This window comes from Vibrio sp. YQ_11 (assembly GCF_043103065.1).
GTDB lineage: Bacteria > Pseudomonadota > Gammaproteobacteria > Enterobacterales > Vibrionaceae > Vibrio > Vibrio parahaemolyticus.
This window is the reverse complement of record NZ_JBICJM010000050.1, coordinates 402,821-489,994: the sequence shown is the minus strand read 5'-3', so window position 1 is coordinate 489,994 and position 87,174 is coordinate 402,821. Positions and strand designations below refer to the sequence as shown.

Below are 87,174 nucleotides of genomic sequence, written 5' to 3'. Positions count from 1 at the left end.
AAGCCGGACTGATCCGGCTTTTTCTAAGATTTGAATTACAGCGAAGCAATTTCTTTCTCAAGTTGATATTTGCTGTCGGTGACGATTCTCTCTAGCACTTCAACGCGTCGTTTTAACTCGCCAATTTGCTTTTTGAGGCTTTCTTGCTCTTCTTGGCTCATCGTATTTCGCTCAGAAATCTCTAACGCTCGAACTTCTTTACGATGATTTAAGATCAACTTGACGATCCCGCCTCCAAAAATGGCACCAAACACAATGGCGACAACCAATACATCAGCAATAGATTCCATTCTTTATATTCCTCTAGATAATGCTCAAATATAAGTTACGCATTTGTTACATGAATATCAAATAACACCTTGATTAAATGTAATGTTTCATTGAAATTTGCATGTTCTGTATCAAAATCACAGGACGATGTTACTTAACGCCCACCCAAACCGAGACTGAACCACCATTGACAGGAAATTCTGCCCAGCCATTGGCATCGGTCCAAACATCTTCAGTTCGGATACCCAGCTTGTCGACATAGCGCGTGCTTGGCTTACCGGTATACATCCATTTTGTTCCGCCCGGTCCATCACTCATGATCACCGCCATTGAGTTTGGATGTTCAGCATCGCCCTCTCGAGTCCAGCCAATCACATCCCAATGGTCGAGATAAGAATTCTGTTTGCCATACGCATACTCTTTACGCAGTGTTACAAGTTCTTCAATGTAAGGCACTTTGGCCATATTAATGTTGTAGCCTTTGTCGCTGTACTGCGCGCCGTAGTAATCTGCGTAGAACACCGATGGATAACCTTCTTCACGCAATAAAATGAATGCGTAAGCAAGAGGCTTGAACCACCAATCTACTGTCGACTCTAACGCCTGCAGTGGCTGCGTATCGTGGTTTTCTACGAGAGTCACTGCTTTGACTGGGTTGTCCTTCATCAACGTGCCATTCATGATTTGGCGCATATCGTAATTGCCGCCAGATTTTGACGCGTTGTAGAAGTTCATGTGAAGCGGCGCATCGAACAACGACATACTGCCAGAGGTCTTAGTAATAAAGTTGTGCAGTTGATTTACGTCGTAATTCCAATACTCACCAACGGTGAAAAGCTCTTTGCCTGTTTTCCAACGTAAATGATCAATCCACTCTTGTAGATACTGATATTTAATGTGCTTCACGGCATCCATTCTAAAGCCATCAACGCCTGTCATGTTGATGTACCACTCACCCCAATCTTTCAGCTCTTGTTTAACTTCTGGATGATCCATGTCTAAATCGGCGTACATTAGGTAGTCGTAATTGCCTTTTTCAGAGCTGACTTCCCAATCCCATGCTTTTCCTTCGCCTTTGAATTTAAAGATCGCTTTTTCTTTGCCGGCGTCATCCCAGTCAACACCGTCAAAGTGATACCAAGTCCAATGGAAGTTCGAGTATTTGTCGTTGCGGCCAGGAAAATTAAACTCAACCCAAGCTTCAATCCATTTGTCGCCCAGTTCAATATTGCGGTTGTCCCAATCAACGCGCTTGGTATCGACCCACGACTTCCCATCAGCGCCACCACGATGGTTAAACACAACGTCTCCGTAGATTTGGATATTGTTGTTGTGCGCGGCATTGATTGCAGAGATGTACTGAGCCTTGGTGCCGTATTTGGTTCGTACTGAGCCTTTTTGATCAAACTCACCTAAATCGTACATATCGTAGACGCCATAACCGACGTCATTACTGCCGCCCGCGCCTTTGTAAGCTGGCGGTAGCCAGAGCGCTGTAAAACCGTTTTCAGCGAGCGCTGGTGCATTGCTTTCAACCTGCGTCCATAATGCGCCATCATTAGGTACGTACCAATGAAAGTACTGCATCATGGTGCCATTTTGCCCAGCAAAGGCAGGAGCACTGAGCAGCAAGGTTAGCGGTAAAAAAGTGCGTTTTAATTTGAATGTTTTCATTATTTTTCTCTCACGTTAAAGGACTAAAACCCGCTTTCTGACCTACCATCCAGCGGCGATAGCAACACATAAAACTTGCTAACGTATTGTCTGTAAGACAGAAAGTTCGGATTACAATCGAAGAGAAATTAACACCAATCTACCCATACAATTATTGAGTTGATTAACATTTATAAAATCAATAATTAGCGTGTGTAAAATATTGAATGACGATCAAATGAGTTTGGTGATACGGATATGAATGAAACAAGGCGAAGAGAAAGGAAGAGAAGAGAAGAAGAGATTTGCGGGCACTAGAAACGAGAAAAGCCAGTCATAAGAGACTGGCTTTCGAAATAATGGAGGCGCGTCCCGGAGTCGAACCGAGGTCCACGGATTTGCAATCCGCTGCATAGCCACTCTGCCAACGCGCCTTACCTGATTGTTTTCTCATTGTCATGAGAACGATGTTTTAAAACTGAATCTGAAATCCATACATCGTTTTGATGGTGCCCCGGGCCGGACTTGAACCGGCACAGCGCGAACGCCGAGGGATTTTAAATCCCTTGTGTCTACCAATTCCACCACCAGGGCAACGCAAATATTTGCGATGGTAACACCATCTCTCAACGACCTGTGCCGTGAGAACGAGGCGTACTTTAACGGATTAATTTATCTGGTCAACAATAAATTTTACCTTTTTGATTCAAACGATTAAAAAGCACGCTAACAAGTTTAATTGACGATCAATCAGCACACATTTTCGTCACCAAATGAGTAAAACAATAAGTTCAGCAAGCGTCGCATCGCGCTCTTATCATATCCATGCACAACCATTCCGGTACTTCCCTCACCTTTTGTGCATTAAGCACATCGTTAACACCCCGTAAAAATGGAAGCATCCTTTCATTTTCAACAATTTGTTACACGTAAATGCATAAAACGCCTGGTCTTACCATTATAAAACCATTGACATAATTTATTTTTTTGAAAAGCTCAATGCGTTATCGAAAATCGTTTCGATTAATGATACTTTAAATGTGTTGCAGTAATTTAATGGATCAATATCACATATAAGGACGTGGTTTACTTTGACGACACTGCATAAAAAAAACAAGGTATATCACCAATGTCTATCAGAAACCTATCTATTGCGAAGAAAATTTCGCTCTCTTTTTTACTGATTGCGCTTATTAATATTGTATTTGGCGTGTTTTTGTCTACAGAGCTCAAAGAAATCAAATCTGAGCTTTTAAACTATACTGATGACACTCTTCCAGCAATGGAAAGAGTGGATGCGATCCGAGATGATCTTTCTCACTGGCGTCGCTCTCAATTTGCTACTTACACCTATAAGGACGCAGATAAGATCAGAAACAAAATCGCAAGTAACATCCGTGAACGCGAAAAGATCAGCAAAGAACTAGAAGCTTACGGCTCAACCATTTGGCCAGGTGAAGAACAACAAACGTTCCAACGCCTAATGCGTCAATGGAAACAGTACTTGGTTACTATGGACCAATACAATGAGTCGATGTTAGCAGGCAACAAAACCGAAGCGCTCGCTGTTCTATCTAACTCTTTAAACGACTTCGAAGCCGTCGATTCTGATCTAAACGAGCTAATCCGCTTGTTGAAAGTCGCAATGGACAGCAACAAAAATCACATCCTTTCTTCAGTGAACGGTTTGAGCAGCTCATCCATCGCGAGTAACGTGACCATTCTAGTGATCATGATTGTTATGACGCTTGTTCTAACGCGTTTAATTTGTGGCCCACTACAACTTGTTGTGGAACAAGCAAACTCGATTGCGAAAGGTGACCTTTCTAAAGACATCGATCGTAAATTGATTGGTAACGATGAACTGGGCGAGTTGGCAGATGCAACGACTAAGATGCAAAACGACCTACGCCAAGTTATCGACAACGTTATTGCCGCTGTAACGCAATTGAGCAGTGCAGTAGAAGAGATGAACCAAATCTCTGAGCTTTCTGCTTCTGGCATGAAAGACCAACAGCTACAAATCACGCACGTTGCAACAGCAATGACGGAAATGAAAGCTGCGGTAGCGGACGTTGCACGCAACACGGAAGAGTCAGCGAGCCAAGCAAACGATGCAAACCACCGTACACAACTTGGTGTGCGTGAAACACAAAGCATGGTTGATGCGATTGGTGAAGTAGCAAATGTTATCGGCGCTGCTGGTGATACAGTTTCAGAGCTTGAACAGCAATCGAACCAAATCAACGTTGTGGTTGATGTTATCCGTGATATCGCAGATCAAACAAACTTGCTTGCGCTTAACGCCGCTATTGAAGCAGCGCGTGCTGGTGAATCGGGCCGTGGCTTTGCTGTTGTAGCGGACGAAGTTCGTACTCTTGCTGGCCGTACTCAAGATTCAACAAGTGAAATCACAGCGATCATCGAGCAGCTACAATCACTAGCGAAAGACGCGAAATCAGCGACTGAGCTTTCTCGCACAAGCATTGCCGAGTGCGCTGACCAAGGCATTCAGTCAAAACAACTGATGAATGACATCGAACATGCGATTTCTGATATCTCAGACATGGGCAGTCAAATCGCAACAGCATGTAACCAGCAAGACTCAGTTGCTGAGGAACTAAGCCGTAGCATCGAAAACATCCATCTTGCGTCTCAAGAGGTCGCGCAAGGTTCAGAGCAAACTGCACAAGCTTGCCGCGAACTGAGCCAGCTATCCGTATCTCTTCAAGATGTAATGAGCCGCTTTAAGCTAAACTAAAACGACTCGACAAAAACGCTCCAAGCTCCGCAGTTTGGGGCGTTTTGTTTTTCTGGCGTACATTCCCTCGTACGCTTTCCTTTAACAATAAAAAACGCGTATGGAGGTTTTATGCGCCTTAAGAAAACTCTTCTTTCTATTGCCATTGCTGCAACAACGTTCACCCCTGCTATGCATTCAATCGCAGCTCCACTCCAGCTTCAAACGACGTTAGACCAAGAGAGTCAAATTCAATCATCCAACACTTGGCTAGAAATCGATTTAGGTCAGTTTAAGCAAAACATCGAACAGTTTAAGTCACACATGAGTGACCAGACTAAAATCTGTGCGGTGATGAAAGCTGACGCCTATGGCAACGGTATCGCAGGCTTAATGCCAACTATCATAGAACAGCAAATTCCTTGCGTAGCGATCGCAAGTAATGCAGAAGCACAAGTCGTGCGCGACAGCGGCTTTAAAGGTCAATTAATGCGTGTTCGCTCAGCAGAGATTGGCGAAATTGAAGGTGCACTTGGTCTTAATGTTGAAGAGCTAATCGGCACGTTTGCTCAAGCAAAGGCGATCGCTGCACTCTCTAAAAAAGCAAACAAGGCAGTCAAAGTTCACCTTGCGCTTAACGACGGCGGTATGGGTCGTAACGGCATTGATATGACGACAGAAAACGGCAAAAAAGAAGCCCTTGCGATTGCTAAGCAATCTGGCGTTGAGATTGTCGGTATCATGACGCACTTCCCGAATTACAACGCAGAAGAAGTACGTGCGAAACTTGGTTCATTCAAAGAAAGCTCTGCATGGCTAATTAAAGAAGCGAATCTAAAACGTGAAGATATTCTTCTGCACGTAGCGAACTCGTACACAGCGCTCAACGTACCAGAAGCTCAACTTGATATGGTTCGTCCTGGTGGTGTGCTTTACGGTGATCTACCAACTAACCTTGAATACCCTTCTATCGTGTCTTTCAAAACACGCGTAGCATCACTGCACCACCTACCGAAAAACAGCACTGTGGGTTACGACAGCAGCTTTACAACCACTAAAGAAAGCGTAATGGCGAACCTTCCTGTCGGTTACTCTGACGGTTACCCAAGAAAAATGGGTAATACGGCAGACGTGCTGATCAATGGTCAACGTGCAAAAGTGCTTGGCGTAACGTCAATGAATACAACAATGATCGACGTTTCCGATATCAAAGGCGTGAAGCCGGGTTCTGAGGTCGTTCTGTTCGGCAACCAAAAATCTCAAACCATCAATGCCGCAGAAATCGAGAAGAACGCCGACGTGATCTTCCCAGAACTTTACACCATTTGGGGCACATCAAACCCTCGTGTGTATGTGAAGTAGTCTTACGACTTCCTTTTTAAACACTTCCTAACTCAAAGCGAGCTTCGTGCTCGCTTTCTTTTTTCGCTCAATAAAACCTGAAATACCGAGAACGTTAATGTCATCTTGTTGTCTGCGACGAAAACCACATTCTGGTTGTGTTTGAAAGCCCATCCAATTGATGTTAAACATGCAGTTTACAAAATCACAACAATACCCATTTGGGGCTTCTCCCGACTTTGCTGCCGGCTAGGTACATTTATGACAGAAAATACATCCTCTTTTCCTCGATCTTCTGGGGAGCTACATGAGTTCACTCGGGCTGACGTCTGGGGCGGATTTACTCAGCTTTTACCGCTTTCCTTTTTTGTGGTGGTCTTTGGCCTCGCCTTTGGTGTTGCTGCGGTACAAACCGGCTTAGACGCCTTTCCGACTCTTTTAATGAGTACGCTCGTCTTTGCTGGTGCGTCTCAGTTTGCCACGTTAGAAATGTGGGGAGCTGAAGTACCACTTGTACCGGTTTTGATTACTGTGTTTGCCATCAATGCTCGCCACCTTCTGATGGGTGCGACGCTCTACCCTTGGCTGAGACAGCTACCGCCACATAAGCGCTATGGCATTATGTTGCTTGCCTCCGATGCGAACTGGGCAATGGCGATGAACGCATTTGGCAAGAAAGAGCCTGGGTTTGGTTTGTTGGTCGGCGGAGGGCTTGCACTTTGGGGCTTCTGGATTGTCGGCACCTGGATGGGGATCTACTTTGGTGGTGCCATCAAAGATCCAGTCAGTCTCGGACTTGATATGGTCATGGGTTGCTTTTTACTTTCTATGGTTGCAGGCGGCCCTAAAAATCTGCGTATCTTCGCGATTTGGGGCATGGCTGCAGCTTCATCACTGATGGCTTACTGGTATTTGCCAGAAAACAGCCATGTCGTTGTCGGCGCAATCGCTGGCGGTATTTTAGGTGCTTGTTGGAAGGAGAAAAAAGCATGAACATTGAAACAAGCTTAGGCGGCACGCTGTTTATCATTATCGCAATGGGATTGGTAACTCTGGCAACTCGCTGGGGTGGCGTTTATGTGATGTCATTCATTCCGATTAGCGAACGCGTGCAACGTTTTATCACCGCTATGTCAGGGTCTGTATTGATTGCCCTCTTAGCGCCTCTCGCCGTCGAAGGTGACAACGGTGCGAGAGCCGCTCTATTTTCAACCGCTGTGGTAATGTTTATCGTTAAAAAACCGCTTCCTGCTATTGCTGCTGGCATTATCGCCGCCGCCGCAGTGCGCGCTTTCTAAAACTGGGTTTTCAATCGCGTCAAAGGCTCAGAAAAGCCATATTCATCAAAATCACGATTCATAAACACCAAAGCCCTGCTGACTCTAATAGCGTCAGCAGGGCTTTGGTGTTTATGTTTGATGAATCTCAGATATATAAGCCTAATACTCTAATTTTCAAAACAAGGTCTTAAGCACAGCAGTTACAGTTGCGCTTATATTTGTCCATTTTACCGATACCCGGGTTAAAAGTATTGGTTGGATCAAGCTCGTGGTAGAACTTCTGTAATGAGTTTTCTGCTTCGTACAAATGACCCACATTGTGTTCAGCTGGGTATTTTGCACCGCGACTATTGAGGTGCTCTAACATCAGCTTCTTCATCAATTTGGTATCTGTACCTTTTTTGAAGATGTAATCCTGATGGAAGACGTAACACATGAAGTGCCCGTAATAGAGCGACTGAACCAGATTTTTGCTCACCTCTTCAGGCAAAGTTTCCAACCACTCTTCATCATTTCTGCGCAATGCGATATCGAGCGCAACAATGTCTTCAACCTCGTTGCGATGAATCGTTTCGTAGCGAATCGCAGCCCCAGCCGCCGCAAAACGATGTAAGTAAGCTTTTTTACCTTCATCTGGCGTACATTCGAAGAAATCGCAATCATCTTCAACAGCCCATATTTCTTTCAGGTATTTTTGTGCCTCTTCAATTCCGTCATCACTCATTTTTAGCACTAAGTGATGCTCGTATTTATCACGGAATTCTAACATTCGCTCAGGCAAATGCTGCGGGAACAATTTGCTTGCGTAGTACAAAATGGTGTCTGGCAAATATTTGCTGACAAATGGCACTCGCTCTAAAAAGTTCTCTACTTTTGCTTTCAGTGCGAACATCTTAGGCAGTTTGTCCGTACCCAATAAGTCGATCGATAAAAACACGTCTTTGCCGTATTTCTCTGCCATATTGAAGATATCGCGATGCAGATACTCTCCCATTTCTGGCAGGTTATCGAATTGAGTCAGAAAATCTTTTCTCAATTTGGTCAACTTGTTTGCGTCGTTCGTGCCCAAGTAAAACACTTGCTCTTTGTTTGGCACTGGGTAGCTATCAACACGCACTGCAAACACGCCCAATTTGCCCGCACAGCCGCTCGCTTCAAACAAGCGACGCTCGTCTGCATTAAAACGTGAAGGAATGTCAGACGTTACGTCACGAACTCGTTCATCATATTCTTTGTCTGATGCCATGCGATCATCGTGAACGATCTTGCTTGGGTCGAAATTACCTTCTTGCAGATTGTGAAGAATTTCTTCCGGCGTCTCACCCAAGCCATCAATACCAAGATGGTTAACCAGATGGAGGTTGCCCTGCTTATCGACCTGCGCGTAGATGGCAAGCTCAGTATACGCCGGGCCGCGTTTCACTAACGCACCGCCTGAGTTATTGGCAATGCCACCGACAACTGTCGCACCTAGCGATGAAGATCCAATAATAGAATGCGGCGCGCGGTTAACGGCTCTGAGTTCTTTTTCTAGTGAATGTAGACTTGCACCGGGTAAGCACACCGCCTGTTTGCCACCATCCAGCAGATGAATTTTTTTGATTTTGGTAATGTTGATCACCACGACATCGCGGTCATAGTCGTTACCACTTGGTGCAGAGCCTTCTGTGAGACCTGTTTTCGCAGCCTGCATGATGATGATGCAGTTCGCCTCGACACACTGTTTAATGATCTTCCATTGTTCTAACAAAGTGTTAGGAAACACGACGGCAAGCGCTGTACCACTACCAGAGCGAAAACCTGAGCGGTAGTATTTGGTTTTAACCTGATCGGTCAGGACATTCTCTTCCCCGACTATCGTTTTAAATTCTTCTATCAGCTGCTTTTGTTTCATATCCGTATCTCTAGTTATTTTGCATCACTCACATCCAACCGAACACGGTGTGGATTTGAGTTTGGCTCACTATAAGCAGTCAATTTCCCTGCGTCCATCAAGGTCAAGCGTACAAACCTTAACCAGCACTCACATAGCGTAATTAATCTGTTGTTTTTCTGTAACTTAGCATTCACAAACCGACGTTAGAACGAAAGAAACAGATCGTTTCCAAAAAGAAACAATAACAAAACCATTCTTTAACAGGTGTGCGCAACGTCTTGTTATCAAAGTAAGTGATGAGGGAGTAACACCGTGTAAGTGGCTAAATTGGATAAATTATTTAAGAGAAAAGGTGGAAACAAAACCACAACACCAAAGTAACCAATGGCGTTGTAGACTTGATTTAAAATCGATAATTTTGACTTTGGAAGCTGTTGTATAGGTGATCAATGAAGATCTTAATCTTCTCGGGTTGCTGCCTTGTGTATGGGTAGACAGCGTAGATACCCAAGCATTTCGCCGTTTCTTCTTTGAACAACTGGATCAAGCTGCCCTGCTTTAAATCTTCATACACCAATACACGAGGCACGTAGATAACACCTTGCCCTAACAGCGCGACATTTCGCAACGCGGAAGAGTTGTTGGTGCATAAGTTGCCATCAACGGTAACTTGGTACGTCTTATCGTCGGCTTTAAACGCCCACTCACGCGCGCCAGTCTCCTGATAGGAATATACTAAACAGTTATGCTTAGTCAGTTCGATCGGCTGCTTTGGAATCCCATGCTTGGCAAGATACTTGGGAGACGCACACACCACCCAGTTTGCATCCACCAGCTTTCTGGCAATAAGGCTAGAATCTGGCAACATGCCAGTACGAATGGCCAGATCGAAACGCTCATTGACGATATCGACAAATCGATTATCAAGTTCCATATCGATATTGATGTCAGGATACTTGTCATTGAACTCCGAAATCACACCCGGAAGAATCAACTCACCAGAAATGGTAGGTACCGTGATCTTAATGTTGCCAGACAGGTTCTTCCCCAATCCAACGATCGATTCTTCGGCTGTAGCAACAGCTTGATAAACCGCTTTAGCGTGCACAAAGAAGGATTGCCCCGCCTCTGTCAACGTCAGCGTTCTCGTCGTGCGATAAAGAAGCTGAACACCTAATTCTTGCTCCAACTTCGCAATACGTTTACTAACCACCGATTTATTGAGCTCCATGTGCCTTGCCGCACTGCTGAAGGAGCCTTGTTCGACCAAATGGTAAAAAATGATGTAATCGTCGGTGTTTCTCATGCGTCTTCGTCAAATCCTTTAGAGGCCGATATTGTAAACCGATATCAGCCGAGGCGCTAAATGTAGGGTCACAGTTACCAATGGTGATACCTACAAATCACGAGAGAGAAATAAGAATAGGATCTGTTTTCGGATATTCAGATACAAAAAAACCAGCTTTCGCTGGTTTTAAGTTAATGCTTTAAGCATCGAGATACCGCAATTGCCATATCTGAACAATTTGGAGCGACACACGAGGTTCGAACTCGTGACCTCAACCTTGGCAAGGTTGCGCTCTACCAACTGAGCTAGTGTCGCAAATGGAGGCGCGTCCCGGAGTCGAACCGAGGTCCACGGATTTGCAATCCGCTGCATAGCCACTCTGCCAACGCGCCTTTCTTTAACGCTTTAAGAGGTCTCCCCCGTTGCGTTGGTTGCTACTTTACGGATTCAGAAAAGATAGTCAAACAAAAATCTTTCATTTTCTGTTTGTTTGCTTTTTTTTAAATCAATCAGATGAAAATTCGATCCAATTGCGTATTTATTGATTCTTCCCCAAACACATTCATCCGATAAACGAACTAAAAATAAAGCGGCGAATTCGCCGCTTTAGGTCATCAACCGTTACTTACGCGCTTGAGTAAACGTCCCACAACGTTTGGATGGTAAGACCAAGTATGATCAAACATCGACATTAACGCAGGGTTTCCGTATTTAGATAAACTGATCGCATGGAAGCGGTTTTTCTTCGCTTTAAGCGCATCCACTTTTGCCAACAACTCATCTTGCTGTTTTGGCGCAATAAAATCAGAAATTACCACCATGTCGGCGTTTTTGTATTTATCTCCACTCATCAAATCGATGGATTTGATAAGCGTTGGCTCCAAATCTGTACCACCATGGAAACTGTACGTTAAGAAATCCGCCGCCTCACGCAAACCATCTTGTTTGGTGAGCTCATAGGTAATGTGTTCAGTAGAGAAAATGATCACGTAACAATCGCGCTGTTCGGCCAGTGCGATCTGCATTAACGCATACGCCATCGCTTTTGCGCACTGCTCAGGGAAACCACTCATCGAGCCAGAGGCATCCACACAGACGATGAACGGCCCTTTTTCGATATCCACAGCTTTGTTGTCTGGACGATGCGCTTTGACTTTACGTAAAGTGCGAGATTTACCTTGCGTGCGATAGTTCATCAAACGCTTGTCGACCAGATGCTTGTAGAACACGACTTCTAGCTCTGGGTAGGCCAAAAACATGGTCTCGTTTGGCAGCAGCTTGTTGAGATCATCACTTTCATGGATACCGACGATATCATCAGTCGCTTCGTCGCTTTTTTCTTCAACCATTTGCAGCTCTTCCGCTGGTGCACGGTTTAAGTCAGGATCATTCACTTGCCCAGCCATACGGCCAAGCTGTTCTGCGATTTCTTGCAAGCCTTTGTGCTTTTTCAAAAACTCCGCATGACGCTTCATCACCGTTAAATCGGTTTTGCTGAGTTTTGCCGAAGCCATATCCCACAAGCGCCCTACGCTTTCAGCGTCGCCAGATTCCGTCACTTTATCCATATTGCGCATGGTTTCCATACGTTGATACAGATCGTTAAGAACTTTCTCTTTGTTGGCTTCTAACTCACTTACTTGCGCCTGTTTAATTGCATCAGCAAGGCTTTGATACCATTGGTCACAGAAGTAATGCGGGAACATCGGGTTATTAACCCCTTTGTTCTTTTCCATCATGCGGCGTGCTTGCATGTAAAACGCAGAGTGCCACTCAAGCTTTTTGATCACATCCTCTATGCGCTCAAAAAACTCATCTTCATCCCAGTGAATCACTTCTTGATATAAAGCGAGCTCTTGTTGGAAACGCTCCGTCTCACATACTTTGGTGATGCGTTTTTTTACGTTGCCGCGCCATTTTAACAAATGGTTTTTCACCGACGATTTTACACCTCGGTTTTCTGCCATCATCATGACTTGAGAGCGAGCCATCAAATCGTTTACAGCACTGTCGATGATGCCTGAATCCGCCACCATCAGCGCCAAGTTGAGTCCGTCTGCACCTAACATGTCGTCTCCTTAAGAGAAAAACTGATGTAAGTTTTTAAAGCGTTGAATGATCTTCTCGCTTTCACCTTGGATAGACTCAAGTCGTTGGCTCACCTGTTGCAGACTCGACTCCATAAGACGTGGTAATTCAGGATCCACAAAACTGTGTGGCAGTGCATCATGAAAGTTCGCTTTGACTTTACGCATGTGGTGCTCTGCTTCACTCAGTTGGTTTACGGCTTTTTCGCTTTGCGACAACCATTTTTGGTACAGCTCAATGTCCAAACCTTGTTGCGTTACCAAGCTCACCAAAATACCGCGGTTAGCAATATCGCGGATCACCAAGTTGTTCGCCGCATCCACATCAAAACGCAGACGACACATATTGGTGTTTTGGTTTACGTAACCGTACACATCACCTTGGCCATCTTTGATCACACGGTCCAGTTCATCTTTCGGTACATAAACCCAACGGCTATCGCCTTTTTCCGATTCCGATACCGACATGTTGCTTTGCAAGATAACTAACTTCACTAGGTTAACGGCCGCACCCACTTTGTAGGTTTTCGCCTTCGAAGTATCGAAACGCATGGTTTCTTTGCGCAAAATACCCGTTGCTGCTTCAGAGGTCAGCGTCATACGGTAGGTGTCTTCTAGCTCATGCTGAACATCAATCAAAGACTCGCGGCAGTACTCGATTTCCTGCTCTGCGTCTTGTTGGTCAAAAGCGTGCTTGAGCGCGAATTCTTGTACCACTTCACGCACGACATCACGCGACTCAGGGCTATTCCAGAGACAGTCTTGCAATAACAACAGATCAAGAGGATTAATTTCATCACGACCATTAAAGAAAGCGCTCGCTTTCAGTAGCTTCACCGCCTTTTTCCAGCGACGGTCAGACACGTACATGTCGGTATGTGCTGCGTCGCCAAATTGCGCTTCCACTTTGGTTTCCAGCATCGTTTTTAGCTGGAACAGCTTTTCAAATGTATTGTCGGTGAGTGTCAGTTTGTCGAGTTGTTGCTGCCACTGGTGATACTCTTCATCGGTAATCGCCAAACCTTCCGGAATTTGCGCTTCTTGCGATGTGCCAACGGTTAGCATGGATTTGAAGTTTTGCTTATTCTGAATTCGGTTTACGAACACACGTACGAGCATTCGGTCATAAAGTGCGTCTAGGCCGCTGTCTTCATCTGGTAATTCGTTGGAAGCAGAAACCAGCAAACGCATTGGAACACGTTCAATGTCACTGCCATTTTTGAATGTTTTTTCGTTCACGACGGTCAACAGAGTGTTCAGAATCGCAGGGCCCGCTTTCCAAATCTCATCAAGGAAAACGACTTGCGCTGTAGGTAGGTAACCTTCGGTGAGTCGGACATAACGGCCGTTGTCCTTCAACTCTTGAATACTCAAAGGACCAAACACTTCTTCTGGTGTCGAGAATCGAGTCATCAAGTATTCAAAGTAACTGCTGTTATCAAAAGCTTGGATAAGACGCTTTGCAATAAGACTCTTTGCAATACCTGGAGGGCCTAAAAGAAAGACGCTCTCCCCAGCCAAAGCGGCAAGGAGACAGAGTTTGATGGTGTGTTCGCGTTCATAAACGCCATCAGTTAACGCTTTTGCAAGCTTGTTAATACGCTCGGAAAGTAGTGCTTTTTCGGCATTGGATGCAAAAGAAGGTTGGCTCATACGTACTCCGGCTGCTGAACTGATGCTGTGTATTTATTTTTATACATTTGTTATCACTTTGTTACAAGTGTAATTTGTTCGAATCACCCTTATAACAGATGCTTATCTCTCTCTTTGCTGAGCAATCAAAGTTTCCATTTATGAGATATAGCTCACTGAAAGTGCAAACGCTTTCGTGGCCTTGCAACAATTTTTGCTTTTGTTTCCCACCGTTTGTAGTTAATGTTCAAAAACGTCAAATTGCGGTCATTGCTAGGGTTTACAACTGCATGAGCAAAACAATTCATAAATGGAAGCAAATTTCTTTGGTTGAAGAAGACGTTCAACTTCCTACAGGTCAAGTCATTTCACACACCACCATTCACCATCCAGGCGCTGCTGTAATACTGCCAATCGCCACCAATGGCGATATAGTCTTAGTGAATCAGTTTCGACCTTCTCTCAATAAATGGCTTCTGGAGTTACCAGCAGGTACTCGTGAAGGCGACGAAGACCCGCTCTGCTGCGCGCAACGTGAGTTGGAAGAAGAAACTGGCTTCAGCGCAGAAAAATTTACCCCACTCGGTCAAGTGACGCCGCTTGCTGGGTTTTGTGATGAAATTCAGTATTTGTTTGTCGCCGAACACTTAGCCAAAACCAATCGCTACGAGTGTGACGACGATGAAGTGATTGAAGTCGTGACATTGTCACGGGAACAGCTCGAAGAAAAAATTATTGATGGCACCATTACCGATGCCAAAACCATCGCTTGCTTAAGCAAAGCTCGCCTTTGCGGATACATTTAGGAATTTGGACCAAGGAGATATTCATGGATTTTCGTTCAGACACAGTGACTCAACCCACCCAAGCTATGCGCGAAGCAATGTTCAGCGCCCCTGTTGGCGATGATGTTTATGGTGACGATCCTACCGTAAACGAGCTAGAGCAATTCGCGGCTAAATTGGCAGGGTTTGAGGCAGCGTTGTTTACCACTTCTGGCACACAAGCAAACCTTTTAGGATTAATGGCGCACTGTGAGCGTGGCGATGAATATTTATGCGGGCAGCAAGCGCACAATTACAAATATGAAGCAGGTGGCGCAGCGGTACTGGGTTCTATCCAGCCTCAGCCAATTGAAAACAATCCAGATGGCACGTTGCCATTTGACAAATTAGAGGCAGCAATTAAACCTGATGACGCGCACTTTGCTCGTACTCGTCTGCTAAGTTTAGAAAACACCATCAACGGTAAAGTGATCCCACTGTCTTACTTAGCGGAAGCTCGTGAATTCGTTAATAAACACAATCTGAAACTGCATCTCGACGGTGCCCGTGTGTTTAACGCAGCTGTTGCGCTCGATGTTCCCGTCAAAGATATTGGTCAATACTTTGATTCCATGACGATTTGTTTATCGAAAGGTCTTGCGGCACCCGTTGGCTCACTGCTGCTTGGCAGCAAGGAATACATAGCGAAAGCTCGCCGTTTAAGAAAGATGGTCGGCGGCGGAATGCGTCAGGCGGGCATTCTAGCGGCAGCAGGTAAACTGGCGATCACTGAACAAGTCGCGCAGTTAAAGCAAGATCACATCAATGCACAAGCATTGGCGGAAGGTTTAGCTGAACTACCGGGTTTCTCGGTAAATCCTGACTTCGTTCAAACCAACATTGTGTTTGCTAAGTTGGATGCTAAAGTCGATATCCAAGGCATCGCGGAACAACTCAAGCAACAAAACATCATCATCAGCCCGGGAAACCCAATTCGCTTTGTTACACACAAAGACATCTCTGCTGAAGATATTCAAACCTTCCTATCGAGCCTTAAATCTCTTCTTTAGATTGATTTTGATCATTGAGCTTCCCCTTGGGGGAAGCTTTATTCTACGGTCAATTATCGCTAAATCGAGAATCCATAATGCTAAGAACCCTCCTTTTAACGTCTCTCATTTTTACTTCCACCGTTTATGCCAATCCTTTTGGCGATGCTGAGAAAGGCAAAGTTAAAGCCCCAAGCTGCGTATATTGCCACGGCACAAATGGACTAAGTAGTAATGACGCCTATCCGAACCTTGCAGGTCAAAGCCCTAAATACTTGTATGACTCGATGAAAGCCTATCAGGATGGTTTGCGAACCGGGCCACTGGCAGAGATGATGAAAGCGCAGTTACGTATGCTGAACGATGAAGATCTCCGCGATGTTGCTGCATTTTTTGCCGAGCAATCAGGCGACTAAACGGTTTGCATTAATGAGTGAGAAAAGGCTCGTCAGCAGTGCGAGCCTATTTATTTTCCTGAATATAAAACCAACAACACATTCCACCAACAAATGAACACAAATCAATCAAACACACTTTAGATCAAATATTTGATGAATTTATAGTTCACTATAGGCATTAATATTGACTTTTTATTCTACTTTATCGATATTTCATGCTTTGTTTGATTCGACGTGAAGTAAGTTATGTCTCACACACATGCGCAGCCATCGGAATCGGCTGCAACAAAGCAATCATGGCAGATGCCTGACACTCTCATTTTAATCTTTTTTGTTGGTATCTTTGCTGCGATTCTTACCTATCTAATTCCTGCTGGTCACTTTGATAGCCAACAGGTGTCTTACGTGGTAGATGGGGCGGAAAAAACACGTACTGTTATTGATCCGTCTTCTTTCTCGTACGCAACCGACGAAAACGGCGAGCTGGTTTACAACAAAGTGGGTCTCTTCGCTTCTGGCGGCGGTATTGGCTTGATGAACTTCCCATTTGAAGGTCTGGTTTCAGGTTCAAAATGGGGCAGCGCAATCGGCGTTATCATGTTTATGCTTGTGATCGGCGGCGCTTTTGGTGTCGTGATGCGCACGGGCACTATCGACAACGGTATCCTTCGCCTGATCGACAAAACCAAAGGTAATGAAGCGCTCTTCATTCCTGTTCTGTTCTTGCTGTTCTCTTTGGGCGGCGCTGTCTTTGGGATGGGTGAAGAAGCGGTGGCGTTCGCCATCATCATCGCTCCATTGATGGTTCGCCTAGGTTATGACGGCATTACGACCGTAATGGTGACTTACGTTGCGACTCAGATTGGTTTTGCGACATCTTGGATGAACCCATTCTCGGTTGCGATTGCACAAGGTATTGCTGGTATTCCTGTACTATCGGGCATGACGGTTCGTATGGCACTTTGGGTTGGTTTTACACTCATCGGTATCGCCTTTACGATGGTTTATGCGTCTCGCATCAAAGCAAATCCTGAGTACTCTTACAGCCGCCGTACGGATAAATACTTCCGTCAGCAAGAACTAGGTAGCCACGACTCTCGTTGGAACTTCGGAGACACGCTCGTTATTCTAACGGTTATCGCAACGACGATTTGGGTGGTTTGGGGCGTAGTAGCCAAAGCATGGTACATCCCAGAAATCGCTTCTCAGTTCTTCACAATGGGCTTTGTGGTTGCCATCATCGGTACGATCTTCCGCCTAAATGGCATGACCCTTAACTGTGCGGCGGATGCTTTCAAAGAAGGCGCAGCAATCATGCTAGCTCCTGCTCTTTTGGTTGGTTGTGCGAAAGGTGTATTGCTTATTCTGGGGGGTGGTACTACCGATGAAGCAAGCGTACTGAACTCGATTTTGAACAGCGCAGGCGGCGTGATCAGCGGCCTTCCTGATGTTGCCGCAGCTTGGTTGATGTATGTGTTCCAATCCATCTTCAACTTCTTCGTGACCTCGGGTTCTGGCCAAGCAGCACTTACGATGCCTCTGCTGTCTCCTCTTGCAGACATCGCTGGCGTAACTCGTCAGGTAGCGGTTCTGGCATTCCAACTGGGTGATGGTTTCACTAACGTGATAGTCCCTACTTCTGCGTCCCTAATGGCAACGCTTGGCGTGTGTCGTATCGACTGGGGTGACTGGGCGAAATTCTGCTGGCGCTTTATGCTATTACTCTTTACCCTATCGAGCATTGTCGTCGTCGCAGCTCACGTGATGGGTTTTGCGTAAACTGATTAACAGATAAGAAGGCGAGACAAGTTCTCGCCTTTTTTGATTCAAGCCAAATGACAAATAAGCATCAAAACGATGTTTTGGAGTGACAACTTTAATGGCAACACAATTTCTGGATGACGTAATTCAAGGTCATCAAGTCATTCAATCTCTCGACGTAACTGACTTGCCTGCTGGCGAGCATAAATTCTGGTTCCGCATAGCAACCAATGCCCTATCTCAGTGGCAACACCTACCAGTATTGGTATTCAAAGGCGACAAGCCGGGCAAGAAGATTATGATCACTGCCGGTGTTCATGGCGATGAATACAACGGCGTTCTTGCCGCGCAAAAAACAGCTCGAGAGCTGATCGGCAAAGAACTGGCGGGCACTGTCACTGTTGTTCCAACCATCAACTTAACGGGTATGTTGAACCACAGCCGCGATTTTTACTCCGCTGATCCTGATGCCTCACCAGCAAACCTAAACCGCTTTTTCCCAGGCGACGCAAACGGCAATGAGGCCAATCGCTACCTGTTTGCATTATGGAACAATCTGCTTAAGCCAAATGCAGAGCTTGCGATTGATCTGCACACCCAAACCAGTGGTGCCGCTTACCCATTGTATGTGTTTGCCGATTTCCGTATCGAACAATCGTTGGAAATGGCTCGCTCAATTAACCCAGACGCTATCTTAAACGATCCGGGGGATGCAGGTGTTTTAGAAACCGTGTGGAACAACAGCGGCATTCCAAGCATTACTATCGAAGTGGGCATGGGGCGTTACACTGAGCAAGCGTTGATTGATCGTACGGTTGCGGGGATTTTTAACGTGCTAAAACGCCACGAAGTGATTTCTGGTGAAGCTTCGCCAGTCATCCCTTGCCTTGAAGGTAACGAGATCATCAGTATTCGAGCCGAGTTTGGTGGCTTCGTTCTACCGCAAGTGAAAATGATGGATACCGTTGAACAAGGTCAATTGCTTGCGATTCAATACGATAGCTTTGGTGACGAAATTCAGCGCTACATGGCACCGACTAGTGGCACGGTATTAAGTCACAACATTGAGTCGATCAGGGCTCCTGGTTCATTGGTTGTTCGCCTAATCAAATAGCCCTAGTTGTTCGCTATTTGAAAGCACTTTTTCGGATAGGTCAATTTGCAACCAAAAGCCCCGCTCATTTAGCGGGGCTTTTTACGTATAGAATCTATTTCTTCATTCGTGACATTGTCACTAACGATACGGTTACTGCACAACTTATCTGTACTACACCTAGGTTTTGAATTATTCCTGCCAATCCAAGCCCCGCCCCAATCAGTAAGTAGTACATCAGCCCAAATACTGCGCCTGCACTGCCCGCTTGCTGTTTATAATCCACCAAAGCAGCGCTTAGTACATTAGGTATCGCAATGCCAAAAGCCATCACGACCAATAGCATTGGAACTAAAAACCAAATAGATGTTTGAGCCCAAAAGACACCAAACCCACCAGCCAACAACAGTATCGATGCGATCCACAACAAAGATGTTTGCGTTCGTCCTTTACCCAGCAAAAATTTATTCAACAAGCTGCCGACAAATGTACCTAAGCCAAGTACAACGCCACTGTATCCAAACTCCGATGAGCTAAAACCTAACGCCTCAAATGTGAAAGCACCTAATTGGTAGTAAGAAAACAATGCGATATTGTAGAGCGCAACTAATAACGTCGATTGCCAGATTTGCGCATCTCTCAGCATTCGCCCCAGAAGTGAACCCATATTCAAAGGCTGTTTCTGAATTTGTGTCTCTGGCAGTTTGAAAACGTTGTAAACAAACAAGCCTAAGGCCATGACAAACAGTGTAAAAAAGACGGTTTGATAGCCGCCCAATGCGGTTAACTGGCCGCCGAGCAACATGCCAATCACCGGACTGACAGAAATTCCTATTCCCATTACGCCGAATACTTTACCCAACTCTTCGCCAGAAAAACTGTCCCGCAACATGGTTTGCGTCACCACCGAGCCAACTGCGATACCAAAGGCGCTCAACGCTCGAGCCAACATGACCACATCAAAGCGGTCAGTTTGCATCGCAACCAATGCAGAAAGCCCATAAACGAGCAAGCCAACTAGCATGGTTGGACGTCTTCCCCATTTATCTGCTAATAGCCCCCAAACCACGACTCCGATTGCAAATGCTGTAAAGTAGATGGACAGGGTTTGCGCTGCTTGCGTATAGGTGACTGAGAATGACTGTGCAATATCACCAAGTGCAGGGCTGTAAATCGTCTCTACAATTTGTGGAAACATCAGCATCACAACCATTAATCCAATAGAAGGTTTCGTTTTCATTTTTGCCTCTCTACCCCACTTCGACCTGATGAATTCAGAAGCTTAAGTGGGTAACAAACTTAACTTGGCGCGCAGTATAGAAGGCGTTATGCTTTACCCATTAACATCATTAAGACCAAAAACATCAAAATTCGGACAAATGGCACTTATTGAAGAAAACACTCAGTTTGATGCAGACAAGCTCACAGCCAACGTGGTCGGCATTGCTGCAGATGTTGGTAAACACGACTCAGGGATGCATCAGCACCATAAAGGTCAGTTACTTTACGCGCCACAAGGATGCATGACGTTTGCCCTAAATGATTCCATTTGTATTTTGCCGCCAACCAAAGCAGTGTGGATCCCACCTAAGACTCCACATCGCGCCGTAATGACGAATGTTGTGGCGTATCGTTCTGTTTATTTCGATTGTGACAAATTTTCTTGCCCGAAAAGCATCGTGATGATTGAAGTTAACGATCTCCTAAAAGCACTGATCAATAAAATGGCTTTGTGGGAGTGGGACATAGAACAAACCAAAACGAATGCGACAACCATATTGTTTTGGGAAGAGTTTTATCAAGCGAAGCAATTCGAGCTCACTTTACCATTGCCATCGGATCGTCGTTTGGCTTCATTTCGAAACGCGATGACAAAAGACGGATTCATTGCTCCTGATCTCAACCATTTATCGAAAACAATCGGGGCAAGCAGTAAGACAATTACAAGACTGTTTAAGTCCGAAACAGGCATGTCTTATCAAGATTGGCGCCAGCAATGGCGATTGTTAAAGGCAATAGAGCTGTTGTGTGAGGAGAGGCAAGTCAGTGATGTTGCCCATTGCTTAGAGTTTTCATCAGACAGTGCATTCATTGCGTTCTTTAAAAAACAAACGGGACAAACACCACTGAGCTTTATGAAGCATCGAACCTTACTGTAAGGTCAGCAGTTGGACAATTTACTGTTTTTGATCGACCAGGATCAACTCATCTAGCACAAAGCCTTTCTCTTTGGCGACTCGCTTAAATCGCTCCACCGTCGCCTTATCGACATTTGGTTTCCGAGAAAGTAGCCACAAGTAATCATGGTTAAAACCTGAAATAAAGGCGTACTCATAGTTTTCTCCTAGCTCGAACACAATGTACGAAGAATAGAACGGGCCAAAAAATGAAACTTTAAGATGGCCGATGTTTTCATCTCCAACGAAATACGCTTTGCCTTCGGCTTGTGTCCACTTTTTATCTTCTTGCGAATAACCACGGTTGATAACCGTGACACCACCGTCTTCACGCAATTCGTATTCAGCCGTAACGTTAGAGAGGCCGCGTTCAAAGGAATGATCCAGTCGAGCGATTTCATACCATTTACCGAGGTAGGGTTGGAGTGCAAAGTTGTTTACAGGCTCAACATCATCTGGTTTTGACGTACAACCAAACATCGCGATCAAACATAACAACATCCATGCTTTTATAGATTTCATTTTTAACTCCAATAGCGATTACTCATTGATTTTACTCTATAAGATTGAAAATCGATCACAGACGAAAGATTTTAGAATCTCCGCAAGCCAACCCTTGTTCCTGATAACCTTGCAAAGCTTCAAAAACATTGAAATGACTGACGACAATAACTTTGTCATATTGTCTGTACCTTTCCAAAACCGCCACCGTTCGTGCTTTTAACGCTGTCACATGCTCATAGCGCTCGTCGCTCATCGGCAGTCTTAGTTTTAGCAACTCGCGATATTCGTGCCAACGCCGGTCTCGCTCGGCCAACGAAATATAACCACCAGAAGTATCCGCCCGCCACTCTCTCAGATCGTGTTCGACAAACAATTCAAATCCATGACGACGGTTAAGGATCTCCGCCGTTTGGAGCGCTCTCGTATATGGTGAACAAATAATAGCCTGCGCATCATCGAATACGGCGTTGGTAAGCTTTTGATGAAGTTCCGATAAACACGCTCGATCTAATGGCGCGTAATCTTTCTCTAACTGCGTCATGGATCTTTCATCAGCTAATGAAAAATCTGGCACGCCATGTCGCACAAAAATAATGTCCATCTATTTGTTTTCTCTTAGCTTTTACTTATTTTATAGTTTTTCGAGATAAGCTTGTGCTTTTTTCGGGTTAATCAAATGAACAAATTGAATGGGTGAGCCGCTCAATTCACGTTTCAGTTGAAGATATTTTCGTCGTCGTTTTGCGTAGTTTTTAATAGACCATAATACGATGGAGTCTTTTGTGAACAGTCGATACAGACTTTCTCTGTTACCAGTCCCTTCCCACAGCTCTTGCTCTGTGTAAATACGAGTGAGTGCACGTTTGATCGCTCGGTAAAACGTCACCATTCTTGAATAGTCCAACCAAATTATCGTGTCGACGTCTTGCCACTTTATGCTTTCAGTTCGAGAATAGTTTCCATCCAAAACCCATTCGCTTTGCATGAGGGCCGTTTTTAAGTTGCTGAAAAACTCATGGTCGGTGCTTTCTTGCCAGCCCGCTTTCCAAAACAATTTGTCCATTTCGATATGTGTAACGTCGAGCTTCTGAGCTAAGGCTTTTGCGAAAGTAGACTTACCACTGCCGCTACTACCAATGACATTTATCCTTTTCATATAACGCCCTCCATGGCGCTGGCAACAAACTAACGAAGAACGCTGCAGTTAGTCAAAACTACAGCTTATTTTTACAGGTCGGTGATAGTAGTGTTTTGTATGATTGATAAGAAGTTTCAATGTCAATCATGTGAACCATAACTCATATTAAATTTGATTTATAGCGCTTAACGCTGCCCCAACTCTCGATTAAATTGAGTCTTCGTAGGCAACAACATCACGAGTTTTTACACTGTAAACTGATTTATCAAGAACAGAGTGTTTGATTTATCGTGCTTATTTTCTATGTAAACTCGCTCCAATTACTCATCGAATTAACTTTGTGCATATCAAAAGTTTGCACAACATAGACAATGGCGTGATTTCATCACCACTATAATACGATCCGATATGAATAGAGGTGATGGTTATGATGTTAAAAACAGTGTCGACTTGTGCAATTTTGGGGTTGCTTGTTGGTTGCCAACCAAAAAACCAAGAAGAGACGACACATGTAACAGCCTCGGCAGATGTATGTAATACACAGGGAAACATGCCAGGTGGGTGGAACGAATTTGATGCTACCCCTGATGCACAAAAGGCGATGGCCTTTGTCCTGAAACAAATGGATACTCTTTCGTCATTCAAACAAATTCTGACAGTTCATGCACAAATAGTGAGCGGTGTGAACTACGCAATTGAATTTGAAATGGATGATGGCTCGATTTGGAACACTATTGTATATCGTAATCTCGACGGAGAGTACGCGATTACTCAATCGCCAAAAGAAGGTCACTTCTGCGAACAATAAGTGTCAGAGTCGATAAAAAAGCCCCATAAAGGGGCTTTTTTGTTTTCATTTAACTATTTGATTTTTATTTAGATAATAGCATCTGAGATTTAACCGAAACGGTAGAACCAAACCTAGACGGTTCAACATCGATTCGCAACGCCATCTGCTCTTTGAGTTCAGACACGTGTGAAATTACGCCAATCATGCGGCCCGTTTGCTGCAAGTCGACCAATGTTTGAATCGCCAGATCGAGAGATTCAGGGTCCAAGCTACCAAAGCCTTCGTCGATGAATAACGTATCTAAACGAATTCCACCGCTGTAAGATTGCACGACATCAGACAAGCCTAATGCCAAAGCTAAAGCTGCCATGAAGGATTCTCCCCCCGACAACGTTGCAACATCACGCATTTTTCCGGTGTAACCGTCTTCCACCACGAGATCAAGTCCTCGCCCTGCAGCACCTTTAAAACCCTCTGTTTTACGCGCTAGAACATATCGACCCTTGCTCATCAAACTCAGTCGTTGAGAAGCTTGAATCAAAACATCATCCAATAAAACCCCCAACACAAATCGGTGTAAACTGATACGGCTGCCCGTTTTACCACTGGCGACATCATAAAGCGTACCGAAAACTTTGTACTCTTCCTCTAATTTACGGTTTTTATCGTGCAGATTAGAAATTTCATTGCGAACTTTTTCCAAACCCTCAAACAGTGAACGCGTGCTATCCAGCTGATTTCTAATTTCTAGATACGAATGTTGAGCAGTGCTTAAACTGACGTTAAGCGCTTCTAAATTAGGCTTCTCGACCGCCTTCAAAGCTTGATTTAAATCCGCAAGAGTTTGTTCTAACTGAATTTTTGTCTGCTTAAAGTTATCTATTTCTTGTTGCCAAGTTTGAGTTTGTTGTTCACTCACTTTACTCTGTAAGAAGTGCGCTTCATCAGCAAACGCACTCGCTTTTAGTGCGCTTTCCCATTCGGTTTTAGCATTTTCCAGTTTACTATTCGCTTCCAACAGCCACTGTTGGTGAGTCGTCAACTGACTATCGACATTTGATTTCGCCAGCACAGCTTGTTGTAACTGCGCTTGCGCAGATTCTAGGCCGTTATTCAGCTCAACAATTTGCTTGTGTATCTGAGTCAAGTCGTTTTCTAGTTGCTCTAGTGATGTGTATTTATCATCTAATGACGCACTCAATTTCGCTAACTGCTGCTGATTTGCTTTAATCGTCGATTCATTTGCAGCCATCTGGTTTTGCAAATCGTTGATCTTACCTTCGCCAACCACACAACGTTGATTCAACTCGTTCACGCTTTGCTCAAGCTGAGCAATATTAATTGCGTTCAAATGCTGTAATCGTTCATTGAGTTGATGAATTGATGCCTGTAATGCTTGCAGCTCTAGGTTCGCGTTCTGCCCTAACTCCGAAACCATTTGCTCAATTTGCTGCGTGTATTGAGCAATCGCAATATTGTGTTGTTCCAACTGGTTGCTCAATTGGTTCAGCGTGATTTGAGCCTCACGCTCCTGATGACGAGCCTGTTGAACTTGCTCTTTTGTGACTTCATCACCAACAAATTGAGCAGGCTGAGGATGTTCGGTACTACCACAAACGGGACACTTCTCTCCAGTTTGTAAACGAAGAGCAAGAACTGCCGCTTGCGCATTATGCCAACTGAGCTCTAGCGCATCCGCTTCACGTTGAAGGTTTTCATAATAAGACTTGGCTTGAGTTACCGAGGCTTGTTTACTTGACGTCAATGCATCTAGCTTTGAAAGCTCTTGATTTAAATTACCTAACTTTTGAAGATCCGACATCAAACGCTGCTGCTGTTTGATCTCTGCATCCACACTACCAATACTTGCGACATCAACGCGAGCTTGCTCCAACACTTTTTGCGCTTGCAGGGCGTCTTGCGTCAGTTTTTCCCTAAACACTATGTATTTTTTTAGCGTTTCTTCAAATTCTGATTTCTGCTGAAGTCCTGCAGCGATGGCACTATCCAGTTCAACCTTCTCGACCAACTTGCCTTTCATGCTTTCGAGTTGGTATTGCTGCTCTGTCAGCGTAGGAACCCGATTCGCTTGTTCTTTTGCCTGTTGGAAAGCTTGTTCCTTCGTTTTTAAAATGTCGTCAGCGGCTTTTAGGTCTTGAGAAAGAACGGCAACCTTTTGGTTTAAATCTTGAACTTGCTGGGCAGCATTTTGCAGCGTGATATAAGGCAGTTCAATCCTACTCGCCTTTTTCGCATTATCTAACTGCAGTTGGCGAGCCGAAATGGTTTCAGTTTGTTGCAAGTGCAGGTGAAGCGCGGCTTCTGCTTGTTCATGCTTTTTAAATTCATTGCTTAACGTTTCAGCTTTCTGAATTTCTGTTTTCACGGCATTTAACTGAGCAAGCGATTCCTGCTCTCGCTTTTGCGCTGACGCGAATTGGACAGACAGCGTTTCACGTTGTTCTGTTAATTCCGCTTCTGATGTCACTCCAGCAACTTGAAGCGCGCCACGAATTTGGTTATCAAACTCATCTTTTGCTTTGCTTATCGAGCTTGCTTTGTCTTTTAAGGCGTATTCGATCTTTTTATAGATATCCGTTTCGAATAACTGGCCAAAGATTTCTTCACGCTCTTTAGACGTTGCTAATAACAGCTCGCGAAATTTACCTTGAGGCAATACCATAACCTGACGGAACTGAGTTTCGTTCAAACCAATAATATTAGTGATCTCAGTTTTAACTTGGGTCGTTTTGCTGGTGATGAGTTTTTCTGTCTCACCCAATTCATACAATGACGCCGTGTGTTTGCGAACGGTCAAGCCCTCACCACGGGCTTTCGGAGCTTCTTGCTCCGGCGCGCGAGTCACTCGGTAAACTTTGCCATGCAAAGAGAAATCTAGAGTTACTTCGGTCAGCAGCTGTGGCGATGCTAAATCACAGCGCATTTGGATCCCTTGACGTTCATTGCTAGTGGTTTCGCCATATAGCGCAAAGCAAATCGCGTCTAAGATCGAGGTTTTACCTGAACCAGTAGGTCCATTAATTAAAAATAAAGCATTACTTCCAAGCTTTTCAAAATCAATAGTTTCTGTTTTCGCAAACGGACCAAAGGCTTGCATCGTGAGTTTGATTGGTTTCATATTTGGCCCTTACTGCTGTGAAAGTTGCTTAATGATGTCGCTGATTGCTTGCTCTTGCTCATTGGATAATTCACTATCCTGCGCTTCAGCAAAGAAATCTTTGAACATGTCAATTTCACTGCGAGCGAGCTTAGCTTGCGCCATTTCTTGCTCAACACCAATTAGCATTCCTGGCTTCTCTAGGTGCAAAACATTCGGGTAAACCGTACGAAGTTTCTCCATCGGATTCAAAATGGCGTGTTTATCCATTAATCTCACCAGTAAATAATCTTCATTTTTCGGGTCCGTTTTGCCCCACTCTAGAATTTGTTCCAATTCGCCTTCAACGATACGCATTTCATGAGGCGCAGTTAACTCAATATGTTCCGCCCCAATAAAGCCATCTTTGCCGATTTCAACTAATGTGAAGCCTTTCTTTTGATTTTGTTCACCGAAGCTGTACTTCATCAACGAACCAGAATAACGAATGTACTCCTCACCTTTCTTTTGAGGTTGGTGCAAATGACCTAACGCGACATAATCGAAGTTTAAAAAATGCTCGTGGCTAACTCGATCAGAGCCACCGATAGAGAGCGGTCGTTCTGATTCAGATTCAATAGCACCATCTACGAAGCAATGACTGATTAGAATATTTCGATGCTCAGATTGGAACTGCTCTGTAATTTTTTCGGCAAGCAGTTTATGAGCTTCATCGTGTGTCGACACCGGCTCTTTATATACATAACGAACTTGTTCAGGATCATTGTATGGCATTCCATAGAAAGCGACATGACCAGCGGCTTTCGTTTCAATCACAACTGGCGTTAACATATCTTCAAAGTTGCTGATGATATGCAGTCCCGAACGTTTCATTTGCTCAGAACCAAAACCCAAACGCTCTGCGCCATCGTGATTGCCTGAAATCAATATCATAGGAGTATTGAGCTCACCACAGATTCGCTTTACGACTCGATTAAGCAACTCGATAGCAATCGTTGGTGGAACGGAGCGATCATAGACATCTCCGGCAACGATTACAGCATCAACCGGATTGTTTTCAATATATTGGATAAGTTGCTCAAGAACTGCCTGCTGATCTTCAAGCAAAGAGACATTGTGAAATTGTCGGCCAAGATGCCAATCTGAGGTGTGGATAAACTTCATTCGAATTCACTTTCTGCCACAAACATGGCGTTATCTTATTATCCCGTTAGGATATCGTGACTTCGTAAGCTTTTCATGTGGTTTGTGTTGATTGTTCTAAGAATCTTCCTCCTCACTTCGACCAAATAAGGCCCCAACAACATACCCACAAGGCTCGATGTCTAGCTGAACAGCGTGAAAGCGTTCACTCGCCTCGTTCAATTGTTGTTGATACAGGCAAACTGCTTTGAGAATACCGCTACAGGCTCCAAGCGAACCTAACTTCACATTCAGAAAATGGTATCTAGTGTCGGAGGTAATCCACGGTGAGAAGCTCTGAATATGATGCATCCAAATAGGCTCTTCGCCTTCAACAGATACAGTAAAGTCACTCACCGGATATTTACAGTTAAGCCCTAACTGCTTCATGACCTTCTCTACTGCAATTGACTGCTGTGTGGCATCTAAATCAACACAAACGTTTCTGCTGAATAAACCACCTTTGCACGGCTCGCATTTCGCCGCCACGACCGAACTACGCGAACCATTCACGTCGTCATTTTTGGCATTAAATCCCAAAACCCAGGTTGGTCGACTTGAGACCAACTCTCTTTCTATTCTTCCAAGAGCCATCAAAAAGGATGCCTGCCCGTACGGATACAAGTAGATATTTGTACTTGGATGACCACCTAAGGCAGATGATATATTAAGCATGATTTTTTTCAGTAGCGTTTTGTCGCTGAGTTGGGGCAACAATACGCAAACACAACCAGATACTTCTGCTTGTTTTAAGCTTCTCCCATGTGACGCAATGAGCTTAAAAAGTCGTTCTTCATAAACTTCATTGTTAACGTTTTGTGTTCTTTCACCGGAAAACCTAAATGAAGTATCGAGAATAGAGCTGACTTGTACTTCCTCATCGTCAATAAGACATAAAGGCATCTTAAAACCAATTCGCATCTATCCCCCGATGAGGACGGTCGGTACACCGACGAGAATTTTTCCACCATGAGATGTAGAGTCCCCTGATCTAGCAGCCGGTTTACCATTAATCTTAACGCTAGAAGACCCCGCAGATATGCTGTCAGGCGGCCCGATACAAACGAGTTTGTCACCTTTTCTCGCGGCAGGGATGCCTCCTATTTTTACATTTGGAGAACCCATAACAACAGGACCTCCAACATGAGGGATCTTGCCTGTTTTCTTTGGACAAAGGTGAAAACTTCCAATCACTGCTGCTGGTTTACTCATTCTCAGTTCCCTCTTAATTCAAAGAGATTTGTCCTGCTTTCAATGCGATTACAGAGCCATTGATAGAAATCTTGTTGCCCTTAATGTTGATTTCGCCAGAACTCGACATTTGAATTGAGGCTCCACCGACTTTAATTTCAATACTTTTCCCTGCATTGAGGGACAACACTTTTCCAGTGTCAGAGGTATAGTTCTCTCCCACTTTTAACATCGCATTTTTTCCAACGTCTTGAGTGACATCGTTGGTTACTTTCTCAACTTTATTGTTCTCAACCACAATATCTACGCAGTCTTCGACTAACATTTGGAACAACTTTTCTGCGTGAAGGTAAATGTGTTCTTCGCCAGGTTTATCTTCAAAGCGTAACTCGTTGAAATTGGCGTTTCCTTTTTGAACTGAGCGGGACTTAAAACCGCTTTGAGAACTTTTCTCTGGAAGAGAATACGGGGGCAACTGGCTCCCGTTATACAGCGCACCCGTGACAATAGGTTGATCTGGGTCGCCATTCACAAACTCTACGATAACCTCTTGCCCTACCCGAGGATGAAACACCGCACCCCATCCATTTCCGGCAACACTTTGAGCAACTCGAATCCAACACGAACTATTTACATCGTACTTACCCAAACGATCCCAATGGAACTGTACTTTTATTCTGCCATGTTTATCAACGTATACCTCACCGTCTTTATTACCAGTCACAATGGCTGTTTGAAGACCTTTAATTTGCGGTTTAGGGTAAGTAACCGCCGGCCTTAAAATGGTTTTAGAGTCCACACAAGTAAACGCAACACGAACACCTTGAGAAGCGGTGCCACCCAGACCAGTTTGATTAAACACAGAAGCAAAAATCGTCACAGAGGCCAAGACATATTCTTTTCCTACTCGCGATTTATCTTCGTGTTTTTTGAACTTAAAACATTTACCCACAGAAAAGGTTCGACAACTCGCCTCTCCGCTACATAGATAAACGTTCTGTTGAAGGGATTCAATTGCGTGAGTGTTTCGAAGCGAGTACTGATCGTCACTTTCTGTTTCACCCAGATACTCAAAATACTCACTCGCAGGTACGGTAAACAGTGCAGTATCACCAGCAGCTACGTTTTTGGGTTGTGAGGCTGGTTTAAGCATATTGAAGCCAGACTTCTGGCTTGCTTTAGTCGTTAAAACTTGTGTTTCGTTCCAAGCAGAAATGTGACTCGACTCTGAACTACCTGTATCGAAATCGACCATAAACTCAGGACTGGGTTTGTAAAAGCTTACATCATCAAAAATATCTAGGACATGGGATGATTTAGAGTGACTAAAGCAAAAAGAGAGCCCTTCTTCGGCTAGGAGGCGCTGAACAAAAGCAAGATCAGATTCTTCATACTGAACTTTGTAGGAATATTGTGGATACGTATTTTTTAGTTCAAATTTAAATGCAACACCATGCTCTGAAAGCACTTCGGAAATAATGTCTTTTATATTTTTCTTCTGAAAGATCTTACAATTATTTCTGTACGCTGCGAACTTAACTTTCGGTTCAACAATAATTTCAATATTTTTGTAGTTTTCTCCATTATGAGAATTCATCACTCTCTGGCCTTCGAGCTTTGCAGCAGAGACAATGCCATGGAAAAAACGCGGACTTTTAGAAACACGACTACTATTTTCCACTGAAATCGTTACTTCTTTACCCACGATTTCATTGAGCTCATGTTTTTGATCATTAAAATAAGCTTTAGCACGCAATGAAAAAAGCTCCGAGATCCCTTCTCTATATTCGAACGAATTGAGAATAAGAGCATCTTTTCCAAACGGAGAAGAAATACGGATAAAGTTGTTGTCTTGACTTGCTTTTTTCATTGGATACTTATATTTCCTTTTGAAATAGCGGAGGAGATAACCCCTCCGCACAATAAATTACATTTGTTGACCTTTAACACCGCTGTAGCCGTAAACCAACGGAGCAGAAGTGTTGTTTTTGTCATCAGTAGGTGTCACTGTCATCATCATTTCAGTGTATGAAATTGTGATAGTTTCTACTGGGCGATCATCTTGAATCGATACTGAGTAGTTAGAAATCATCGCATCAGTCAGTTCGATTTTCATGATTTCTTCAACTTTTTCACCCTGCTTAGTGATGTGGAATACTGCAGGTTTACCTTTACCGATTGTTGCTTCCTTGAATAGATCAGGAGACGAACGATCTTGAAGTTTAGTGATAGTTAAATCATATAGGCGTGTTGCACTTGCTTCACGGTCCATTGCTGTACCTGTGTAAGAAGAAATTTCACGACCAACACTCCAATCTACAGATAGTAGTGTAATTAAATCCTTATATTGTTCCGCTGTCGCTTCACCTTTAATATCTGCGTATTTAAGATACGTATTAGACTGCATGCTAATCTCCTAGAGCATTATTAATTGACATATTTCGTATTAATTAAATTACCTGAATAATGATAATTAATGATTGATGTATCAAAAACTTCATTTTAAATACGCTCCTTTATATCTTTAAATTAGATTTAAATTAAGCGATATTTATAACTAATAATAGTTATTATGAAGCAACTCTCAATTATTATTTACAGAGTTAAACTTGTTAAATAAGTGAGACTTCTAGTTCTTTAATTGAACCTCTAACATTAATTTCATCGAACGTCTTACCATTAAGAATTGCATTCAATATTTCATGAGAAATTTTAGGAAGTAAATTATTTTCAATGGTGGTTTGAATTACACGAGCACCACTTCCTGACTCATTACTATTGTCTACAATGTCATTAATTAGTTGTTCATCAAAATACAACCCTGCCGAATAATGTTTTCGGATACGGTTAGATACTTTGTTGAGTTTTAACTTAGTTATTTCCGTTAGGACTTCTTTTCCGAGAGGCAAGTAAGGTAATACATTAACCCGCCCCAAAAATGCAGGTTTAAAATCTGTTAGCAAATCATCTCTAAGCGCTTCTTTTAGAGCTTCCGGTTCTGGCGCTAAGTCTGGATCTGCATAGAGAGACATTGTGGTTTCTGTGCCAGTATTCGCCGTCATGATAATGATGGTGTTTTTAAAATCGATATCTCGACCTTCACCATCTTTAATGGAGCCTTTATCAAACACTTGATAGAAAATATCTTGCACACCGGGGTGCGCTTTTTCCATTTCATCCAACAGAATCACACTGTAAGGTTTACGCCTTACGGCTTCCGTTAGAATGCCCCCCTCACCGTATCCGACATATCCAGGTGGAGAGCCTAACAACAATGAAACCTTATGCTCTTCTTTGAATTCCGACATATTTATGGTGGTTACGTTGTCTTCGCTCCCATAAACTTTCTCTGCGATAGCAAGAGCGGATTCCGTTTTTCCGACACCACTAGGGCCAGTTAATAAAAACACGCCATTAGGTTTAGTTTCATCCGTCAATTGGGCACTTGCTGTTTTGATCACTTCGGACATGATTTCTAGAGCATGATCTTGCCCCACCACTCGCTCGCACAAGCTATCTTTTAGGTTAAGAACCGCTTCAATTTCGTCATCTTGCAATTTTCCAAGTGGAATACCTGTCCAATCAGAAATTACCTCAGCAATCAAAGATTCATTCACATGAGAAAAGACTAAAGGTTGCGTGTTGAGCGCTAAGTTCGATTCGATTTCCTGTAATCGCTCTTTGTCACAGTCGACATTCTCTTCTATCACCTTAGCTCTCAAGGACTTAGCTTCTTGAACCCACTGCTTTTCTTGTTCCCAAATTGCCTCTAATTCTATGACTTGATTAGATAACTCATCGATCTCATATCGAATATTATTAAGCTGTTCATCGTGACTTACGCCTAACAGAGCCTCTTTGGAAAGTTGTTGAAACTCCGCTTCTTTGATGTTTAGCTTTTTCTTTTTGCTATCCAACGCGCCCGGAGTGGCAGATTGGCTCAATGCAACACGCGAACATGCAGTATCTAATACTGATACTGCTTTATCTGGTAGTTGGCGTCCGTTGATGTAGCGAGCAGAAAGTTGTACCGCAGCATTCAGTGCTTGGCTTGTGATATAAACATCATGATGTTGCCCCATGATGTTAACCAAGCCTCTAAGCATATCTACCGCTAACTCAGGAGTCGGCTCGTCTACTTTCACAACCTGGAAGCGCCTCGTTAACGCGGCATCTTTCTCAAAATATTTTTTGTATTCAGCCCAAGTAGTTGCAGCGATGGTCCGTAACTCTCCTCGAGCCAACGCTGGTTTCAATATATTAGCAGCATCACCTTGCCCCGCTTGACCACCACCTCCGATTAGACCATGAGCTTCATCGATAAAAAGAATGATTGGCTGCGAAGATTCGTTAACTTCTCGAATGAGATTTTTAAGTCTGTTTTCAAACTCCCCTTTCATCCCCGCACCCGCCTGAAGCAAAGCAAGATCGAGTGATTTGATGGCAACATCATGTAAAGCCGGAGGAACATCCCCATCCACTATTTTTTGCGCCAGCCCCTCAATTACCGCAGTTTTACCTACGCCTGCCTCACCCGTTAAGATCGGATTGTTTTGGCGGCGACGTAATAAGATATCGATCATCAAGCGGATTTCATTGTCGCGACCGATAACAGGATCTATTTTTCCAGCTTTAGCTTGCTCAGTAAGATCCGTTGTGAACTGATTCAATGCTGAGTTCGAGCTACTCGTCGCCTTAGAAGTATTGTTTCCACCATCGCCCACATGCTCTTTCATTGCGACTAGGCGAGATGGTTCGACTTTGTCTAGCTCCGCGCTAATAACGTTCATCATATTCACTAGCGTGTCATCAGAAAGATACGCAAACAGTAAGTGGATACAGTTCACTTGTTCTTCATGAAACTCTATCGTTGCGCACATCAAAGCATTCTGCATCATGGTTACAGTATGAGCAGAAAGGCCTGGGACGGTTTGGCATCCAGTTTTGTATTTTTCAAGCTGAGCTTGCAGTTGTTCTTCGACTTTTCTTCCATCAATATCAAAAGCTTCAAACACTTCTGAATAAATACCGGATGGATGTTGAACTATCGCCAACAACCAGTGGGTCAACTCTATACTATGATGTGTACGCGAACTTGCCATTGCCGCCGCTTGCTCTAGCGTTTCCTTCGCTTGCGGAGACAATCTTTCGACCAACGCTGAAAGTGATAATGAAGCCATTATGTTTCCTTTAAACCGTAATTGTTATGTTGCGATCTTCCGTACGTTCATGTTTTTTCAGTACAGAGCCGACACCTAACTGACCTTGTTGCTTAGATATTTGAACTTGAGGCAATAGACTATGTTTAGTCGTGAGTTGCCATTTAACGTGCTTGTGTTTGCCAATGAAGTCACCTGCTACCTGTTTTATCGTTTTCAATGTATTGGTCTTGGGTAACAGATTTTTGACTTGCTTTCTTTCCTTTGGGAGAAACTCAATTGTTGTACTTGCATTGATATTCCAGGCTCTTTTTCCTAGTGACGCACCAGCACCGAGTTGTGCAAACTGGCCTTCGGGCATACTTTTCGATCCCAAACGTGTTTGTTCAGATTTAGACAGTCGCATCCATTGACCTTGAAACTCGTGAATACGAATTTGGCAACCAGACAAACATTCCAAAATGCTCTTCAATGCACCTTTACTTCGTGTTGGAGATGCATACATGCCGCCATAATGCAGTGCAAGATCATTCCCATCGCCAGTCAATGACGACATGCAATCAGTTAATGGGGAGCGCTGATTTTTTGCATGCGCACGCGCTTGTATGGTTAACTGACTCAATTGCCAACTTCGATAATAGAGGGATAAAAGCCGATGGTTAAAAATGTCATAGAAGTCCACCATCGCATGATCGCCTTCTTTCAGTCGATGCAATGCAAGCTCACTGTAATGCTGAGGCAGTACACCCTGCTCCCCCGTCAAGCCAATCAAATTTGTCTCAAGCGCTAATTTATCTTTACCTAATGGTTTAGTAGAAACGAGTTGCGCATTCTCAAAGCCTAAAGACGCATTGACCTTTAAGTTGAGTTTCTCGTTTTTGGGTAATGCATCTGTTCCAATTTGCGATTCAACTTTCAAAAGCTCTTGCTCAATAAGATGAATAGCTTCAAACAAAGAACGTTGCTTTAGCTCGCGGTAGAAGTCCTCTGAGCTCATAACAACACCTTATCACCTGTCAGCGCAGGCCATACGTGAAAGGAGCTGCTGGTTGATTTCAACTTAATCTCTAACTGCGTAAACACGTTAATCTCCGCATATTGAGCAAAGTAAACAGATAACACGCTACCCAATAAAAAGATCTGCTCTTTTGGCAGTATCTGATCGGATACTGTTAGAACCAGCTTTACTCCATGTGCAAAACCAACTTTTCCTTTCTGACTAACCCTACCGGTTGTATGTTCAAACTCTAGCTTGACTAGAGCATCTATAACGGCTTTTGTTTCGGCAGTGCCTGCAAATGCATACAAGTTCAATGTTTGTTTTAACGTTGCTAAGCCGTCAGCTTCAGTAAAATGGTTCAATGTTAATAGCTTGGTAAGCTGCCATCGTGTGCTTTCATCCATCTCTGGTCTAAGCGTTTCGGAGAGAGACGTTAAGCACCTGATTGATTTAAAGTTATCATCAACATTGGGTAACTGAACCTTTGGTAGCCCGCCACCAAATGGAATTTTTTGTGGCAAATTACGATTGCAACACTCAGCTTCCACATACATCAGCCAATTATCTCTGCTTTCAGGGCTGAACAACTGGTATTGCTTATCAACAAAAGAAACATAAGTCTCTCGACCAGGCTCATCGTAGCCACCGGCCCAGTTTTTATCCTCTCGTCTCATTAACCAATACACTTCACTCGCGCTCATGTAGTGCGTGTGCTCTCCTGAATGGTAGCAGGGTAAGTGCTCGTAAGTTTTGTTCCAGTTTCTCAAGGTCACATCAGAAATCGAGACAACTTCATTACTCTCTGCATCTTGGTACTGAGGAGATAATTGATACTCGTACTCTGTTGGAAGGAGACGTTTAGGTTCCATGGTTGATTTGAACAGATTTACAATGGGAACACAGCCAACCATGACACTTTCCTCGTCGACTTGCTTTGGTAGCCAGTCATCGCTTGTATCGAAGTAAAAGCAAATCTCGACCTGCCCTTGAATCTCTAACTTATCTAAGCCGAGCTCAATCAAGTCAAAGAACATGAATTTTTCTGGGAAATGAAGGTACTCGACCAATAAACGAGATCCCGAAAAACTTCTCTTACTGTAAGGGACGACTTGCTCCTCGTCCCCAAAACCAACCGATTGAAGATGCCTCTTAGTTAGAGGCATGATTTCTTTACCATCCAATACGATTGAAAGACCAATCAAACTTTGGAATAACATTTGATATAGCTTGAGTGTTAATTGCGTCTGTCCATTTAAGTACAAACGCAAACAATCGATACCCATGGAATTGATAGAGGACTCTGAATCATGAGCACTCAGCTGACACCTTAGTACAGAGTGCGCATTGTGCTCCCACTTAGAGCCAGTAGGCTTGAAAGGCGCGTTCTCAAATGAACCAGAGATAATATCGAGTGGATACATTGTTGTCGGGTAACCGGTTCGAAACTGGCAATCTTGATATCCAGGGGCACTAACTTCGACTCTTTCACCCACAGGAATAGCAAATGAACTAGTGGTTGACTCTGAACAGTTCAATTTGATCACTGACATCGAAGGAATTGGCGCATGAAAGTCCGGATATAACTGTCCCATCAGTGATTCCGTAAACTGTGGGTAACTGTTATCCAGACTTTGTCTTATCCGAGCGGTTAAAAAAGCACAACCTTCCAACAGACGTTCAACATGTGGGTCTTCAACTTGTTCTTCGCTGATACGTAACCTAGCCGCAATTTTAGGATATTGCTCGCCAAACTCTTGTCCTTTGTGTCGCAGATAGGCCAATTCACGATTGTAGTATTTTAGAAACTCTTCACTCATTTCGCTCGACTCAACTTCATTCCTAAGTTCACTGGCTCGACTTCCGAATTGAATTTCAACTCGTGGATGTCATTATCAATCAAACAAGTTGCGCTAATTTCTAACCGTAAGGTTCGATCTATCGCATTTTTTTCATCAGAAATTTGAACGTGCGGATTTCTTAACCGAGGTTCAAACTCCCGAATAGCTTCATAAACGATGTCACACAACTGACTTTGTCCATCTTGGCTGCTATAAGGCATTGATGAAAAATCAGGTAACCCATAGTTCAGAATTGAGTATCTAACTTCTAAAAAGTCTTCGTGAATATTTTTCCAACCAATACGACTATTAAGCATCGACTCTAAGTCTCTTAACAAACCATTGAGCATGTGTTGCTGACTGACAGGAAAATCTTTTTCTTCTCTGGTAGTTGGGTCGCTATCAATCAACTTGTCTAGCAGTGAAACCGTTAAAGCCATAATTGCTCTTACGCCAACTCTTTTATTACTTGTAGATTTTGTAAGTCAGAAATCGGCAGCGCCATTTCACCGACAAGCCAACACTTCAGACCTAAACCTAAATAAACTTCTTTGTCAGCTATTTGTTTCCAGTCCGTTTCACGACCTAGTTTCTGAGCATCACTTTCTGAATCCACGTAAGTCATCGGCATATGGCCTTCACCTTCACCTAAACCGTCAATGTCAAACTCAACGGGGCGCCAAACACTTTCTAGCAAAGAGGTAGCAGATTTGATTTCTAAAGTGTTGATGCTAGCAATAGGGACGAGGAAGTAGTTGCCTGCGGTAGAAAACAGCTCAATGTAACCACCTAAACGATCATCAATATCCCGCACGTCTGAGAACGAAGTATCATTAGCTAAAAAGCCTTTTTCTTGTCTCAGTTCTTCGATTTGAAGAGCAAGTTCAGAAACTTGTTCATAATCTTGACTCACCATTGATAAGTTGAAGCTAACCAATGACTTAGTTAGTTCTTCGTTCTCACCCAATACCTTCGCGGTTGCCGCACCTTGAGCGAAATCCTTTCGCGCTTGAGCAGCTTTAACCAGATGTCTTAACTGGCTAGCGCCTGGAAGATATTCAGGAAACAGTTTAATAGACTGCATCAGTTGCTCATCAGCTCGCTCAAAATCACCATCAATACAAAGCAGTTCAATAAAAGAGCTTCTCAAACTGGCATCTTTTGGAGATGCCTTTATCGCTTCGATTAGTAATTCTAAAGCTTGTTGCAACTGCCCTTCAGATAAGGCATTTTTCCACTGAGTCATCTTTCTTTCCTTACACCAAATGTTCTGGTGATAATTCCGTAATTAATTTGATACTTGAGACCATTTGGTCGAGCTGAAAATGAGGGCGTAAATGTATCACCGAGTAGAAGTGCCCTGGCGTATCGCGTTTCTCTCTAACTTTGATCTTCGCTTCGTTCAATGGGTACTTAGCTCTGAGTTCATCCGAAGCTTCGTCTGAAGCCGTTGTATATTGATGTAACCAAGTTTGAAACTCCCTCTCGAGCGATGCCGCGTCCTGATAACCACCTATCTTGTCTCGCCCCATAACTTTGACGTAGTGTGCTATACGCGATACACACATCGTGTATTGGAGCATTGAGGTGAGTTTTGCATTGGTCGCAACATGCTTCTCTTCGTATAGTTTTGGCTTATGCAACGAAACATTGGAAGTCATGCCGACCATGTCTGTTTCAGGAACTGGTGAAATCGGAATGAATCCACAATCAGACAGTTCTTGCTCTTTACGCTCAGAGACTTTTAGATTTAAAGGGCATCTATCTCTGTCATTTTTGCCATTAATGCGCGTTTTGTTTCTTGTAGGAGCAACAATAATTCCTTGACTATAATCCCCCTGCTTTATTCCTCGCATATGAGTAAACCAACCGTGCTCTTGGAATGCTCTTATCGAAACAGCAGCAAAACAGAAGGCTCCACTTCCCCACAATAAATCGTTATTTGAATCGTCAATATTCTCTTGAAATTCAAATTGATCGTTTCGAGAACCATCACTTTTGTAGGGTTGTCGAAAAAGAACGTTAGGAGCGGTTAAGCCAATAAACTTGGTATCATCGTTATCTCGCAACTGTCTCCATTTGACATAATCAATTTGTTCAAATTGCGCAGCAACGTCTCGAGTCGACGAAAGTTCGGCAAATGTGTTCACACCGAATATTTCAGGAGACGCTGACATTACAAATGGACTAAATGCCGCAGCAGCAGACTGAGATATCTTGCTTAGCACAGAGATATCTCTATCAAAATAATTTGTTCTCGGGTCATAACGTAATTGATAATCACCAACAACCACACCAAAGGGTTCTCCTCCAGCCATTCCATATTCATTTTGATAGAGTAATTTAAACAAGGCAGACTGATCGAACTCGATAGCCTTGAGCGCATCTTTACTTACTTCATTCCATGTTGCAGATAGAACTTTAATTTTTACTGAGTCAGACGATGGTTTATCAACTTGTTCACATAAATATCGAACGCCTACCCAACTGCACTCTAATTTCTGAAAATCTGGATGATGAATGATCTCATTAAGCTGCTTCTGTAATAGTGTGTCAATGGAATTAATCGTGCTCACAATGCTATGTCGAAAACTCGCAAAATCTTTAGATTGCGTGCCTTCCAACCAAATTTGTGCCGCAAGTATTGAATCTGAACATTCAACAAATTGAGTCAACCAATGACTGTCAAACTCAGCCAGGCCCATCGGTGTAAACTCGTGTGTGAGTTCCTCTGGGTCTAGAAAGTCCAATGCATCTATTTTCGTCATAACTACCATAAGCTTGGCTTAATGGCTGGTCGAAGTGACCAGCCATTAACTCTATTTAGCCACCCGACTGAGGAATTTTGGCAACGAGTCTTAAAGACGTGGTTAGCTCTTCCATTTGAAGCCATGGCTTGAGCCAAGCAACCGCGTTGTAAGAACCAGGAGAACCTGGAATTTCCTTAACTTGTACGCGAGCGTCGGCAAGAGGGTATTTCGCACGAATTTCTTGACCGCCACCTTCAGAAGCATTCACATAGCCAAGAATCCAACGGTTCAACCAAGATTCAACGTCTTCTGCTTCCATAAAGCTACCGATCTTGTCTCGAGCCATTACTTTCAAATAATGTGCAAAACGAGAGGTTGCCATCATGTAAGGAAGTCTTGCTGAAATTGCCGCGTTTGCTGCCACTTCTGGAGATTCATGATTTGCTGGTTTTTGACAAGTTTGAGCACCAAAGAACACGGCATAGTTTGTATTTTTGTAGTGACACAACGGTAAGAAACCCAGTTTACCCAATTCCGCTTCACGGCGGTCTGTAATGCCAATTTCCGTTGGGCACTTCATATCTGGGTCACCATCATCACTCATGAAGAAGTGTGTTGGTAGGTTATCAACTCGCCCACCACCCTCTGCGCCACGAATAGCAGTACAGAAACCATACTTAGAAAATGCATCCGTCAGTTTGACGCCAAGCACGTACGATGAGTTCATCCAACAATAATCATTGTGATCAGCATTAACGGCGATACCCGACACAGGATCCACATCAAATTCTTCAAAGCCAAACGCTTCTACAGGAGACGTAGCTTGGCCGTATGGTAAGCGAGCTAATACTTTAGGCATCGTTAAGCTTACAAAACGAGAATCTGCACTTTCACGGAAAGAGCGCCATTGCGCATATTCCAACGACTCAAAGACTTTATCTAAATCGCGCGGTTTAGATAGTTCTGTCCACTCATCAAAACCAAATAGCGCAGGAGAAGCAGCAGACAAGAATGGTGAGAAACCCGAAGCAGCAACATTCGACATTAAACGCAAAGACTCAATATCTTCTGGATGGTTTGTAAACTCGTAGTCACCAATTAAAGCACCATACGGTTCACCACCAGCGCTACCAAATTCAGATTCGTACACTTTTTTAAAGATTTGACTTTGATCGAATTCAACCGCTTTACTTAAGTCTTTATGAAGCTCTTTCTTCGTGATGCTGATCATGCGAATTTTCAGCGTAGAACTTGTTTCTGAATTCATGACTAAGTAATTCAGCCCACGCCATGAGCCTTCTAACTTTTGTAGCTCAGGATGGTGCATAACTTCAGAAAGCTGCTCTGAAATCTGTCTATCAAGCAAATTAATCGCTTCACGGAAAGTTACGGTTAGGTTTTTATTCCAAGAAACCGTCCCCTTCATCGCTTCTTCAGTCAGTGTCTTGATCAGCTCTTCTGCTCTCGATGCTTCTGTTTGTTTCGTCGCACCAATAGCCTGTTCAAGAAATGAAGTGGTTTGTTCACCCACCGCAGGATCGAGTTGTTTTTCAACTTGAGTCGTCATTATTCTGCTCCCTCAGTACTTTCTGATGGCGCTTTTTTGCCAAGATCTAGCTCACCAGCTAGTTTTGCCAAATTGTCTGTATTGTTGAGAACTTCTTCTAGGATGTTTTCAAGTTCTTCCGAACGGTCGACTTTAGTCATCAAGTCTCGCAGTTTGTTACGAGTTTCCATCAGCTGACGCAATGGTTCTACTTGATTGACAATCGCTGCTGGTTCAAAGTCTTGCATCGATTTAAAGCTCAGTTCAACCGCAAATTCAGAATCGTCATTTGCTAACTTGTTTGCGACTTTGAACTTAACCGATGGACTCATCTTTTTAAGTACATCATCGAAGTTATCACGATCGATTTGAATGAAACGGCGATCCTTTAATGGTTTCAATGCTTCGGTATTTTGGCCTGCAAAGTCGCCCATAACACCCACCACAAAAGGAAGCTCTTTTTTCAAAGTTGTTCCTTCGGTTTCAACATCGTAGGTAATGTGAACACGAGGCTTCCGTACTCGTGAAAGTTTCGAGTGGATACTCGTCATACCATTCTCCCTTTATTAATTTTCATTTTGTTCTGCTATGCCAACCAAACGGAAGTAGCTTCGTTTTGCGTCTCCGTCGGAGATTAGTTCCGCCAGTAATTCAGGCAGAGGCATTCCACACCAACGAATAATTTGTTCGATGGAGTAAGAAACTGGTGAGTGAGGCTCGCTTTCTCTAAAAAAGTCCGCCACATGTTGCAACTGTTGAATAGCTTGTTCTCGAGATTGCATGTTTGTAACTAATAACGCAGATGAGTGGTGAGTAACTGCTTGTTGACTCGCTTCTTCCAACTCTTCACCATCATTTTCGTCAGAAATGGAGACCTCAGCCTTATCCTTAAAACGATTACCCAACAAGTGCTTAAGTGCCGCGTGTATTGATTCAATTCTTTTTGAAATATATGAGCTAGGCGTTACATCCCCTACAGCGTCATCAAGTCGCTGACTGAACTCATTAAAAGCACCTGTAGCGAACTCGAGATCTGCAATCAGAGACTGGTAAAACTCATCTGACGTTGATTTCACCGTGTCAGTAATACGCGACAATTCAATTGCGCCTTGATCTACTCGCACTCTTCGCTTGTCTTCATCCAAGCGCTCGAGTTCAATGGCTTGTTGGTATTCCCAATATGCATAAGCTTGCTCTATACCCATATCCGTCAATGGAATCGAGGCAAGAGGAAAGATCAGCGTTCCCTCACTATCAATACCATTAAGTCCAGTGATGGCAGAAATCCGCGTTTCTATGCCGTCTTCATCAGGCATTGGGTGCAACTCATCCCAATATGACTCAACAAACGCGCTAGCAATTTTGTAGCCTACGCCCATGCCTCTAAAACCATAAAGCCGAGTTAATGCTTCTATTAGCCAGGCAACAAACTCAAAATCTTTTGATTGTGTAGCGAGAACTTCTGGTACTTCTTCAACAAAAACGCGCCATAAGTTGTTATGTGTATGAATACTTTCTTCTTCGATGATGGCGTTTCGCTCTGCGTTTCTTGCCACCATTCGCTGATCTTTAAGTCGATAATAAGCAGACTGAGGAGAGACATCCTCTCTTGGATCAATGCCAGTCGGATTGTCTTCCGAAATTGGTGCAAGGACTTGCTCATACCAATCAAACATCGTGTTACTCATACTCTCCCCCTCAAAAACACAGGAATAGTCGCATCATCTCGCCTAGCGGAGTCAAACTCACTAGGTTCTTGACGCACTTTAATGAGCGCACACGTCACGTTATCACTAGCGCCACGCACCAGAGCAGAGTGCATCAATGCCAAACCAGCTTGGTTAACTGAATCTGCACATAGAGTTTTATGCATTTCATCACAGCTTAGTTCCTTGGAAAGTCCATCACTGCACAACAAGAACTGGTCACCATCCGCAAGCTGTCCCGATACTTGGTCTATCGTCACCATCTCATCAACCCCAACAGCTCGGGTAATTACATTGGCTAATGGATGGGACTCTGCGTCTTCAAATGCCAACAAGCCTTGCTCAACTAACTCCATCACTTGGCTATGGTCACGAGTTTTTTGTACAAAAGTGCCGTTTCTTAGTTGATAAATACGGCTATCACCAACCCATAGGCAGTGGTAATAACCATCCTGAATAAACAACAGCACCAATGTTGTGCCCATTGTCTTTCCATCTAAGTTCATTTGAGCATATTGATAGATCTCAAAATTCGCTTGCTGCACTGCTGCGCGAATATCATCTATATTGGTGTTTGGCACATCTTGCATATGGCGTGCAATTCTGTCGACCAGCATTTGACTCGCGATATCACCAGCGCTATGACCGCCCATGCCGTCAGCAACAACCCATATATGCTGTTCAGTCATATCCAGTAACGCATCCTCATTATAAGGACGAACTTTACCTGCATGAGTTTTAGCAAAAGTAAAATAATTCCAGTTCATTCTTTGCTTCCTACCAACTCCACTTTTGCCAACGACCATCTAACATTGCAGAGAATTGGCCAATAGATGGCAACCCAGTGCTAACAAACATACATGATTCAATATGAGTAGAGCCTTCTGTCCACCAGAAGCATGGTTTTCTCTGTTGACTCTCAATTAGATGATTTAACAACGTGTTTTGCTTTGCTTCAGTTGAAAAGCTAAACACTGTTGAGATCGGGCTTTGGTACAAAAGCGCCATTTCTTCATTGCATATCGTTACTTCAGAAACAAGCTCACACTTTTCCTGCATGCTTCGGTGCCATACATCAAATACAAATTCATCGTCTAACACTGACAGCGCTAGAGTCTGGCTATCTTCAGTCCAGCCACTTTGTGCCCAATACTGTGCTGCTTTGCCTTTTACCGCTCGAACAACAGTAAAAAAGAAGTAGCGACCGCATGCATCTACACTTGGAATCATGCTGCCGATATACGTAGCATCGTCCATGTAACTCACATCCAGTGCAAAGTGCCAAACTGGTGCAGTTAAAAAATAATCGTTCCAAGTGTCACCCAGTTGCTCTTTACTCACTGCAATAACAGCTTGCTGCCAGTCGTGCCAACGGTTTGCAAATTCAGGAGAAATACCGTCCTTAACAAAGTCACCTTTAGCCGGCATTTTTCCGATGTAGCCCCACTCAGGCGTTACAAGGTTTGCGGACATCTGAACCTCTCCATCTCATTAGACCAAAATGGGTTGATTGCACTAGATGGAATCAACTCAAGCTGAACCTTGTTCCCCTTCAAATCGATCATGACAATGTTGTCGTTGCGGGACTCTGGTCGAGCCTTGAGTGATTGGTCCAATAGTTTGAAAATGCCCCATTCCCCTTCATAGGTATGAGCAATTTCTCGTTTTGATTCGGGCGGTGTAAACACAATACGTGTCTGATCTTGACCCGATGGCCAGCGAAGTTCCTTCGATCTCGCAGGACCGTGCTTATAAACCAAGTCTTGATCACCTAGCTCTAGCACAAATCGAGTAATGTGTTGATCTAGATATACGGGTTTCATACCAAACTCGACTCGTAGCGAGTTATCTGATTCAAAGAACGATTGTCTAATGCGTTTTGCCCTTTGAAAAACCGCAAGCGTCTCGGGCCTTACACCGATTTCTTTTTCTAGTCTCCAACGACTCTTAGACGTGTCAACAAACGGCTCCAGATATTCTTGGAAGAACGAGTCCAACGTACCACCGTACCCGAAGAATCGTTGAAAGTCCTTTAGACGAACTTCCTTCGTTGCATTAGGTTCAAATGGGTATCTACCTGCTATAGTCCGCTGATAAGGACGCACTACATTAGTCACCCAAAGTTGATTTAGATGATCTTTAGAGCCGCTTTCTGCAAACTTAACCGATTCCTGTGACAACTCTCCCAACCATTGATTAAACGGTTTTGGTAAGAGATCTTTTGCTCTAGCAAAGGAGGCAGCAACATCCTGAGTTACCGTTCCATCCAATATGCTTTTGTAAGCAATTTTTTGATTGTTCCCTGAGCTAGACAAATCAGATAAGTACGAACGCAAATTCACCATCGCTTGCTGAATATCATCAAAGTCTTGTTCACTAAGTCGTAAGATTTCGGTGAAATGGGATTCAACTTCTTTACCTGGTAGAGCAACATTAAATCCATTCTCTTCAGGCAAATACATATCGAGTTTGTCTGCCGTATTAGAAAACTTCACTTTTGCAACCTTTCCTGCGACTTCCGTTGCTGCCTTTTGATTTTCCGATAACGTTACTTTCGATAACCCCACTTCCTTTTGTATTGCACGCAGAAGTGATTCAATTGGTCTTTCTACACCGGATAAAACTCTTGATTGCTCTGTTGCTAAAGCCAAACTCGGAGCTTGTTTAAGCTGAACATCCTCTATCAGAGTTTTCCACTCATTGACATAATCTTGATAATAGCGGGCTTGAACCCCCTGAATAGCACTATCATGATCAATTTCATGAGCTTTAAGATCATCCCCATACACCCAGTTTTCTTCCATCAATCCTTTGACGGTGCGATTAATCTGAATTTGGAAAATGCTGTGAAAACCGTTGTAGGTATAAAAACCGGAAATACCTTGCGATAGAGGTTTTCCACTTGCTCGCTCAAATTGTTCTAAACCTTTAGGTCCTAACACGTCTGTTAAACGGAAAGACGGAACGTGACTTTTAGCAAACTGCATCTTCATACGCTGATATGCACGCTCTGGAAGTGACATTTGCGTTAGAACTTCTCGTGCTGCACTAATAGCAGTCGCATTCATTGAGAAGCCTTTCTCGTCGTTCTCTAGTAAGTTTTTAGTATGCACTAGCAAACGCTCACGTAGCTCTTTGTTTAACTCTCCTGGATACTGACGTTCAAAGTAGAAGTTGAACCAAGTAATTACCTCTTCTTGTTGATACTTTTCCGGATTAAACAACATTAAATACGTCTTTAACGTCTCGTATAAGTATTCACGATGCTGCTTATTCGCTTCCATTTCCGAGAGCAAACTCTCTGACAGCAGAGTAGCAAAGTGTTGAGAAAGAGCATCTGAATACGCGTTATTTGCTGCTTGAGAAACTTTGTCACCTTGATACAGACCAAACTTTTTCACTGCATCAGAATGACCATATTCACTATTTTTCCCTAGTGGCAACATCATGATCTTGTCTAACGTGTCTACAGCACTGATAACGTCCGATTCAAAATCAAGGCTCTCTGCACCTATCATCGCTTCAATATGATTTGCTTGGTTATTGGTATCGACAATTAACTTTGAATTCCATTGATAACTCAGGAACCAAAGGGCAGAAGCACCAACAAGAACACCAGCACAACCCACGTATATGCCCGTACGCATCCATCCAGATTGCTTTTGATAGTGGCGGTTAACGGTACCTAGTAATTGCTCTTTAAAGATGACTCGCTCAAAAAGATTTTTAACAAAATAGCTATGCGAACTGTTAACGTTTGTCGCTAAAGGCAACCTCCCTAGTCCCAATCCATTAGTTGATTCACTCATCAGTCGATCAACAGGAATGCCTTCTTGTACAGAGCTAAGCAAGAAAACACCGCGAATAAGGGCTGGCTCTTCAAACGTGTTCTGCGCAAATATCTCAGACAAAAACTCATCTAAGTTTGCTTGTAAAACTCGCAGCTGTTTTGGAAATTCGAATATTAGCGTGCGCTTTTCTAAGTCATCTTCAGTTTCTAATATACGTAACATGCGCGCATCGAGCCGCTCCAACATGCCGTGAAACTCTTTATTGAATAGAGAAATAACACCACGTTCGTCATCAACTTCTCGTGGGAACATAAATCCAAAAAGTTCCTCACGCTCTTCTTTACTTAAATCAGCAAAAAATTCATTAAAGCCAGCAACCAGATCCATTTTCGTCAGCAGAACATAGATTGGGAATTGCATACCCAACTGATTTTTGAGTTCCTGAAGGCGAGATTTTATTGATCTGGCATGTAAGCTACGCTCCGTACGAGTTTGAGACATCACACTTGCTAGGCTGACTGTTACGATAGCGCCATTGATAGGCCTTTGAGTGCGGTATTTCTTAAGCAACCCTAAGAAACCGTGCCAAGCTTTAGAGTCAACCTTTTCTTGACTATCTTGCGTGGTGTAACGTCCTGCTGTATCAATAAGTACTGCTTTATTAGCAAACCACCAATCACAGTGACGTGTTCCACCTACACCAGCTATAGAGTCAGCTCCTAAGCTCTCAGTTAACGGAAATTCCAAGCCAGATTGCTTTAGAACCGTAGTTTTACCTGTTCCTGGAGGACCAATCAGAACGTACCAAGGTAAATCGTACAAACTACGCTTTCCTTTATGCGTTTTTGTCACAACTTTGATCGCTTGCTCTATACGATCGCGCATTACGTCAATTTCACTGGCGGCTTCTTTGTCTGATTGACTGTCTACTTCAAGCAACGTCTGAATACTTTCGTCTTCTCTAACTTTCTGTTTGTGCTGCTTTGTTAAGTTGATAAGCGCCCAAGCAAAAACAATCACTAAGATCGTAACTAAACGTTGAAAATCACTTTTAAGCGGCTCGTAACCTGCAACCGTGATCAGAGGACCCACAACCCAAATAAAAATGGAGCACGCGGCTACACCGACTAAACCAAGAAACCATCTTTGGGTAAATACTCTGCCTATTTCTTTAATACTCATTTCCTTGCCCAACCGTTAGTTGCCCACAATAAGATCGATTTCAATTCGACGATTCATTGCTCGGTTCTTTTCACTATCATTTTCTACCAAAGGTCTCACATCACCCAACCCTTCAGGAATCACTCTTCCTTTAAGTGCACTGTTGGAGATTAACTGTTCGGAAAGAGAAGTTGCCCGAGCTAAAGACAAGTGCCAATTGGATGGGTACTTGCTGGTAAATATCGGACGGTCATCGGTATGCCCGGTAATTATGATCTTCCCTTGTGTCGCTTCTAAGGTGCGTGCAACTTTAGAAATAACTGGCTGTATGTAAGCCACAACGCTCGCACTACCGGATTCAAATAGGTCTTGAGCTTTAAGAGAAATACGAACTCTATCTTGCAACGCTTCCACAGTGACAAGATCCTTGCCAATCTCCGTTGCCAAATACATAGATATTTTTTCGGCAATAGGTGCTGACTTTGACTCAACCATAGGATTACTAACTGCTGGGGTTGGTTGAATCAGGTTTACCAATTGAGCAAAAGTTTGGTTGGAAGCTTTGTTCAACTCGTAGCTGAAGTACATAAAAATACAAACAAGCAGTGCGGAAGTTACCGAACAAACCACCCATAGAGGAGCACGTTCCGAAACCTGAGCACCTGCCAATATATGTTGTTCTACTTTGTTACTAAGCTCTTGCTGTACTCCGCGACCATGTGACTTAAGCACTGATACAACTTGTTTTCTCAATCTACGGTGAGCTTCAAGCCCATTTTTTTCTAAACGATACTGACCTATAAAACCCAAAGATAAGCATACGTACATTAGCTCTAGTAAATCTAGGTGGGATTCCGGATGAGCCAAACAGCTATCTAGATGCTTAAAAAAAGCCTCTCCACCTTGGCTGCTCGCGTAAAAAGAACTCAACAGAGAATCATATGTCCAAAACGATTGACTCCCCCAATTGGTATTCAATACTGCTTCGTCTAAAGAACAGCACAGACAATAACGTGCGGTATCAATGGTTTCCAAGTCAACATCATGTTGACGCAGACGATTCTCATAATCCCTAAGTTTTTGCGCGAGCGTTTCTTTAAGAAACAAAGGATCGGAATGAGTAGCTGTTGCTCTGATTTGTCCAATAATCGAAAGTAGACCATTAGCTTCTGCCAATAGTGGATTATCTCCATAAGCAACAACTGAATCGTTGTTAACCAACTCAGGACTTTTGGATATCACAACAGTACTGTCTGCTGATCTTTGAGGCTGAGCTTTAGATACAGCCGCTCTTCCGCCAGGAGTAGGTTTTACTATCGTCTGTTCCATACTTACCACTTTTATTGATTAATGCTCCAAAGCTCTATGTCCGGATTTGGGAAATGACCAGATAAATGCAGTGCAATACCACCGCTGTCTTTAAGTCGCATCCAGAATGGCCCCTTCTTAACGACCTCAAAATAAACATACCCGGTTTGATATGGAATCTGTCGCGGCACGACACTTAAAGGAGCTACGTTAATTCCATTAATCTGGTTGTTGATTAGATCTCTAATCTGTTCTGCCGGACCAAGCTTCAATTGCGCAGGGACTAAGCGTCTAATCTCATCCGTTGTTGTGTCCGCTTTAATCGCCAATACAAACTGACATGATTCCAATAGTCGCTTATCTGGAAGTGGTGTCACTTGGATACCGTACTGGCGTACTTCTAGTGGCAACTTACTTGCAGTCTGATCAAGAACGACACTCAAGTACTGACTAAGGACTTGATTAAGTTCAGCAAACACACTTGCAACTTCAAGGTGATCGTAAGCTTTGAGATTAGGTAAGCGCTTGGTGGTGTGAGAAAACGTTGCCAACTCGCCTATATAGCCTTTAAAGGTTGTCGCAAGCTCTAAGGGGTGTACTTTCTCCAGCTCACTAAAATGCTTCAATATGGCTTCATATCGATTCAACATTTGCAGCATTATGAAATCTACCGCAGATGCTGAAGCCGCTTTTCCTTTAACAAGTCGTTGAGCGATAACATCTGCGCGTATCTTGGTCATTGCCATTGCATTACGTAGATACCCTGTCATCACCTTGTCATTTAACAAGTTTAGAAGTGGTGGTACGTAAGAATCATCAAGAATGACCTCTCCTTCCGTAGAAACTTCTTTAATCTTAAGGATTGGTAGCTCTATATAACCTGTTAACTGCTCATTGCTTGATTTCAGCTCGATATTTAATGAGGCCACTTGAATCGTTTCTTCATCTTGGCCCGTCAGGTTATCAATAACGTCTAGATCTTGAAGTAAATACCGAGAAACCGTTGTTTCACTTGGATCCGCGATCATTTTACTGCTGACTTTTGAGAGTGGAACGATCACCTTCACTAAGGTATTTTCCGTCCCTTTTTTTACCTTTAAAGGAGACAGAAAACTTGTCGTTGCTGAAAAGTCTATCAGCGTCATATCAGGAAGAATTGCTTGAAGATTATCAAGTTCAATCAAGCCTGTTTTTAAGGCATGTTCTTTTACACGGCAATTCCAAACGCCCCAGTTATATGAGCCACCTAAACTGTGTAAGCCTTTATATTCATTAGATATTGCGCGTTCGTGCTGTTGAAAATGCTGGGGACGCAGAAACATCCCCTCGCACCAAGCCGTCTTGGAGTATTGCATCATTTATAATTAGCCAACTAAACGTTATTGTACGACCAAAGACAGATCTTCTAACGAGATTTGATAAGTGTTGTAACCCGTCTTATCTACTTTAATGACTTGTCGCCAATTTGAATTCTCAATATCGCGAAACGCGGCTACGATACCCAAATATTCTGTTTTAGGAGACATACTAGCTTGGTAGATTTCTTTTTGGCCTGGTGTCAAAGATATTTCATATTTATTCACCAAGTCTGGACCGAGTACTTTTTCATGCTCCTCATAAATAGAGAAAAAATCTTGGCTCTCAAACAGTGTATTTGATGTAAGTTCAAATACATATACAACAACTGGTGATGGTCTTCCATTCGAGTCAGGGTTGATATTATGATTTGCCGTTATTTCTAAATCCGCATATGGATCGACCACTAAATTAGCGGCGGAGCATCCCATTAATACTAAAAATATAAATAGCAAAAATGATTTATAAATTTGTTTCACAATCCCACCTTAACCTTTATTCTTGAGCGCTAATTCGTAGTGCTTAGCAAAATCTTCTAAATAAAATGGAGACTCTTTATTGACAAGTTCATCTGTTAATTGGCTATGAATACCTTCAAAGCGCTTCCAACTCTGAGCATATTTTCTTGCTGGAATAACCTTGTTAATTACATTGTCTTTAGCCAATGCATCTGAATAAATAGTATTAGGTTCAACGAGAGACATGACACTCGATACCGTACCCGCGACTCCTTGCATTAAAGCCTGCTCATGATTTTCAATATCGTTAAATGCTTCTTTTATTGCGGCATTAGGCTTTAAAAAACTCGACGTTTGACGGTTATACAAATTGTGGATTGCATCTTCCAAATTTGCTGAAAACTTAAGTGGATTATTTTCAGACTTTCTAAATGCAGTATGGTTGACGCGATTGGTTTGTTTAAATACAGCCCGATTGTGAAGAGTCTCCATTAGCCCAATAAGCATGAGAGAAAACGACTGACCTAATTGTTCAAACCACTGCTCTCGATTTTGGCTTGGTACCATATTAGGGTCGATCCCCATGCCATAAATGAAGGCTTCCAGTTCACCTCGATGCACTGTAGGTTTTTGGCTTTTAGCGTTGGTATCAGGCTGCATTGATGCAACTTTAGGTTGTGGCACTTCAGTTTCGTGACTCGGAATTTCTAGAAAATCATCTACTAGACCAATGTCTAACTGAAAATCTGATGGGACACTTTCATCCATCAACTCGGCAGCGCTTAAACCAAAATCTTCCATCTCTGGAATCGATTCTACGTGCTGTTCGAATCCAACTGGCGTCTTAACCTCTGGGTTAGATGTAAATTGATGCTCTGTCCTATCTTCAGAGATATCACTAATACTAATTTGTATTTGATAATCGCCTAAAGCAACAGTGTCACCATGGGACAAAGCAAGCTCATTCCCTTGGCCGATTGGAGTAACTGCATTATTAACAAATGTGCCATTTGTTGATAAATCTTTAATTAGATATTTATCGCCAAATTTAATCAATTCGCCGTGAGTCCCAGAAATAACTCTCTCAGGGTCTGGTAACGTCCAGTCACATTGTTCTGAGCGTCCGAAGGTTACCTTTGCATGCTCATCACTTGATTCAAACACAAACTCACTCTCTATTTCCGGAGTAAATTTGTGGAAACTCGTTATGGTCAATACCAATTTCATGAAAAACCTCGCCAAAGACCTGCTAAATATTTATATATCGATTTTTATAATTAGATTTGAAGCTTTAATTATTAACATTAAGATTAATAGAGTTCTTATAGCTGTTATAAAAACTATTGACGGCATAATGAATCATTTTTTTATCAAAGCAATCATGAATTGTTGAACAATTTTAAATATCCAACCAGGTTCAAATTTTTGACACTCAAACTTTCACCCGTCAAAAAACCGATGTTAGTTTGGCCGAGAAAATCTAACCGAAGTATTTTTCATTTAGCAGGAATATATATATTAACCCCATCATTTATATGGAGTCCTTGTGATGGAAGAAAAAAATAAAGACAAATCTATAAATAGCAGCGATAGCGGAGATAAAACAAAAATTGTAAAGACTCAAAAAAGAGAAAACGCAATTGAACCCGCTAAAAACGTTAATAAACAAGACTCCGCTGAAAATATAAATGAAACGGATACAAAACTGTCTCAAAAAGAAAACACAATACCACCTATCAACAAAAGTGATAATAAGAACACAAAAAACAAAAGTGTTATTAACTCAAATTTAATTGGGCAAACAGTAAAAAACCGTTACGAAATTGAGTCTATTTTAGGTCATGGTGGACTCTGTGATGTTTATTTAGCAAAAGACAAAATTCTTGAGTCTTCTGGCTCGGAGTCCCCTTATGTTGCTCTAAAAGTTTTACAGAAAGAGTTTGCGTCTCAGCCAGAGACAGCAAGAATGTTGATTCGAGAAGCGCAACAAACACAAAGACTTAGTCATCCAAACGTAATCCGGGTCTTTGATTTTGGAGTCGACGGTGATATCTACTTTTTAGTGATGGAATATATTGACGGCGAAACGTTGGAAAGTTTAATCCAACGATCTCGTCCAAATGGTTTGAAGTACCATGCAATGCTTTCTATCCTCAACCAAATCCTCGACGCACTATCCTATGCTCATTCGCTCGGTGTTGTGCACGCCGACTTAAAACCAGCCAACGTAATTTTAACCTCCGAAGGCCATGTAAAGCTTTTGGATTTTGGTGTGTCGAAAACTCACCAGATCAAACAGGATCAGTATGCAGCAAAACGTAAAACAGAAGATCTAGAAACGCTGGGCTACACGCCTAACTACGCCTCACTCAACCTGCTCTCAGGAAAAGAACCAAACATAAGCGATGATATGTTCGCCTTATGTTGTATTACGTATGAATTGTTGAGTTGTAAGCATCCATATTCAAGAACACCAGTTAATGAAGCACTAAAGAAAAATATTAAGGTCTCTAAACCAGCAAATATGCCAATAGCGAAGTGGCCGATTTTCTCGAAGATTTTTTCAACTGGCACAATTCCAGCTGATTTTAATGCAAAGACAGTTAAGCGTCGTTTGAACAAGCAATATTGGCCCTTGGCCACTAGTGTCGCAGCCAGCTTGTTGTTTATGGCAGGTCTTGGATTAGTCTACAACCAACAGCAAGTTGCCATTTCCGATCTAGAAGCAAGGCTCAGTCAACAAAACGAAGTTATCCAAAATGCAGAGCTTCTATTGAGTACCTCACCAGAGCATAGCCGCTCTTTAATCGATGGTGACGCTTCCCTTCACCCTCTAATTAAAGCTGGTTTGCTCCGTCTACATAAGCCCTATTTACTCGGTCAATTTGAATCAGAAATAGACGATGTACTCAATTCCGATGCGACTAGCTATCCGAATTACGATGAGATTGAAGCTATTTTACAAAAGGCCAAGGGCTACTACCCGGACTCACATAAAATCGAAGTTCTTGCATTAGACATTCAATCAAGTAAGCACTCTACTCTACTTTCTATTGCTCGTCAGATTAACAGTCATTTGGAGAAATCACGTTACGATAAGGAAGAAGATACCAAGTCTATCTATGAGCTGAAAGAAGAGCTAAACCAGATCCATCAGGACTACCCTTTCGTACCGAGCTCACTTTCTAGTGACGTGTTTGGTAAACACTTAAGTGACGCGTTGAAAGATCGAGATGCAGCGGCATTAGTAACATTGATAAAGGTTGGCAACACGTTCTTCACCAATAGCGATGAACATAAAGCTAACTTAGAGATAAGCAATGCGATGAAAGATGCGGTGCTCGAAATGAAGCTCTATGAAACGGCGATAGATTCGAGCAATCCGTTACCTTTCCCTATCGATGCTGCTCGAATCTTGTATCAAGACGAGTTTGATGGCCTGTACTATCGCCTAAAGCAAGCAAGAACCACTGTACATTTGGATAAGTTAGTTAAAGACGTCGATAAATTCTCTGAAAACTTCCCTGTTGGATTCCAAGATATCAATGACCTACGCTTCCAAACAGCGGACAAGTATCTACAATTCTCCGACATTCTGTTGAATAAGAGAAAGACCACCAGCGCTAGACGAGCAATGAAGAAAGCGAACGATTTGATGAAACAAATTGAGCAAGATTCCAAGCAAAGTTAACGAATTTTGTCTCATTTAAGGGGCTTCTAAGCCCCTTTCCTCAAAAACGCCTTGCCTTTATGCACTCAGATGACTAGCTTATTAGTGTAGCTGTAGTAAGGAAGATAGACTTTGGCCGAGGGAAGAGTCGCCGTTGGTGATATCAATATCCTGGTCGTTGATGACTGTTCTACATCATCACTGCTAGTGAAACACCAACTCATTGCATTAGGCGCAAAAGCTTCTAACATCACTTGTGTGACTAACACGCAAGCGTCCTTGCTCGCCGCAAAAACTCGCTTTTATTCCTTCTTAGTAATTGATTACCATCTTGCAGAAAAATACACAGGTTTGGATCTCGTTCACCTCCTGAGCAGAGCGCAACTGATTTCAGACACAACCGCTGTGCTTATGATTTCTAGCGATGCCACAAAAGAGACAGTTCTCACAGCACTTTCTAGCTCAGGGCGGGTTCGTCACCTGCTAACAAAACCCCTTCAAACAAAAGCACTTTACACGAAAATGCTCCAAGCACTGCAAGAACAACAGCACATTGCCGCTGTAACAAAAAGACTGCTGGCTTCACAACCTCTCTTACTATCTGATGTCATCTTGCTTCACAAGACCCACGCGTCCAGTATTTGTGTTGAATCTCTGATTATCGATACTTTAGTTGAAAGACGTGACTACACACTACTTGAGGATTATTTACCTCTCTGCAGTCAGAAAGAGCATGCAAGTAAAGTATGTGCGACCGCGTTTTTGTTGCATCATCAAGGCCACATATCTGAAGCAGTCAAAGTTCTGGCTGATTATGTAACTCGGAATCCGCTCTGCTTGGCTGCCATTGACAGTTTGATCGGTCTTTATGAAAGCTTGGGGCAACAACGACATGCGCTCTGTTTGGCAAAAAGAGCTTTTTCGCTCACGCCAAGTAATGGCTCTCGTTTTCTCTCAGCATCCCGAATTACTGCCAAGTTAGGCCTGTTTGAAGATCTCTATGAGCTAGGCCGCACCTATGCAGCCCATTTATCACAAACCGATGCCCAATGGCTTAATGTCCTTTCTTCTTACGTTGATTTAGTCAGCGACTATTTTAAAACGCTTACTCATATTCATACCAAGAAGAAAGTGCTTGTTCAGCTGAATGAACTCTGTTTACTCACGCAAAAGCAGTTGGGTAAAGAGCAGCAAGTTAATCTATTAGCTTTTAAGCAACTCATGCAGTGCAAGCTACTTCTCGTCGAGTCTCGCGCGGCAGAAGCGCACCTAAAATTGCTAGAGTCATTGAGTTACTTTTACGATATTCCAACACAAATGCCGATAGCATTATTGAAACAAGCCCTTCCGCTATTAGCTTTTTTTGGTGAGTTTTCTATCAGACGCAGCTTGCTTAGAGTGATCAATCAATCGTGTTCATCAGTCCGACTTCAAGAGTGTAATATCGTACCACACGAATACGACTATCCATTTTCAGTAGAGACAAAACTGAACGCTCTGGCAGCGCCGGACCAACAACACCATTCTAATTCGGAGTCGGTGGTTAACTTCCTAAAACAAAGGGCATTACCACCAAATTGGTCGCGGTGGTTAAGCGATTATCTCTCTGGTTCTTTTTCTAGCCAGATACCCGAACCGTTTAGCTATCACGTAACCGACAGGGAGTGAAAATGATCAACTTCGAATTGCTCAATCAATACATGGACAATGACGTAGACATCATCATTGCTGTCTTTTCAACTTACTTGGAGGATTACTCTGATGCGACAGAACAACTAAATAAAATGTTCGTACAACAAAATTGGCCAGAGCTGTATCTGATGGCACACAGCTTGAAAGGTATTCTAGAAGGCTTTGGAGAAGATATCGCAGTTGCTGCACTGGAGAAGATAGAAACAAGCACAAGAAACAATACTGCACCAGAATGCGAAGATATAACTATAGTTAATAACGAGCTGGTGACAATTAAAAAGCAGATTTTCGCTTACTTAGAAAACTTAAAATAAAACACCTTAAGGCTTAGAACGGGGAAATTATGAACATGGACAACAACCATTTCAAGGAGTTGATTGAGTCGCTCAAGGACTTAACTCCTACTCAAAAACGATATTTGATCAGCAGAACCAAAATGTCTTTGGACGACGAGAGCGGAATGCTAACTCCGCAAGACTTGTTGACCAGAGAGGAATTGGAAGCGCTTCTGTCATCGGCTTCCACCACGGATCACAAATAAAGAAAGCTAATTCGTCATGGACGAAAACTAAGAACCAGGTAAAGTGACAGAACTTTGCTTGGTTGTTAGACGCGCCTCTCTTTTAATCAATACAAACGTATTTTTTCGACCACATCTCAATACCTGAAAACTGTCAACTAGATTACTTATTAACATTAATCCTCTTCCTGAAGACATCCAGCTGTCTTCATCAAACAAGCTTGGTGCTTTTATTTCTTTATTCGTGTGCTCTTGGAAAACTGATTTTTTAATAGGACGACCGTAATCAGAAATACGCATTTCGATCTGAGTAGACTTAGAGTCAGATAAGATTGCACATTCGAGCTCAATCGGCTCACCTTCCCGCTCATCGTAAGAGTGTATAAAGGCATTGTTCATCACCTCAACGACGCACAATTCGAGGTGATGGACATCACTTACCAATACCTGATGCTGAAAGAGAAACTCGGCAAGCTGCTTACTCGCCTCACGGGAAGATTTTAGTGAGCTAAGAAACGTTTTTTTAAACTCGTAATCAGTCATCCTCACCCTCACATGTCGACGTGTTTGGACCAGACCATTGAAGTTGTAAAAGCGTCAAATCGTCGTCCAGATCTTCCTTCACTTGCCAACGTTTAATGCTTTCGACGACAGAAGAAACCTGTGCTTCAAATGGAAGTCCAGAAACGCTCTGTACGTTCGCGATTAAACGATTTACAGAGAAAAACTCATTGTCGTACCGCGCTTCAACCACGCCATCAGAAAAGCACCAAATCGAGTCGTTTGGTTCTAACGTAATTTCCCCGCCCTTGTATTGCGTTGGTGCTAACGCGCCTACTATAAAATTCTCATCACCAACTATATCAATGGTTGCTTCTGATTGATGTCGCCATAAGAACTTAGGGTGACCGGCGGTACAGTACCTCAGTTTGCCTGTTTGAGTATTCAAAACTGCGTAAACGATTGTGAAGTACAATTGGCTGTCAGGCGTTTGTTGATATCGAAGGTTGAGCCTCTCCACCACCACATTAGGCTCCGAAACAACATATTCGCCCTCGACAAGATCTGTCGTTACCGACTCCGGCCCACAGCTTCGAGATAACGTTTTTTGAATGGAAAACGACATCAGAGCAGACGAGATACCGTGCCCAGAAACATCGAATACATAAAACGCCACATGCTGCTCATCAAGCGCAGCATAACCGAGCATATCCCCACCAAGCTGAGAACAAGGAAGATAGGAATAACTTAATTTTGTCGCTCCGATTTGCTGATCTACCGGTAAAAGCTGCCTCATGAGATCACCAGCAGATTCTAGATCTTGTCGAATCGTTTGGTAAGCGACGTCTAATTCTTGATTTCTCGCGAGTAACATATTGTGCAAATCGAGAGTACGAAACCCTGCTCGTATGCGTGCTTGAAGCTCTTCTACCGATGTTTTTTTATCTACGAAATCATCCGCGCCAGCGTCAATGCCTTTAACAATCGAGCCCTGATCATTGCGTGAAGAAAGCAGGACAAAAAAGATATACCGCTCAAACGCCGCAGATTTGAGTAGACGACACAAATCAATACCACTGAGCCCAGGCATCATCAGGTCACTGAGAACAAACTGAATATCTTTTCGGTGCGTCAGGACTTCAAGTGCAGACTCACCGTCCTCCACCGCGACGACTTCGTACCCTTGCTTTTGCAATGCGGAGGTCATGTAAAGCAATACCGTTTTGCTATCGTCGACCAATAAGATTGGTTTCATTTCTCTCCTTAACGCTGGTAGCGACTAACGAAGTACTCTATTTATTGACTGCTCATCTCTAAAACGACTGTAGTCTTCGGCTAAAAGTTGATGTTGATAACGGGTGTAAGACAATGCTTCGTTTGAAATGACGATCTGATTTTCTTTTTCGATAAGCTGCCCGCGCAATTGTTCTATTTGATCACTTTGCTGCGTATAGTTCAGGTACATCGCAACTAAACCAAGAATAGAAACAACGAGCGAAGCAAACAGTACGTTGTTGATGGTTTTGATTTGAAGATTCATAACCTCTCCTTGTCTCTTGCCAGACATCTCTAAATGAAAAGAACGTCTACAGACTAAGAGCACTCTGCTCTAAAACGCATTGAAGCCTATTGAGGTTGTTGTATATAAAAATAATTATAGGAGATGAGTAAAAAAAGAAGAGAAAACTTGAAGTATTTGAATACCTTTTTGTCATTGGCATTCAATACGCAGCGAGAGAGAAAACGCTCGCTGCGAAAAAATTAGCTTTGGAATGCGTCTCGGGCAGAAACTTGTTCAAACCAGCGAGCGATGTTTGGGTACTTCTCGAAGACTTCAATATTCAAACCATTCACCGCAAAACCAATGAAAATATAACCGGTAATATCGACAATGGAGAACTGGTCTGTCGCGATGTATTCACTCTCTGACAAACGTTTATCTAAGGTTGGCAAAAACTCGAGGACGCGAGACTTGGATTCTTCACCCCACGCTGCCACACAGTTTTCACGATCTTGATAGATCGCCGTAATGTTGCGAAACGCTTGGAATGCCGCATAAAGGCCTTGGAACTCGACGACACGGTGCCACATTTCCACCTGTGCTCGTTCTAATTGATTTGCGCCAAACAGAGCTAAGTCATTTTCAAACGCTTCATCGAGATAGCGGCAAATAGCCACGCTTTCACAGATCGTTGTGCCATCGTCTAGCTCCAGTAATGGCACTTTGCCATTCACGCTTTTTTGCTTGAAAGATTCAGACAAATTATCGCCCTCACGCACGTTCAACGCGACACGCTCAACCTCTCCACCAATTTCCTTTAAAAAAATGCTAACTCGCTTACAACTTGGAGTCATTGCTGTTTCATAGAGCTTCATTTTGTATCCTTTTTCTTTTTCTAACCGATTGGTTAGGATATACTGTAGCCAGTTTATAAACGATCAGTCAAGAACTTCATTTCCAAAAAGTTGTTCAATAAGTTTAGGAGTGGTTTGAGAAAAACCGCTCAGGTAGGTACGCATATGGCAAGAAAAGCCAACTTCGATCGAGAAGAAAAACTCTTAGTCGCTATGGACGTTTTTTGGCGCAAAGGTTTTGCTAATACATCCATTTCTGATCTCACTGACGAGTTGAATATCAACCGCTTTAGCCTTTACAACACCTATGGTGATAAGCAGCAGCTTTACTACGAAGCACTGGATGCTTATCTAAAAAAAGTCTCGTTGCCCTCACTCACCGACTTGGAGAAAGACGGCGCATCCCTGCCAGAACTTGAGTCTTTCCTTAAGTCCTTTGCAGAGTTACAACGCAAGCGAAGTTGTGGGTGTTTTATTCAAAATGCGCTTGTGGAGCATGCAGGCGAAGACGATGATGTACTGAGAAAAGGGCATTTTTTATTTGATCATTTAATCGACATCATTACCGATGCCTTGAAAAACGCACAGAAAGAAACCTTAGTGCCGAAAACGCTCAAGCCAGAAGAACTCGCCCGTTTTGTTCTCAACAACATGCAAGGCATGCGCGTACTTGGCAAAGCCAAACGTTATGCCGACTTGGATACGGCGCTTTCCTGCTTGCTGGTTTTGATTAGGAAGTAATATGTCGATTGAAGTAATAGCAGTACGTCTTACCAAAGGCATGGACTTAAAGCTGAGCCTAGCGAAATTGGTCGAGAAGCACGGTATCAAAGCGGGTTCGATTGCTTCATGCGTTGGCTGTATCTCTCAGCTCAACCTTCGTTTGGCAGGTGCAGAGAATACGTTAACCAAACAAAATCCATTTGAAATCGTCTCTGTGATGGGAACCTTAACGCCTGAACATCAACACGTTCATATCTCGGTCTCTGATCGTGAAGGACGAGTTTGGGGTGGGCATTTGCTAGAAGGCACAGTGATTGATACTACCGCAGAATTGATCATCCATTCTTACTCAGAACTTGAGTTCACTAGAGCGATGGACGACTCGACTGGCTATACCGAACTACAAGTGAATCCTTCCAAATAGCAAAAAGCTCCAGAACCATACTGTGGTGTCTCTGGAGCTTTATTCGCTTATCTCTTACGCTAAGAATTTACTCATATCGAGCAAGCTAATTTCGAGGATCATTCTTCGACTAAATAACAAACCTGATTATCGTCGACCGTTACTTGCCACGTTTTTAGACAGTGCGCATCGTCTTCCAAACACTGCCCGCTCTTTAAGCTGAAATGCTGTTTGTACAGTGGTGACGCAACACACATCTCACCATCGATATCACCGACAATCCCTCGACTCATCACATAAGCCTTACCTATTGGATCCCAATCTTGAACGGCGTAAACACCGCTATCAGGAATGTAGAATAACGCGACATGCTCACCTTCAATCAACACCGTGGCACCGATAAACGGGATTAAGTCATCAAGCTGACACAATTTCACTTTGGTTAAAGCTGCCATTTACACCTCCTGTTTCACCGGAATACGCTGACCGCGCACACGTTGGTACGGTAAAACTTTGCTGCCCGACGTGCTGTTCAAGAAAGGACGGAAGCGTTGCAATTTTTGAGGATTATCCAGCGTACTCTTCCATTCACATTGATAGGTATCTACGACTCGTGCCATTTGTTCATCCAAAGAGTCACATAGGTTGAGAGAGTCATCCAAAATCACTTGTTTAAGGTAATCTAAGCCCCCTTCCATGTTCTCCATCCACACCGACGTACGCTGCAAGCGATCAGCGGTGCTGACGTAGAACATCAAAACTCGGTCAATCATGGCGATCAACTCTGATTTGGATAAGTCGGATGCAAACAAATCAGCGTGTCTTGGTCTCATGCCGCCATTACCGCAAACGTATAGATTCCAGCCGTTTTCAGTGGCGATCACCCCAATGTCTTTACTTTGCGCTTCTGCACACTCGCGAGTACAGCCCGATACGGCAAATTTAAGCTTATGGGGCGCTCGCAATCCTTTGTAGCGGTTCTCTAACTCAATGGCTAATCCAACTGAATCATCAACACCATAACGACACCAAGTAGAACCCACGCAAGATTTCACGGTGCGCACCGATTTGCCGTAGGCGTGCCCTGTTTCAAAACCGGCATCAATTAAGGTTTGCCAGATTTCTGGAAGTTGCTCTAACTGCGCACCAAATAAATCCACTCGCTGACCGCCAGTGATCTTGGTGTACAGATCATATTGTTGAGCAACTTCGCCGAGCACAATGAGTTTGTCTGGTGTAATTTCGCCGCCCGGAACACGAGGCACTATCGAGTAGGAGCCATCTTTTTGCAGGTTAGCCATAAAGGCATCGTTAGAATCTTGTAGAGACTGATGCTGCGGCTCCATGATGTGTTCATTCCACAAAGAAGCAAACACAGATGCCGCTGTCGGCTTACAAATATCACAACCATGCCCTTTGCCATGCAGTGTGATTAAAGTGTCGAAGTCTTTGATCTGTTCCACTTGGCAAATATGGAACATCTCTTGGCGACTTAACTCAAAGTGCTCACAAAGGTGGTTGTTGACCTCTACCCCCATGGCTGCCAATTGAGCATCCAATACCGACTTGACCATATTGCTACAGCCACCACAGCCAGTACCGGCTTTGGTGTTGGCTTTAAGGTCCGTCAGGTTGGTAGTGCCAGCTTGAATCTCGGCAACTAAGTCGCCTTTTGTGACGTTGTGACAAGAACAGATGATGGCGCTGTCTGGCATATCTCCATCCAGCATTCCGGTATCAAACAGCAGGTTCGCGGCGTGGTCTGGCAGGACCGTTTTGTTCAAATAACACTGCAAAAGCGCATCGTAGTCACTGTTGTCACCAACGAGAATCGCACCAAGCAATTGGGTGCCGCTCGCATCAACCACCAGCTTTTTGTAGATGCCTGCAACTGCATCTTGTAAGACCATTTCTTGTGCGCCTTCGGTTTGCATTTGTGCATCGCCGATAGACGCCACATCCACCCCAAGTAGCTTGAGCTTGGTGCTCATGTCTGCGCCTTTAAAACCTTCGCTTGGTATACCAGTCAAGACATCGGCAGTGGTTCTCGCCATAGTGTAACCGGGTGCGACCAAACCAAAGATCTTCTGCTCCCAAAGGGCACATTCGCCAATGGCGTAAATGTTCTCATCGCTAGTTTGGCATTGGTTATTGATCACAATGCCGCCTCGCTCGCCTACTTCTAGCTCAGCTATTCTTGCCAACTCATCTTGAGGGCGAATCCCTGCGGAAAAGACAATCACATCCACTTCGAGAGGATCTTTGTCTTTAAACACCATGCGATGTTTAGCCGTTTCACCATCGCAGATTCGCTCCGTACCCGTCGAGGTATGTACGGTTAACCCTAGCGCTTCAATCTTCTCTTTTAGCACTAAGCCAGCACCATCGTCTAACTGCACGGGCATCAGGCGGGGCGCAAATTCAATGACGTGAGTTTCTAACCCTAATAATTTAAGTGCGTTTGCCGCTTCTAAACCCAATAAGCCACCGCCAATCACTGCACCTGTTCTTGCACCTTCACATGCCTTTTTGATTTGTGAAAGATCATCAAGCGTGCGGTAGACAAACACGTTATCGCGGTCTTTACCTTCAATTGGAGGCACAAATGGGTACGAACCGGTCGCGAGCACGAGTTGGTCGTAACCCAGCACATCTTCACCATCAAGCAGAATGCGCTTTTGCTCTCTATCGATGCCTGTTACTTGGCTGCCAAGTACGAGTTGGATGCCATGCATGTCGTACCATTCTTGGTTACTCAGCATTAAATCATCATGAGACTTACCCGCAAACAAAGAGGACAACTGTACACGGTCATACGCGATAAAACGCTCTGCACCAATCACGGTAATTCGGTGCTCCAAATGCGCATTTTTCTGCACTAATTGTTCGACGAGATGTTACCCGACCATACCGTTACCGACTACAACGATGTGGCTCAATGCGTTCTTTACTGGGGTCGTTAAAGGACTGTTCATCGCTGCCTCCTTATGCCGTTTGCGCTGCGGTTTTGGGTTTGTCTTCTTTCGAAACAGGAATCTCGACTTTGGATTGCTTCTCGTAAAGGAACTTCAACACCGCTTGTCGACACTTCTGATACTGCGCATCATCTGCCAGTGCAACACGCTCACGAGGGCGAGGTAGATTCACTTCTAACACTTCACCAATAGTTGCCGCCGGTCCATTGGTCATCATCACGATTTTGTCGGATAGCAGCACCGCTTCATCCACGTCATGGGTGATCATGATGACGGTGTTGTTCAGCTCGGCTTGAATCTTCATCAGTGCATCCTGTAAATGCGCACGAGTTAACGCATCCAACGCGCCAAATGGCTCATCCATTAGCAAAACCTTCGGTTGAAGTGCCAGTGCTCTCGCAATGCCGACTCGCTGCTTCATACCACCCGAGATTTCATCCGGCTTTTTGTGCGCGGCATGCTGCATTTGAATCAACTCCAAATAGTGATTCACTTGCTCCTGAATCCACACTTTGCCCTTTTTGCCGGCAATTTGTTTTACTGCGAGCTCAACGTTTTGATACACGGTTAACCAAGGCAATAATGAATGGTTTTGGAACACCACCGCGCGGTCGGGTCCCGGCCTTGCCACCTCTCGCCCATCGACTATCACGCCGCCGTCTGTTGGCATGTACAGCCCTGCGACTAAGTTCAAAACCGTTGATTTACCACAGCCAGAGTGACCAATCAGGGATACAAACTCACCTTTATTGATTTGTAAATCGACGTTCTTAAGCGCGATGAACTCGCCATCTGGCGTTGGGAATCGCATCCCTAAACGCGTTAGATCTAATAATGCTTTTTCCATGATCTTTTCCCTTATCTCAACGCTTGTTGTTTATTCCAAGACAGCCACTTTTGAAGTTGCAGCATGCCTCTATCGAGCATCAAACCGATAAAACCAATGGTGATGACTGCCACCATGATGCGCCCCAATGATGCCGAGCTGCCGTTCTGGAATTCATCCCAAACGAACTTGCCTAACCCCGGGTTCTGAGCGAGCATTTCTGCCGCAATCAACACCATCCAAGCGATACCTAAAGAGAGACGTAAACCTGTGAAGATCATTGGAATGGCAGAAGGTAAAACGATAGTGCAAATGTGCTGCCACCACGAAAGTTGAAGCACTTTACTCACGTTGATTAAGTCTTTATCAACGCTCGTTACACCCACTGCGGTATTAATCAGCGTCGGCCACAAGCTACACAGCGCTACAGTGATCAGAGAGTTGATGAACGACTTAGCAAACATCGGGTCATCACTCACATAAGTGGCACTTACAACCATAGTGACGATAGGCAGCCAAGCTAAAGGTGATACGGGCTTGAGCAGTTGAATGATTGGGTTGAACGCTTGATACAGCCCTTGATTAAGACCAAGCACGATACCAAGCGGAATCGCGATAATCGTCGCCAGCAGAAAGCCCGCTGTCACAGTCACTAAGCTAGTCACGATTTGGTCGAAAAACGTCGGTTTACCTGTGTAAGGACGAATCTTCACTTCCGCATCTGGATTTTTGGCTAATTTTGCAGCATTGCGCTTTTCCTGACGCTCGATAAACGCTTGTTCCTTTTCTCGCTCTTGCCAATGGTCATCGACAAGGTTGCTGAACTGCTGAAAAGTTTGCACCGGTCCCGGTAGCGTACCTAATGAAGTTTGCACTTCTCTCGCTGCTAAGTGCCACATTGCCAAAAAGATCAGCAAGCCAATGACGGGCAAAAGCACCAGCCGACTTCGGTTCACTACCTGCTTAGCAGGATAAAGGGAAATGACATTACTAGACATACTCACTCCTAAGAAATCTACATCCTTGTTATTGCGGGCAGACTCACCTGCCCCCTGAATTTTTAGTAGGATTGCTCATCCTAAACCTTGTCTTTTCCTTTAAGCCCGATAGAGAACTTCTCTAGATACTTATTTGGCTCACGGCCGTCATAAACGATGTTGTCGATAAAGTGTGTTTGTGGTGCACGAAACCCATCTTCAACGCTGAAATCTGGGAAATCTTTTTTGCTCAACACACCATCTTCAATTAACGCTTGAGCTGCTTGTTGGTAGATATCTGGACGGTAAACCTCTTTCGCCACATCCATGTACCAATCATCGGATTTCTCGCTTGAGATTTGTCCCCAGCGGCGCATTTGGGTCAGATACCAAATCGCATCGCTGTAGTACGGGTACGTGGCGTTATGACGGAAGAACACGTTGAAGTCTGGTACGTCTCGTTTGTCGCCTTTCTCGTATTCAAACGTGCCTGTCATTGAGTTGGCGATAACATCGGCATCGGCTCCCACATACTCGCTCTTCGCCAACATCTTCACCGCTTCTTGGCGGTTGGCATTGTTGTTTTCATCCAACCAATGCGCAGCTCGAATCAGGGCTTTTACGACACGAATGTGCGTGTTGGGGTTCTTTTCTGCCCATGCTTTGGACACACCAAACACTTTCTCTGGGTTGTTCTTCCAGATTTCGTAATCGGTCACGACTGGCGTACCAATGCCTTTGAATACGGCTTGCTGGTTCCATGGTTCGCCGACGCAGTACCCTTTGATTGTGCCCGCTTCCATTGTGGCTGGCATTTGTGGTGGCGGTGTAACACTCAAAAGAACATCAGCATCCAACTGACCACTGTTGTCACCAGAATCTGGGGCGTAAAAACCGGGATGAATCCCACCAGCCGCTAGCCAATAACGCAACTCGTAATTGTGAGTAGAAACAGGAAACACCATGCCCATATTGAACGGTTTGCCTTTATCCAGATAGCTGTCGACCACAGGCTTCAGTGCATCTGCTTTGATTGGGTGAACAGGTTTGCCATCTGGTTGTTTTGGAATGTACTGCTTCATCTGTTCCCAAGTATCATTGGAAACCGTGATTGCGTTGCCGTTCAAATCCATACTGAACGCGGTAATCACTTCTGCTTTTGTTCCGATACCAATCGTCGCGCCCAACGGCTGCCCTGCCAGCATATGCGCGCCATCGAGTTCACCATCGATAACGCGGTCCAACAGCACTTTCCAGTTTGCTTGCGCTTCGAGCGTAACGTATAGCCCTTCGTCTTCAAAAAAGCCTTGCTCGTAGGCAACCGCTAACGGCGCCATATCGGTTAACTTAATAAAACCAAACTTCAGGTCTTCAATTTCTGGCTCACCCAACCCTGCCTTTGCGCTAACCGTGGTGAATACCGATAACGAAATTGCTAACACTTTCAGCATCGAACTCCATTTCATTGGATTGCCCCCATAAAAAAAGCGCTACTACTCCGAAGAGCAGTAGCGCCGTTGCTAAGTCTGCAATTACCGCCATTGATAATTGAGATAAGCGATTCAACAATAAACCCGTTCTAACTAATCCAATTACTGTGCCAACTAATTTTTCACTTTAAATACAGCAAATTAGAGTTGACCCTAGTTACCAAACAATTGTATTTGCTTACTGTTAGTGCAACACGCACCACGGTAGAATTTTCGCCATAACTCCAAAGTAGTAGAGAAGTTAATCCATTAACTGCAATGCCGTAATCAGGTTCTTCGCAACTTGAGTAAGCGTTTGACTCGATTGCATTGCAGAGTTTCGCATTGCTTTGTACGCGTGTTCCTCATCTACATTGTGCACTTTCATCAATAAGCCTTTGGCTTTTTCCACCAGCTTTCGCTCTTCAATCTTGTTCGTCAGCGATTCAATTTCTGAATTCATTCTCTCGAACCGCTCACGTACCAAAGTTGCGTGGTCAATCCAAGGTTGAAGAGCAAACTCAGTATCATGAGGCATCAACACATAATCCATTTGGCTTGATAACCGATTGATATCATTCGATGATAATTGCTTTAAGACGATAAGAAGTGGTGCCGATTTTCTACGGCAGAAATCGACGATCAAACGCAGTTCCGCGGTTGGTTGCTGCCATCCAACCACAACGCTTGCTGACGGTTCTCGTTGCATTAACGCTTCTAGTTGTGCCAATTGGCTACCGATGATGTTGTCGTAATCTTTGCTCAATAAGCCGGACAATCGAGCTTGCTCTTGAAGGCTGTCACAGCAGACGATAATGGGTGTTTTTGACGTTGATTGAGTCATGCACATTCCTTGTTAATATCTCACTCACTAAAGGAGATAAAACAAGGAATGTGCCAACTCCGATTAACTGGCGATGAGATGTTCTTTGAAGAAAGCTAAGGTACGTTCCCAAGCAAGAGCCGCTTCCTCGGGTGCGTAACGTGCGGTTGAGTCGTTGTGGAAACCATGATTGACGTTTTCATACATCAAAGCTTGGTACTTCGCACCTGAAGCAATCAACTGCTGCTCGTACGAAGGCCAAGTGTCATTCACACGTTTATCCAACCCTGCGAAATGCAACATTAATGGGCCTTTCACTTGTTTTTGAATCTCTTCTGCAGCGGGTGTTCCATAAAAAGGTACGCCTGCATCGAGCTCATTTGGCATAACTGCCGCCAGCATATTGACGACATAACCACCAAAACAGAAACCAACCGCGCCAAGCTTGCCGTTTCCATGTTCGTGCTGTTTGATAAATTTAGCGGCCGCTATAAAGTCTTGCTCAATCTTGGCTCTGTCCATCTCTTTTTGCATTGCTCGCCCTTCATCATCATTTCCCGGATACCCACCTAACGGGTAGAGAGCATCGGGAGCAAAGGCGATAAAACCATCTTTCGCTAGTCGTCTCGCGACGTCTTTAATGTAAGGGTTGAGGCCACGGTTTTCATGAATCACCAAAACCGTTGGTGATTTGATGGTCTTTTTCTGAGGCATCACCAAGTAACCACGCCCTTCACCATGCCCATTCGGCGACGAAAAGGTTTCGTACGTGGCTTTGATTTCAGGATCATTGAAGGAGACTTGCTCGGCAAGCGCGTAATTTGGTGTCAGCGCGTCAACCAGTGCGGTCATGCTAAACCCTAGCACCGCAAGGCCACCAAGCCGATTAAGAAATTCTCGGCGCGAAATCTTTCCGTGCGCGTATTCGTCGTACCAATCGAAGGCTTCTTGCGGGATGGGGTGAGCCGCCTTTTCACTTGACGTCGTGTGCTTTAGCATTATCCATGTCCTCATTTCTTATCGAAAAGTAAACCCATCACCGCAATGGTGATGTTTATGCTAACCAGCAAAGAGAGACTTGTGGTGATAAATTCATCACTGACGAGCATACACAAACAATAGATAAAGGAATCCGATCCAACAACTTTGTATCGTTAGGCAGTCATGCAATCAGTTCGCTGCGCAATACGACGCCCAGTACAAAAATGCACGTTCAAAAGCTTGTTCTCTGTCATGCATTTCAGCAAACAAGACAACCGTCATGGTAGCTAACACCGTGTTCGCCATTTGATTCATGTCGGTTTCTTCTGTACCAAATGGACAAACCGTAGGCATTGGCACCTCTGACAGCATTTGCTCTGTCCAGTAGTGAGATGTCACGCCACTGGGTTGACTAAGCCATACTGTCTGGCTCACTTTCGGGTTGTATTCTGACTCACCCGACTGGCCTTTAAACGACACCACAGCATGCGCCGTTTGGCCAATTTCGTACTCGACTTCAGCATGGAGCTGCTGAAAACCAGGATGGAAGCTACCACGAATACCGACTGTCGCCTGCCCCGGGTTCAGTGCTCGAACCACGGTATTAATCGGCGTTCTAAGCCCATAACGATTCTTCCAACCGATCATGGTTTCTGCTTGCGGCGCAAACGCACTCAGCGGTAGATACACGATGTTTTGTGTTTCTAACACACGCTTTGCGTCTTCTGCTGATTCCGCTTTCTTGATAGCAAACTTGTCGAGGTAATCTTCTGCGTGTAAACGACCAGATTGGCGGTCGTGATAACCGTGCATCAATACTTTATGACCGTTGTCAGCAAGGATTTTCGCTGCCAGTAAATGCCACGGATGACCTGCTGCTTCTCGCTTACCGGCGTAACATGGCCAGTCAATGTCTGCGCCAATGGCAGGCATGCGCGATTGGAATGCTTTCACAAAGCCAGCGATTTCTTGTTGAGTCTCGTTCTGTACGCGGATCAGCATCAACAGCATTGCCATCTGATCGTCGTCGCACTCGCCGTTTAGGTATTCATCCATCACTCGAAACGCTTGGTCAAAGTTAAGTGGTTTTCTACCACGTTCGCCACGACCGACTGTTCTAATACATTCCAAAATGCTGCTCATATTCCCTCGTATTCCGTCACTGACTGTACGGTTTCTATTAGTTGTTCGCGCAGTTTGACAACTTCTCCCATCACAATCAATGCTGGGCTCACGCCTTTAAGTGTAATCGATAACTCATTGAGCTGATTGAGTTGTGTAACGTGCACTTGTTGTTGAGGGCTGCAACCATGAGTGATGATCGCGACTGGGAAATCTTCTCTCAAACCGGAGTTGGTTAACCCCATTTGTATTTGCGATGACTTTTCTAACCCCATATAGAAGACTAACGTTTGTCCGCTTTGCATCAGTTGGCTCCAAGCCTCAAATGCGCCCGTAACCACTTGTCCCGTAACAAAGGTAACGCTGCGAGAAATACCGCGATGAGTCAGTGGAATTAAGCTGTTTGCTGAACACCCTATCGCTGCAGTAATACCGGGGATGACTTCGTAAGCGATTGAGTGTTTGACGAGTGCTAACGCTTCTTCGCCACCTCGCCCAAACACAAAAGGATCTCCCCCTTTTAAGCGCACAACTCGCTTTCCTTGTTGAGCGAGCGATACCATCAAGTCACAGATTTCTTCCTGACCTATACTAGGTTGTCCGCATCGTTTTCCCACGTAAATTCAATCGGCTTGTGGCGAAGCCAACTCCAAAATATCTTTGTTAACCAGACGGTCGTACAGCAGCACCTCTGCTGACATAATTGCTTTCACTGCCTTCACCGTTAACAAGTCAGGATCGTGCGGCCCTGCTCCGACAATCGAGACAAAACCTTTGTGGTTCACATCTAGATCTACGGATTGGTCTTCTAAAAGCTTGTTCAGTTTGCTTGCTTGGTCATGCCTAGAAAAGCGAGACGAGCGTTCTTGACTCTGGTCCGCTTGTCCTTTCTTAAACCAAGACTTTTGATAAGGCGCTTCCATGTGCTTATCCTCTTTATGACTTACTTTATTTGAATAGCCAGACTTTGCTGGCTAGCTTGCTGTTTGCCCTTTTGATGCTGATGGCTGTCGACCATTTGTTTGATTTGAGAGACGCACGAACCACAGTTAGTACCGCATTTGAGTTTGTTTTGAAGCTGGGTCAGTGACGTGCAATCTTGTTTCTCCATCGCGTCATGTATTTGTTTATCGGTGACACGGAAACAACTACAAACCGCGCTTTACCATCTGGGTGAGAATACACGCCATCGGAAAACGGTCGCTCACCGCCCCATTGGGTTGGCTGCCACTCTTCGTACTCTTGCTCATTCAAATTGGCGTATTGAGACAGATCTAGCTTTAAAGGCGACTTTTTATTCATGCCTGTCATGGCAGCGTACTCGCAAAACACCTCGTGTTCAGAGTCAAAATCAAAACCATTCTTTGTCTCTTCTAAGGTGCATAATGCTTGCCCGACTTGGCTCACTGCCCACCAGTCCGATTTTGCCTCACCGGGAGGGTTTTGGAACTGACGCTGTCTTGAAATCCGACGTTCAGAATTCGTCACCATCCCCTGTTTTTCACCCCATCCAGCCGCCGGAAGCAACAAGTCGGCATAACGCGCAACATCCGACTCTACGGTAATATCCGAGACAATCACAAACGGACAGCGTTCTAGCGCCCTCTTAACCAACTGATTGTCTGGCAAAGAGACAACGGGGTTGGTCGCCATGATCCACAGGACTTTAATCTCACCACGCTCAACCGCTTCAAACAGTTCAACCGCTTTTAACCCCGGTTTTGTAGCGATTTCTGGTGACTCCCAAAACGCTTGTACTTGTTGAATGGATTCGCCATCAAACCCTCGGTGCACCGCTAATTGATTGGCTAAACCGCCAACTTCTCGCCCGCCCATTGCATTAGGTTGCCCGGTAATGGAAAACGGGCCACAGCCCACCCTGCCAATTTTACCCGTTGCTAAATGCGCATTGATGATCGCATTCCCTTTGTCGACACCTTTTTCAGCTTGATTGACCCCTTGGCAAAAAAGCGTAATCGCAGTCGGGCTGTGGGCAAACCATTGGAAAAACGTTGTGAGTTTGTCTTGTGAAACGCCTACATCAGTTGCCAAATTAGTGACATTGTAACGCTGTTGAATTACTTCTCTCGCTATCGCATCAAAGCCATCGGTATGAGATTGAATGTACTGAGAATCAAGACATTGCTGATCGATAAGAAATTTAAGTAGACCGTTAAACAATGAAACGTCGCCGTCGTTTTTTATCGCTAAATGTAAATCGGCTTGCTGCGCCGTAACGGTTTCTCGTGGATCGATCACCACTAACTTGAGGCTTGGGTTTTTCTCTCTCGCTTGTTGAATACGTCGAAACAACACCGGGGGCGTCCATGCCGTATTCGCTCCGCAGATAATCAGTAATTCCGTGCTATCAATGTCGTCATAATTGACCGGTACAACGTCCTCTCCAAAAGCGCGAATGTGTGCGGCAACTGCCGATGACATACACAAACGCGAGTTGGTATCGATATTAGCGCTGCCGACGTACCCTTTCATCAGCTTGTTAGCAACGTAATAGTCTTCCGTTAACAACTGACCAGAAACGTACATCGCAACAGAATCAGGCCCAAACTCCGCTTTAGCTCGATGGATCTTTTCAGCAATCATGTTTGTGGCTTGCGACCAGTGAATTTCTTTACCTTGTGGCCGCTCTTTGGTGACAAGCTTCGGATACAAAAGGCGTGATGGCATGTTTAAGCTTTCAGCCAACGCAACACCTTTCACACATAAGGCTCCCGCGTTCGCAGGGTGGTTATCGTCCCCAACAATTCCTTTTGAGTTTACTTCAACCCCGCATCCTACCCCGCAATAAGGACAGGTCGTTTTTCTGCATCCTTGCGACATTACGCCTCCTGCTATTGACCAACACGACTTACAAACACAACCATGCGAGCAAAAAAAAGCCTCTCCAAACTGGAGAGGCTGCAATGCCTTTAACGCTGTAAGTACATTTTTAAAAAGTAATACCCTAACCCGCATCTCCGCCTGCTCTGGAGAGCGGTCATCGAGTTAACGATGAACATTCTACAAATAGCAAACAAAGTGCCAATAATGAAAATGCTTTAATTACAAGGCATTATGAAAAATGATGAACGGCACATTTTTAAATCCGCACATTTTAAGTGCAGATTGGACTCATTTCTGTGCAGGCCTACTTTACGAATTCCATCACCAAACGGGATTCTTCATCACCGAAGTAATTCGCTTCTTCTTCTAGTACGGTAAAACCCATAGATTGATAGAGAGACAATGCAGGTTGGTTGAGAGGATCAACCGTCAGTTTAACACTAGAACCTTCGGCCAGAGGTGCCATCACCCGCTCAACTAATGATCTCGCAATTCCTCGACCGCGAAATTCGGAATTTACGGCTAGCGACATTATCCAATAGTACTTCGCGACATTGCTGGTGGTTAAAAGCACATAACCAGCAACTGCTTCTCCTTCCTTTGCAACTAACAAGCTTTCACCCCAACAATCGTACGCTTGTCGTATAAAAAACTGAGGATACGAATGTTCTCCAAACAACTTGTTTTCTAAAGCATAAACAGCGGCTAAATCTTCTTTACGCGCAGACAAAATGTCCATCTCAACTCTACTCCTAAACTCCTTTGTTTGCGGCAATATAGATGAATCCTTCGTTAAACCCAACTTTTGCTGTCAACTCAAACAGTTGGAGCGGAACACTTTCCTTGCCCTCATCCATAGCAAATACCACCATGGACACATTTTAATCACAAAATCTAAAACCAAAAAATATTGAAAATTTGGTAAATAACTTCAATTCATACATTAAAATTCAGAATATAAATCTAGTTTTTAAAAATATTCATAGTTTGATAATTTACAAAATTGTCTTTTTATCAGCACGATTCACCACATAGTTGATGTGATAACAATCACTAAAACAGATACCATCCGCCACATTATTATTTTTATAAAGGCGAGTCTTAAGTGAAAGAATCTCGAAATACGTTAAATTCTAGTGAATTAAACACAACAACCTCTTGGTCAAAACATGACACACATTGGGTACTTAGCCTATTCGGGACCGCCGTTGGTGCCGGTATTTTGTTTCTGCCAATCAACTTAGGCATCGGTGGATTTTGGCCACTAGTCGCAATGGCGTTTTTGGCATTTCCAATGACTTACCTCGCCCACCGCGGTTTAGCGCGCTTTGTATTGTCTTCTAAGATCAAAAATGCCGACTTTACCGATGTGGTTGAAGAGCACTTTGGCGCAAAAGCGGGACGTTCAATCTCTCTGCTTTATTTCCTATCGATTTTTCCTATCCTGTTAATTTACGGCGTGGGCATCACCAATACTGTAGACAGCTTTATGGTGAACCAAGCGGGAATGGAAGCCTTACCACGCGAGCTACTTTCGGGCGTATTAGTGTTCGCTTTGATTGCCATTATGATGGCGGGCGAAAAAGTGATGCTGCGCGCGTTTGCCGTTATGGTGTACCCACTTGTTGCGATTCTAGCTTTCCTCTCATTCTACTTAATGCCGAACTGGACAATGCCCGTGCTTGATACACCGGACATGGGTGCGTTTGCGAGCACAATGTGGTTAGCCGTTCCTGTTGTGATTTTCTCGTTTAGCCATGCAGCAGCGATCTCTAGCTTTGCCAATGTTCAGCGCCGACACTACGGTGATGATGCCGATGCAAAAGCCGAACTGATTTTACGTCGCACGAGCATCATGCTTATCGCATTCGTACTATTGTTTGTTTTCTCGTGCGTATTAGCACTATCGCCAGAGCAACTTGCTCAGGCAAAAGCGCAAAACGTATCCGTACTCTCTTACCTTGCAAACGCAACGGATAACCCGTTCATCGCAACACTTGGTCCTTTGGTGGCGTTTGTCGCGATCACTTCTTCTTTCCTTGGTCATTTCTTAGGCGCACGTGAAAGCTTGAACGGCTTAATCACAAAGCACTCAAATTTATCTGAAACACGTGTTGATCGTATTAGCGTAGTGGTTCTTTTCTTGTCAATTTGGGCTGCAGCAATCATGAACCCAAGTATTTTAGGCATGATGGAAGCGTTATCTGGGCCAGTTATCGCAATGATCTTGTTCATTATGCCGATGTTGGCGGTACATAAGATTGAGTCGATGAAGCAGTATCGTGGAAAGCTCTCTACCTATTTTGTTCTGATCACAGGTATTGTTGCGGTAAGTGCTTTGGTTTTTAGCTTACTCAGCTAAGAAGGGGTTACTTTGAGTGATTTTCAGGGGAATACCGTTTACAACTGAAGGTAATTCCCTGAATTTTGCTTTTGTTTTCTAAAACGTAATCTAGCTTACGTCACTCCACTAAATAAGAGCGAAAACACCCGCCAACATTACTACTGAGGCGATACAAGTGCGAGCAATGATGCCGAAGTGCGACGGTTGAATCATTTCGTTATGCATAAATAATCTCCTGTTTGTTATGAACAGCCAATTTACTTTGGCTTAATAACACTATGTCGAATATCCATTTTTTTAACAACCCATACAAACATTAAATATTTATGACACCAAAATCATCTTTTGGAGATCGGAATTACTTTTGGGAGCAGCATCACACATAATTCACATGGAAATATCTTCATCGATTATCGCTATTTCTCAGTCAAAACCTCCGGTTCCCTTATATTGCGATTAAAATTATTTCCCAACTTATAAAAAGCACTTTTCTTTATAAATCAAAAAATTAAATCAAATCAAACAATTATACTCGCCTTAAAATCCCTTATTCTTGGGGAATCCATAAGCACTTAATAGATAAGAAGTGATAGACTTAGCAAGTACTGCTACTTAACGAGATCACAATTTATTAATAAGCTCATGCACTTTCCGATTAAAACGCTGTCTTGCGCTCTATTAGCGGTGATTGGACTCTTCTTCCAGACTGGTTATGTCTTCGCCAATACAGATAAACATATCTATCTCGAAGAACACATTTCGCCCGAAAGCCAACCCATGTTGAGTACCTACTTCCGTTCTATGGGTAAGCCTCGCTCAATCAAAGAAAATGTGCTCACGGTTCCGCAAGATGCTTCGCCCGAAACGCTCGCCCTCTACTATTTTGCTCGTATTTATTTAGAACGCTATGAAGGTGTTCCCCTACCTGACGACATGCCAGATTTGATCGAGTTTGGTCGAAAACACAATATGCCTTGGGTTGTCGCAGAAGCAAAATTGAACAAAGCGATTCGAATGATTGAGTTGGATGACGATTGGCACGCAGAGCTTTTGCTCCACGATGTAATTGGGGAGTCTCGTGATATTGGCTATCTGGCGCTGCAAGGCCGCGCTTATCGCTGGATGGGAAATTTAGAAATTGCGCGTAACCAAATCCACAACGGATTAAAACATTATCGTACCGCCTACGAGTTACTTGAAAATACAGTGTTTGAGATTCAAGTAGCGATGACACTTAACAACATCGGTACTGTCTATTTAGACTCCTCCGATTGGAATCGCGCAAACAACTATCTAAAACAAGCACTCGATGTATATGAGAGCAGTGAATATGAGTACGACAACAGTTTCTTTATTGGCGTAATCTATGCCAACTTGAGCATTGTTCATCTTGGCTTAGGAGAAAGTGAGAAGGCCGAATACTACTTCCATGAGACGATTCGACGCTCAATGCAAACTGGGTCGGATGTCATTAAACATCATTCATTGTCCAACTTTTCTCAAATGCTAAGTAGCATCGGTAAAACAGACGATGCCCTACTGCTCGCACAACGCTGTGTTGAGTTACCTAACCCAGACGGCATCGAAATCATTAAGATGCCATGCTATGAAGCATTTGCCGAAGCGTATCTCGCCGACAAGCAATACGACAAAGCGATTCGAACCGCTCTCCTCGTCCTAGAACAAACCAAATCGACCAATGAGCTTGAGCTAAAACAGCGTATCGATATGTTGTCGGTTTTGGTTAACGCCAACCAAGTTCTGCAAAATTATGAAGCCGCCTTCCGCTATTTGTCTCAGTTGAGAGCACTTGAAGAAGAATTTTCTGAGCACATTCACGGCGAAGAAATGATCAACATTAAGTTTGACCTTGAAGCGAAATTGGCTCAAAAAGAGTTGAATTTGCTTGAGACGAAAAACGCACTTCAAGCCTCTGAGTTGCGCTCGCAACGTTACCGCGAAATGTTTTACTTTATCGCTATTGCAGCCATTGGTGTGGTGGGTTTCCGTTATGTTTTGCGAGTCAAAAAGATCAATAAAGCACTAACGCAAGAAAGTACTACGGATCTGTTGACGGGCCTTCACAATCGCCGCTATTTGGAAGTGTGGTTAGAGAAGATGGCCCGCCGCACTCCAGATAGAACCTTCGCGCTTGCGGTTCTTGATGTCGACCATTTCAAAGCGTTTAACGACACTTATGGTCACGACATCGGCGACCAAATGTTGATGCATATTGCCTCTATCTTCAACGAATCCACTCGCTCAGGTGACCTGCTGATTCGTTGGGGCGGTGAAGAATTTGTGTTGCTGGTGGAGGTGAACGATCCAAATGATTGTGCGAAATCGCTAGAGCGTTTGAGACATGTCATTGAAAATACGCCATTAATCATTGACTCTAAGCCAATAAACGCCACAATTTCGCTTGGTGCGGTCGACCGGTTATCAGCCCAAACCATCAAACAAGAGTGGGACCAATGGTTCTTCTTGGCCGACCAAGCGTTATATGACGCAAAACAAGCGGGCAGAAACCAATTTAAGATTCACTCGACGTCTTAATGGCGTCCACGAGTAAATAGATACTTCCATGAAGAAAAAATTAATATTCGCCTTGCTTTCTCCTGTTGTTTTATCCGCTTGTAGTAATCAACAAGCGTCGCAAATGGGCATGCGTAGCAGCAGTGTGAACATGTACGCTCAACAAATGAGTAATACTCAACTTTGTGAGACGCTGTATTACAATCGCTCAACGAACCAAACCAAAGTCGCGATTGGTGCAGAATTCAACCGCCGTGGACTCAATAAAAAATGGTGCGATAACGAATTGAATAAGTGGTATTTGGAGAAGTTTGTCGATAGCGTGCTACCAAAGAAAAAGCCAGCACCGCGCAAACCGATGGCAACCATTCAGCCGGCCTCCACCAAATAGTAACTGTAGTAGCTATCACCTCTCTCTAGCTAACAGATGAGATAGAAAGCAGAAAGTCCTTACCAACTTTCTGCTTTTTTACAGCTAACAATGATCAAGGTCAGCCAAAACCTTCCTTTACTTCAGTGAGTTAACATCAATTTACGCAGTCCGTCGAAAAAACAACGTAAACAATTTGTAAACAGTTTGCGTCCTCATTCTTTGCCGCTAGTTTTATTCATTCCTGTTTAAAGGAGTATCGAACAGGGACAAAAATTCCAAACAAAGACATGAGGTCACAAATGGAAACACGCTTTACTCGCCTATTTGCCGCTATGTTGGCTGTGGGCCTTGCACCTGCCGTCTCGGCGTTTGATCCGCTCTATTCAGAACAATGGCATCTCGACAACACTGGCCAAACTGCATTCGCAGCAAACCCTGCTGTTGCGGGTAATGACTTAAACACCAAACTTACGCAAGCTATGGGCATTGCCGGTATTGGCGTTAAAGTTGCGGTCATTGATTCTGGTGTGCAGATCGATCACCCAGACCTTGCAGGTAACGTAGTCACAGGTAGCAGAAACTTCGTTGAAGACTCTTTATTCCCATCCAGTTATCCCGTCGACACTAACGGCCACGGTACTGCCGTTGCTGGTTTGATTAGTGCGGTAGGTAACAATGGTGAAGGTGGTCGCGGCGTTGCTTCTCGCTCTTCGCTTGTTGGTTTTAACTGGCTTGCAAACCAAACATTAGAAGGTTGGTTAATTTCTCACGGTATGGACCCAGCGACGCGAGATGTACGCGTATTTAACCAAAGTTATGGCTTTAGTCCGATCAACCCAATCGCGTTTGATGAGAATGACCCAGAGTTCAAGCTTGAAATGGATGTCATGCAGAACGTCAGTAAAACGAACGCTTGGGGCCGCGGTGCACTGTTTGTCAAGTCTGCGGGGAATGGTTACCGCTATTTCAACACTGGACGATTCTTCGTTCTTCCTAGCGATTTCTTCGCGGGAGGAGGAAACCAAGGTTTACCGATGCACAACTCGGCGCAATCTTACGACAACTCTAGCTACTTCAACCTTGTCACCAGCGCGCTACGCGCAGATGGCACCCGAGCAAGTTACTCTTCTGTTGGCGCTAACGTATGGGTTGCCGCGCCAGCAGGGGAATACGGGCAAGACTTCCCTGCGATGGTCACAACTGACCTGATGGGATGTGAAGAAGGACAAAACACCAGTGACGGCCTTGGTATTAATGGTCTACACGGTGGTACAGAGCTTGACCCGAACTGTAATTACACCAGCACCATGAACGGCACATCATCGGCTGCGCCGAACACTTCTGGTGCAATCGCCGCTATCATGTCAACCAACCACGCTCTATCTGCCCGTGATGTTCGTGCGTTGCTGGCAGAAACCGCACGCGTTACCGATGCCGAGCATCCGGGTGTTCAACTTGAATTTACCAATGATAAAGGCGAGTTGGTGAGCTACGAAGCGATCTCACCTTGGCAGAAAAACGCGGCTGGCGTGAACTTCCATACCTTCTATGGTTTTGGTGCCGTTGATTTGGATGAAGCGATGAAACGCGCTCGCATGACAAATAATGTTCTGCCAGCGCAAATCATCACACCGTGGGCAAACAATGCAACAGAAGTCAGTGTGCCAGATGCAAGCCTTGCTGGTGGTTCGTCAAACATCGCAATTACTGACGACATTACCGTTGAGTCTGTACAGGTGCAGCTGACGCTAGAGCACTCGCGTCTACCTGATTTGGCAATCGAGCTTGTTTCCCCATCAGGCACTCGCTCCGTATTGCAAACACCACGCAACGGCCTTGTTGGTCAGTCTCTTGATCCAAACATTACGGGTTACGAAAACCAACTGATGTTGTCTAACCAATTCTACGGCGAGAATGCTAAGGGAGAATGGACACTGAGAGCTATCGATACAAACGGTGATGAAGTCTTCTCATTTATCGCTTACTTCAACTCATCCGCTATCTATGATGTACCGATGGCGAACAACGCAAAACCAGGAGTTATCAAAAACTGGTCTATGCGTATCTTTGGCCACTAAGGAGTCAATCACATGAAATATCAGACATTTTCTATTTTGGCTCTTTCACTAATAGCCAACGCAGCCTATGCCGAAACGCAGTTGTCGCAACAACCAAATCCCGAGTTGTTTGTTCCTTCTGATGCAGTTGAAGTGAATGGTGAAGCGTATCGTAAAGTGCAAACGAACACAGTGAGCAATCTCTCTGAAGCGGTTAAACTGCAAGCCGGTGACGAGGTGTTTAAGAACGCGTTTGGCAATGTGTCTAAAGCGACGGGACTTATCTACATCACCGTAAACAACGCCGCTGATGCCAAAGCAGTAGCAAAAGAGTTAAAGCTAGACGTTGTGTTTGCAAATGGTGAATCTGCGGTGCTAAAAGCTTCTGAAGGACAAGACTTGCTTAGCATCAGCGATTACTTGAATGCTGACAGTCGCGTCAAAGCGTCTAAAATTGAACTAAACAGCGGTAAATACCGTGCACAATAATTCTCTAGCAAGAGAAGTTGGCTTCTAAAACAATGCCTCAGCAATTGCTGAGGCATTTCTTTGTTCTTTCGTTTACAGAGTAACTTCTAACTTATCTTCGGCTAAAAAACATCTCTTATTGAAGATAACCAATCAACTTGTTTGCGATATCGGTATTGTTCTGAGAGCCAACGAATGCTTGTGCTCCCTTACCATAAGCAAACACCTGAACATCCACCGCGGTATGCCCTTTTGTCGTCCAACCGGTGAGGCTTTGATCGTTGATGATTGACTTTACGGCTTGATAAAGCGCTTTCGCGGGCTCTTCACTCTTCTTCGCGTCAATGAGGAGCTCAAATTGCACATCTGATAGCGCCCAATCTACTGATTCTGACCACACTTGTTTGATGTCTGAACCCTTTGCAAGTGACGTTGCTAATGGCCACGCCGTTTGATGCACGCCTTTGATCACATCCGTTTTCCAGTCGTATTGACCATTTGCGCCGATAGTTAAACCTCCCGTGGAGTGATCGGCGGTGACAACGAGCAAAGTGTCAGGATGAGCATCAACATACGCCTTGGCTAAAGCAATCGACTTAGCAAAATCATCCATTTCTGCCATCGCGCATGCTATGTCATTCGCATGACCGCACCAGTCGATTTGGCTTCCTTCGATCATAACGAAAAAGCCATGCTCTGAGCGCGACAATAACGACAGCGCCTTGTTCGTCATATTCTCCAGTCGGTTGGGATTCTCATCCAAAGCAAACGGAAATGCTTTGTCGGCAAACAACCCAATCGCAGGCAATGTTTGCAACAAAGGCAAGGTATCAAAATCCGTTAGGTAGTGATAATCCTGCGTTTTAAATTCTTCAATCAGGTTTCTGTCTTCACGCTCAAAGTATCGAACACCACCACCAAGTAACAGATCGACGGGCAGCTTTCCATTTACTTTGTTATCCAAGTAATCGTCTGCTATCTGATCATAATTACGACGAGATTCGTTGTGCGCGGCAAAGCTTGCGGGCGTCGCGTGGTTAATTTGCGAAGTCGCCACTAGAGCGGTTGTCATGCCCTGCTCTTTCGCTACTTCCAACATCGTTTTAACTGGCTTTTTATGGGTATCGACAGCGACGGCGCCATTGTAACTCTTTATGCCAGTGCTTAAGGCCGTCGCGCCTGCTGCACTGTCAGTGACATAAGTACCATCATCGGGATAGGTGTGAGCCATGCCAACCAGTATCGAGTCAAAGACTGTAGGCTCAATCTGTTTAGTTTCTGGATTATCTTGATAATAACGGTAGGCGGTTGTGTAGGCAGGGCCCATTCCATCACCGATCATATAAATAATATTTTTCGGTGCTTCATTGGCGTGAACAAACCCGGCCAGTAAACTGGCCGCAAGTAAAGAGTATCTGATTGTCATATTTCATCCATGAAAAAGTGACTGCGAATATAAGCCGTCACTTTAATTACTGTTTTGCTTACAAGTATTCATCAATACTATCATTCAGTTAGGATGAAACCTCGTGTTACATCATGGTTTTGCAACCCAAATCATTTCTTAAATAGGATCACTTCTGTACGTAGGCCAGCTTTAGGTGTCTCATTCGGGTTATTCAAGTAGCGCTCAACCCCCAAAGGCTTGCTCTTCACTTTTATGCCGTTTTGGCGTGTCAAATTCATCCCTAACGACCACGCATTGCCCAAAAACTGGTAGTCACCTTTGTGCTCAATCACAAAAGTTTCACACGCTGGAATCGTGCCAAACACAAAACCATTTGGTACCTCTACCATTTCACTCACGGGCAAGCAGGTTACAAATTCAAAATGACCGAGCTTCATGTCCATTGAAAGGTAATAGCAGAACAGTTCGCCGCTGACGGGCAGACTTTCTTTCTGCATCAGTTCGTACAGTCTTTGAGTTTGCTTTTTCATGATTGGACCAAGCTCAGGAACTGTCCCTGAACCTTGCAAACCAACGTAATGAATCAAATCTTGATGACGAGTGCCGATTTCGCTCAACTGCGACAATATTTGCCCAGTTTCTAACTGGCTTTTTAGCATCTTGAGTCCACGGTCGTAATCCATTTCAACCATGGATTTGAACATCGTTTTCAGAAAAAACAGATACCAAGGAACACGAGACTGCATTTGCCATTCTACGGTACAACCATCTTGTGACGGCGTCACGATGAGCGTCACCTTTCCGTGGCTTTTGATGGGGCGAAAAAAATGCAGCTCCATGTCTAAGCGATGTTCTTGTGTGCTTTCCAGAACAACCGCCCCCGTTCCAATTCGTTGCCCATTCCATTGGTAACCAGCACCAACGTGGCCTTGATTGTCACTGTAAGTCAGCTCGCAGCTTGGCTCCAAAATGATCCAAGGAGACCACTCAGGCCAGTTTTTAAAATCCTTTAGATAATCGATGATTTCACTTTGAGATTTGTTGATTTCAATACTTTTGCTGACCTGATAAGCAAGCATAGCCATTCCTTAAGTTTCTGTTTCGCTCTACTTATTCTAAATCAAATCCTAGTTTTTTCTTGTTTCACTGTTAGTTAGAGGTAAAAAGTGAGACAAAAAAGCCAGAACGTTAACTCTGGCTTCATTGGCAAATTGGGACGTTAAGAAACAAACGTCACTTTCGCGCTAAATCGGACGCCATCATCGTTTAATTCAAACGGCCACCCCATCCGTTCACAAATGCGTTGCACTATCACTAAGCCGCAACCATAACCCGCATTATACGTTTCGTTACCATCATGACGATTGGTGATAATCAGCGTGTTTTGCTGTAGATCGATCTCGATGTCTCCAACGCTATAACTGAATGCATTTTTGATTAAATTGTTGATGACTATCGTCACGAAGCTTGCTGGCGCATACACTTCGCCGCTATTTTGTTCGTTAAGCTGATAATGCGCATCTTGCTTTGCAAACAACGGAGCAAGCTCTTCCAATTGCTGGTGTAAACAAACTAAAAGCGTTTGATCGCCAAAGTGCTGCGGCTCAATTTTCTCTTTACCTAACAACAAAAACGCCTCGGTCAAAACGCGCATTTCTTCACACGCGGCTTGCATTCGCACAATCGCTTTTTGTGCCACCCTTGGCTGGTCAGGCACTCGAGATAAAATGTCTGTTGAGCCTGCGATCACCATAATAGGCGTGCGAAGCTCGTGGGAGGCAAAGCGACTAAACTCTTGTTCGCGACGGAAATAGCCCGCGATGTCGTTCTTACAGTCTAACAACGTCTGCTCAATATGCCGCGTTTCGCTGAACTTCGTTTCCACTTCAAATGCAGGCTGGTCGGGTGGCATCTGGCTGATTTTTGACTCGATTTTAGCGAGCGGTCGAGACAAAATTTTCACCATATAAATGCCGTAACCAAGCATAATCAAGGAAAACAACCCACCCAATAACAGAGTAAACTGGTGCAATGAGCTTTCGTATTCATCCAGATAATCGTCCGAGTCATCTTGGAAAACGATGTACATCAAGCCTTCGCCAGAAGGATGATCAAACACCACAAAGTGCTTATCCTCTTCGCCCAACAAGTATTCATAAAAGCCTGGAGATTTGAACGCGAGCAACCAACTTGGTGTCGGAGCTTTGCTCCAATAGGAGTTAAATTCCAACTTGTTTGGTAACGGGGCTTTCCAACCCTGCTTTTGAAAATTTTCGGTGTAAAGCGCCGCTTCTGTATCGAGCCAGTGATGGAGGCTCAATACCTCAAGTTTGTTTTCTGCGACATAAATCAGTGACCAAAACAGCGTAAACATGACGAACGTCATCACGCCAAAACCCCAGCGAATCTTGCGATAAATACTTGGGTATTCGTTATGCTTTAAGTCGGTAGCCTTGTCCATGAATAGTCTCTAATCGTGATTCTTCAAAACCTTTATCGAGTGCAGTTCTCAAACCATAAATATGACTGCGTAATGCATCACTACTAGGTGGCTCATCGCCCCAAACACTTTCGATCACTTCCGTTCGTGATACTGACGCAGGCGCGTACTTCAACAACAGCTTTAAGATTTTGGTTTGGATGCGACTTAGCTTGATCTCTTTGCCATCGCGCGTGACTTTACCAGTGCGCGCATCTAAACAGATATCAGCGAACGTCAGCGTACCAATGTCTTGGCGTGGGCCACGACTAGCTAAAGCATGAATACGTAAACTGAGCTCTTGCATCGCAAACGGCTTCATTAAGTAGTCATCCCCACCCGCTTTAAATGCCGCTATTTTGTCATCTAATGTGTCTTTTGCGGTTAGAAAAAGAATGGGCGTTCCGCAAAACTGTTCCTGACGCAGCTTTTGTACGGTACTGATGCCATCGAGTTTTGGCATCATGATATCCATAATAATCACGTCGTAATGGTTATCTTCCAACAACGCCAGCGCAGCCTCTCCGTGATACGCGCAATCTATCGTCATACCTTCGAGTTCTAGGTAGTCAGCAATGGTCTCGGAAACATTGTGGTTATCATCAACAATTAAAATTTTCATACGACTCACATTTCTTCACGATCTCTTCACGGTATGCCTCATAAGATACCGCCAAATTCCTAAACTAGCTCGTAAATTGAGGTTAATACAATGAAAAAACTGGCTCTTATTTCTGTCGTAGGTTTGGCATTGTCTGGTTGTGGTGGTTCTGGCAGCGACAATAACGACAGCTCATCAACACTCCCAGAAGCAAAACCAAGTGCGGCTATTGGGTCTGTTGAATCTGTAGATGCTAAAGAAAGCACATTAACCGTCAATGGATATACTTACCGCGTTTCAAAGGTAGTTTACGGTAACACTCCATTAGCGTTGACTGTCGTGCAACCAAATATGATGGTAAAAGTGGATGAAAACATCCAAAAAACAACAGATGCGCATGCCGTTGTGTCACTAGAACCAACCATCACAGGTCGAGTGACTGCCATTGATTACGCAAAGAAAACCTTCACCGTAAATGGTGTAGAACTGCAGTTTGATGGTTTAAGTAACGAGATCGGTTTAGGTGATTGGGTGATGGTGTCTTCACTTCCAACTGCTGATGCTGGCTACAAAGTCTTATCTGTGGTGGAAATTGACGTTGACCACTACCCAAGCATAGGCGACATGTACGAAATTGAAGGCCGAATCGCAAGCATTGATGCAAACCAAAGCACCTTCAAACTGGGCGCAAACATCACCGTGTCTTACCACAGTGTTGACCAACTAAAAGTAGGTCAATGGGTAGAAGCGGAAGGCAAAATGGAAGGGGATATTTTTGTCGCCTCCGACGTCGAAATAGAAGGCTATGACAACCTAGAAAACGACAGCGATGTGGAAGGCATCGTCACTTGGGTTGCGAACGATTACAGCGAGTTTTCACTAAACTACCGCGGTGCGTTCTTTGTTGATAACGCAACTCGATTCGAGGACGGTAGCAAAATGAGTTTAAAACAAGGCCAAGAAGTCGACGTTTCTTCTGTCTTGAAAAATGGCAAACGCATTGCCACCGTCGTTGAGTTTGAAACGCCAGATTTTGATGACAACCATCAATGGCAAGGCAAAGAATTTGAATGCGAAGGTTATGTGTCAAATTACGATGCGAATGCAAGAACATTTGAAATCGAACGTTGTGAGAATGATGCTGATCAACGGCTAAATAACAAATTAGTGGTTATCGATGCGCAAACTCAATTCCAAGGCATTGAAGAGCTGAACTTGAATGGTGCTCGTGTCGAAGTCGATGGTGTGATCATCAATAATCAAAACGTCGCTCGCGAAATCGAGCGAGAAGGCTACGACGACTAAACTAGGTCAGCCACCACGTTTAAACAAAACCCAATAAAAGTGTCACTTCTGTGGCACTTTTTCTTACTTTGCATCCCTAGCTTAAACCAGCAAATTCTCAGCCAAACTCTTTTCCCTCAATTACACTTTACCTATGTTTCACAACATCGGTGACTACCATGAAAAAACGTAACCTCGCTCTGCTTATCTTGCTTTTTGGTTCAACCACCAGCTTAGCTAGCGTGATGGACCCCGACTGCGATGCAGAAAAAGCAGCCAAAGCCGCAGCAACAAAAGCCGTGGTTGGTGTTGGCGGTCGCTGTACGCCTAAAGAAGCAT

General features: G+C 43.9%; 72 protein-coding genes, 4 tRNA genes and 3 pseudogenes (1 of these 79 running past the window's edge). 24 read left to right on the top strand and 55 right to left on the bottom strand.

The window, feature by feature from the left end:
• Nucleotides 1-35 precede the first annotated feature (35 nt).
• From ACF8EG_RS23925 to ACF8EG_RS23910, 4 genes are all read right to left on the bottom strand, one after another.
• The gene (locus ACF8EG_RS23925; protein WP_005460888.1) at nt 36-290 is read right to left on the bottom strand and encodes a hypothetical protein; all 255 of its coding nucleotides are present in this window, start codon (nt 288-290) and stop codon (nt 36-38) included.
• Between the two features lie 130 nt (nt 291-420).
• Nucleotides 421-1,944: an alpha-amylase gene (gene amyS / locus ACF8EG_RS23920; protein ID WP_025505706.1), complete on the bottom strand. Its 1,524-nt coding sequence runs from the start codon at nt 1,942-1,944 to the stop codon at nt 421-423.
• A gap of 339 nt (nt 1,945-2,283) precedes the next feature.
• Nucleotides 2,284-2,357, bottom strand: a tRNA-Cys gene (locus ACF8EG_RS23915).
• Between the two features lie 73 nt (nt 2,358-2,430).
• A tRNA-Leu gene (locus ACF8EG_RS23910) sits at nt 2,431-2,517 on the bottom strand.
• 535 nt (nt 2,518-3,052) lie between these two features.
• On the opposite strand from ACF8EG_RS23910, the gene ACF8EG_RS23905 reads away from it, so the two are divergent.
• The 4 genes from ACF8EG_RS23905 to ACF8EG_RS23890 all read left to right on the top strand — a co-directional run bounded on the left by ACF8EG_RS23905 (nt 3,053) and on the right by ACF8EG_RS23890 (nt 7,302).
• Nucleotides 3,053-4,684 (top strand): methyl-accepting chemotaxis protein, encoded by a 1,632-nt coding sequence (locus ACF8EG_RS23905; RefSeq protein ID WP_015313283.1) that lies wholly within the window; start codon nt 3,053-3,055, stop codon nt 4,682-4,684.
• Nucleotides 4,685-4,795: 111 nt separating this feature from the next.
• Nucleotides 4,796-6,025, top strand: a complete 1,230-nt coding sequence (alr, locus tag ACF8EG_RS23900) for an alanine racemase (protein ID WP_069505997.1) — start codon at nt 4,796-4,798, stop codon at nt 6,023-6,025.
• Nucleotides 6,026-6,265: 240 nt separating this feature from the next.
• Nucleotides 6,266-6,997, top strand: a complete 732-nt coding sequence (locus ACF8EG_RS23895) for an AzlC family ABC transporter permease (protein WP_005480275.1) — start codon at nt 6,266-6,268, stop codon at nt 6,995-6,997.
• The gene (locus tag ACF8EG_RS23890; RefSeq protein ID WP_005460963.1) at nt 6,994-7,302 is read left to right on the top strand and encodes an AzlD family protein; all 309 of its coding nucleotides are present in this window, start codon (nt 6,994-6,996) and stop codon (nt 7,300-7,302) included. The genes ACF8EG_RS23895 and ACF8EG_RS23890 overlap by 4 nt, the downstream gene beginning before the upstream one ends.
• Before the next feature lie 169 nt (nt 7,303-7,471).
• Here ACF8EG_RS23890 and dld read toward each other — a convergent pair whose 3' ends face one another.
• From dld to ACF8EG_RS23860, 6 genes are all read right to left on the bottom strand, one after another.
• Nucleotides 7,472-9,178 (bottom strand): D-lactate dehydrogenase, encoded by a 1,707-nt coding sequence (dld, locus tag ACF8EG_RS23885; RefSeq protein ID WP_025518956.1) that lies wholly within the window; start codon nt 9,176-9,178, stop codon nt 7,472-7,474.
• A gap of 385 nt (nt 9,179-9,563) precedes the next feature.
• Complete coding sequence (locus tag ACF8EG_RS23880; protein WP_069505994.1) at nt 9,564-10,466, bottom strand: LysR family transcriptional regulator; 903 nt, start codon at nt 10,464-10,466, stop codon at nt 9,564-9,566.
• Nucleotides 10,467-10,687: 221 nt separating this feature from the next.
• Nucleotides 10,688-10,763 (bottom strand) — tRNA-Gly (locus ACF8EG_RS23875).
• A gap of 3 nt (nt 10,764-10,766) precedes the next feature.
• Nucleotides 10,767-10,840, bottom strand: a tRNA-Cys gene (locus ACF8EG_RS23870).
• Nucleotides 10,841-11,062: 222 nt separating this feature from the next.
• Complete coding sequence (gene viaA, locus ACF8EG_RS23865) at nt 11,063-12,517, bottom strand: ATPase RavA stimulator ViaA (RefSeq protein WP_005463855.1); 1,455 nt, start codon at nt 12,515-12,517, stop codon at nt 11,063-11,065.
• A gap of 9 nt (nt 12,518-12,526) precedes the next feature.
• Nucleotides 12,527-14,188, bottom strand: coding sequence for an ATPase RavA domain-containing protein (locus ACF8EG_RS23860; RefSeq protein ID WP_069505988.1), 1,662 nt, complete (start codon nt 14,186-14,188; stop codon nt 12,527-12,529).
• Nucleotides 14,189-14,457: 269 nt separating this feature from the next.
• On the opposite strand from ACF8EG_RS23860, the gene ACF8EG_RS23855 reads away from it, so the two are divergent.
• The 5 genes from ACF8EG_RS23855 to ACF8EG_RS23835 all read left to right on the top strand — a co-directional run bounded on the left by ACF8EG_RS23855 (nt 14,458) and on the right by ACF8EG_RS23835 (nt 19,253).
• Nucleotides 14,458-14,973 carry an NUDIX hydrolase gene (locus ACF8EG_RS23855; protein WP_025631428.1) on the top strand — a complete coding sequence of 172 codons (516 nt, stop codon included), beginning with the start codon at nt 14,458-14,460 and terminating at the stop codon, nt 14,971-14,973.
• Between the two features lie 23 nt (nt 14,974-14,996).
• Nucleotides 14,997-16,001: a low-specificity L-threonine aldolase gene (gene ltaE, locus ACF8EG_RS23850; protein ID WP_025631429.1), complete on the top strand. Its 1,005-nt coding sequence runs from the start codon at nt 14,997-14,999 to the stop codon at nt 15,999-16,001.
• A gap of 77 nt (nt 16,002-16,078) precedes the next feature.
• On the top strand, nt 16,079-16,396 hold the full coding sequence (locus tag ACF8EG_RS23845; RefSeq protein WP_005498990.1) for a cytochrome c: 318 nt from the start codon (nt 16,079-16,081) through the stop codon (nt 16,394-16,396).
• A gap of 228 nt (nt 16,397-16,624) precedes the next feature.
• Nucleotides 16,625-18,157 (top strand): putative basic amino acid antiporter YfcC, encoded by a 1,533-nt coding sequence (yfcC, locus tag ACF8EG_RS23840; RefSeq protein ID WP_005463845.1) that lies wholly within the window; start codon nt 16,625-16,627, stop codon nt 18,155-18,157.
• A gap of 100 nt (nt 18,158-18,257) precedes the next feature.
• Entirely contained in the window at nt 18,258-19,253 is a 996-nt protein-coding gene (locus tag ACF8EG_RS23835; RefSeq protein ID WP_005498994.1) for a succinylglutamate desuccinylase/aspartoacylase family protein, read from the top strand.
• Between the two features lie 94 nt (nt 19,254-19,347).
• Here the strand turns inward: ACF8EG_RS23835 and ACF8EG_RS23830 are convergent, their stop codons facing one another.
• On the bottom strand, nt 19,348-20,472 hold the full coding sequence (locus tag ACF8EG_RS23830) for a multidrug effflux MFS transporter (RefSeq protein ID WP_069505986.1): 1,125 nt from the start codon (nt 20,470-20,472) through the stop codon (nt 19,348-19,350).
• 139 nt (nt 20,473-20,611) lie between these two features.
• Here ACF8EG_RS23830 and ACF8EG_RS23825 point away from each other — a divergent pair, with 139 nt between their 5' ends.
• Nucleotides 20,612-21,391: a helix-turn-helix domain-containing protein gene (locus ACF8EG_RS23825; RefSeq protein WP_025794087.1), complete on the top strand. Its 780-nt coding sequence runs from the start codon at nt 20,612-20,614 to the stop codon at nt 21,389-21,391.
• Between the two features lie 18 nt (nt 21,392-21,409).
• On the opposite strand, the gene ACF8EG_RS23820 is transcribed toward ACF8EG_RS23825, so the two are convergent.
• From ACF8EG_RS23820 to ACF8EG_RS23810, 3 genes are read right to left on the bottom strand one after another with little or no spacing between them, the layout of a single operon-like run.
• Nucleotides 21,410-21,931, bottom strand: a complete 522-nt coding sequence (locus ACF8EG_RS23820) for a lipocalin family protein (RefSeq protein WP_020842201.1) — start codon at nt 21,929-21,931, stop codon at nt 21,410-21,412.
• 55 nt (nt 21,932-21,986) lie between these two features.
• Nucleotides 21,987-22,514 carry a histidine phosphatase family protein gene (locus ACF8EG_RS23815; RefSeq protein ID WP_069505984.1) on the bottom strand — a complete coding sequence of 176 codons (528 nt, stop codon included), beginning with the start codon at nt 22,512-22,514 and terminating at the stop codon, nt 21,987-21,989.
• Between the two features lie 30 nt (nt 22,515-22,544).
• Nucleotides 22,545-23,069 (bottom strand): AAA family ATPase, encoded by a 525-nt coding sequence (locus ACF8EG_RS23810; protein WP_069505980.1) that lies wholly within the window; start codon nt 23,067-23,069, stop codon nt 22,545-22,547.
• A gap of 409 nt (nt 23,070-23,478) precedes the next feature.
• On the opposite strand from ACF8EG_RS23810, the gene ACF8EG_RS23805 reads away from it, so the two are divergent.
• Complete coding sequence (locus ACF8EG_RS23805; RefSeq protein ID WP_005480328.1) at nt 23,479-23,859, top strand: cystatin domain-containing protein; 381 nt, start codon at nt 23,479-23,481, stop codon at nt 23,857-23,859.
• Nucleotides 23,860-23,923: 64 nt separating this feature from the next.
• Here the strand turns inward: ACF8EG_RS23805 and ACF8EG_RS23800 are convergent, their stop codons facing one another.
• From ACF8EG_RS23800 to tagH, 22 genes are all read right to left on the bottom strand, one after another.
• Nucleotides 23,924-26,980: an AAA family ATPase gene (locus ACF8EG_RS23800; RefSeq protein ID WP_069505978.1), complete on the bottom strand. Its 3,057-nt coding sequence runs from the start codon at nt 26,978-26,980 to the stop codon at nt 23,924-23,926.
• A gap of 9 nt (nt 26,981-26,989) precedes the next feature.
• Nucleotides 26,990-28,123 (bottom strand): exonuclease SbcCD subunit D, encoded by a 1,134-nt coding sequence (locus ACF8EG_RS23795; protein WP_005488655.1) that lies wholly within the window; start codon nt 28,121-28,123, stop codon nt 26,990-26,992.
• Between the two features lie 96 nt (nt 28,124-28,219).
• Entirely contained in the window at nt 28,220-29,062 is an 843-nt protein-coding gene (locus ACF8EG_RS23790; RefSeq protein ID WP_025794080.1) for a hypothetical protein, read from the bottom strand.
• Nucleotides 29,063-29,353, bottom strand: a complete 291-nt coding sequence (locus tag ACF8EG_RS23785) for a PAAR domain-containing protein (protein ID WP_069505976.1) — start codon at nt 29,351-29,353, stop codon at nt 29,063-29,065.
• A gap of 13 nt (nt 29,354-29,366) precedes the next feature.
• On the bottom strand, nt 29,367-31,202 hold the full coding sequence (tssI, locus tag ACF8EG_RS23780) for a type VI secretion system tip protein TssI/VgrG (protein ID WP_025794077.1): 1,836 nt from the start codon (nt 31,200-31,202) through the stop codon (nt 29,367-29,369).
• 57 nt (nt 31,203-31,259) lie between these two features.
• Nucleotides 31,260-31,739: a type VI secretion system tube protein Hcp gene (locus ACF8EG_RS23775; RefSeq protein WP_005375967.1), complete on the bottom strand. Its 480-nt coding sequence runs from the start codon at nt 31,737-31,739 to the stop codon at nt 31,260-31,262.
• 205 nt (nt 31,740-31,944) lie between these two features.
• Complete coding sequence (tssH, locus tag ACF8EG_RS23770) at nt 31,945-34,512, bottom strand: type VI secretion system ATPase TssH (RefSeq protein WP_069505974.1); 2,568 nt, start codon at nt 34,510-34,512, stop codon at nt 31,945-31,947.
• A gap of 10 nt (nt 34,513-34,522) precedes the next feature.
• A complete protein-coding gene (gene tssG / locus ACF8EG_RS23765; protein WP_031854282.1) occupies nt 34,523-35,488 on the bottom strand; it encodes a type VI secretion system baseplate subunit TssG in 966 nt (321 codons plus the stop codon).
• Complete coding sequence (gene tssF / locus ACF8EG_RS23760) at nt 35,485-37,308, bottom strand: type VI secretion system baseplate subunit TssF (RefSeq protein WP_005463819.1); 1,824 nt, start codon at nt 37,306-37,308, stop codon at nt 35,485-35,487. Before tssF ends, tssG begins: the two co-directional genes overlap by 4 nt.
• Nucleotides 37,305-37,769 (bottom strand): type VI secretion system baseplate subunit TssE, encoded by a 465-nt coding sequence (gene tssE, locus ACF8EG_RS23755; RefSeq protein WP_015313304.1) that lies wholly within the window; start codon nt 37,767-37,769, stop codon nt 37,305-37,307. The genes tssF and tssE overlap by 4 nt, the downstream gene beginning before the upstream one ends.
• A gap of 8 nt (nt 37,770-37,777) precedes the next feature.
• The gene (locus ACF8EG_RS23750) at nt 37,778-38,575 is read right to left on the bottom strand and encodes a type VI secretion system accessory protein TagJ (RefSeq protein ID WP_005463815.1); all 798 of its coding nucleotides are present in this window, start codon (nt 38,573-38,575) and stop codon (nt 37,778-37,780) included.
• 10 nt (nt 38,576-38,585) lie between these two features.
• Nucleotides 38,586-40,097 (bottom strand): type VI secretion system contractile sheath large subunit, encoded by a 1,512-nt coding sequence (gene tssC / locus ACF8EG_RS23745; protein ID WP_069505972.1) that lies wholly within the window; start codon nt 40,095-40,097, stop codon nt 38,586-38,588.
• Between the two features lie 55 nt (nt 40,098-40,152).
• On the bottom strand, nt 40,153-41,646 hold the full coding sequence (tssC, locus tag ACF8EG_RS23740) for a type VI secretion system contractile sheath large subunit (protein ID WP_045545370.1): 1,494 nt from the start codon (nt 41,644-41,646) through the stop codon (nt 40,153-40,155).
• Nucleotides 41,646-42,176 carry a type VI secretion system contractile sheath small subunit gene (gene tssB / locus ACF8EG_RS23735; RefSeq protein ID WP_005463809.1) on the bottom strand — a complete coding sequence of 177 codons (531 nt, stop codon included), beginning with the start codon at nt 42,174-42,176 and terminating at the stop codon, nt 41,646-41,648. Before tssB ends, tssC (ACF8EG_RS23740) begins: the two co-directional genes overlap by 1 nt.
• A 15-nt stretch (nt 42,177-42,191) precedes the next feature.
• A complete protein-coding gene (tssA, locus tag ACF8EG_RS23730) occupies nt 42,192-43,313 on the bottom strand; it encodes a type VI secretion system protein TssA (protein ID WP_031851146.1) in 1,122 nt (373 codons plus the stop codon).
• Complete coding sequence (locus ACF8EG_RS23725) at nt 43,310-44,098, bottom strand: PP2C family serine/threonine-protein phosphatase (RefSeq protein WP_005463805.1); 789 nt, start codon at nt 44,096-44,098, stop codon at nt 43,310-43,312. Before ACF8EG_RS23725 ends, tssA begins: the two co-directional genes overlap by 4 nt.
• A 10-nt stretch (nt 44,099-44,108) precedes the next feature.
• On the bottom strand, nt 44,109-44,804 hold the full coding sequence (gene tagF / locus ACF8EG_RS23720; protein ID WP_069505969.1) for a type VI secretion system-associated protein TagF: 696 nt from the start codon (nt 44,802-44,804) through the stop codon (nt 44,109-44,111).
• Nucleotides 44,786-48,304, bottom strand: a complete 3,519-nt coding sequence (tssM, locus tag ACF8EG_RS23715) for a type VI secretion system membrane subunit TssM (RefSeq protein WP_045545369.1) — start codon at nt 48,302-48,304, stop codon at nt 44,786-44,788. Before tssM ends, tagF begins: the two co-directional genes overlap by 19 nt.
• Nucleotides 48,305-48,319: 15 nt before the next feature.
• Entirely contained in the window at nt 48,320-49,612 is a 1,293-nt protein-coding gene (tssL, locus tag ACF8EG_RS23710; RefSeq protein ID WP_069505967.1) for a type VI secretion system protein TssL, long form, read from the bottom strand.
• A gap of 11 nt (nt 49,613-49,623) precedes the next feature.
• Nucleotides 49,624-50,949, bottom strand: a complete 1,326-nt coding sequence (gene tssK, locus ACF8EG_RS23705; RefSeq protein ID WP_017447471.1) for a type VI secretion system baseplate subunit TssK — start codon at nt 50,947-50,949, stop codon at nt 49,624-49,626.
• A gap of 21 nt (nt 50,950-50,970) precedes the next feature.
• Complete coding sequence (tssJ, locus tag ACF8EG_RS23700) at nt 50,971-51,426, bottom strand: type VI secretion system lipoprotein TssJ (RefSeq protein ID WP_005463795.1); 456 nt, start codon at nt 51,424-51,426, stop codon at nt 50,971-50,973.
• A 9-nt stretch (nt 51,427-51,435) separates the two neighbouring features.
• The gene (gene tagH / locus ACF8EG_RS23695) at nt 51,436-52,632 is read right to left on the bottom strand and encodes a type VI secretion system-associated FHA domain protein TagH (protein ID WP_005463793.1); all 1,197 of its coding nucleotides are present in this window, start codon (nt 52,630-52,632) and stop codon (nt 51,436-51,438) included.
• Nucleotides 52,633-52,954: 322 nt separating this feature from the next.
• On the opposite strand from tagH, the gene ACF8EG_RS23690 reads away from it, so the two are divergent.
• The 4 genes from ACF8EG_RS23690 to ACF8EG_RS23675 all read left to right on the top strand — a co-directional run bounded on the left by ACF8EG_RS23690 (nt 52,955) and on the right by ACF8EG_RS23675 (nt 57,308).
• On the top strand, nt 52,955-55,096 hold the full coding sequence (locus tag ACF8EG_RS23690) for a serine/threonine-protein kinase (protein WP_069505965.1): 2,142 nt from the start codon (nt 52,955-52,957) through the stop codon (nt 55,094-55,096).
• A gap of 111 nt (nt 55,097-55,207) precedes the next feature.
• Nucleotides 55,208-56,743, top strand: coding sequence for a response regulator (locus ACF8EG_RS23685; protein ID WP_069505963.1), 1,536 nt, complete (start codon nt 55,208-55,210; stop codon nt 56,741-56,743).
• Nucleotides 56,744-56,745: 2 nt separating this feature from the next.
• On the top strand, nt 56,746-57,081 hold the full coding sequence (locus ACF8EG_RS23680; RefSeq protein WP_029828155.1) for a hypothetical protein: 336 nt from the start codon (nt 56,746-56,748) through the stop codon (nt 57,079-57,081).
• Between the two features lie 35 nt (nt 57,082-57,116).
• A complete protein-coding gene (locus tag ACF8EG_RS23675; RefSeq protein ID WP_025794062.1) occupies nt 57,117-57,308 on the top strand; it encodes a hypothetical protein in 192 nt (63 codons plus the stop codon).
• 27 nt (nt 57,309-57,335) lie between these two features.
• Here the strand turns inward: ACF8EG_RS23675 and ACF8EG_RS23670 are convergent, their stop codons facing one another.
• The 4 genes from ACF8EG_RS23670 to ACF8EG_RS23655 form a co-directional block, all read right to left on the bottom strand.
• Nucleotides 57,336-57,830 (bottom strand): ATP-binding protein, encoded by a 495-nt coding sequence (locus tag ACF8EG_RS23670; RefSeq protein ID WP_053815380.1) that lies wholly within the window; start codon nt 57,828-57,830, stop codon nt 57,336-57,338.
• Nucleotides 57,823-59,043 (bottom strand): PP2C family protein-serine/threonine phosphatase, encoded by a 1,221-nt coding sequence (locus ACF8EG_RS23665; protein WP_069505962.1) that lies wholly within the window; start codon nt 59,041-59,043, stop codon nt 57,823-57,825. Before ACF8EG_RS23665 ends, ACF8EG_RS23670 begins: the two co-directional genes overlap by 8 nt.
• Before the next feature lie 24 nt (nt 59,044-59,067).
• The gene (locus tag ACF8EG_RS23660; protein WP_025794057.1) at nt 59,068-59,328 is read right to left on the bottom strand and encodes a hypothetical protein; all 261 of its coding nucleotides are present in this window, start codon (nt 59,326-59,328) and stop codon (nt 59,068-59,070) included.
• Between the two features lie 221 nt (nt 59,329-59,549).
• Nucleotides 59,550-60,164, bottom strand: coding sequence for a glutathione S-transferase (locus ACF8EG_RS23655; protein WP_069505959.1), 615 nt, complete (start codon nt 60,162-60,164; stop codon nt 59,550-59,552).
• 144 nt (nt 60,165-60,308) lie between these two features.
• Between ACF8EG_RS23655 and ACF8EG_RS23650 the strand changes: the two genes are divergently transcribed.
• Entirely contained in the window at nt 60,309-60,884 is a 576-nt protein-coding gene (locus ACF8EG_RS23650; RefSeq protein WP_015313322.1) for a TetR/AcrR family transcriptional regulator, read from the top strand.
• A gap of 1 nt (nt 60,885) precedes the next feature.
• Nucleotides 60,886-61,290 carry a PPC domain-containing DNA-binding protein gene (locus tag ACF8EG_RS23645; protein ID WP_025794054.1) on the top strand — a complete coding sequence of 135 codons (405 nt, stop codon included), beginning with the start codon at nt 60,886-60,888 and terminating at the stop codon, nt 61,288-61,290.
• 98 nt (nt 61,291-61,388) lie between these two features.
• Here the strand turns inward: ACF8EG_RS23645 and nirD are convergent, their stop codons facing one another.
• The 11 genes and pseudogenes from nirD to ACF8EG_RS23590 form a co-directional block, all read right to left on the bottom strand.
• Nucleotides 61,389-61,724 carry a nitrite reductase small subunit NirD gene (gene nirD / locus ACF8EG_RS23640; RefSeq protein ID WP_015313324.1) on the bottom strand — a complete coding sequence of 112 codons (336 nt, stop codon included), beginning with the start codon at nt 61,722-61,724 and terminating at the stop codon, nt 61,389-61,391.
• A pseudogene (gene nirB / locus ACF8EG_RS23635) lies at nt 61,725-64,244 on the bottom strand (nitrite reductase large subunit NirB). It lies immediately after the preceding gene.
• A 10-nt stretch (nt 64,245-64,254) separates the two neighbouring features.
• Nucleotides 64,255-65,091 carry an ABC transporter ATP-binding protein gene (locus ACF8EG_RS23630; protein ID WP_069505958.1) on the bottom strand — a complete coding sequence of 279 codons (837 nt, stop codon included), beginning with the start codon at nt 65,089-65,091 and terminating at the stop codon, nt 64,255-64,257.
• Nucleotides 65,092-65,102: 11 nt separating this feature from the next.
• Nucleotides 65,103-66,068 carry an ABC transporter permease gene (locus ACF8EG_RS23625; RefSeq protein WP_069505957.1) on the bottom strand — a complete coding sequence of 322 codons (966 nt, stop codon included), beginning with the start codon at nt 66,066-66,068 and terminating at the stop codon, nt 65,103-65,105.
• Between the two features lie 80 nt (nt 66,069-66,148).
• A complete protein-coding gene (locus tag ACF8EG_RS23620; protein WP_069505955.1) occupies nt 66,149-67,513 on the bottom strand; it encodes a CmpA/NrtA family ABC transporter substrate-binding protein in 1,365 nt (454 codons plus the stop codon).
• 265 nt (nt 67,514-67,778) lie between these two features.
• Nucleotides 67,779-68,360: an ANTAR domain-containing response regulator gene (locus tag ACF8EG_RS23615; protein WP_005480250.1), complete on the bottom strand. Its 582-nt coding sequence runs from the start codon at nt 68,358-68,360 to the stop codon at nt 67,779-67,781.
• Between the two features lie 63 nt (nt 68,361-68,423).
• Complete coding sequence (locus ACF8EG_RS23610) at nt 68,424-69,341, bottom strand: dienelactone hydrolase family protein (protein ID WP_169610060.1); 918 nt, start codon at nt 69,339-69,341, stop codon at nt 68,424-68,426.
• Between the two features lie 168 nt (nt 69,342-69,509).
• Nucleotides 69,510-70,463, bottom strand: a complete 954-nt coding sequence (locus tag ACF8EG_RS23605; RefSeq protein WP_069505953.1) for a glycosyl transferase family protein — start codon at nt 70,461-70,463, stop codon at nt 69,510-69,512.
• Nucleotides 70,460-71,365 (bottom strand): annotated as a pseudogene (gene cobA, locus ACF8EG_RS23600) (uroporphyrinogen-III C-methyltransferase). Before cobA ends, ACF8EG_RS23605 begins: the two are co-directional and overlap by 4 nt.
• Before the next feature lie 20 nt (nt 71,366-71,385).
• Nucleotides 71,386-73,283: pseudogene (locus ACF8EG_RS23595) on the bottom strand (molybdopterin-dependent oxidoreductase).
• Nucleotides 73,284-73,590: 307 nt separating this feature from the next.
• The gene (locus tag ACF8EG_RS23590; RefSeq protein WP_069505951.1) at nt 73,591-74,025 is read right to left on the bottom strand and encodes a GNAT family N-acetyltransferase; all 435 of its coding nucleotides are present in this window, start codon (nt 74,023-74,025) and stop codon (nt 73,591-73,593) included.
• Between the two features lie 366 nt (nt 74,026-74,391).
• On the opposite strand from ACF8EG_RS23590, the gene ACF8EG_RS23585 reads away from it, so the two are divergent.
• The 5 genes from ACF8EG_RS23585 (at nt 74,392) to ACF8EG_RS23565 (ending at nt 81,084) form a co-directional block, all read left to right on the top strand.
• Nucleotides 74,392-75,648 carry an aromatic amino acid transport family protein gene (locus ACF8EG_RS23585; RefSeq protein ID WP_005499076.1) on the top strand — a complete coding sequence of 419 codons (1,257 nt, stop codon included), beginning with the start codon at nt 74,392-74,394 and terminating at the stop codon, nt 75,646-75,648.
• A 624-nt stretch (nt 75,649-76,272) separates the two neighbouring features.
• Entirely contained in the window at nt 76,273-78,186 is a 1,914-nt protein-coding gene (locus tag ACF8EG_RS23580; protein ID WP_069505949.1) for a tetratricopeptide repeat-containing diguanylate cyclase, read from the top strand.
• A gap of 28 nt (nt 78,187-78,214) precedes the next feature.
• The gene (locus ACF8EG_RS23575; protein WP_005463744.1) at nt 78,215-78,556 is read left to right on the top strand and encodes a hypothetical protein; all 342 of its coding nucleotides are present in this window, start codon (nt 78,215-78,217) and stop codon (nt 78,554-78,556) included.
• A 281-nt stretch (nt 78,557-78,837) separates the two neighbouring features.
• Complete coding sequence (locus ACF8EG_RS23570) at nt 78,838-80,616, top strand: S8 family peptidase (protein WP_069505946.1); 1,779 nt, start codon at nt 78,838-78,840, stop codon at nt 80,614-80,616.
• Nucleotides 80,617-80,628: 12 nt separating this feature from the next.
• Nucleotides 80,629-81,084, top strand: coding sequence for a hypothetical protein (locus ACF8EG_RS23565; protein WP_021452271.1), 456 nt, complete (start codon nt 80,629-80,631; stop codon nt 81,082-81,084).
• A gap of 115 nt (nt 81,085-81,199) precedes the next feature.
• On the opposite strand, the gene ACF8EG_RS23560 is transcribed toward ACF8EG_RS23565, so the two are convergent.
• From ACF8EG_RS23560 to ACF8EG_RS23545, 4 genes are all read right to left on the bottom strand, one after another.
• Nucleotides 81,200-82,489 (bottom strand): alkaline phosphatase, encoded by a 1,290-nt coding sequence (locus ACF8EG_RS23560; protein WP_069505943.1) that lies wholly within the window; start codon nt 82,487-82,489, stop codon nt 81,200-81,202.
• Between the two features lie 131 nt (nt 82,490-82,620).
• Nucleotides 82,621-83,550 carry an SRPBCC family protein gene (locus ACF8EG_RS23555; RefSeq protein ID WP_069505938.1) on the bottom strand — a complete coding sequence of 310 codons (930 nt, stop codon included), beginning with the start codon at nt 83,548-83,550 and terminating at the stop codon, nt 82,621-82,623.
• Between the two features lie 140 nt (nt 83,551-83,690).
• The gene (locus ACF8EG_RS23550; RefSeq protein ID WP_069505936.1) at nt 83,691-84,932 is read right to left on the bottom strand and encodes a HAMP domain-containing sensor histidine kinase; all 1,242 of its coding nucleotides are present in this window, start codon (nt 84,930-84,932) and stop codon (nt 83,691-83,693) included.
• Entirely contained in the window at nt 84,904-85,572 is a 669-nt protein-coding gene (locus tag ACF8EG_RS23545) for a response regulator transcription factor (protein WP_005463721.1), read from the bottom strand. Before ACF8EG_RS23545 ends, ACF8EG_RS23550 begins: the two co-directional genes overlap by 29 nt.
• Before the next feature lie 90 nt (nt 85,573-85,662).
• Here ACF8EG_RS23545 and ACF8EG_RS23540 point away from each other — a divergent pair, with 90 nt between their 5' ends.
• The gene (locus ACF8EG_RS23540; protein ID WP_069505931.1) at nt 85,663-86,856 is read left to right on the top strand and encodes a DUF5666 domain-containing protein; all 1,194 of its coding nucleotides are present in this window, start codon (nt 85,663-85,665) and stop codon (nt 86,854-86,856) included.
• A 158-nt stretch (nt 86,857-87,014) separates the two neighbouring features.
• Nucleotides 87,015-87,174 carry the 5' portion of a hypothetical protein gene (locus tag ACF8EG_RS23535; RefSeq protein WP_025533891.1) on the top strand. Its footprint extends 137 nt past the window's final position, so only the first 160 of its 297 coding nucleotides appear in the window; it begins with the start codon at nt 87,015-87,017; its stop codon lies off the right edge, out of view.

What these genes read in the sequence shown, in the direction of transcription:
- ACF8EG_RS23925 (WP_005460888.1), bottom strand. Translation starts at nt 290, where the DNA reads ATGGAATCTATTGCTGATGTATTGGTTGTCGCCATTGTGTTTGGTGCC.
- amyS (WP_025505706.1), bottom strand. Translation starts at nt 1,944, where the DNA reads ATGAAAACATTCAAATTAAAACGCACTTTTTTACCGCTAACCTTGCTG.
- ACF8EG_RS23905 (WP_015313283.1), top strand. Translation starts at nt 3,053, where the DNA reads ATGTCTATCAGAAACCTATCTATTGCGAAGAAAATTTCGCTCTCTTTT.
- alr (WP_069505997.1), top strand. Translation starts at nt 4,796, where the DNA reads ATGCGCCTTAAGAAAACTCTTCTTTCTATTGCCATTGCTGCAACAACG.
- ACF8EG_RS23895 (WP_005480275.1), top strand. Translation starts at nt 6,266, where the DNA reads ATGACAGAAAATACATCCTCTTTTCCTCGATCTTCTGGGGAGCTACAT.
- ACF8EG_RS23890 (WP_005460963.1), top strand. Translation starts at nt 6,994, where the DNA reads ATGAACATTGAAACAAGCTTAGGCGGCACGCTGTTTATCATTATCGCA.
- dld (WP_025518956.1), bottom strand. Translation starts at nt 9,178, where the DNA reads ATGAAACAAAAGCAGCTGATAGAAGAATTTAAAACGATAGTCGGGGAA.
- ACF8EG_RS23880 (WP_069505994.1), bottom strand. Translation starts at nt 10,466, where the DNA reads ATGAGAAACACCGACGATTACATCATTTTTTACCATTTGGTCGAACAA.
- viaA (WP_005463855.1), bottom strand. Translation starts at nt 12,517, where the DNA reads ATGTTAGGTGCAGACGGACTCAACTTGGCGCTGATGGTGGCGGATTCA.
- ACF8EG_RS23860 (WP_069505988.1), bottom strand. Translation starts at nt 14,188, where the DNA reads ATGAGCCAACCTTCTTTTGCATCCAATGCCGAAAAAGCACTACTTTCC.
- ACF8EG_RS23855 (WP_025631428.1), top strand. Translation starts at nt 14,458, where the DNA reads ATGAGCAAAACAATTCATAAATGGAAGCAAATTTCTTTGGTTGAAGAA.
- ltaE (WP_025631429.1), top strand. Translation starts at nt 14,997, where the DNA reads ATGGATTTTCGTTCAGACACAGTGACTCAACCCACCCAAGCTATGCGC.
- ACF8EG_RS23845 (WP_005498990.1), top strand. Translation starts at nt 16,079, where the DNA reads ATGCTAAGAACCCTCCTTTTAACGTCTCTCATTTTTACTTCCACCGTT.
- yfcC (WP_005463845.1), top strand. Translation starts at nt 16,625, where the DNA reads ATGTCTCACACACATGCGCAGCCATCGGAATCGGCTGCAACAAAGCAA.
- ACF8EG_RS23835 (WP_005498994.1), top strand. Translation starts at nt 18,258, where the DNA reads ATGGCAACACAATTTCTGGATGACGTAATTCAAGGTCATCAAGTCATT.
- ACF8EG_RS23830 (WP_069505986.1), bottom strand. Translation starts at nt 20,472, where the DNA reads ATGAAAACGAAACCTTCTATTGGATTAATGGTTGTGATGCTGATGTTT.
- ACF8EG_RS23825 (WP_025794087.1), top strand. Translation starts at nt 20,612, where the DNA reads ATGGCACTTATTGAAGAAAACACTCAGTTTGATGCAGACAAGCTCACA.
- ACF8EG_RS23820 (WP_020842201.1), bottom strand. Translation starts at nt 21,931, where the DNA reads ATGAAATCTATAAAAGCATGGATGTTGTTATGTTTGATCGCGATGTTT.
- ACF8EG_RS23815 (WP_069505984.1), bottom strand. Translation starts at nt 22,514, where the DNA reads ATGGACATTATTTTTGTGCGACATGGCGTGCCAGATTTTTCATTAGCT.
- ACF8EG_RS23810 (WP_069505980.1), bottom strand. Translation starts at nt 23,069, where the DNA reads ATGAAAAGGATAAATGTCATTGGTAGTAGCGGCAGTGGTAAGTCTACT.
- ACF8EG_RS23805 (WP_005480328.1), top strand. Translation starts at nt 23,479, where the DNA reads ATGATGTTAAAAACAGTGTCGACTTGTGCAATTTTGGGGTTGCTTGTT.
- ACF8EG_RS23800 (WP_069505978.1), bottom strand. Translation starts at nt 26,980, where the DNA reads ATGAAACCAATCAAACTCACGATGCAAGCCTTTGGTCCGTTTGCGAAA.
- ACF8EG_RS23795 (WP_005488655.1), bottom strand. Translation starts at nt 28,123, where the DNA reads ATGAAGTTTATCCACACCTCAGATTGGCATCTTGGCCGACAATTTCAC.
- ACF8EG_RS23790 (WP_025794080.1), bottom strand. Translation starts at nt 29,062, where the DNA reads ATGCGAATTGGTTTTAAGATGCCTTTATGTCTTATTGACGATGAGGAA.
- ACF8EG_RS23785 (WP_069505976.1), bottom strand. Translation starts at nt 29,353, where the DNA reads ATGAGTAAACCAGCAGCAGTGATTGGAAGTTTTCACCTTTGTCCAAAG.
- tssI (WP_025794077.1), bottom strand. Translation starts at nt 31,202, where the DNA reads ATGAAAAAAGCAAGTCAAGACAACAACTTTATCCGTATTTCTTCTCCG.
- ACF8EG_RS23775 (WP_005375967.1), bottom strand. Translation starts at nt 31,739, where the DNA reads ATGCAGTCTAATACGTATCTTAAATACGCAGATATTAAAGGTGAAGCG.
- tssH (WP_069505974.1), bottom strand. Translation starts at nt 34,512, where the DNA reads ATGGCTTCATTATCACTTTCAGCGTTGGTCGAAAGATTGTCTCCGCAA.
- tssG (WP_031854282.1), bottom strand. Translation starts at nt 35,488, where the DNA reads ATGAGCTCAGAGGACTTCTACCGCGAGCTAAAGCAACGTTCTTTGTTT.
- tssF (WP_005463819.1), bottom strand. Translation starts at nt 37,308, where the DNA reads ATGAGTGAAGAGTTTCTAAAATACTACAATCGTGAATTGGCCTATCTG.
- tssE (WP_015313304.1), bottom strand. Translation starts at nt 37,769, where the DNA reads ATGGCTTTAACGGTTTCACTGCTAGACAAGTTGATTGATAGCGACCCA.
- ACF8EG_RS23750 (WP_005463815.1), bottom strand. Translation starts at nt 38,575, where the DNA reads ATGACTCAGTGGAAAAATGCCTTATCTGAAGGGCAGTTGCAACAAGCT.
- tssC (WP_069505972.1), bottom strand. Translation starts at nt 40,097, where the DNA reads ATGACGAAAATAGATGCATTGGACTTTCTAGACCCAGAGGAACTCACA.
- tssC (WP_045545370.1), bottom strand. Translation starts at nt 41,646, where the DNA reads ATGACGACTCAAGTTGAAAAACAACTCGATCCTGCGGTGGGTGAACAA.
- tssB (WP_005463809.1), bottom strand. Translation starts at nt 42,176, where the DNA reads ATGACGAGTATCCACTCGAAACTTTCACGAGTACGGAAGCCTCGTGTT.
- tssA (WP_031851146.1), bottom strand. Translation starts at nt 43,313, where the DNA reads ATGAGTAACACGATGTTTGATTGGTATGAGCAAGTCCTTGCACCAATT.
- ACF8EG_RS23725 (WP_005463805.1), bottom strand. Translation starts at nt 44,098, where the DNA reads ATGAACTGGAATTATTTTACTTTTGCTAAAACTCATGCAGGTAAAGTT.
- tagF (WP_069505969.1), bottom strand. Translation starts at nt 44,804, where the DNA reads ATGTCCGCAAACCTTGTAACGCCTGAGTGGGGCTACATCGGAAAAATG.
- tssM (WP_045545369.1), bottom strand. Translation starts at nt 48,304, where the DNA reads ATGAGTATTAAAGAAATAGGCAGAGTATTTACCCAAAGATGGTTTCTT.
- tssL (WP_069505967.1), bottom strand. Translation starts at nt 49,612, where the DNA reads ATGGAACAGACGATAGTAAAACCTACTCCTGGCGGAAGAGCGGCTGTA.
- tssK (WP_017447471.1), bottom strand. Translation starts at nt 50,949, where the DNA reads ATGATGCAATACTCCAAGACGGCTTGGTGCGAGGGGATGTTTCTGCGT.
- tagH (WP_005463793.1), bottom strand. Translation starts at nt 52,632, where the DNA reads ATGAAATTGGTATTGACCATAACGAGTTTCCACAAATTTACTCCGGAA.
- ACF8EG_RS23690 (WP_069505965.1), top strand. Translation starts at nt 52,955, where the DNA reads ATGGAAGAAAAAAATAAAGACAAATCTATAAATAGCAGCGATAGCGGA.
- ACF8EG_RS23680 (WP_029828155.1), top strand. Translation starts at nt 56,746, where the DNA reads ATGATCAACTTCGAATTGCTCAATCAATACATGGACAATGACGTAGAC.
- ACF8EG_RS23675 (WP_025794062.1), top strand. Translation starts at nt 57,117, where the DNA reads ATGGACAACAACCATTTCAAGGAGTTGATTGAGTCGCTCAAGGACTTA.
- ACF8EG_RS23670 (WP_053815380.1), bottom strand. Translation starts at nt 57,830, where the DNA reads ATGACTGATTACGAGTTTAAAAAAACGTTTCTTAGCTCACTAAAATCT.
- ACF8EG_RS23665 (WP_069505962.1), bottom strand. Translation starts at nt 59,043, where the DNA reads ATGAAACCAATCTTATTGGTCGACGATAGCAAAACGGTATTGCTTTAC.
- ACF8EG_RS23660 (WP_025794057.1), bottom strand. Translation starts at nt 59,328, where the DNA reads ATGAATCTTCAAATCAAAACCATCAACAACGTACTGTTTGCTTCGCTC.
- ACF8EG_RS23655 (WP_069505959.1), bottom strand. Translation starts at nt 60,164, where the DNA reads ATGAAGCTCTATGAAACAGCAATGACTCCAAGTTGTAAGCGAGTTAGC.
- ACF8EG_RS23650 (WP_015313322.1), top strand. Translation starts at nt 60,309, where the DNA reads ATGGCAAGAAAAGCCAACTTCGATCGAGAAGAAAAACTCTTAGTCGCT.
- ACF8EG_RS23645 (WP_025794054.1), top strand. Translation starts at nt 60,886, where the DNA reads ATGTCGATTGAAGTAATAGCAGTACGTCTTACCAAAGGCATGGACTTA.
- nirD (WP_015313324.1), bottom strand. Translation starts at nt 61,724, where the DNA reads ATGGCAGCTTTAACCAAAGTGAAATTGTGTCAGCTTGATGACTTAATC.
- ACF8EG_RS23630 (WP_069505958.1), bottom strand. Translation starts at nt 65,091, where the DNA reads ATGGAAAAAGCATTATTAGATCTAACGCGTTTAGGGATGCGATTCCCA.
- ACF8EG_RS23625 (WP_069505957.1), bottom strand. Translation starts at nt 66,068, where the DNA reads ATGTCTAGTAATGTCATTTCCCTTTATCCTGCTAAGCAGGTAGTGAAC.
- ACF8EG_RS23620 (WP_069505955.1), bottom strand. Translation starts at nt 67,513, where the DNA reads ATGAAATGGAGTTCGATGCTGAAAGTGTTAGCAATTTCGTTATCGGTA.
- ACF8EG_RS23615 (WP_005480250.1), bottom strand. Translation starts at nt 68,360, where the DNA reads ATGACTCAATCAACGTCAAAAACACCCATTATCGTCTGCTGTGACAGC.
- ACF8EG_RS23605 (WP_069505953.1), bottom strand. Translation starts at nt 70,463, where the DNA reads ATGAGCAGCATTTTGGAATGTATTAGAACAGTCGGTCGTGGCGAACGT.
- ACF8EG_RS23590 (WP_069505951.1), bottom strand. Translation starts at nt 74,025, where the DNA reads ATGGACATTTTGTCTGCGCGTAAAGAAGATTTAGCCGCTGTTTATGCT.
- ACF8EG_RS23580 (WP_069505949.1), top strand. Translation starts at nt 76,273, where the DNA reads ATGCACTTTCCGATTAAAACGCTGTCTTGCGCTCTATTAGCGGTGATT.
- ACF8EG_RS23575 (WP_005463744.1), top strand. Translation starts at nt 78,215, where the DNA reads ATGAAGAAAAAATTAATATTCGCCTTGCTTTCTCCTGTTGTTTTATCC.
- ACF8EG_RS23570 (WP_069505946.1), top strand. Translation starts at nt 78,838, where the DNA reads ATGGAAACACGCTTTACTCGCCTATTTGCCGCTATGTTGGCTGTGGGC.
- ACF8EG_RS23565 (WP_021452271.1), top strand. Translation starts at nt 80,629, where the DNA reads ATGAAATATCAGACATTTTCTATTTTGGCTCTTTCACTAATAGCCAAC.
- ACF8EG_RS23560 (WP_069505943.1), bottom strand. Translation starts at nt 82,489, where the DNA reads ATGACAATCAGATACTCTTTACTTGCGGCCAGTTTACTGGCCGGGTTT.
- ACF8EG_RS23555 (WP_069505938.1), bottom strand. Translation starts at nt 83,550, where the DNA reads ATGCTTGCTTATCAGGTCAGCAAAAGTATTGAAATCAACAAATCTCAA.
- ACF8EG_RS23550 (WP_069505936.1), bottom strand. Translation starts at nt 84,932, where the DNA reads ATGGACAAGGCTACCGACTTAAAGCATAACGAATACCCAAGTATTTAT.
- ACF8EG_RS23545 (WP_005463721.1), bottom strand. Translation starts at nt 85,572, where the DNA reads ATGAAAATTTTAATTGTTGATGATAACCACAATGTTTCCGAGACCATT.
- ACF8EG_RS23540 (WP_069505931.1), top strand. Translation starts at nt 85,663, where the DNA reads ATGAAAAAACTGGCTCTTATTTCTGTCGTAGGTTTGGCATTGTCTGGT.